At 67.0% G+C, this 110,314-nt stretch carries 107 protein-coding genes, 3 tRNA genes and 2 rRNA genes (1 of these 112 cut by a window edge); 53 read left to right on the top strand and 59 right to left on the bottom strand.

Going from position 1 to position 110,314, the window contains the following annotated elements:
• From WH5701_RS10645 to WH5701_RS10610, 8 genes are all read right to left on the bottom strand, one after another.
• On the bottom strand, window positions 1-386 hold the 5' portion of the coding sequence (locus WH5701_RS10645; protein WP_006172312.1) for an LON peptidase substrate-binding domain-containing protein. Its footprint begins 286 nt before the window's first position; 386 of the gene's 672 nt are visible here — the first part of the coding sequence; it begins with the start codon at window positions 384-386; the stop codon falls past the left edge of the window.
• A 145-nt stretch (window positions 387-531) separates the two neighbouring features.
• Complete coding sequence (gene rpsJ, locus WH5701_RS10640) at window positions 532-852, bottom strand: 30S ribosomal protein S10 (protein ID WP_006172311.1); 321 nt, start codon at window positions 850-852, stop codon at window positions 532-534.
• Window positions 853-1,077: 225 nt separating this feature from the next.
• Entirely contained in the window at window positions 1,078-2,307 is a 1,230-nt protein-coding gene (gene tuf, locus WH5701_RS10635) for an elongation factor Tu (RefSeq protein WP_006172310.1), read from the bottom strand.
• A gap of 39 nt (window positions 2,308-2,346) precedes the next feature.
• On the bottom strand, window positions 2,347-4,422 hold the full coding sequence (gene fusA, locus WH5701_RS10630) for an elongation factor G (protein ID WP_006172308.1): 2,076 nt from the start codon (window positions 4,420-4,422) through the stop codon (window positions 2,347-2,349).
• A gap of 102 nt (window positions 4,423-4,524) precedes the next feature.
• Window positions 4,525-4,995: a 30S ribosomal protein S7 gene (gene rpsG, locus WH5701_RS10625; protein ID WP_006172307.1), complete on the bottom strand. Its 471-nt coding sequence runs from the start codon at window positions 4,993-4,995 to the stop codon at window positions 4,525-4,527.
• A 59-nt stretch (window positions 4,996-5,054) separates the two neighbouring features.
• Window positions 5,055-5,429, bottom strand: a complete 375-nt coding sequence (gene rpsL / locus WH5701_RS10620; protein ID WP_006172306.1) for a 30S ribosomal protein S12 — start codon at window positions 5,427-5,429, stop codon at window positions 5,055-5,057.
• A gap of 52 nt (window positions 5,430-5,481) precedes the next feature.
• Window positions 5,482-5,838, bottom strand: coding sequence for a hypothetical protein (locus WH5701_RS10615; protein ID WP_006172305.1), 357 nt, complete (start codon window positions 5,836-5,838; stop codon window positions 5,482-5,484).
• A gap of 65 nt (window positions 5,839-5,903) precedes the next feature.
• Window positions 5,904-7,736, bottom strand: a complete 1,833-nt coding sequence (locus tag WH5701_RS10610) for a phosphodiester glycosidase family protein (RefSeq protein ID WP_006172304.1) — start codon at window positions 7,734-7,736, stop codon at window positions 5,904-5,906.
• A gap of 133 nt (window positions 7,737-7,869) precedes the next feature.
• Here WH5701_RS10610 and gltB point away from each other — a divergent pair, with 133 nt between their 5' ends.
• The gene (gene gltB / locus WH5701_RS10605) at window positions 7,870-12,468 is read left to right on the top strand and encodes a glutamate synthase large subunit (RefSeq protein ID WP_006172303.1); all 4,599 of its coding nucleotides are present in this window, start codon (window positions 7,870-7,872) and stop codon (window positions 12,466-12,468) included.
• 39 nt (window positions 12,469-12,507) lie between these two features.
• Here gltB and bchM read toward each other — a convergent pair whose 3' ends face one another.
• On the bottom strand, window positions 12,508-13,227 hold the full coding sequence (gene bchM / locus WH5701_RS10600; protein ID WP_006172301.1) for a magnesium protoporphyrin IX methyltransferase: 720 nt from the start codon (window positions 13,225-13,227) through the stop codon (window positions 12,508-12,510).
• 27 nt (window positions 13,228-13,254) lie between these two features.
• Window positions 13,255-14,430, bottom strand: a complete 1,176-nt coding sequence (locus WH5701_RS10595; RefSeq protein WP_006172300.1) for a hypothetical protein — start codon at window positions 14,428-14,430, stop codon at window positions 13,255-13,257.
• Between the two features lie 157 nt (window positions 14,431-14,587).
• On the opposite strand from WH5701_RS10595, the gene purE reads away from it, so the two are divergent.
• Genes purE through WH5701_RS10580 form a run of 3 tightly spaced genes read left to right on the top strand, consistent with a single transcriptional unit; the run spans window position 14,588 to window position 17,781 of the window.
• Window positions 14,588-15,085 (top strand): 5-(carboxyamino)imidazole ribonucleotide mutase, encoded by a 498-nt coding sequence (gene purE / locus WH5701_RS10590; RefSeq protein ID WP_037981239.1) that lies wholly within the window; start codon window positions 14,588-14,590, stop codon window positions 15,083-15,085.
• A 3-nt stretch (window positions 15,086-15,088) separates the two neighbouring features.
• On the top strand, window positions 15,089-16,645 hold the full coding sequence (locus WH5701_RS10585; RefSeq protein ID WP_006172298.1) for a hypothetical protein: 1,557 nt from the start codon (window positions 15,089-15,091) through the stop codon (window positions 16,643-16,645).
• Window positions 16,642-17,781, top strand: a complete 1,140-nt coding sequence (locus WH5701_RS10580) for an AI-2E family transporter (protein ID WP_006172297.1) — start codon at window positions 16,642-16,644, stop codon at window positions 17,779-17,781. Before WH5701_RS10585 ends, WH5701_RS10580 begins: the two co-directional genes overlap by 4 nt.
• Here WH5701_RS10580 and cysC read toward each other — a convergent pair.
• Both cysC and WH5701_RS10570 read right to left on the bottom strand, forming a co-directional pair.
• Window positions 17,741-18,364 carry an adenylyl-sulfate kinase gene (gene cysC, locus WH5701_RS10575; RefSeq protein ID WP_006172296.1) on the bottom strand — a complete coding sequence of 208 codons (624 nt, stop codon included), beginning with the start codon at window positions 18,362-18,364 and terminating at the stop codon, window positions 17,741-17,743. The genes WH5701_RS10580 and cysC overlap by 41 nt on opposite strands.
• Before the next feature lie 85 nt (window positions 18,365-18,449).
• A complete protein-coding gene (locus WH5701_RS10570) occupies window positions 18,450-18,779 on the bottom strand; it encodes a translation initiation factor (RefSeq protein ID WP_006172295.1) in 330 nt (109 codons plus the stop codon).
• A 47-nt stretch (window positions 18,780-18,826) separates the two neighbouring features.
• Between WH5701_RS10570 and WH5701_RS10565 the strand changes: the two genes are divergently transcribed.
• Entirely contained in the window at window positions 18,827-19,081 is a 255-nt protein-coding gene (locus tag WH5701_RS10565) for a hypothetical protein (RefSeq protein WP_006172294.1), read from the top strand.
• 25 nt (window positions 19,082-19,106) lie between these two features.
• Window positions 19,107-20,366, top strand: coding sequence for a tryptophan synthase subunit beta (gene trpB / locus WH5701_RS10560; protein WP_006172293.1), 1,260 nt, complete (start codon window positions 19,107-19,109; stop codon window positions 20,364-20,366).
• A gap of 9 nt (window positions 20,367-20,375) precedes the next feature.
• Here trpB and WH5701_RS10555 read toward each other — a convergent pair whose 3' ends face one another.
• The 3 genes from WH5701_RS10555 to WH5701_RS10545 form a co-directional block, all read right to left on the bottom strand.
• The gene (locus tag WH5701_RS10555; RefSeq protein ID WP_006172292.1) at window positions 20,376-21,191 is read right to left on the bottom strand and encodes a hypothetical protein; all 816 of its coding nucleotides are present in this window, start codon (window positions 21,189-21,191) and stop codon (window positions 20,376-20,378) included.
• Between the two features lie 12 nt (window positions 21,192-21,203).
• The gene (locus tag WH5701_RS10550; RefSeq protein WP_006172291.1) at window positions 21,204-22,205 is read right to left on the bottom strand and encodes a heat-inducible transcriptional repressor HrcA; all 1,002 of its coding nucleotides are present in this window, start codon (window positions 22,203-22,205) and stop codon (window positions 21,204-21,206) included.
• A gap of 101 nt (window positions 22,206-22,306) precedes the next feature.
• Window positions 22,307-22,720: a rhodanese-like domain-containing protein gene (locus WH5701_RS10545; protein WP_006172290.1), complete on the bottom strand. Its 414-nt coding sequence runs from the start codon at window positions 22,718-22,720 to the stop codon at window positions 22,307-22,309.
• Between the two features lie 8 nt (window positions 22,721-22,728).
• On the opposite strand from WH5701_RS10545, the gene WH5701_RS10540 reads away from it, so the two are divergent.
• The 10 genes from WH5701_RS10540 to WH5701_RS10495 all read left to right on the top strand — a co-directional run bounded on the left by WH5701_RS10540 (window position 22,729) and on the right by WH5701_RS10495 (window position 30,928).
• A complete protein-coding gene (locus tag WH5701_RS10540; RefSeq protein ID WP_232201866.1) occupies window positions 22,729-24,390 on the top strand; it encodes a DUF3352 domain-containing protein in 1,662 nt (553 codons plus the stop codon).
• Window positions 24,391-24,392: 2 nt separating this feature from the next.
• Complete coding sequence (locus WH5701_RS10535; protein WP_006172288.1) at window positions 24,393-24,923, top strand: histidine phosphatase family protein; 531 nt, start codon at window positions 24,393-24,395, stop codon at window positions 24,921-24,923.
• A 67-nt stretch (window positions 24,924-24,990) separates the two neighbouring features.
• Window positions 24,991-26,181 (top strand): citrate synthase, encoded by a 1,191-nt coding sequence (locus tag WH5701_RS10530; protein ID WP_006172287.1) that lies wholly within the window; start codon window positions 24,991-24,993, stop codon window positions 26,179-26,181.
• 90 nt (window positions 26,182-26,271) lie between these two features.
• Complete coding sequence (gene nuoH / locus WH5701_RS10525) at window positions 26,272-27,393, top strand: NADH-quinone oxidoreductase subunit NuoH (protein ID WP_037981228.1); 1,122 nt, start codon at window positions 26,272-26,274, stop codon at window positions 27,391-27,393.
• A gap of 100 nt (window positions 27,394-27,493) precedes the next feature.
• A complete protein-coding gene (gene ndhI, locus WH5701_RS10520) occupies window positions 27,494-28,105 on the top strand; it encodes an NAD(P)H-quinone oxidoreductase subunit I (RefSeq protein ID WP_006172285.1) in 612 nt (203 codons plus the stop codon).
• Window positions 28,105-28,731: an NADH-quinone oxidoreductase subunit J gene (locus WH5701_RS10515; protein ID WP_006172284.1), complete on the top strand. Its 627-nt coding sequence runs from the start codon at window positions 28,105-28,107 to the stop codon at window positions 28,729-28,731. Before ndhI ends, WH5701_RS10515 begins: the two co-directional genes overlap by 1 nt.
• Before the next feature lie 2 nt (window positions 28,732-28,733).
• A complete protein-coding gene (nuoK, locus tag WH5701_RS10510) occupies window positions 28,734-29,060 on the top strand; it encodes an NADH-quinone oxidoreductase subunit NuoK (protein ID WP_006172283.1) in 327 nt (108 codons plus the stop codon).
• A gap of 57 nt (window positions 29,061-29,117) precedes the next feature.
• A complete protein-coding gene (locus WH5701_RS10505; protein ID WP_006172282.1) occupies window positions 29,118-30,077 on the top strand; it encodes an NAD(+) kinase in 960 nt (319 codons plus the stop codon).
• Window positions 30,078-30,137: 60 nt separating this feature from the next.
• Entirely contained in the window at window positions 30,138-30,686 is a 549-nt protein-coding gene (locus WH5701_RS10500) for a CYTH domain-containing protein (protein ID WP_006172281.1), read from the top strand.
• 56 nt (window positions 30,687-30,742) lie between these two features.
• Entirely contained in the window at window positions 30,743-30,928 is a 186-nt protein-coding gene (locus tag WH5701_RS10495; RefSeq protein WP_006172280.1) for a hypothetical protein, read from the top strand.
• Between the two features lie 14 nt (window positions 30,929-30,942).
• Here the strand turns inward: WH5701_RS10495 and WH5701_RS10490 are convergent, their stop codons facing one another.
• On the bottom strand, window positions 30,943-31,212 hold the full coding sequence (locus tag WH5701_RS10490) for a LuxR C-terminal-related transcriptional regulator (protein ID WP_006172279.1): 270 nt from the start codon (window positions 31,210-31,212) through the stop codon (window positions 30,943-30,945).
• Between the two features lie 78 nt (window positions 31,213-31,290).
• Between WH5701_RS10490 and WH5701_RS10485 the strand changes: the two genes are divergently transcribed.
• The gene (locus WH5701_RS10485) at window positions 31,291-32,211 is read left to right on the top strand and encodes a methylenetetrahydrofolate reductase (RefSeq protein WP_006172278.1); all 921 of its coding nucleotides are present in this window, start codon (window positions 31,291-31,293) and stop codon (window positions 32,209-32,211) included.
• On the opposite strand, the gene WH5701_RS10480 is transcribed toward WH5701_RS10485, so the two are convergent.
• The 6 genes from WH5701_RS10480 to WH5701_RS10455 all read right to left on the bottom strand — a co-directional run bounded on the left by WH5701_RS10480 (window position 32,192) and on the right by WH5701_RS10455 (window position 39,507).
• Complete coding sequence (locus WH5701_RS10480) at window positions 32,192-33,376, bottom strand: NDP-sugar synthase (RefSeq protein WP_006172277.1); 1,185 nt, start codon at window positions 33,374-33,376, stop codon at window positions 32,192-32,194. The two genes, WH5701_RS10485 and WH5701_RS10480, sit on opposite strands and share 20 nt — an antisense overlap.
• Before the next feature lie 49 nt (window positions 33,377-33,425).
• The gene (locus WH5701_RS10475; RefSeq protein ID WP_006172276.1) at window positions 33,426-34,304 is read right to left on the bottom strand and encodes a segregation/condensation protein A; all 879 of its coding nucleotides are present in this window, start codon (window positions 34,302-34,304) and stop codon (window positions 33,426-33,428) included.
• Window positions 34,305-34,372: 68 nt separating this feature from the next.
• The gene (locus tag WH5701_RS10470) at window positions 34,373-34,747 is read right to left on the bottom strand and encodes a LapA family protein (protein ID WP_006172275.1); all 375 of its coding nucleotides are present in this window, start codon (window positions 34,745-34,747) and stop codon (window positions 34,373-34,375) included.
• A 153-nt stretch (window positions 34,748-34,900) separates the two neighbouring features.
• Window positions 34,901-36,595: an NAD(P)H-quinone oxidoreductase subunit 4 gene (locus tag WH5701_RS10465; RefSeq protein ID WP_006172274.1), complete on the bottom strand. Its 1,695-nt coding sequence runs from the start codon at window positions 36,593-36,595 to the stop codon at window positions 34,901-34,903.
• A 77-nt stretch (window positions 36,596-36,672) separates the two neighbouring features.
• Window positions 36,673-38,700: an NAD(P)H-quinone oxidoreductase subunit 5 gene (locus WH5701_RS10460; RefSeq protein WP_006172273.1), complete on the bottom strand. Its 2,028-nt coding sequence runs from the start codon at window positions 38,698-38,700 to the stop codon at window positions 36,673-36,675.
• A gap of 105 nt (window positions 38,701-38,805) precedes the next feature.
• Entirely contained in the window at window positions 38,806-39,507 is a 702-nt protein-coding gene (locus tag WH5701_RS10455; protein ID WP_050751573.1) for an NnrU family protein, read from the bottom strand.
• Window positions 39,508-39,733: 226 nt separating this feature from the next.
• On the opposite strand from WH5701_RS10455, the gene WH5701_RS10450 reads away from it, so the two are divergent.
• Window positions 39,734-40,738, top strand: a complete 1,005-nt coding sequence (locus WH5701_RS10450) for a LysR family transcriptional regulator (protein ID WP_006172271.1) — start codon at window positions 39,734-39,736, stop codon at window positions 40,736-40,738.
• Between the two features lie 13 nt (window positions 40,739-40,751).
• Here the strand turns inward: WH5701_RS10450 and WH5701_RS10445 are convergent, their stop codons facing one another.
• Together WH5701_RS10445 and WH5701_RS10440 are read right to left on the bottom strand one after the other, a co-directional pair.
• Window positions 40,752-41,453, bottom strand: coding sequence for a DUF3172 domain-containing protein (locus WH5701_RS10445; RefSeq protein WP_006172270.1), 702 nt, complete (start codon window positions 41,451-41,453; stop codon window positions 40,752-40,754).
• Window positions 41,450-41,800 (bottom strand): NAD(P)H-quinone oxidoreductase subunit M, encoded by a 351-nt coding sequence (locus tag WH5701_RS10440; RefSeq protein ID WP_006172269.1) that lies wholly within the window; start codon window positions 41,798-41,800, stop codon window positions 41,450-41,452. Before WH5701_RS10440 ends, WH5701_RS10445 begins: the two co-directional genes overlap by 4 nt.
• Before the next feature lie 135 nt (window positions 41,801-41,935).
• Between WH5701_RS10440 and pds the strand changes: the two genes are divergently transcribed.
• Window positions 41,936-43,330, top strand: a complete 1,395-nt coding sequence (gene pds / locus WH5701_RS10435; protein WP_006172268.1) for a 15-cis-phytoene desaturase — start codon at window positions 41,936-41,938, stop codon at window positions 43,328-43,330.
• A gap of 5 nt (window positions 43,331-43,335) precedes the next feature.
• On the top strand, window positions 43,336-44,265 hold the full coding sequence (locus WH5701_RS10430; protein WP_261349845.1) for a phytoene synthase: 930 nt from the start codon (window positions 43,336-43,338) through the stop codon (window positions 44,263-44,265).
• Here the strand turns inward: WH5701_RS10430 and WH5701_RS10425 are convergent.
• The 3 genes from WH5701_RS10425 to WH5701_RS10415 form a co-directional block, all read right to left on the bottom strand.
• Complete coding sequence (locus WH5701_RS10425; RefSeq protein ID WP_071934289.1) at window positions 44,216-45,247, bottom strand: alpha/beta fold hydrolase; 1,032 nt, start codon at window positions 45,245-45,247, stop codon at window positions 44,216-44,218. The genes WH5701_RS10430 and WH5701_RS10425 overlap by 50 nt on opposite strands.
• Window positions 45,248-45,296: 49 nt before the next feature.
• On the bottom strand, window positions 45,297-45,728 hold the full coding sequence (locus WH5701_RS10420; RefSeq protein WP_006172265.1) for an RNA-binding protein: 432 nt from the start codon (window positions 45,726-45,728) through the stop codon (window positions 45,297-45,299).
• Window positions 45,729-45,899: 171 nt separating this feature from the next.
• A complete protein-coding gene (locus WH5701_RS10415) occupies window positions 45,900-47,165 on the bottom strand; it encodes a CCA tRNA nucleotidyltransferase (RefSeq protein ID WP_006172264.1) in 1,266 nt (421 codons plus the stop codon).
• Here WH5701_RS10415 and WH5701_RS10410 point away from each other — a divergent pair.
• Genes WH5701_RS10410 through WH5701_RS10400 form a run of 3 tightly spaced genes read left to right on the top strand, consistent with a single transcriptional unit; the run spans window position 47,164 to window position 48,655 of the window.
• Window positions 47,164-47,415: a Ycf34 family protein gene (locus WH5701_RS10410; protein WP_006172263.1), complete on the top strand. Its 252-nt coding sequence runs from the start codon at window positions 47,164-47,166 to the stop codon at window positions 47,413-47,415. The two genes, WH5701_RS10415 and WH5701_RS10410, sit on opposite strands and share 2 nt — an antisense overlap.
• Entirely contained in the window at window positions 47,412-48,071 is a 660-nt protein-coding gene (tsaB, locus tag WH5701_RS10405; RefSeq protein WP_006172262.1) for a tRNA (adenosine(37)-N6)-threonylcarbamoyltransferase complex dimerization subunit type 1 TsaB, read from the top strand. The genes WH5701_RS10410 and tsaB overlap by 4 nt, the downstream gene beginning before the upstream one ends.
• Window positions 48,071-48,655, top strand: coding sequence for a YdcF family protein (locus tag WH5701_RS10400; protein WP_006172261.1), 585 nt, complete (start codon window positions 48,071-48,073; stop codon window positions 48,653-48,655). Before tsaB ends, WH5701_RS10400 begins: the two co-directional genes overlap by 1 nt.
• Here the strand turns inward: WH5701_RS10400 and WH5701_RS10395 are convergent.
• Genes WH5701_RS10395 through rpaB form a run of 5 tightly spaced genes read right to left on the bottom strand, consistent with a single transcriptional unit; the run spans window position 48,570 to window position 53,422 of the window.
• Complete coding sequence (locus WH5701_RS10395; RefSeq protein WP_037981220.1) at window positions 48,570-49,289, bottom strand: 1-acyl-sn-glycerol-3-phosphate acyltransferase; 720 nt, start codon at window positions 49,287-49,289, stop codon at window positions 48,570-48,572. The genes WH5701_RS10400 and WH5701_RS10395 overlap by 86 nt on opposite strands.
• Window positions 49,290-49,345: 56 nt before the next feature.
• Window positions 49,346-50,245, bottom strand: coding sequence for an ACP S-malonyltransferase (gene fabD / locus WH5701_RS10390; protein WP_006172259.1), 900 nt, complete (start codon window positions 50,243-50,245; stop codon window positions 49,346-49,348).
• A gap of 43 nt (window positions 50,246-50,288) precedes the next feature.
• Entirely contained in the window at window positions 50,289-51,305 is a 1,017-nt protein-coding gene (locus tag WH5701_RS10385; protein ID WP_006172258.1) for a beta-ketoacyl-ACP synthase III, read from the bottom strand.
• A 52-nt stretch (window positions 51,306-51,357) separates the two neighbouring features.
• On the bottom strand, window positions 51,358-52,695 hold the full coding sequence (gene plsX, locus WH5701_RS10380) for a phosphate acyltransferase PlsX (RefSeq protein ID WP_006172254.1): 1,338 nt from the start codon (window positions 52,693-52,695) through the stop codon (window positions 51,358-51,360).
• The gene (gene rpaB / locus WH5701_RS10375) at window positions 52,676-53,422 is read right to left on the bottom strand and encodes a response regulator transcription factor RpaB (protein WP_006172253.1); all 747 of its coding nucleotides are present in this window, start codon (window positions 53,420-53,422) and stop codon (window positions 52,676-52,678) included. The genes plsX and rpaB overlap by 20 nt, the downstream gene beginning before the upstream one ends.
• 92 nt (window positions 53,423-53,514) lie before the next feature.
• Here rpaB and radA point away from each other — a divergent pair, with 92 nt between their 5' ends.
• Window positions 53,515-54,942, top strand: a complete 1,428-nt coding sequence (gene radA, locus WH5701_RS10370; protein WP_006172252.1) for a DNA repair protein RadA — start codon at window positions 53,515-53,517, stop codon at window positions 54,940-54,942.
• Window positions 54,943-54,946: 4 nt separating this feature from the next.
• Here radA and WH5701_RS10365 read toward each other — a convergent pair whose 3' ends face one another.
• Window positions 54,947-55,468 (bottom strand): photosystem I assembly protein Ycf3, encoded by a 522-nt coding sequence (locus WH5701_RS10365; protein WP_006172250.1) that lies wholly within the window; start codon window positions 55,466-55,468, stop codon window positions 54,947-54,949.
• 99 nt (window positions 55,469-55,567) lie between these two features.
• Here WH5701_RS10365 and WH5701_RS10360 point away from each other — a divergent pair, with 99 nt between their 5' ends.
• Genes WH5701_RS10360 through WH5701_RS10350 form a run of 3 tightly spaced genes read left to right on the top strand, consistent with a single transcriptional unit; the run spans window position 55,568 to window position 59,568 of the window.
• Window positions 55,568-57,955, top strand: a complete 2,388-nt coding sequence (locus tag WH5701_RS10360) for a cation-translocating P-type ATPase (RefSeq protein WP_006172249.1) — start codon at window positions 55,568-55,570, stop codon at window positions 57,953-57,955.
• Window positions 57,942-58,616, top strand: coding sequence for a dTMP kinase (tmk, locus tag WH5701_RS10355; protein WP_006172248.1), 675 nt, complete (start codon window positions 57,942-57,944; stop codon window positions 58,614-58,616). Before WH5701_RS10360 ends, tmk begins: the two co-directional genes overlap by 14 nt.
• Window positions 58,609-59,568, top strand: coding sequence for a DNA polymerase III subunit delta' (locus WH5701_RS10350; RefSeq protein ID WP_006172247.1), 960 nt, complete (start codon window positions 58,609-58,611; stop codon window positions 59,566-59,568). The genes tmk and WH5701_RS10350 overlap by 8 nt, the downstream gene beginning before the upstream one ends.
• A 7-nt stretch (window positions 59,569-59,575) precedes the next feature.
• On the opposite strand, the gene WH5701_RS10345 is transcribed toward WH5701_RS10350, so the two are convergent.
• From WH5701_RS10345 to WH5701_RS10330, 4 genes are all read right to left on the bottom strand, one after another.
• Window positions 59,576-60,367 carry a response regulator transcription factor gene (locus WH5701_RS10345; protein WP_006172246.1) on the bottom strand — a complete coding sequence of 264 codons (792 nt, stop codon included), beginning with the start codon at window positions 60,365-60,367 and terminating at the stop codon, window positions 59,576-59,578.
• A 278-nt stretch (window positions 60,368-60,645) separates the two neighbouring features.
• Window positions 60,646-60,717, bottom strand: a tRNA-Asn gene (locus WH5701_RS10340).
• 16 nt (window positions 60,718-60,733) lie between these two features.
• Window positions 60,734-61,468 (bottom strand): ABC transporter ATP-binding protein, encoded by a 735-nt coding sequence (locus WH5701_RS10335; protein ID WP_006172245.1) that lies wholly within the window; start codon window positions 61,466-61,468, stop codon window positions 60,734-60,736.
• Entirely contained in the window at window positions 61,468-61,731 is a 264-nt protein-coding gene (locus WH5701_RS10330) for a hypothetical protein (protein ID WP_006172244.1), read from the bottom strand. The genes WH5701_RS10335 and WH5701_RS10330 overlap by 1 nt, the downstream gene beginning before the upstream one ends.
• A 177-nt stretch (window positions 61,732-61,908) precedes the next feature.
• On the opposite strand from WH5701_RS10330, the gene psbD reads away from it, so the two are divergent.
• On the top strand, window positions 61,909-62,967 hold the full coding sequence (gene psbD / locus WH5701_RS10325) for a photosystem II D2 protein (photosystem q(a) protein) (RefSeq protein ID WP_006171775.1): 1,059 nt from the start codon (window positions 61,909-61,911) through the stop codon (window positions 62,965-62,967).
• 391 nt (window positions 62,968-63,358) lie between these two features.
• On the opposite strand, the gene WH5701_RS10315 is transcribed toward psbD, so the two are convergent.
• The 3 genes from WH5701_RS10315 to WH5701_RS18685 are packed head-to-tail and all read right to left on the bottom strand — an operon-like array spanning window position 63,359 to window position 68,572.
• The gene (locus tag WH5701_RS10315; RefSeq protein ID WP_232201864.1) at window positions 63,359-65,044 is read right to left on the bottom strand and encodes a DUF2079 domain-containing protein; all 1,686 of its coding nucleotides are present in this window, start codon (window positions 65,042-65,044) and stop codon (window positions 63,359-63,361) included.
• The gene (locus WH5701_RS10310) at window positions 64,977-66,629 is read right to left on the bottom strand and encodes a glycosyltransferase family 39 protein (RefSeq protein ID WP_006172242.1); all 1,653 of its coding nucleotides are present in this window, start codon (window positions 66,627-66,629) and stop codon (window positions 64,977-64,979) included. Before WH5701_RS10310 ends, WH5701_RS10315 begins: the two co-directional genes overlap by 68 nt.
• Window positions 66,626-68,572 carry a glycosyltransferase family 39 protein gene (locus tag WH5701_RS18685; protein ID WP_006172241.1) on the bottom strand — a complete coding sequence of 649 codons (1,947 nt, stop codon included), beginning with the start codon at window positions 68,570-68,572 and terminating at the stop codon, window positions 66,626-66,628. The genes WH5701_RS10310 and WH5701_RS18685 overlap by 4 nt, the downstream gene beginning before the upstream one ends.
• A gap of 287 nt (window positions 68,573-68,859) precedes the next feature.
• On the opposite strand from WH5701_RS18685, the gene WH5701_RS10300 reads away from it, so the two are divergent.
• The 3 genes from WH5701_RS10300 to WH5701_RS10290 all read left to right on the top strand — a co-directional run bounded on the left by WH5701_RS10300 (window position 68,860) and on the right by WH5701_RS10290 (window position 73,316).
• Entirely contained in the window at window positions 68,860-70,491 is a 1,632-nt protein-coding gene (locus tag WH5701_RS10300) for an iron uptake porin (protein WP_006172240.1), read from the top strand.
• A gap of 351 nt (window positions 70,492-70,842) precedes the next feature.
• Window positions 70,843-72,531 (top strand): iron uptake porin, encoded by a 1,689-nt coding sequence (locus WH5701_RS10295; protein WP_006172239.1) that lies wholly within the window; start codon window positions 70,843-70,845, stop codon window positions 72,529-72,531.
• Window positions 72,532-72,638: 107 nt separating this feature from the next.
• Entirely contained in the window at window positions 72,639-73,316 is a 678-nt protein-coding gene (locus WH5701_RS10290; protein WP_006172236.1) for a J domain-containing protein, read from the top strand.
• A 36-nt stretch (window positions 73,317-73,352) separates the two neighbouring features.
• On the opposite strand, the gene WH5701_RS10285 is transcribed toward WH5701_RS10290, so the two are convergent.
• Window positions 73,353-73,601 carry an NAD(P)H-quinone oxidoreductase subunit O gene (locus WH5701_RS10285; protein WP_006172235.1) on the bottom strand — a complete coding sequence of 83 codons (249 nt, stop codon included), beginning with the start codon at window positions 73,599-73,601 and terminating at the stop codon, window positions 73,353-73,355.
• Window positions 73,602-73,694: 93 nt separating this feature from the next.
• On the opposite strand from WH5701_RS10285, the gene WH5701_RS10280 reads away from it, so the two are divergent.
• On the top strand, window positions 73,695-74,630 hold the full coding sequence (locus WH5701_RS10280; RefSeq protein ID WP_006172234.1) for a TIGR01777 family oxidoreductase: 936 nt from the start codon (window positions 73,695-73,697) through the stop codon (window positions 74,628-74,630).
• Here the strand turns inward: WH5701_RS10280 and WH5701_RS10275 are convergent.
• The 4 genes from WH5701_RS10275 to WH5701_RS10260 are packed head-to-tail and all read right to left on the bottom strand — an operon-like array spanning window position 74,566 to window position 77,022.
• Complete coding sequence (locus WH5701_RS10275) at window positions 74,566-74,871, bottom strand: hypothetical protein (RefSeq protein WP_006172233.1); 306 nt, start codon at window positions 74,869-74,871, stop codon at window positions 74,566-74,568. The two genes, WH5701_RS10280 and WH5701_RS10275, sit on opposite strands and share 65 nt — an antisense overlap.
• On the bottom strand, window positions 74,846-76,072 hold the full coding sequence (locus WH5701_RS10270; RefSeq protein ID WP_006172232.1) for a lipid-A-disaccharide synthase-related protein: 1,227 nt from the start codon (window positions 76,070-76,072) through the stop codon (window positions 74,846-74,848). Before WH5701_RS10270 ends, WH5701_RS10275 begins: the two co-directional genes overlap by 26 nt.
• Window positions 76,073-76,089: 17 nt before the next feature.
• Entirely contained in the window at window positions 76,090-76,518 is a 429-nt protein-coding gene (locus tag WH5701_RS10265; RefSeq protein ID WP_006172231.1) for a hypothetical protein, read from the bottom strand.
• Between the two features lie 60 nt (window positions 76,519-76,578).
• Entirely contained in the window at window positions 76,579-77,022 is a 444-nt protein-coding gene (locus WH5701_RS10260; RefSeq protein WP_006172230.1) for an iron-sulfur cluster assembly accessory protein, read from the bottom strand.
• A 122-nt stretch (window positions 77,023-77,144) separates the two neighbouring features.
• Between WH5701_RS10260 and zds the strand changes: the two genes are divergently transcribed.
• Genes zds through WH5701_RS10245 form a run of 3 tightly spaced genes read left to right on the top strand, consistent with a single transcriptional unit; the run spans window position 77,145 to window position 79,652 of the window.
• Entirely contained in the window at window positions 77,145-78,629 is a 1,485-nt protein-coding gene (gene zds / locus WH5701_RS10255) for a 9,9'-di-cis-zeta-carotene desaturase (protein WP_006172229.1), read from the top strand.
• A gap of 5 nt (window positions 78,630-78,634) precedes the next feature.
• The gene (locus WH5701_RS10250; protein ID WP_006172228.1) at window positions 78,635-79,081 is read left to right on the top strand and encodes an SRPBCC family protein; all 447 of its coding nucleotides are present in this window, start codon (window positions 78,635-78,637) and stop codon (window positions 79,079-79,081) included.
• Entirely contained in the window at window positions 79,068-79,652 is a 585-nt protein-coding gene (locus WH5701_RS10245) for a hypothetical protein (RefSeq protein ID WP_006172227.1), read from the top strand. Before WH5701_RS10250 ends, WH5701_RS10245 begins: the two co-directional genes overlap by 14 nt.
• A 60-nt stretch (window positions 79,653-79,712) precedes the next feature.
• Here the strand turns inward: WH5701_RS10245 and WH5701_RS10240 are convergent, their stop codons facing one another.
• Genes WH5701_RS10240 through WH5701_RS10220 form a run of 5 tightly spaced genes read right to left on the bottom strand, consistent with a single transcriptional unit; the run spans window position 79,713 to window position 84,040 of the window.
• Window positions 79,713-80,510: a uroporphyrinogen-III synthase gene (locus WH5701_RS10240; protein ID WP_006172226.1), complete on the bottom strand. Its 798-nt coding sequence runs from the start codon at window positions 80,508-80,510 to the stop codon at window positions 79,713-79,715.
• Window positions 80,510-81,718: a TPR domain-containing glycosyltransferase gene (locus WH5701_RS10235; RefSeq protein ID WP_006172225.1), complete on the bottom strand. Its 1,209-nt coding sequence runs from the start codon at window positions 81,716-81,718 to the stop codon at window positions 80,510-80,512. Before WH5701_RS10235 ends, WH5701_RS10240 begins: the two co-directional genes overlap by 1 nt.
• A gap of 50 nt (window positions 81,719-81,768) precedes the next feature.
• Window positions 81,769-83,421 carry a glycoside hydrolase family 3 N-terminal domain-containing protein gene (locus WH5701_RS10230; RefSeq protein ID WP_006172224.1) on the bottom strand — a complete coding sequence of 551 codons (1,653 nt, stop codon included), beginning with the start codon at window positions 83,419-83,421 and terminating at the stop codon, window positions 81,769-81,771.
• Window positions 83,418-83,831 carry a 30S ribosome-binding factor RbfA gene (rbfA, locus tag WH5701_RS10225; RefSeq protein WP_037980990.1) on the bottom strand — a complete coding sequence of 138 codons (414 nt, stop codon included), beginning with the start codon at window positions 83,829-83,831 and terminating at the stop codon, window positions 83,418-83,420. Before rbfA ends, WH5701_RS10230 begins: the two co-directional genes overlap by 4 nt.
• Window positions 83,832-83,833: 2 nt before the next feature.
• Entirely contained in the window at window positions 83,834-84,040 is a 207-nt protein-coding gene (locus tag WH5701_RS10220; RefSeq protein WP_006172222.1) for a DUF751 family protein, read from the bottom strand.
• A 113-nt stretch (window positions 84,041-84,153) separates the two neighbouring features.
• On the opposite strand from WH5701_RS10220, the gene WH5701_RS10215 reads away from it, so the two are divergent.
• The gene (locus tag WH5701_RS10215) at window positions 84,154-84,897 is read left to right on the top strand and encodes a glutathione S-transferase family protein (protein ID WP_006172221.1); all 744 of its coding nucleotides are present in this window, start codon (window positions 84,154-84,156) and stop codon (window positions 84,895-84,897) included.
• Window positions 84,898-84,906: 9 nt separating this feature from the next.
• Here the strand turns inward: WH5701_RS10215 and WH5701_RS10210 are convergent, their stop codons facing one another.
• Window positions 84,907-85,602, bottom strand: coding sequence for a DUF6816 family protein (locus WH5701_RS10210; protein ID WP_006172220.1), 696 nt, complete (start codon window positions 85,600-85,602; stop codon window positions 84,907-84,909).
• Here WH5701_RS10210 and WH5701_RS10205 point away from each other — a divergent pair.
• Window positions 85,601-85,864, top strand: a complete 264-nt coding sequence (locus tag WH5701_RS10205; RefSeq protein ID WP_006172219.1) for a chlororespiratory reduction protein 7 — start codon at window positions 85,601-85,603, stop codon at window positions 85,862-85,864. The two genes, WH5701_RS10210 and WH5701_RS10205, sit on opposite strands and share 2 nt — an antisense overlap.
• Before the next feature lie 21 nt (window positions 85,865-85,885).
• On the opposite strand, the gene WH5701_RS10200 is transcribed toward WH5701_RS10205, so the two are convergent.
• Window positions 85,886-86,548 (bottom strand): shikimate kinase, encoded by a 663-nt coding sequence (locus WH5701_RS10200; RefSeq protein ID WP_006172218.1) that lies wholly within the window; start codon window positions 86,546-86,548, stop codon window positions 85,886-85,888.
• A gap of 103 nt (window positions 86,549-86,651) precedes the next feature.
• Between WH5701_RS10200 and WH5701_RS10195 the strand changes: the two genes are divergently transcribed.
• Together WH5701_RS10195 and WH5701_RS10190 are read left to right on the top strand one after the other, a co-directional pair.
• Window positions 86,652-87,590: a 6-carboxytetrahydropterin synthase gene (locus tag WH5701_RS10195; RefSeq protein WP_050751571.1), complete on the top strand. Its 939-nt coding sequence runs from the start codon at window positions 86,652-86,654 to the stop codon at window positions 87,588-87,590.
• Window positions 87,587-88,246: a dihydrofolate reductase family protein gene (locus tag WH5701_RS10190; protein WP_006172216.1), complete on the top strand. Its 660-nt coding sequence runs from the start codon at window positions 87,587-87,589 to the stop codon at window positions 88,244-88,246. Before WH5701_RS10195 ends, WH5701_RS10190 begins: the two co-directional genes overlap by 4 nt.
• Here the strand turns inward: WH5701_RS10190 and WH5701_RS10185 are convergent.
• On the bottom strand, window positions 88,233-88,652 hold the full coding sequence (locus WH5701_RS10185; RefSeq protein ID WP_050751527.1) for a hypothetical protein: 420 nt from the start codon (window positions 88,650-88,652) through the stop codon (window positions 88,233-88,235). The genes WH5701_RS10190 and WH5701_RS10185 overlap by 14 nt on opposite strands.
• 79 nt (window positions 88,653-88,731) lie before the next feature.
• On the opposite strand from WH5701_RS10185, the gene WH5701_RS10180 reads away from it, so the two are divergent.
• The gene (locus WH5701_RS10180) at window positions 88,732-89,910 is read left to right on the top strand and encodes a GNAT family N-acetyltransferase (RefSeq protein WP_006172214.1); all 1,179 of its coding nucleotides are present in this window, start codon (window positions 88,732-88,734) and stop codon (window positions 89,908-89,910) included.
• A gap of 22 nt (window positions 89,911-89,932) precedes the next feature.
• Window positions 89,933-90,355 carry a DUF4346 domain-containing protein gene (locus tag WH5701_RS10175; RefSeq protein ID WP_006172213.1) on the top strand — a complete coding sequence of 141 codons (423 nt, stop codon included), beginning with the start codon at window positions 89,933-89,935 and terminating at the stop codon, window positions 90,353-90,355.
• 20 nt (window positions 90,356-90,375) lie between these two features.
• Here the strand turns inward: WH5701_RS10175 and WH5701_RS10170 are convergent, their stop codons facing one another.
• Window positions 90,376-91,980 carry a B12-binding domain-containing radical SAM protein gene (locus WH5701_RS10170; protein WP_006172212.1) on the bottom strand — a complete coding sequence of 535 codons (1,605 nt, stop codon included), beginning with the start codon at window positions 91,978-91,980 and terminating at the stop codon, window positions 90,376-90,378.
• Window positions 91,981-92,119: 139 nt separating this feature from the next.
• On the opposite strand from WH5701_RS10170, the gene WH5701_RS10165 reads away from it, so the two are divergent.
• Window positions 92,120-92,212 (top strand): cytochrome B6, encoded by a 93-nt coding sequence (locus WH5701_RS10165; protein ID WP_156776723.1) that lies wholly within the window; start codon window positions 92,120-92,122, stop codon window positions 92,210-92,212.
• Here the strand turns inward: WH5701_RS10165 and WH5701_RS10160 are convergent.
• Entirely contained in the window at window positions 92,189-93,427 is a 1,239-nt protein-coding gene (locus WH5701_RS10160) for an MFS transporter (RefSeq protein ID WP_006172211.1), read from the bottom strand. The genes WH5701_RS10165 and WH5701_RS10160 overlap by 24 nt on opposite strands.
• Window positions 93,424-94,857 (bottom strand): 30S ribosomal protein S12 methylthiotransferase RimO, encoded by a 1,434-nt coding sequence (rimO, locus tag WH5701_RS10155; RefSeq protein ID WP_050751525.1) that lies wholly within the window; start codon window positions 94,855-94,857, stop codon window positions 93,424-93,426. Before rimO ends, WH5701_RS10160 begins: the two co-directional genes overlap by 4 nt.
• A gap of 113 nt (window positions 94,858-94,970) precedes the next feature.
• Here rimO and WH5701_RS10150 point away from each other — a divergent pair, with 113 nt between their 5' ends.
• Complete coding sequence (locus tag WH5701_RS10150) at window positions 94,971-95,807, top strand: BtpA/SgcQ family protein (protein WP_006172209.1); 837 nt, start codon at window positions 94,971-94,973, stop codon at window positions 95,805-95,807.
• On the top strand, window positions 95,804-96,724 hold the full coding sequence (locus WH5701_RS10145) for a vitamin K epoxide reductase family protein (RefSeq protein ID WP_037980983.1): 921 nt from the start codon (window positions 95,804-95,806) through the stop codon (window positions 96,722-96,724). The genes WH5701_RS10150 and WH5701_RS10145 overlap by 4 nt, the downstream gene beginning before the upstream one ends.
• Window positions 96,725-96,749: 25 nt before the next feature.
• On the opposite strand, the gene nadB is transcribed toward WH5701_RS10145, so the two are convergent.
• The 3 genes from nadB to WH5701_RS10130 all read right to left on the bottom strand — a co-directional run bounded on the left by nadB (window position 96,750) and on the right by WH5701_RS10130 (window position 99,696).
• Window positions 96,750-98,444, bottom strand: a complete 1,695-nt coding sequence (nadB, locus tag WH5701_RS10140; protein ID WP_006172207.1) for an L-aspartate oxidase — start codon at window positions 98,442-98,444, stop codon at window positions 96,750-96,752.
• Between the two features lie 60 nt (window positions 98,445-98,504).
• A complete protein-coding gene (psbU, locus tag WH5701_RS10135; RefSeq protein ID WP_006172206.1) occupies window positions 98,505-98,882 on the bottom strand; it encodes a photosystem II complex extrinsic protein PsbU in 378 nt (125 codons plus the stop codon).
• Window positions 98,883-99,057: 175 nt separating this feature from the next.
• The gene (locus tag WH5701_RS10130) at window positions 99,058-99,696 is read right to left on the bottom strand and encodes a DUF3120 domain-containing protein (protein ID WP_006172205.1); all 639 of its coding nucleotides are present in this window, start codon (window positions 99,694-99,696) and stop codon (window positions 99,058-99,060) included.
• A gap of 227 nt (window positions 99,697-99,923) precedes the next feature.
• On the opposite strand from WH5701_RS10130, the gene WH5701_RS10125 reads away from it, so the two are divergent.
• From WH5701_RS10125 to WH5701_RS10085, 9 genes are all read left to right on the top strand, one after another.
• On the top strand, window positions 99,924-100,796 hold the full coding sequence (locus tag WH5701_RS10125; RefSeq protein WP_006172204.1) for an undecaprenyl-diphosphate phosphatase: 873 nt from the start codon (window positions 99,924-99,926) through the stop codon (window positions 100,794-100,796).
• 45 nt (window positions 100,797-100,841) lie between these two features.
• Complete coding sequence (locus WH5701_RS10120) at window positions 100,842-102,230, top strand: TIGR03279 family radical SAM protein (protein WP_006172203.1); 1,389 nt, start codon at window positions 100,842-100,844, stop codon at window positions 102,228-102,230.
• A 65-nt stretch (window positions 102,231-102,295) separates the two neighbouring features.
• Window positions 102,296-103,993: a TolC family protein gene (locus WH5701_RS10115; RefSeq protein WP_006172202.1), complete on the top strand. Its 1,698-nt coding sequence runs from the start codon at window positions 102,296-102,298 to the stop codon at window positions 103,991-103,993.
• 66 nt (window positions 103,994-104,059) lie between these two features.
• Window positions 104,060-105,469, top strand: coding sequence for a BCD family MFS transporter (locus WH5701_RS10110; protein WP_006172200.1), 1,410 nt, complete (start codon window positions 104,060-104,062; stop codon window positions 105,467-105,469).
• On the top strand, window positions 105,466-106,272 hold the full coding sequence (locus tag WH5701_RS10105) for an inositol monophosphatase family protein (RefSeq protein ID WP_006172199.1): 807 nt from the start codon (window positions 105,466-105,468) through the stop codon (window positions 106,270-106,272). The genes WH5701_RS10110 and WH5701_RS10105 overlap by 4 nt, the downstream gene beginning before the upstream one ends.
• Before the next feature lie 741 nt (window positions 106,273-107,013).
• Window positions 107,014-108,499, top strand: a 16S ribosomal RNA gene (locus WH5701_RS10100).
• Between the two features lie 197 nt (window positions 108,500-108,696).
• A tRNA-Ile gene (locus WH5701_RS10095) sits at window positions 108,697-108,770 on the top strand.
• Window positions 108,771-108,779: 9 nt separating this feature from the next.
• Window positions 108,780-108,852: transfer RNA gene (locus WH5701_RS10090), tRNA-Ala, on the top strand.
• Window positions 108,853-109,355: 503 nt separating this feature from the next.
• A 23S ribosomal RNA gene (locus tag WH5701_RS10085) occupies window positions 109,356-110,314 on the top strand; the annotation flags it as partial.

The following is a 110,314-nucleotide window of genomic DNA, read 5'->3' as shown; positions in this document are numbered from 1 at the left end:
TGGGTGACCTGGTGGCCCAGATCCTGCAGCACATCGTGACTGGTGCTGGGATCGTCCTCGATCCAGCTGACCATGGCCACACGGAAAGGGGCTTCGCGCACCACTTCGAGCACGCGAAATCGCTGCTGGCCCAGGGTGACGATGTTGCTGCGATCGTCGTCCTGGGTCTGGCATTGAAGAATTTCAGCGCAACAGCCCACCTGGGCCATCTCCTGCTGATTCGGGTCCCAGCGCACCACGCCGAAACGACGGTCGGTTTCGAGCACCGTTCGCAACATCATGCGATAACGGGGCTCAAAGATATGCAGGGGCAAGACTTCCTGCGGGAACAGCACCACATCCGGCAGGGGGAAGAGTGGGAGTTCCCTCACGGCCAGATCACTCACGGAAGGTCGGCGGGGCGGCAATGGGTGGTCAGGGCTTTGGTCAGTGGGGCTGCTTTGGGCGCCTAAACGCTGAAGTCAGTCTAGAAAAAAAGGACCCACCGGGAGGGTGGGTCCAGGAATTCGTCGCGTCGAGGCGGCCGCTGGCTCAGAGCTTCACTTCGATGTCGACGCCGCTGGGCAGATCGAGCTTCATCAGCGCGTCGATCGTCTTGGCGGTGGGGCTGTAGATGTCGATGATGCGGCGGTGGGTGCGGGTCTCGAAGTGCTCACGGGAATCCTTGTCCACGTGGGGCGAGCGCAACACACAATAAATCTTGCGCTTGGTGGGCAGGGGGATCGGACCGATGGCCGTAGCGGCGGTGTGATCGGCTGTTTCGATGATCTTTTCGCAGGACAGATCCAGCATGCGGCGATCAAACGCCTTGAGACGGATGCGGATCTTCTGCTGAGCGATGGCGGCTGACATGGCAGGACTCGTGGGGACGCAGGCCTTGGTGGTGACCGCGGCCGAAGAACAGGGGAAGAGGTGAAGGAATGCAGGGAATAAGGCCGGCCGGGGCCATGCTCATTCCCGCCGAAGACAACCGAAGCCGGTTGGGGACAACTTGTCGAGGTGCGTGACGAGGGGCTGATCCAATGATGGAGTCAGCCCCTGACTCAAGGGAAACGGCTGAGCTCAGCCGTTTCAGCTTCAGGCGACGATCTTGGAGACCACGCCGGCACCGATGGTGCGGCCGCCTTCGCGAATGGCGAAGCGCATGCCCTGCTCAATGGCCACCGGGCAGATCAGCTCGGCAGACATCTTGATGCGGTCACCGGGCATCACCATCTCCACGTTGGTGCCGTCGTCGGCGGTGAAGGCGGTGATCTGACCGGTCACATCCGTGGTGCGGATGTAGAACTGGGGCCGGTAGCCAGCGAAGAAGGGAGTGTGGCGACCGCCTTCTTCTTTCTTGAGGACGTAGACCTCACCTTCGAACTTGGTGTGGGGCTTGATCGAGTTCGGCTTGACCAGCACCATGCCGCGCTCGATGTCTTCCTTCTGCACACCGCGCAGGAGCAGGCCGACGTTGTCTCCGGCCATGCCCTCGTCGAGCAGCTTGCGGAACATTTCCACGCCGGTGACGGTGGTTTCGCGGGTGTCCTTGATGCCCACGATCTGGACGGTTTCGCCCACTTTCACCTTGCCACGCTCGATCCGGCCGGTGGCCACGGTGCCACGACCGGTGATCGAGAAGACGTCTTCGACAGCCATCAGGAAGGGCTTGTCGATCTCACGCTCAGGCTCGGGGATCGACTCGTCGACCGCATCCATCAGATCGAGGATCTTGTCGACCCACTCGTTCTCTCCACGGATGCCCTTGCCGCCGCCCTGGATGTGCTCGAGGGCCTTGAGGGCGGAACCGGCGATGATGGGGATGTCATCACCAGGGAAGTCGTAGCTGCTGAGCAGCTCACGCATTTCCAGTTCGACGAGCTCGAGGATTTCCTCGTCGTCGACCATGTCCTTCTTGTTGAGGAACACCACCAGGGCGGGAACGCCCACCTGCTTGGCCAGCAGGATGTGTTCCTTGGTCTGGGCCATCGGGCCGTCGGTGGCGGCCACCACCAGGATGGCGCCGTCCATCTGGGCGGCACCGGTGATCATGTTCTTGACGTAGTCCGCGTGACCCGGGCAGTCGACGTGGGCGTAGTGACGGTTTTCTGTTTCGTACTCGACGTGGGCCGTGTTGATCGTGATGCCCCGCTCCTTCTCTTCAGGAGCACCATCGATGTCGTCGTAGGCCTGGGCCTTGGCCTGGCCAAGGGAAGCCAGCACGTTGGTGATGGCGGCAGTGAGGGTGGTCTTGCCGTGGTCGACGTGCCCGATGGTGCCGATGTTGACGTGAGGTTTGTTCCTCTGAAACTTCTCGCGAGCCATTGAAGGAAAGAATCGGGGGGTGTGGTTAGGGTTGAGAGATCAGGAATTGCCCTGATTCTTGGCGATGATGGCCTCAGCAACATTGCGAGGAACTTCCTCGTAATGGCTGAACTCCATCGAGAAAATACCCCGACCCTGGGTCATGGATCGGAGTTGAGTGGCGTAGCCGAACATTTCGGCCAGGGGCACCTTGGACTGGACTTTAGACTGTCCGTTGTCGATGGACTGCCCTTCGACCTGTCCGCGACGGGAGGACAGGTCGCCGATGACCGAACCGAGGAAATCCTCGGGGATCTCGACTTCCACCTTCATCATCGGCTCAAGAAGTACGGGATTGCACTTCTTGACGCCGTCTTTGAAGGCCATGGAGCCGGCAATCTTGAACGCCATTTCGGAGGAGTCCACATCGTGGTAGGACCCATCGACCATGGTGACCTTGATGTCGATCATTGGGAAGCCTGCAATCACGCCGGACTGACAGGTCTCCTTCATGCCGTTCTCGGCTGGTCCGATGTACTCCTTGGGCACGATGCCGCCAACAATCTTGTTGACGAATTCAAAGCCGGAACCGGGTTCACCGGGTTCCATCTCGATCACCACGTGCCCGTACTGGCCTTTGCCACCGGTCTGTCGGGCGAACTTACCTTCACCCTTGGCTCTGGCGCGGATGGTTTCGCGATAGGACACCTGTGGTGCGCCGATGTTGGCTTCCACCTTGAATTCGCGCAGCATCCGGTCCACCAGGATTTCCAGGTGCAGCTCGCCCATGCCGGCGATCACCGTTTGACTGGTTTCCGGATCGGTGGATACCCGGAACGTTGGGTCCTCTTCCGAGAGCGATTGAAGGGCCTTGGAGAGCTTCTCCATATCTCCCTTGGTTTTTGGCTCCACCGCTACGGAAATCACCGGTTCAGGGATGAACAGGGATTCCAGGATGATCGGGTCGCTTTCCACACAGAGGGTGTCCCCGGTGGTGGTGTCCTTGAGGCCGAGCACGGCGCCGAGATCACCGGCACGCAGCTCGTCCACCTCCTCACGGTCGTCGGCTTTGAGCAGAATCAGGCGGGAGATGCGCTCTTTCTTGTCCTTGGTGCTGTTGAGCACGTAGCTGCCCTTCTGCAGTACCCCGGAGTACATGCGCACGAAGGTGAGCTTGCCGTAGGGATCGGCCATGACCTTGAACGCCAGGGCGCTGAAGGGGGCGCTGTCGTCGCAGGGACGGTTCGATTCGGTGCCGTCGGGGAGCAGGCCGGTGATCGGCGGCACGTCAATTGGGGCGGGCAGGTAATCCACCACGGCATCCAGCACCAACTGGACGCCCTTGTTCTTGAAGGCCGAACCGCAGAGCATCGGGACCAGACCATGCTTGACCACGCCGGTGCGAATGCCCTTGATCAGCTGCTCCTGGGTGAGTTCACCATTCTCCAGGTAGGCCTCCAGCAACTCTTCGTCGGTTTCGGCTACCGATTCCATCAACTTGCCGCGCCACTCGGCGGCTTCCTCCTTCATGTTCTCGGGGATCTCGCCTTCGAGGATGTCGGTGCCGAGATCGTTGGTGTAGAGAATCGCCTTCTCCCGCACTAGGTCAATGATGCCCTTGAGTTCTCCTTCAGCGCCGATGGGCAGCTGCAGCGGAACGGCATTGGCCTTGAGGCGGTCCTTGATCTGGTCGTAAACCTTGAGGAAGTTCGCGCCGGTGCGGTCCATCTTGTTGACGAACACGATCCGGGGCACGTTGTAGCGATCGGCTTGGCGCCACACCGTTTCGGACTGGGGCTGCACGCCACCGACCGCACAGAAGACGGCCACGACGCCATCAAGCACCCGCATCGAGCGCTCCACCTCAATGGTGAAATCGACGTGCCCGGGGGTGTCGATGATGTTGATGCGGTGATCCTTCCAGCTGGTGGAGATGGCCGCTGCCGTGATGGTGATGCCGCGCTCGCGCTCCTGCTCCATCCAGTCGGTTACGGCGGCGCCATCATGCACCTCGCCCATTTTGTGGACCACCCCTGAATAGAACAGGATCCGTTCGGTTGTGGTGGTCTTGCCCGCGTCGATATGGGCTGCAATGCCGATATTTCTGACGCGGTCCAGGGGATAGGCGCGGGCCACGGGGAAGGTCTCCGGTGTTTGATCGACGAATTTTGCGGGCGCAAGCTTAAAGGTTGACCTGATCTGACTGAAGGCGCCCGCCATTCAGCCAGGAAAGGGCGCTCAGTAGCGGTAGTGAGCGAAGGCCTTGTTCGCCTCGGCCATCTTGTGGGTTTCTTCGCGCTTGCGCACGGCACTGCCGGCTTCGTTGGCGGCGTCCATCAGTTCACCGGCCAGCTTCTGGGCCATGCTGCGGCCGTTGCGGGCCCTGGAAAAGTTGACCAGCCAGCGCAGGGCCATGGCGGTGCCGCGTTCCTGCCGCACCTCCATGGGCACCTGGTAGGTGGCGCCGCCCACCCGGCGTGCACGAACCTCCACCAGCGGCGTGGCATTGCGCACGGCCGTTTCGAACACTTCCAGGGGGTCAGTGCCGGTGCGGTCGTTGATCAGCCCGAAGGCGTCAGAGAGGATCCGCTGAGCGGTGGACTTCTTGCCGTGCTTCATCAGGCGCGCCACGACCATCGAGGCCAGGCGGCTGTTGAACTGGGGGTCAGGAAGGACTGGGCGCTTCTCAGCAGCGTTGCGGCGGGACATAAACCTGAGGGGATCGGCGGTGCGAGGGAGGTGGGATGACGGAAATCAGGCCTTGAAGGTCAGCCCTTGGGGGTCTTGGCGCCGTACTTGGAGCGGCTCTGGCGGCGATCCTTCACACCAGAAGTGTCGAGGGTGCCGCGGATGATGTGGTAACGGACGCCAGGGAGGTCCTTGACGCGGCCTCCACGGATCAGCACCACGGAGTGCTCCTGGAGGTTGTGGCCGATCCCGGGGATGTAGGCCGTGACTTCGAAGCCTGAGGTGAGACGCACGCGGGCCACTTTTCGAAGGGCCGAATTCGGCTTCTTCGGAGTGGAGGTGTACACGCGGGTGCAGACCCCACGGCGCTCTGGGCATCCGCGCAGAGCCGGGGACTTGGTCTTGCGGGTGAGGTGCTGCCGCTCGGTGCGGATCAGCTGCTGAATCGTGGGCATCGAGGGCCGGAGAATTAGGCCGGACGTCCGACCGTTTCGACAATCCGTCACCTTACTTTGTCGTGGTCCCCCCAGGGCCTGTGCGGCTGAAGGCGGCTCCGCAGGCACAGCAGCTCACTCCCTCACTGGAGCGGATCAGGAAGCCCCCACCGCTGAGATCCCCGCGGTAATCGAGGCTCAGCCCCGCCAGGAGTGGAACCTGGGCAGACGGGGAGTGCAGGGTGATGCCATCGGCCCTGGCCACGGGAACCCCGGCGAGATGGCCCGGACGAATCCGGATCACCCAGTTCTCGCAGCCCCCCTGCACCAGGTCGAGGTGCATCAGGCCGGGGGTACCGGCCACGGCGGCCTGGCGGCCCAGTTCGGCCGCCGCCGCAGAAGACAGGCGCAGGCTCAGACCCTTGGGCATGGGGCGGTGGTGCTAGTGGGCGGCAGAAGCAGGCTCCAGCTTGCCAGGGCTGGAGCCTGTGCAGTTCAGCCTCCGGCCCTCTCGTCCCCCTGGGCCCGCTCGCTTCGGGGCACCAGACCGAGGCCGTTATGGATGGAGGCGGCCACTCCCCGGCCCCGCACCGTCTGGGTGTTGCCCACGAACAGTCCGGTGGAGCTGCCGCCATCGAGGTTGAGGGCCTCGCGCAATCCCAGTTGCCGCAGCAGGGTGGCCGTTTCGCCCAGGGTCGGCCCGGCGTGATCCACCCCCTGCAGTGTCAGAAACCAGATCTGACGGCCATCGCTGCCGATCACGGTGCGCGGGGCGCCTTGTCCCTGGAAAGCGCTGCTGAAACCTTCGGCCGTGCCGTTGAGGACCACCCGACCACCCAGAAGCAGCAGGGGACCGCCCCCCATCACGTAGGCCTGCTGGCCGAGCGGGTCGCTGGATTGGCTGGAGAGCGTCAGCCGGCTGGCCTCGGGCCAGGGGGGCATCACACCGGCCCTGCCCACCACCAGGGTGTCCTCGCGACCCAGGGGAATGCCCCGTTGCAGTTGGGCGCCGTTGAGCCGCTGCAGCACCACCCCGTCCCGGATCAGCACCCCCGATTCGTTGCCGCTGAGGGCCTGGTAGCCGGCCCCCCAGTCGGCGGTGTATCGAGCCAGGCCACGCTGCACGTAACCACTGTTCAGGCTCGAAAGCGGCCAGCGCTGCCCCCGCTCATCGATCAGCTGCTCCTGCAGGGCCAGCCGGCCGAAGCTGGGCAGGCCTCCGGGCTGCCAGCCGATGGCGCCGCGGTTGAGGATCGGTCCGGAGAGCCAGCGCCCCTCGGCCTTGAGGGCCCCCAGCGGCAGCCGCCGGATGCGGTTGAAGTAGCCGCCGTTGATGGCCACCAGGGCCTGCTCGCGCTGGGCCAGGGCCGTGAGAGAAGTCAGCCCCTGCATTCCGTCGGGGCGGGTGAGCAGCCGCAGATCGAGGGGACTCTGCTGAGGATCGAATCGGACGCTGCTGATCAGCATCCGCCGCGATCCCACCGGCAGCACCTGGCGATTGATGCTGACGCTGCGATTGAGCAGGGCCTGCAGCCGGGGGTCGAGGGGCGGCACGGCCGGGGCCGTCGCCGTTGCTCCCCCGGCTGCCGGCCCCGGAGGGATGGCGAACACCACCCGGTCGGGCCCCCCGAGGGTCAACACCCGGCCGCCACCGCTCGGGCGCAACAGCAGCCCCTCCCGGCTGGCGCTGACTGCCACCCCAAGCGCCTGCAGTTGAGAGCGCTGGTTGGCGGTGCTGCGCAGGCCCAGCAGGATCTGACCAGACTCCTGGCGGACCACGCCCGCCCCATTGAGATCCAGCACCACCTGGCGATCGGGTCCTGGGGGTGAGGCCCTCACCCGCACCAGGCCGGGCAGGGGCATCTCCAGAAGCAGGCGGTCTCCGTCGCTCTGAATGCGGGCCCCAGCGGCCTGCAGCAAGGGGCTGGCCTCCACGGCCACCTCATCGTCAAGGCTGCGCTGCTCGCTGGTGGGCACCAGCTGTTTCCGCCCGAACCACTCCAGATCCAGGCTTCCATCGACGCGGGTGCTGCTGGCTACCCCCAGCTGCCCCTGCAGCACCTCAAGTGGCAACCACACCTGGGCGGGGTTGCCCCCCACGGCCGGGAGCCATTGCCAGCGGGCGCTCTGCTCCCGTCCGTTGATGACGATCCTGCGGCCCTCCTGGCGTGGAGGGGTAGGGCTGCGGGCCAGCAGATCCTGGCCGCTGGTTCCAGAGATGGGAGCGGTCGGTCCGGCCTGGGCCCGGGAGAGGACGCCGTCGGCGGCCGGCAGCAAGGCCATCATCGCCAGGCTGATCAGTCCGGCTGGAAGGGATCGGCACCGCATCACAATTGGACCCGCATGCGTTGGTGGTGAACGCTAACGCTGAACGCACGTCTCTAGGATCAAAATCCTCTCCCGCGCGGAAGTCGCCTTGCTTCGAGGCTTCTGCGGTCTACCGACAGGTTTTTGCCGGGCTATGCCTTTTCATCGCCGCTCTGTTTGGCCCCATTGCGACAGTCCGGCACCCAGGGAGGTCGCGGGAGAAAAGGATGCCTGCGGGGTTGGCTTCCTGGCCCAGCTCAGCGGTGAACCCAGTCACTGGCTGCTGGAGCAGGCCTTGCGTGGTCTGGGCTGTATGGAGCACCGCGGCGGTTGCGGCGGCGATGGCGATTCAGGCGACGGCGCCGGTGTGCTCTGCGGCATTCCCTGGAGCTATCTGGAGGAGGTCTGGCCCGAATCCGCCCTGGCGGCGGAGGGTCGGCGGGGCCTGGGGATGGTCTTCCTGCCGGTTGCGGAGCCGAAACGCCAGGAGTACAAGCGGTTGTGCGAGCAGGCTGCCTCCCTGGTGGGTCTGCGCAGCCTGGGCTGGCGAGACGTGCCCGTTGAGCCCTCCGTGCTCGGCCCCCTAGCGCTCCAGACCGCCCCACGCATCGAACAGTGGCTGGTCGAAGGCCCCGAGCCGGGCGATGCGCTCGAATCCCTGCTGTTCCGCTGCCGCCGCCGGGCCGTCGATCTGGTGCGGGCGGCTCCGGGCGGTGATCCCAACGACCTTTACTTCGCCTCTTTCAGCGGCCGCACCCTTGTGTACAAGGGCATGGTGCGCTCCGAGGTGCTGGCGGCCTTCTATGCCGATCTGCGTGATCCGCGCTTTGCGGTGAGTTTCGCGGTTTATCACCGCCGCTTCAGCACCAACACCCTGCCCCGCTGGCCCCTGGCCCAGCCGATGCGGACCCTGGGTCACAACGGCGAGATCAACACCCTGCTGGGGAACATCAACTGGGCCCAGGCGGCTGAGTCCCATCTCGATGCGGTCTGGGGAGAGGCAGCCTCCGACCTCAAGCCCGTGGTCAACGCCGCCTTCAGTGATTCGGCCAATCTCGACGCCATGCTCGAGCTGATGGTGCGCAGCGGCCGGCCGATCACCGACAGCCTGCTCACCCTGGTGCCGGAAGCGTTCCGCCAGCAGCCCGAGCTGGAGGCCCGGCCGGATGTCCGAGCCTTTTACGAGTATTCCGCCTGCCTGCAGGAGCCCTGGGACGGCCCGGCCCTGCTGGTGTTCAGCGACGGCCGCACGGTGGGCGCCACCCTTGATCGCAACGGACTGCGCCCCGCTCGCTACTGCATCACCAGCGATGGCCTGGTGGTGATGGGTTCGGAAACCGGGGTGGTGGAGATCGAGGAAAGCCGCATCGTCGAGAAGGGCCGCCTCGGTCCCGGCCAGATGCTGGCGGTGGACCTCGAGCAGGGCCGCCTGCTGCAGAACTGGCAGGTGAAGGAGGAAGTGGCCTCCCGCTATCCCTACGCCGCCTGGCTGCAGGAACATCGTCGCTCGCTCGAGCCCCAGCCCTGGCGCACCGAGCATCAGCTTGGCGACCTCGACCTCCTCCGCCATCAGACCGCCTTCGGCTTCACCGCCGAGGATCTGGATCTGGTGATCGAGGAGATGGCCGCCCAGGGCAAGGAACCCACCTACTGCATGGGCGACGACATCCCCCTGGCGGTGCTCTCCGACAAACCTCACCTTCTCTACGACTACTTCAAGCAGCGCTTCGCCCAGGTCACCAATCCTCCGATCGATCCACTCCGCGAGGAGTTGGTGATGAGCCTGGAGATGCACCTGGGACGGCGAGGATCGGCCCTGCGGCCAGACCCCTCGGCCGCCTCAGTGCTCCACCTCGCCACGCCCGTTCTCAACGAATCCGACCTGGAGGCCCTGCCCAGCCAGGGCCTGGCCACCACCACCCTCACCACCCTCTATGGGCTGGATCAGGGGCCAGCTGGCCTGGAGGCCGCTGTGCAGCGTCTCTGTCAGGCGGCGGAGCAGGCCGTGCAAAACGGCAGTCAGATCCTGGTGCTCTCCGATCGGGCCGCCGAGGGCCTGAGTGCCACCACCACCTTCATCCCGGCGCTGCTGGCCGTGGGCGCAGTCCACCAGCATCTGCTCAGGCTTGGGGTGCGCCTGCACTGCTCCCTGGTGATCGACACGGCCCAGTGCTGGAGCACCCACCACCTGGCCTGCCTGATCGGCTTCGGTGCCAGCGCTGTCTGCCCCTGGCTCACCTGGGAGACCACCCGCCACTGGCTGGACCACCCCAAGACCCGCTCCCTGATGGAGCGCGGCAAGCTGCCGGCAATCGATGCCGCCAAGGCCCAGGCCAATGTGCGCAAGGCCCTGGAGGCCGGTCTGCGCAAGATCCTCTCTAAGATCGGCATCTCGCTGCTCGCCAGCTATCACGGCGCCCAGATCTTCGAGGCGATCGGCATCGGCGCCGATCTGATCGACCTGGCCTTCCGCGGCACCACCAGCCGGGTGGCGGGCCTCAGCCTGCGTGATCTCGCCAACGAAACCCTGGCGTTCCACGCCAAGGCCTTCCCCGAGCTCAACCGCACCAAGCTCGAGTTCATGGGCTTCGTGCAATACCGCTCCGGCGGTGAGTTCCACCTCAACAGCCCGGAGATGGCCAAGGCCCTGCATGCGGCCGTGGCCGCCGGCCCCGGCTACGACCATTTCGCCACCTACCGCACCCTGCTGGAGAACCGCCCGGTCACGGGCCTGCGCGACCTGCTGGAGCTGCGCCCCGCCCCCACCCCCCTGCCGATCGAGCAGGTGGAGAGCGTCGAGAGCATCTGCAGCCGGTTCTGCACCGGTGGCATGAGCCTGGGGGCCCTCTCCCGTGAGGCCCACGAGGTGCTGGCGGTGGCCATGAACCGCATCGGCGGCAAGAGCAACAGCGGTGAGGGGGGAGAGGATCCGGCCCGCTACCACCCTCTCACCGACGTCGATGCGGACGGCCGCTCCGCCACCCTGCCCACCCTGAGGGGCCTGGTGCCCGGTGACAGTGCCTGCTCGGCCATCAAGCAGGTGGCCTCGGGGCGTTTCGGTGTCACGCCTGAGTATCTGCGCAGTGGCCAGCAGCTGGAGATCAAGGTGGCCCAGGGGGCCAAGCCCGGTGAAGGGGGCCAGTTGCCCGGTCCCAAGGTGGATGCCTACATCGGCTGGCTGCGCAACAGCAAACCCGGTGTGGCGCTGATCTCCCCGCCGCCCCACCACGACATCTATTCCATCGAGGATCTGGCCCAGCTGATCCACGATCTGCACCAGGTGCATCCCGCAGCCAAGGTCTCGGTGAAGCTGGTGGCCGAGATCGGCATTGGCACGATCGCCGCCGGCGTGGTCAAGGCCAACGCCGATGTGATTCAGATCTCCGGCCACGACGGCGGCACGGGAGCTTCGCCACTGAGCTCGATCAAGCACGCCGGCAGCCCCTGGGAACTGGGCCTCTCCGAGGTGCACCGCAGTCTCCTGGCCAACGGACTGCGCAACCGGGTGCTGCTGCGCGCCGATGGCGGCCTCAAAACAGGCTGGGATGTGCTGATGGCGGCCCTGCTCGGCGCCGAGGAATACGGATTCGGTTCGGTGGCCATGATCGCCGAGGGCTGCATCATGGCCCGTGTCTGCCACACCAACAATTGCCCGGTGGGGGTGGCCACCCAGAAGGAAGCCCTGCGCAAGCGCTTCACCGGCCTGCCGGAGCACGTGGTCAATTTCTTCCTCTACGTGGCTGAGGAAGTGCGCCAGTTGCTGAGCGTGCTCGGCGTGGCCCGGCTGGAGGACCTGATCGGCCGGGTGGAGCTGCTGCACCCCCGGCAGGTGGCCCTGGCCAAGACCAGTGCCCTCGATCTCACCTGCCTGCTGGCCCCGCTGCCCGGTTCCGACGACCGCAGCTGGCTTCGCCATGACAGTCAGGCCCATGGTAATGGAGTGATCCTCGAGGACCAGCTCCTGGTTGATCCCGAGGTGCTCGCGGCCATCGAGCAGCACGGGCAGGTGGTCCGCCGCCTGCCGATCGTGAACACCGACCGCAGTGTCGGGGCCCGCCTGGCTGGCGAGGTGGCTGCCCGCCACGGCAACAAGGGGTTCAAGGGGCTGCTCGATCTCTGCTTCGAGGGTGCTGCCGGCCAGAGTTTCGGCGCCTTCAACCTGCAGGGCATGAACCTGCGCCTCGAGGGAGATGCCAACGATTACGTCGGCAAGGGCATCAACGGAGGCCGCATCACGGTTGTGCCTTATGCCGCAACCCGTGATCCCGGCAACCAGGTCATCCTGGGCAACACCTGTCTCTACGGCGCCACCGGAGGCGAGCTGTTCGCCCTCGGGCGGGCCGGTGAACGCTTCGCCGTTCGCAACAGCGGCGCGCGAACCGTGGTCGAAGGCTGCGGCGACCACTGCTGTGAATACATGACCGGTGGGGTGGTTGTTGTGCTGGGCAGCACCGGCCGCAACGTGGCTGCGGGCATGACCGGCGGTGTGGCCTTCCTTCTCGACGAGGAGGACGCTCTGGCAGGCCTGCTCAACCCCGAGATCGTCTCGGTCCATCCCTTGGAAACCCCGGAGCAGGAGCAACTGATCAAACCGCTGCTGGAGGCCCACCTCGAGCTCACCGGCAGCCGCAAGGCCGCTGAGATCCTGGCGAACTGGCCCCAGTGGCGCTCACGCTTCAAGGTCCTGGTTCCCCCCAGCGAGGTGGCCACGGTCGGTCTGCTGGAACGGGAGAAACTGGCCATGGCCAGCTGAGCCAGGCTTGGTTGATGCCCCTCGGGCGTGGTTGGCGACTCAGCCGCGCTCGAACTCGATCAGGCGCGAGAAGTAGAACGGAGCCTGGTTGAGGCTGCGGCGCCGGGGCTGGAAGCCTGCCTCGGCGGCGGCGGACACGATGCCGTCCTCCCTCAGGGTGTAGGCCCGAGTGGTCTTGCTCGGCCCAGGGAACAGCTGCCCGATCGATTTGAGCAGGGCCAGCAGTGGGGTGTAGGGGGCAAAACTGACGATCAAACGCCGTTCGGCCAGCCCCCCCAGGTGGCGCACCATCTCTTCGGCCGCGGCCTGGGGGTAGTGGATGAACACGTCCAGGCAGATCACCGTGTCGTAGCGGCCCTGGAGGCTTTCCAGGTCGGAGGCGCTGAACTGCACCCGATCAGCGGGGAGCCCGCTGTCCTCCAGACGACGACGGGCCTCCTCCACCATGGCTTCGGAGAGGTCACTGGCGGCGATGCTGCCTGCCCCGAGCTGGGCCAGCGGCAGGCTGAGGCTGCCCACGCCGCAGCCGGCATCACAGAAACTGCGCTGGGGCAGATCGCCCTCCTCCTGCAGCCACTCGAGCACCTGATCCACCGTCTTCTGGTGACCCAGGCGGATGTTGCGCTGCACCTTGTTGACGTCGTCGCTGTCGCTGTAGATCCGCTTCCAGCGCTCGAAGCCCGTGCTGTTGAAGTAGTCGCGCACTTCGGCTTTCTCGGCCAGCTTGGCGCCGGCGTCGGGCGCTGGAGAGGTGGCCATGGCTGCGCTGGTATGGGTGGGCGGATCTTAAGGAGCCGCTTCGGATCCACGTCGCCAGCGCAGCTCCCCGTCCGCCCCCGCCCGCCAGCGCAGGGTCTCGCTCAGGTGCCGTCCAAGCAGGAGCTGGGGCAGCGCCCGCTGCTCCCCCAGCACCCGCCGCGGTACGAGCGTGGCGGCGGCGATTGCCCGGCCAGGTTCACCGCTCCAGCGGGCCAGGCGCGTCACCCCCTCCAGCAGGGGCAGGGTCACGCCCGCCAGGGTGCCGTCCTCCAGCCGGCAGCTGCCGTCTTCCACCAGCAGCACCCGTTCATCCCAGCGGTGGCGCCCTTCCGTCAGGCCATAGGGTCCGAGCGCGTCGCTCACCAGCAGCACCTGCTCGGGTGCCAGCCGCTGCAGCAGCACCGCCATCGAGGGGGCCACATGCACCCCATCGGCGATCAGCCCGAGGGCCACATCGCCGCGCAGCAGGGCCGCCGCCACCGGACCGGGGGCTCGGCGGTGCAGGTCGGGCATGGCATTGAAGACATGGGTGAGCATGCCCACCCCCACCGCGAAAGCCCGCTCGGCCTCCGCCTCCGTGGCTGCGCTGTGGCCCAGGCTCACCACGATGCCGTGCTGCCGCAGGGCGGCGATCACCGCTTCGGCCCCCTCAAGTTCCGGGGCCAGGGTCACCAGGGCGATCTCCTGTTCATGGCCGTTGATCCGCTCCTGCAGGGCCTCAAGGCTGGGGACCGCCAGGTGAGCCGCCGGGTGGGCGCCGCGCCGAGCCGCTGCCAGGAAGGGACCCTCCAGATGGGCGCCCAGCAGCTGGCAGCGTCCGGGCTGGTGCTGGAGGCGGGCCTGCTGCAGCACGGCCAGGGCCTGGCGCAGGGGAGGCACGGCGCAGGTCACCAGGGTGGGACAGATCGCCTCCACCCCATCGGCCCAGAGCAGTTCCAGCAGCTCCAGCAGCCGCGGCAGGTCGGCCGGCTCCAGTTCGGGGAAGGCCAGTCCCAGGCCTCCGTTGATCTGCAGATCCACCCCCGTGGGGCTGATCCAGTCGCCGCCCCAGTCGTCGCCGGCCGCGCAGCTGCCGGGCTCGAGGGGCAGCACCCGCACGATCAGCCCCCGGCCATCCACGCCGAGGCGCCAGCGCCGCTCGGAGCCATGGCTGCACGTCGAAGCCTGGGGCAGACGGACGTTGCTGATCCAGCGCACGGTCATCGGCTCCGGGGCGAACGGGCGGGGAGAATGCCATCCTCGCCGCACGGCCCCTGCCGCCCCTGCCTTGACCCTCGAACCCGTTTCCGCTGCCGCCGCCGTTGAGGGAGTCAACCCGCCGGCGCCCAGCTCAGGGGCGGCGCCCCTGGTGGCCGTGGTGATGGGCAGCGATTCCGATCTGCCGACCATGCAGCCGGCGGTGAAGGTGCTCCAGGACTTCGGTGTGGACGTGGAGGTGCGGGTGCTCTCGGCCCATCGCACCCCGCGGGAGATGGTGAACTTCGCGGAAGCTGCCGCCGGCCGCGGCCTCAAGGTGATCGTGGCGGGGGCAGGCGGCGCCGCCCATCTGCCGGGAATGGTGGCGGCACTCACCACCCTGCCGGTGATCGGTGTGCCGGTGTTGAGCCGGGCCCTGTCGGGGGTGGATTCGCTCCATTCGATCGTGCAGATGCCGGCCGGAATCCCCGTGGCCACGGTGGCCATCGGCAATGGCACCAATGCCGGTCTGCTGGCGGTCCAGATCCTGGCCACGGCCGATCCTGCCCTGGCCGAGCAGCTCAGGCAGCATCGCCTGGGGCTCCATGATCAGGTCTGCGCCAAGGACGCCCGCCTGAGTGAGCTTGGCAGCACGGCCTATCTGGCCGCCATGGAGGGCTGAAGGATGGTGGAGTCGGGCTCTTCAACAGCTCCTGGGGCGGCACAGCGGCCGGCGGCGGCCCCCTGGATCTGGTGGCTTCTGCTGTTCTGCGCCGGTGCTCTCAGCCGCTGGCTCACCCGCACGGAGCTGGTGCAGGCCTGGGATGCGGGCAACTTCGTGCTGGCGCTCACCGACTTCGACCTGGATCGCCACCAGCCTCACCTGCCCGGTTGCTTCTGGTGGCTGATCAGCCTCGGACGCCTGAGCCTGCCGCTCACCGGCGGCAACGGGGTGGCGGCCCTGGAGCTGGTGAACGCCCTGGTGTCGGCGGCAGCGTTGCCCTTCGGCTGGACCCTGGCCCGGCGCTGGGGCGGGCAGCGGGCCGCCTGGTGGATGGTGGTGCTGCTGTTCAGCAGCCCCCTGCTCTGGTTTTACGCCAGCCAACCCCTCAGCTACGGCACCGAGCTGGGCTGGGTCATGGCGATCGCCTGCTGCTCCTGGTTCGTGGCCGAAGGGGATCAGCGCTTCCTGCCCCCCCTGGCACTGCTGATGGCCACCGCCGGTGGCATCCGGCCGAACACCCCGCTTTTTCTGTTTCCCCTGGTGCTGCTGTGCTGCCTCAGGGGCTGGCGCCGGGGCCTGCAGCCCTGGCGGCTGCTGGTGTCGGTGGCCCTTGGCCTCGGGGTGCTGGTGTGGTGGGGCCAGGCTTTTCTGGAGGAGGCGGGTGGCCTGGGGCCATTCTGGGAGCAGTTGATGGCCTGGAAAGGGGACCATGCCCAGCAGGCCTCCGACCGCGGGGTGCTTGGCAACGGCTGGTTGCTGATCCGCACGGTGGCGCTCACGGCCCCGGCTGGTCTGGGCCTGGCCCTTGGCACCAGCTGGGCAGGGCCGGCCGCCAAGGCCCCTGGACCGCTGCCGCGGCAGGAGCGGCTCTGGCGGCGCTGGTTCATCGCCCTCTGGGTGGTCCCCTCGGCGTTCTATCTGCTGGTGGTTCATTTCACCCGCATGGGCCACGCCACCACCATCCTTCCGGCCGTGCTGCTGCTGCTGGCCGCCCGCCTGGCGGAGCGGGCCGACGGTGGCGGGGCGCTGCGCTGGCCCCGGCCCCTGCTGCTGGTGCTCGCCCTGCAGTGTGCCCTCTTTCTGCTGGTGCCCGGGGATCGCTTTCTCGAGAATCTGCGCTCCTACGATCACGACTGGGGCCTGGCCATCCGTGCGGTGAACCGCTTCGATCCAGCCACCACCCTGGTGGTGGTGACCGGCCGCTCCAACCGCCGTGCCTACCGCCTGCCTTCGGTGCATCTCCCCGCCTACGACCATGGCGAAGCAGATCTGGTGCTCGACCAGCGGGACGAGAGCATTGAGGTGCGCCCGCCCCTGCGGCGCGTGCTGCTGATCGATCGCGGGCTCTCGGTGCAGCCGGGTGATGTGCCGGGCGGCCGGTTCGAGCCGCTGATTCCTGGGCGGCTCCAGCTGATCGAGGTGGCGGTGCCCGCCTCAGGTCTTGAGGTGTTCCGCCGGCAGGTGAAGCCCCTGCCCTCAGCCGAGCAGGACCCGGCGGCAGCAGTTCCCTCACCATGATCCGCCCGGCCCTGTTCACCGCCTGGCAGCGGCTGGGCCTGGCCCTGCCCCTGCTGGTCCTCAATTTCTGGGTGCTGCGTCAGCTGTTGTTGCCGCTCGCGCCCTTCCCGGCTCTGTTCCTGACTGCGGCACTGATCGCCTTTCTGCTCGATCTCCCCAGCCGCTGGCTGACGGGCCGCGGCCTGCCCCGGCCCCTGGCCCTCGCCCTGGTGCTCGGTCTTGGCTTGCTGGTGCTGGTGCTGGTGGCCCTCTGGATCATTCCCCTGCTGGTGGAGCAGCTGGCGGATCTGCTCACAGCCTTGCCGGGCTGGTTTGTGGAGGCGGAAACCCTGCTCAATCAGGCCCAGGCCTGGGCGGTGGAGCATGGTCTGCCGGCGGATTTCGGTGACCTCAGCAGTGCCCTGCTCACCCGCTCCACCCAATACGCCTCGCAGCTGAGCCAGAAGCTGCTCGGACTGCTCGGCGCCACCCTCACCCTGACGATCAACAGCGTGATCGTGATCGTGCTGGCCATCTTCCTGCTGCTGGGCGGCGAGTCGATCAGCCGCGGCCTGGCCCGCTGGTTGCCGGCCAGCTGGCGGGAGATGGTGCTGGGCACCGTGAACCGCACCTTCCGCGGTTACTTCGGCGGCCAGGTGATCCTGGCGCTGATCCTGAGCGCGGCCCAGATCGTGGTCTTCACCCTGCTGGGGATTCCCTATGGCGTGTTGTTCGCCGTGGCCATCGGGTTCACCACCCTGATCCCCTATGCCAGCGCCTTCACCATCGTGCTGGTGAGCCTGCTGCTGGCCCTTGAGGATCCCACCACCGGCCTGGAGGTGCTGGCGGTGGCGATCGCCGTGGGCCAGGTGGTCGACCAGGTGATCCAGCCCCGCTTGATGGGCAAGATCGTGGGATTGCAGCCGGCCTGGCTCCTGCTCAGCCTTCCGGTCGGTGCCCGGATCGGCAGCCTGCTGGGCCTCGGGGACCTGCTAGGCCTGCTGCTGGCGGTGCCGGTGGCCAGTTGCCTCAAGGCCTTCCTCGATGAGGTGGCCCGTCGCCTTGGCCTGCCTGAGCCAGAATTACCGCCCAGGCAGGCGGCCATGGCACGGATGTTCAGCCCGCCGCGATCAACCCCTGACACTCCAGGTAGCTGATCACCTGGGCCACGTTCTCCTCCAGCCTGCCGCTGGTGTCGACCAGAAGTTCAGGGGACTCCGGAGCTTCATAGGGACTGGAGATGCCGGTGAACTCCTTGATCACGCCGGCACGGGCCTTGGCGTAGAGCCCCTTGGGATCACGCTGCTCGCAGACCGCCAGGTCGGCGGAGCAGTGGATCTCGATGAAATCGCCACGCTCCACCAGGGCCCGGGCCCGATCGCGGTCGGCCCGGAAGGGCGACACGAAGGCGGTGAGGGTGATCACGCCGGCGTCGAGGAAGAGCTTGGCCACCTCGCCGATGCGACGGATGTTCTCCTCCCGGTCGGCATCGGAGAACCCCAGGTCCTTGCAGAGGCCATGGCGCACGTTGTCGCCATCGAGCAGGTAGGTGGCCAGTCCCCGCTGGAACAGCTCCACGTTCACGGCGTTGGCCAGGGTGCTTTTGCCAGCGCCCGAGAGCCCCGTGAACCAGAGGATGGCACTGCGGTGGCCCCGCTGGCTGGCGCGGGAGTCGCGGTCCACCGAGGCCTCATGCCAGACGATGTTGGTGGCTTTGCTGTCGGCGGGGGAGCTGGTCATCGACGGCGCGGGTATGGGGAGAGCGGTGGGGCGATGGTCTCACCTTTCCGCCACCCCTGGTGGCCTGGAGTACTCCAACGGCTGATCAGCCTCCAGCCTGTCTGGGCCGGAAGCCCTCCGCCGTGAGCGTCTCCAGGCAGGTGGTCACTTGATCCCCCTGCAGCTCGATCACGCCGTTCTTGAGGGTGCCGCCGCTGCCGGCGGTGGCCTTCAGGCGCTTGAGCAGGGCCCGGGCGTCGGCGTCACTGATCTCCAGGCCGGTGATGGCTGTCACGGTTTTACCGCCCTTGCCCGCCTTCGTGCGCTGCACCCGTACCCGTTGCTGCGGAAGCGGGGCCGCCGCTCCCGCTTCCGCAGCCGCTGGCCGGGCGGTACTCGCCGCGGCACTGAATTCCTGCCAGCCTCCCTTGCCCATGGCGCCCGTTGCCGCTACGCCTTCCATCACAGCGCACCCCTGAGCCGATGGATCTGCCGCCTGTCCGCTTCGAGATGCTGCGCTTGAACCTGAACCCCCGCCCAGCGGCGCCGGCCTGCATCCCGGTGCCCGGGCCCGATGCCCAGGCCCTGAGTTTTTCGATGGCGGAGGCGCCCCCCTGCCGCGATCCCGCGGCGCGGCTTGCCATCGACGAGCCCCCGGGCTGGCCGCCGGCCCGCTCCGCTGGAGGCGACAGCTGGACCCTGCCACCGCCGCCGGTGCCGCCGCGGCCCGCTTCCTAGGCTGGAGCACCCCGATCGATCACCGGTGACGAGCACCCTCCCCCCGATCCCGCAGGATCCCGCTGCCCTGGAGGAGGGGGCCCGCCCCAATTCTCTCGGGCGATTCGGGCGCTATGGCGGCCAGTACGTTCCTGAAACCCTGATGCCCGCCCTGGCGGAGCTGGAGCAGGCGGCGGCTGAGGCCTGGGCTGATCCCGCCTTCACCAGCCGGCTCGATCATCTGCTCAAAACCTATGTGGGTCGCCCCTCGCCGCTCTACGAGGCCGAGCGGCTCACCGCCCACTACCAGCGCCCCGAGGGTGGCCCCCGCATCTGGCTGAAGCGTGAGGACCTCAACCACACCGGTGCCCACAAGATCAACAACGCTCTGGGTCAGGCGTTGCTGGCCCTGCGCATGGGCAAGCAGCGGATCATCGCCGAAACCGGCGCCGGTCAGCACGGCGTGGCCACCGCCACCGTCTGTGCCCGCTTCGGTTTGGAGTGCGTGATCTACATGGGCGCCGAGGACATGCGCCGCCAGGCCCTGAACGTGTTCCGCATGCGCCTGCTGGGGGCCACGGTGCAGCCGGTCACGGCCGGCACCGCCACCCTCAAGGACGCCACCAGCGAGGCCATCCGCGACTGGGTGACCAACGTGGAGAGCACCCACTACATCCTGGGGTCGGTGGCCGGACCCCACCCCTACCCGATGCTGGTGCGTGATTTTCACGCGGTGATCGGCGAGGAAACCAAGGTCCAGTGCCAGGAGGCCTTCGGCCGCCTGCCCGATGTGCTCCTCGCCTGCGTGGGCGGTGGCTCCAACGCCATGGGCCTCTTCCACCCCTTCGTCACCGACACCTCCGTCCGTCTGATCGGTGTGGAGGCCGCCGGCGATGGCGTGGCCACGGGCCGCCATGCCGCCACGATCACCGAAGGCCGCGTCGGGGTGCTGCACGGTGCCATGAGCCTGCTGCTGCAGGACGAGCAGGGGCAGGTGCAGGAGGCCCACTCGATCAGTGCCGGTCTCGACTACCCCGGGGTGGGCCCCGAGCACAGCTACCTGCAGGAGCTGGGCCGGGCCGAGTACGCCGCCGTCACCGATCAGGAGGCCCTTGATGCGCTGCAGCGGGTGAGTTTGCTGGAGGGCATCATCCCGGCTCTGGAAACGGCCCACGCCTTTGCCTGGCTGGAGCAGCTCTGCCCCACCCTGGCGCCGGGCACCGAGCTGGTGATCAACCTCTCCGGCCGCGGCGACAAGGACGTGAACACCGTGGCCGACAGGCTCGGGGACCAGCTGGCCAGCTGATCCGCAGGCTCAGGCCACGGGATCCTGGGCCTGCTCCCAGGGAAAGCGGGGGAGGCTCTGCATCGCCTGGCGCTGGCTCTCGATCCAGATCCGGTTGATTTCGGCGATTTCGCGGGCGCCCCGCTCCAGCCTCTGATGGTGCGCCACCGCCAGGCTGTCGCGGGGGTAGAGGGCCACCTCGAAGGGAGGCCCCACGGTGAGGTTGGAGCGGCGGGTGATCACCTGCGACACCAGGCAGAGCCGGGCTGCATCTTCCAGCGACATCCTGCAGTGCCCCACCGAATCGAGCGGGGGCTTGCCGTACTTGCTCTCCCCGATCTGCAGGAAGGGTGTTTCGGGTGTGGCCATGATCGCGTTGCCCTGGGGGTAGATCAGGTACAGGCCATGGGGCTGGCCGGCGATCTGGCCACCGAGGATGAAACTGGCCTCGCCGCTGGCGCCCACCTGGTGCAGCGCCGAGTGGTTCTCGTTCTGCACCTCCACACTCAGCCGGCCGATGTAGGCGGCCACCTCGAACAGATAGCTGGCACTGAGCAGATCGTGTTGTCTGGAAGCCCCACCGGAACTCCCCTGACCGACCAACGGCAGCCCCGCCAGGCCAGGCCCATCGCGCCGGGCCTGGTTCAGGTCGCGCTTGATGTGATTGATCACAGCCTGGGTTGTGGCCAGGTTGCCGGCGGCCAGGAGCATGAACAGCCGGTCGGGAGCCGGCTCGAAGGTGTGCAGCTTCCGGTACGACGAGATGTAGTCGACGCCGGCGTTGGTGCGGGAGTCGGAGGCCATCACCAGGCCACTTTCCAACCAGAACCCCACGCAATAGGTCATTCGGTTGGGGCCTCAGCTGAGCAGACGCTGCAGGCTAGTGGCCACCGAGCGCACCGCTGAGATCGCTGTGGCATAGGCCATGCGCATCGGCCCCAGCAGAGCCACCTGGCCTTCGCTGCCGTCTCCGCTCCGGTAGGTGGCCCGCACCACGGCGCAGTGGCGCAGGGCGGGATGGGGATGCTCCGCCCCGATCCAGATCCCCTCCGGGTCCTGCTGCCGCGATGGTTGCAGCAGGCGCAGAGGCTCCTCCTCCACCAGCTGCAGCAATGGACGGAGATCGGCGCTGCGGCTGAATTCGGGCTGGGCCAGCAGCCCGCCCATGCCCACGACCACGGCACCGTCGCCATCGCTGCTTCGGGCCTGACGGTGGCTGCGCAGGGCCTGGCGCAGCACGCCGCCGCTGGTGCGCAGCTGGGAGGGGAGGCTCTCCCAGCGGATCAGGCCCCCGGGGGGGCGGTCCAGTTCTGTCTGCAGCCACCCCTCCAGGGCTGGCAGCTCCGGTCTGGCCCCAGGGGGCAGGCGCAGGTTGAGGCTGCTGGCCACCAGGGCGTTCTCCACCAGCAGCACCAGCAGCCGCTCGCCGTTGGGCACCAGCCGGATCGCCTGCAGGCGTGACTCGGCCCGCTGCGGACGGGTGATGAGACTCATCAGACCAGTGAGATCGGCCAGGCGACGGGCCAGGTGCAGCAGCAGATCATCGAGGGCTGCCCACTGCAGGCTCAGGCCCAGCAGTTCCCGCTGCAGTTGCACCGCCCCGGCCCCTGGAGCCGGCAGCAGCGCATCCACGTACAGGCGGTAGCCCTGCTGGCTGGGGATGCGGCCGGCAGAGGTGTGGGGCTGCAGCAACAGGCCCCGTTGCTCAAGCGCTCCCATGGTCGAGCGCACCGTGGCTGCGCTGGCGGGCAAGCCGAAGCGGCGGATCAGGGTGCGGCTGCCCACCGGCTCCATGGTGTCGACGTAGTGATGCACCGTGGCCTGCAGCACCTGCTGTTGGCGGTGGGGCAGGGCGTTCACATGCGCGCTGGCGGAATGTCTGGGCCTGATGGTAAAGAAGAAGTCTTCACTCCAGCCAGTCTGTTGCGGCCAGGAAGGGATCCAGCCCTGACGATCAGCCCTCAGTAGCGCGGCACCGAGGGATCCACCTCCACGCTCCAGGCGTCGATGCCCCCCTGCAGGTTGAGCACGTCGTCGTAGCCCTGGGCCTCCATCAACCAGCAGGCGAACTGCCAGCTGCGGATTCCGGCATGGCAGAGCACCACCACCGTCTGGTCCCGCCCGATCAGGCTCTCGATGCGCTCCAGCCATTCGGCTGAGCGGCTGAGCGGCAGATGCAGCACCGGCTCTTGCAGCGCGGCCATCTCCAGTTCAGCCGGTTCGCGCACGTCCACCAGCAGCAGCGGTTCGCCGCTGAGCAGCCGTTGCTGGAGTGCGCTGGCGCGGATGGCCCTTGGGGTCGGGGTGGTCATGGCATCCATGGTGACGCGATCGGCTCGGTACTGGGCCCTGGGGCTGTCAGCGGGCGTGGTCATGGATGAAGATGACAGCACCCTGTGTGCGGCGCATGAAGGCTCGCCCCTTCCTGGCGGCTGTGCTGACGGCAGCACTGCTCCTGCTCTCCCTGGGGGGAGGCTTCTGGTGGCTGGCGCTCCGTCAGAGTCCCCTGCGCCTGGAGCAGCAGCCGCTGCACCTGCCCCTGGCGGCCCGCTTCGTGCCGCGCACCGCGCTGCTCAGTCTTCACCTGCTGGTGGAACCCGACGACCTGGTGGCCTACGCCAGGGCCGTGGCTCCCCCGCCCCAGCGCCGGGGAGCGGCCGAGCTGATGCTGAACCTGCGCGATGGTGCCTTCGCCACGGCCGGCCTCGACTATTCCAGTGAGCTGGCCGGCTGGCTGGGCCCTGACACCAGCCTGGCTGTGATCGCTCCTGAGGGGAGCGGCGGTCCCAGCGGTTGGTTGCTGGCCCTGGGCTGCCGCGAACCAGAGGGCGCCCGCCGTTTCCTTCAGCGCTTCTGGCAATCCCGCAGCCTGGCGGGCACCGCCCTGCAGATCAGCAGCTACCGGGGCATGGGGCTGATCAGCGGCCGCGGCGCCCTGGTGGGTGAGTCCAGCCAGCCCCTGGCCACAGCCCTGATCGACGATCAGCTGGTGTTGATCGCCTCCGGCCGTGGGGTGCTGGAGCAGGCCCTCGACGTGTCCCAGATCGAGGAACTCAACCAGGCGGGGCAGGACTCGCTTCAGGCCGCCGTCGGCCGGCTGGGGCGGGGAGTGGCCCTGCTCACCGCCCGCCCGCAGGCCTTCAGCGACTGGCTTGATCTGCCCCCCACCCTGGTGGGGGCCGAGGGGCTGGGTGAGTTGGTGGCTGCCCTGGTGCCAGGCGGCCACGGCCTGCAGCTCCAGGCGCTGCTGCCCGTGCGTCAGGCGTTGCCGCCGCTGCAGCTGGATCCGCTTCCCGACCTGCTCGCCGAATTACGCGGCCCGGTGGCGAGCCTGGCTTTGCTCCAGGATCCGGCCTCCCTGCTGGCGGAGCCGGGCGACCCGGCCAGCGCTGACCTCTGGACGTCCCTGGTGGGGCCGCTGCTGCGCCAGACCCTCGCTCAGCTGAATGGGCCGCTGCCGTCGCTGGTGGCGGCCGCCGACCATGGCCCCTTGCTGGGCCTGCGCCGCAGGGAAGGCTGGATGCTCGCCACCGCCGCCTCGGCCCTGGCCACCGAGCAACTTCGCCCCGCCCTGATCGATGAGGGCTACAGCCCAGCTCCCCTGAACCGAGCTGGCCAGACCCTGCAGGTCTGGAGCCGCCTTGAGGCCCGCCCCGGCAAAGGCGATCCCGACCGCCTGCAGGCGACGCTGGCCGGTGCCCGCTTCGATCAGGGCGACACCTCCTGGTGGGGCGAGGGCCTGGCGGCCCTCGACGATCAGGTGCAGGGCCGCCAGCCTCCGCGGGAGCGGATCGAGCAACTTCAGGCCCTGGGGACCCGCGGCGCTCCCCTGCAGGCGGCCCTGGCCGCCGAGCCCGCCCAGGACCTGCTGGCCCCCTGGCATCCCTGGCAACTGATCACCGGCCTGGTGGGCCATCCCCTGGTGGATGGCGTGGAGGGTCTGGCCTTCAGCCTGGCGATCGAGCCGCCCCTGCTGGAGGATTCACCGCCGCCTCTGGGCCCGTCCTCGCTGCTTGCCCTGCGGGCACGTCTGGAGCTGGGCTGACCATGGCCTCCGTCTCCCTGCTGTTGCTGCGCCATGGTCTCGCCGAGGAGCGCCAGGACCCTGGCCCCGGTGTGCGCCCCGATGGCGAGCGCCCCTTGACGGAGCGCGGCCGCCGCCGGACGGCCGCGGTGGTGCGTCGGCTCAAGGAGCTGGAGCTGCACTGCGATCAGCTGCTGAGCAGTCCGCTGGTGCGGGCGCTCCAGACGGCCCAGATCGCCCGTGAGCAGGGCCTTTGCGCTGCATTGGCGATCGCGGCCGAACTCGCCCCCGATGCCGATCCGATGCCTCTGCTGGGGCAGTGGCTGGCGCTGGATGGTCCCCTGGCCGGGGGTGGCCGACTTGGGCTGGTGGGCCATGAGCCCGACCTCAGCGCCCTCGCTGCCCGCCTCTGTGGCGCTCCCCCCGGGGCCCTGCGCCTGAAGAAGGCCGGAGTGGCCCTGCTCGAGATGCCTGTCCCCGGCAGCATGGCCCACCAGCCCCTGGCGGGCAGCGCCTGCCTGCGCCTGTTGCTCAGCCCCGCCTGCCTCATCTGAGGGCTGGTCAGCAGGGCTACGGCAGGGGGCGAAGCCTCGACCTAGCTTCGGATCTGAAGCAGGGACGATGCGGATGGTGGTGGATGCAAACCGGGTTGCGGCCGAAGCGGCGCCGGTCTTCCGTCCCGGGCTGGAGGGTGTGCCGGCGACCCAGTCGGCCATCTGCGATATCGATGGCCTCCAGGGCCTGCTCACCTACCGCGGCTATCCCCTGGAGGAACTGGCGGCCTACAGCACCTTCCTGGAAACCGCCCATCTGCTGATCTGGGGTGAGCTGCCCACCGTCGAGCACCTGCGCGCCTTCGAGCACAACGTGCAGATGCACCGGCGGGTGAGCTTCCGCATCCGGGACATGATGAAGTGCTTCCCGGCCGACGGGCACCCCATGGACGCGCTGCAGTCGAGCGCGGCCTCTCTTGGGCTGTTCTATTCCCGCCGGGCCCTGGATGATCCCGCCTACATCGAGGCGGCGGTGGTGCGCCTGATCGCCAAGATCCCCACGATGGTGGCTGCCTACCAGCTGATTCGCCTGGGTCAGGATCCGATTCAGCCTCGCGACGATCTGTCCTATTCGGCCAACTTCCTCTACATGCTCACCGAGCGGGAGCCCGATCCGCTGGCGGCCAGGATCTTCGATGCCTGCCTGATCCTGCACGCCGAGCACAGCCTCAACGCCAGCACCTTCAGTGCCCGGGTCACCGCCAGCACTCTCACCGATCCCTATGCCGTGGTGGCCTCGGCGGTGGGCACCCTGGCCGGCCCCCTCCACGGTGGTGCCAACGAAGACGTGCTGGCCATGCTCGAGCAGATCGGCAGCGAGGACCAGGCGGAAGCCTGGCTGGACCGGGCCATTGCGGAGAAGCAGAAGATCATGGGCTTCGGGCACCGTGAATACAAGGTCAAGGACCCCCGGGCCGTGATTCTCCAGGGCCTGGCTGAGCAGCTGTTCGATCGCTTCGGGCACGACGCCATGTACGACGTGGCCCGGCGGGTGGAGGAGGTGGCCTCCGATCGCCTTGGTCCGAAGGGCATCTACCCCAACGTCGATTTCTATTCCGGGCTCGTGTACCGCAAGCTCGGCATCCCCAGGGATCTGTTCACCCCGATCTTCGCGATTGCCAGGGTGGCCGGCTGGCTTGCCCACTGGAAGGAGCAGCTGGGGGCCAACCGCATCTACCGCCCCACCCAGATCTATACCGGCTACGGCCGCAGGAGTTGGTTGCCTCAGGATGCCCGCAATGCCCTGCCAGGCGTTTAAGTTGCCTACACCTCAGCGAGACGCGGAGTTGTCACGGTGTTGATCGACCCGGCACCAGTTCTCTTGACCACCAGCTGGCCAGCTCTGGCTGTGGTTGGCCCTGGTCTTGACCTTCAATCCAGTTTCACCAGCACCCTGGAGGGATTCGGCCTGAGCCAGGGCACGGCCCATCTGCTCTGGCTGCCCCTGCCGATGCTGCTGGTGCTGGTGGCCGCCGTCATCGGCGTGCTGGTCAACGTCTGGCTGGAGCGCAAGATTTCCGCCGCTGTGCAGCAGCGGATCGGCCCTGAATACGCCGGTGCACTCGGGGTGCTGCAGCCGATGGCCGATGGCCTCAAGCTGCTGTTCAAGGAAGACGTCATCCCCCACCGCGCCGACGGGCTGCTGTTCACCCTCGGCCCGGTGCTGGTGCTGGTGCCGGTCATCCTCTCCTGGCTGGTGGTGCCCTTCGGTCAGAACCTGCTGATCAGCGATGTGGGCATCGGCGTGTTCCTCTGGATCGCCCTCAGCAGCATCCAGCCGATCGGGCTGCTGATGAGCGGCTACGCCAGCAACAACAAGTACTCCTTGCTGGGAGGGCTGCGGGCCGCGGCCCAGTCGATCAGCTACGAAATCCCCCTGGCTCTGGCGGTGCTGGCGGTCGTGATGATGAGCAACTCCCTCAGCACCGTCGACATCGTCAACCAGCAGAGCGGTGCCGGCATTCTCAGCTGGAACATCTGGCGTCAGCCCGTGGGGTTCCTGATCTTCTGGATCTGCGCCCTGGCCGAATGCGAACGCCTTCCTTTCGACCTCCCCGAGGCGGAAGAGGAACTGGTGGCTGGCTACCAGACCGAGTACGCCGGCATGAAGTTCGCCCTCTTCTACCTGGGCAGTTACATCAACCTGGTGCTCTCGGCCCTGCTGGTGGCCGTCCTCTATCTCGGCGGCTGGGGGTTCCCTCTGCCGGTGGAGTGGCTGGCCGGCGCCCTCGGCCAGTCGGTGGATGCCCCTCTGGTGCAGGTGATCACCGGTTCCCTGGGCATCGTCATGACGGTGCTCAAGGCCTACCTGCTGGTGTTCATCGCCATCCTGCTGCGCTGGACGCTCCCACGGGTGCGCATCGACCAGCTTCTGGATCTGGGCTGGAAGTTTTTGCTGCCCATCGCCCTGGTCAATCTGCTGGTCACCGCTGGCCTGAAGCTCGCCTTCCCCGCCTTTTTCGGCGGTTGAGCGGCCAGCCGGTCATCATTGACCCAATTCTCTGTTCCAGCCTCAGCTCCAACTCTCCAGCTCCCAGCTCCTGTCTTCGTTCCTCTCCGACTCCCCCGCCATGTTCGGATTCCTGCAAAAGGTCGGTGACTACACCAAGGACGCCGTCGGTGCGGCCAATTACATCACCCAAGGCCTGTCGGTCACGTTTGATCACCTGCGCCGCAGGCCGATCACCGTTCAATACCCTTACGAGAAGCTGATCCCCTCGGAGCGATATCGGGGCAGGATCCACTACGAGTTCGATAAATGCATCTCCTGTGAGGTCTGCGTGCGGGTGTGCCCCATCAACCTGCCGGTGGTGGATTGGGTGATGAACAAGGAGACCAAGAAAAAGGAGCTGAAGAACTACTCCATCGACTTCGGGGTCTGTATTTTCTGCGGCAATTGCGTGGAGTATTGCCCGACCAACTGCCTCTCCATGACTGAGGAATACGAGTTGGCAGCCTTTGACCGCCACAGCCTCAACTACGACAGCGTGGCCTTGGGTCGCCTTCCCACCAGCGTCACCAGTGATCCGGCCGTGGTGCCCCTGCGTGAGCTGGCCTACCTTCCCAAGGGAGAGATGGACCCCCACGGGGTCGATCCCTCCAGGCCAAGGGCCGGAAAGCTGCCGGAGCAGGTGCAGGCTGAGATGGCGGCATCAGCCGCCAAGCCCGCGGAGAACGCCTGATGACGATCGCGTCCGTCACCCAGCTCGTCTGCTTCATCGCCCTCTCCCTCACCCTGGTGCTGGGCTCACTCGGGGTTGTGCTGCTGCCCAACATCGTCTATTCAGCCTTCCTGCTGGCTGGTGTTTTCCTCTCCGTGGCTGGTCTTTACCTGCTGCTGAATGCCAGTTTTGTTGCTGCGGCCCAGGTCCTGGTGTACGTGGGCGCCGTGAACGTGCTGATCCTGTTCGCGATCATGCTCGTGAACAAGAAAGAGGCCATGGCCGAGATCCCCGGCCTGCTCCTGCGCCGCTTGCTCTCCGGGGCCGTCTGCCTCGGTCTGTTCCTGCTGATCCTGCGGGTCGATCTCACCACCCCCTGGGCTGTGCCGGGGCCCACCCCTCTCGGGGATGACGCCACGGTGCTGATCGGCATCCACCTCTTCAGCGATTATCTGCTGCCCTTCGAGCTGGCCTCGGTTCTGCTGCTGATGGCGATGATCGGAGCGATCGTGCTCGCCCGTCGCGACGTGTTCAGCAGTGATGTGATCACGGGTGAAGCCGCCGATCAAGGACTGATCGAAAAAGAGCGCACCCCACTGCTGCTGGAGAACAGCGCCGGCGATACCACCCTGCTGGAAAAAGTCTGATCATGTCCGCCACCTCCATTGATATTCCGCTCCAGGCCTACCTGGTGCTTGCTGCCATCCTCTTTTGCACCGGGGTCTGGGGCCTGATCAACAGCCGCAACGCCGTGCGTGTTCTGATGAGCATCGAGTTGATGCTCAATGCCGTCAACATCAACCTGATGGCCTTCTCCAGTTACATCGATGGCCAGCAGATCCGTGGCCAGGTCTTTGCCATTTTCGTGATCACCGTGGCCGCCGCCGAAGCGGCCGTGGGCCTGGCGATCCTGCTGTCCCTCTACCGCAACCGCGAAACCGTCGACATGGAGCGCTTCAACCTGTTGCGCTGGTGATCTTCTTCCCCGACGCTCCCCCTCCGGTTTGGCGATTCTGGGTTCGGGCCTGATTCCATGCAGCTGCAGCGGGTCTGGCTGATCGTGCGCTCCGGCAGCCAGGCGGCTCAGCGCCAGGCAAGGCGCTGCTGTGAAGACCTGCGTTCCCAGGGGGTTCAGGTCACGGTGGCCAGCAGCGGAGCCAGCTCCAATCCCTTCCCGGGCTTGCTGGCTACAGAGCCTTGCCTGCCTGACCTCACCGTGGTGCTGGGTGGGGATGGCACCGTCCTCGGCGCGGCCCGTCACCTCGGCCCCCTGGATGTGCCGATCCTGAGCTTCAACGTGGGTGGGCACCTCGGATTCCTCACCCATGAGCGCAAGTTACTGGTGCTCAGCACCACCTCCTCTGACGACAACCTCTGGCAACGGCTGCGCGATGACCGCTTCGCCCTCGAGCGCCGCATGATGCTGGAAGCCTTCGTTGATCGCGGCGATGGGGTGCCCGAAGGGGATGAGCAGGAGGATCCCGCCAGCGATGGGCCCGCCCGGCTGCACCGGGCGCTCAATGATTTCTATTTCCGCCCCTTCCTCGATGAGCTCTCGCCCACCTGCGTGCTGGAGCTTGAGATCGACGGGGAGGTGGTGGATCAGTTCCGCGGCGATGGTCTGATCATCGCCACCTCCACCGGCTCCACCGGTTACGCCATGGCGGCCGGAGGCCCGATCCTCCATCCCGGAATCGATGCCATCGTGGTCAATCCGATCTGCCCGATGAGCCTCTCCAGTCGGCCGGTGGTGGTGCCACCCCGCTCGCAGCTGGCGATCTGGCCCCTTGGTGAGCCGAGCCGGCGGGTGAAGCTCTGGAAGGACGGAGCCCATGCCACGATGCTGGAACCGGGCGATCGCTGCGTGGTGCAGCGCTCCAGCCACTGCGCCCTGATGGTGGTGCTGCAGCAGAGCCCGTCCTACTACCGCACCCTCAGCCACAAGCTGCACTGGGCCGGCGACCTCACTGCCTCAGAACCCTCCGCCAACTGAACGGAGCACCCTCGCCGAAGGCCTGACGGCAGGATGGACTACTGCTTGTGGTTTTGATCGGTGGCTCTGGAGATCGAGCGCCGCTTCCTCGTGGGAGGAACGGGGTGGAGGGAGCACATCCTCTGGCGGCAACACCTGTGCCAGGGCTATCTGCAGGCTTCTGCCGATGGGGTCACTGTGCGGGTGCGCCTGGAGGACGGGCGAACCGAGGCGGCGCAGGGGGAGCGGGCCTGGCTGACCCTTAAGGCCACCGTCACCGCCGTCACTCGTGCGGAGTTCGAGTATGCGATCCCGGTCGCCGATGCCCGTCAGCTGCTGGGCCTGGCCGCGGCCAGCCTCAGCAAGGAGCGCTACGGGCTTGACCTGCCTGGCGGTGATTGGGTGCTTGACGTGTTCGAGGGGGAGAACTCGCCCCTGGTGGTGGCGGAAGTGGAGCTGGAGCGGGAGGACCAAGTGCTGGCGCTGCCGGCCTGGTGCCATCGGGAGATCACCGGGCTTGGGGCGCTCAGCAATGCGGCCCTGGCGCGGCGCCCATGGAGCTGCTGGTCCGAGGCGGATCGGCAGGCTTTGTTGGCGGACGGCCTTTGTAACGACAGCGACATCAGCTAGGATTTCATTAAGGATTTCTCCTTAATCCCCCACTTCCCCCTGCCTCAGGTCCGTCCGTGATCGGCCTCTACGACCACCAAGGCGTGCTCCGCTTCGCCGGCCGCGACACCGACGATTGCCTCGACTACGCCGATCTGTTCGGGCTTGGACCCGACGGCTACAGCCTTCAGCCCCTCACCGCCACCGTCGAGGTGCCTCACCTGCCGAGGGCCGTCTCGGTCGGGGCGTACCAGAGCACCTGAATCGAGCCCAGAATTCAGCCTTCAGGGCTGGGTAAATTGCAGCAATTGAAACCATCACGGCAGATCTTGCCGTTATCCATCGCCCAGTTCAACAGAGCCACCCGGTTCTTGGCGCCGGTCTTGGTGAAGATGTTGCTGACGTGGTTGTCGACCGTTCGCTTGCTGATCATCAGCTCCAAGGCGATTTCCTGATTGGTCAGGCCCGTCGCTACCCGCTCGATGATTTCCAGCTCGCGTTCCGAAAGACTGGAGCGCAGCTGGATGAGATTGTCTCGATCGGACATCCAGACCCCACGCCTCCACACACCCACTGTAAGCAGCGGCCGTTGACGCATGATGGGCCCTGAGCGATCCCCTGTCCCTTGCTTCTGCGCCAGGCCCTGGAGACCGGTCAGTTCGCCATCACGGCTGAGGTGACCCCGCCGCGGGGAGGAGATCCCAGTCGCACCCTTGCGGTGGCCGCCAAGCTGCGCGGGCTGGTCCATGCCGTCAATGTCACCGACGGCAGCAGGGCCGTGATGCGCATGAGCAGCCTTGCCCTCTGCCGCCTGCTGCTCGATGCCGGGATCGAGCCCGTGCTGCAGCTGGCCTGCCGCGACCGCAACCGGATTGCTCTCCAGGCCGATCTGCTCGGCGCCCACGCCCTCGGCATCCGCAATGTGCTCTGCCTCACCGGAGACCCCGTGGGTGCCGGGGATCAGCCGGGCGCCCGGGCTGTCAATGAGCTGGAGGCAGTGCGCCTGCTGCAGTTGCTGGGCCGCCTCAACGCTGGCCTCGATCCAGTGGAGGGCGTGCTGCCGGATGGTCCCACGGCCCTGTTCCCAGGGGCCGCAGCCGACCCCCAGTCGCCCAGCTGGAGCGGCCTGCGGGCTCGGGTGGCGCGCAAGCAGGCAGCCGGCGCGCGCTTCCTGCAGACCCAGATGGTGATGAATACCGAAGCGCTGCGCCGCTTCTGCGGCGAGATCAGTGAACCCCTGGGCCTGCCGGTGCTGGCGGGGGTGTTCCTGCTCAAATCGGCGCGGAACGCGGCCTTCATCAATCGCGTGGTGCCTGGTGCCTCGATTCCCCAGCCGATCATTGATCGGCTGGCGGCGTCAGCGGATCCGGCGGCCGAGGGTGTGGCGATCGCCGCGGAGCAGGTGCGCTCGTACCGCGCCATTGCCCAGGGCGTTCATCTGATGGCGGTGAAGGCGGAGGAGCGCATCCCCTGGATCCTGGCCGAGGCTGGCGTCTCGCCGCCAGGGGGATCGCTGCTGACGGAGGTCAGTTCTCGCCCGCACTGAGGGCCAGATCCGTGCCGAGCAGATCAGCCATCGCCTTCTGCTGGGGCGAGGGCTGCACCACGTCCTGGCGGCGCACGTCGGTGATCAGCCAGTCGAGGGAGGCTTCCTGCAGGTCGAAGTGGTCTCCGTTGCGATCGACGCAATAGCGGCCGAACACCAGCTTCTCCACCAGGCGCACGCCGGCACCGATGCGGGAATAATCAAAGATGATCGAGTTGTCGATGGTGGCGCCCTCACAGATGTGGCAGCTCGGTCCGATCATCGCCGGCCCCACGATCGTCACACCGGGATCGATGCGGCTCATGCCCCCCACGTAAATGGGGCCGGTCACGTTGATCTTGTCCCAGTCGGCGGCGACGTTCAGGCCCGTGAAGATCCCTGGCCGCACCTCCCGACCAGGCACCGACACCTGGCGCACTTTGCCTTCCAGCACGCTGCGGATCGCCTGCCAGTAGTCGGGCACCTTGCCGATGTCCACCCATTCGAAGTCCATCGGCAGGGCATAGAAGGGGGCCCCGGCGGCCACCAGCCTGGGGAAGAGGTCGGCGCCGATGTCGAAGGGAACGCCGGCTGGGATGTGATCGAGAACTTCCGGCTCGAAGATGTAGATGCCGGTGTTGATCATGTCGCTGGCGGCCTCGGCCACCGAGGGCTTCTCCTGGAAGCTCAGAACCCGGCTGTCCTGGTCGGTGACCACCACGCCGTAGCTGCTCACCTGATCCTTCGGCACCCGCTTGGTGACCAGGGAAGCCATGGCCCCTTTCTCCTTGTGGAGGCGCACGGCCTCGGTGAGGTCGAGGTCGATCAGCGCATCGCCGCAGAGCACCACGAAGGTGTCGTCGAAGAAGGGTTGAAACGTCTGGATCTTCTTGAGGCCGCCGGCGGAACCGAGGGCGGCACCGATCAGTTCTCCGTCTTCGATGCGCCCTTCGAAGCTGTAGGCGATCTCCACGCCGAAGCGTTGGCCATCTCTGAAGTAGTTCTCGATTTCCGCGGCCAGGTGTGAAACATTGACCATGACTTCGGTGAACCCATGCTGACGGAGCAGCTCCAGCAGAAACTCCATCACGGGTTTCTGCAGAATCGGGATCATCGGCTTGGGAATCGTGTGGGTGATGGGCTGCACCCGAGTTCCCTTGCCGGCCGCGAGAATCATGGCCTTCATGGGCACCTTTCCCCTTCTGATCTGATTCAAGGCAGCCTAGTGAAGACCCTCAGGCGGCCTGCGCTTCCCGAGCCGGAGAGGGAGCTGGCACCAGTCCGTGTGGAAGCACTGACGGTCCAGCGCCCATGCCTTCCCAGCAACCCTTGAGGAACAGGGGGCCGAAGAGGTCGCCCTCCTGCTGAAGGTCGACCCTGCCCTGGGAGCAGAGGAAGAGCAGGGCCCAGAACACCCCCACACGGTCCTGGTCCAGATCCGCCGGGGCGGCCTGTGCCCAGGCTTCCACCAGCACCTCGAAGTTCACCCAGTCGCGAGCGGCCTGCCACTCCATCAGGAAGTGGCTGAGGGCGGCGGTCGTTTCCGGTAGTTTCTCGCGGTGGGCCAGAGCGGCCACCTGCTCGATCGCCGCCCGCTCGCTGTAGCGCCGCCCACGCTGGCGGGTTCGCCCGCTCGCCTCACCCTGCTCCAGGCGCTCGGCGATGTCCTCCAGCTGGCGGATCAGTTCCCCCAGGGTGACGGGACGCTGCAGCGGGGGTGGTGCCACGGCCCTCCGCAACAGGTGACGCTCCGGCCGGCGCGGCAGCTGAAAAGAGAGCAGCTCGAAGGATCCAGTGTCCTCGTCGTCGAAGCCGAAGGCGTCCAGCTCCAGTGCCGGCTCCGGCGGCAGGGTCTGCTGCTCGAGGATCTCGGCCTTCAGGCTCACCAGCACGGAGGCGGCCAGGAACGCCTCGCTGGTGGCGGCCAGATCGTTCTCGAAGCTGCCGCCCTCACCGGGTCTGCTCACCAGCCGGGGTGCACCGATCCTCTGGCGCAGCTGGTCGAGGAAGCCGTCGACCACGGCAATCACATCCACGTCCCAGGGGTCAATCTCGCCACGTTCGGCGGCATCTTGCAGCAGGCGAATCGCCAGCCTGGCGCCTGCTTCAGCCAAGAACCTTCCACATCTCATCTGCCCGAAACGTACCCCGCCTGGGGGCTTACGGCCAGCGGGGCCCTGGTTCAGGCCTCATCGAGCTGGGGTTCAGGGCTCGGGGCCGAACTCTGGCCAGCGGCCGGCAGCAGACTCAGTTGGGCATCCACCGTGGCCCGGTAGCGCTGAACGTCGGCTTCGAGCTCCTGGATCCGCACCTGCTGGGCCTCCCGTTCGCCCTGCTCCTGCAGCTCCTCGACCTTCTTGACGACGCCGGTCCAGACGGCGAACACCCAGGCGGCGGTGGCACCGATGCCTCCCACGACCAGCATCATCGCGGCAAGGGGGAGCGTGGCGCTCACCCCGGGAAGGAAGTGCACCGTGGTGGCGGTGGTGTTCTCCAGGGTGAACATCACCGTGGCCAGGCCAAAGCTGAAGATCAGCAGGAAGTTCAGCTGACGCATGGTTCGGGACGCTTGGGGTGAGGCGAAAGGTTGAAGGTTGGAGAGCTGATGGTCCAGGAGGGTCCAACAGGCTGGGAGCGTAGGCATCCCCCCTGGGCACGGGGATGGGTGAGCAGCATCCGCAGGGTTTCGTAACCCCTTGCCAGTCCTCGCTCAGGGCAGCAGCGGCGCTACCAACAGGGGCTGATGGGCCTCCACACCACGGCTGAGCAGAGCCAGGGGAGGGTTCTGACGAATCAGGCCCTGGCGGCCGGCTGGAATCATCCGCGCCAGGGAGGTCTCCTCGCGTTGCACCAAGGCCTCGATCGAGGCCCGGTAGCTGTCGGTCATCAGGCGCGGATAGAGGCCGATGCCGATGATCGGCACCAGCAGGCAGGAGATCACGTAGATCTCACGCGGTTCGGCATCCACCAGCTTGGTGTGGGAGACCAGCTCGGTGTTCTCCTTGCCGAAGAAGATCTCCCGCAGCATCGAGAGCAGATAGATCGGTGTGAGGATCACCCCCACCGCCGCCAGAGCCGCCATCACGATGCGGAAGCTGAGTGAGTAGGCCTCGCTGGTGACGAAGCCCACGAACACCATCAGCTCCGACACGAAGCCACTCATGCCAGGCAGGGCAAGGGAAGCCAGGGAGCAGACGGTCCAGAGCGCGAACATCTTGCGCATCTTCTGGCCCACGCCGCCCATCTCATCGAGCTGCAGGGTGTGGGTGCGGTCGTAGGTGGCGCCCACCAGGAAGAAGAGGCTGGCGCCGATCAGGCCGTGGCTGACCATCTGGAGCATGGCGCCGCTGGTGCCGAGGGCACTGAAGCTGCCGATGCCGATCAGCACGAAGCCCATGTGGCTGATCGAGCTGTAGGCGATCTTGCGTTTGAGGTTGCGCTGGGCGAAGGAGGTGAGCGCGGCGTAGATGATGTTCACCACCCCCAGCACCACCAGCAGGGGCGCGAACTGGGCGTGGGCATCGGGCAGCAGCTGAACGTTGAAGCGCAGCAGGGCATAGCCGCCCATCTTCAGCAGGATTCCGGCCAGGAGCATGTGCACCGGCGCCGTGGCCTCCCCGTGGGCGTCGGGAAGCCAGGTGTGCAGGGGCACGATCGGCAGTTTCACCCCGAAGGCGATCAGCAGGCCCGCGTAGGCCAGCACCTGGAAGCGTGTGCCGAACTCCTTCGCTGCCAGGGTGGTGTATTCGAAGTTGGGAGCGCCGCCGCCATGGAAACCCATCGCGAGGGCTGCCAGAAGAATGAAGACCGACCCTCCGGCCGTGTAGAGGATGAACTTGGTGGCGGCATACTGCCGTTTCTTCGCCCCCCAGATCGCCAGCAGCAGGTAAACCGGCAGCAGCTCCAGCTCCCAGGAGAGGAAGAACAGGAGCATGTCCTGCACGGCGAAGACAGCGATCTGGCCGCCGTCCATGGCCAGGATCAGGAAATAGAACAGGCGCGGCTTGAAGGTGACTGGCCAGGCCGCCAGCACCGCCAGGGCGGTGATGAAGCTGGTGAGCAGGATCAGGGGCATCGAGAGCCCGTCGGCTCCCACCGACCAGGCCAGGCCCAGATCGGGCACCCACTCCACCCGCTCAATCAGCTGCAGCCCGGCCACAGAGGGGTCGTAGCCGTTGAGGTAGGCGCCGGCGGTGACCAGGAAGGTGACCAGGGCGACGCCAAGGGCGTACCAGCGGATCGTCTTACCGTCGCCTGGATCCGGGATGAAGGGGATCAGCAGGGCCGCGGCGATCGGCATCAGGATCGAAACGCTCAGCCAGGGAAAGACGGTGGCGGGTGCGTCGCTCAAGGCACCAAGGGCGCCCGTGGCAACGGCAGGATCGAGCGGCACGGGGGCAGGCATCAGGTCTGGGCGGAGTGTAGAAATACCTGCCGCTCAGGCCGCCTTCAGATAAGGGATGACACACACAGTGCCCCGGTTCAGAAGCTGCTGAAGAGCACCACCAGGGCGATCACGCCACCGAACACGATCAAGGCATAGAACTGGGCCCGGCCGGTTTCGAAATACTTGAGGCCTTCGCCGCTGCCAAGGGTCAGCAGGCCGGTGAGGTTCACCACCCCGTCCACCACCTTGGCGTCCACTTCCAGCACCTGACGGGCCAGCTTGCGACTGCCCTGCACGAACAGCTTGTCGTTGAGGTCGTCGAGATACCACTTGTTGGCCAGGAAGGCGTTGAGGCTCGGGAAGCGGGCGGCCACCAGGGTGGCCAGATCGAGCTTGTGGAGCGAGTAGGCCAGCACGGCAATCGTGATGCCGGTGATCGAGATCGCCACCGAGGCACCTGCCAGTGGCAGGAATTCAGCCCAGGAGAAGTGCTCAGCCATCTCGGCCGCTTCCTGGGGATTGAGCAGGCCGGCGAAGCGGCTGTGCCAGGGGGTTCCGAGCAGGCCGATCAGTGCCGACGGCACCGCCAGCACAGCGAGGGGCAGGGCCATCTGCCAGCCGGATTCATGGGGGTGGCTGGCGTGGTCGTGGTGGCCATGGCCGGCCCCCTCTCCCTCCGACTCAGCCCCAGGCGCCACCTTGCCGGCGTCCTTGAGCAGTTGGGCCTGAACAGCCGCGTCGTTGCCGCGGAACTCCCCCTCGAAGGTGAGGAAGTAGAGGCGGAACATGTAGAAGGCGGTCATGCCGGCGGTGAGAAAGCCCACCACCCAGAGAATCGGATAGGTGTTGAAGGCCTGGCCGAGAATCTCGTCCTTGCTCCAGAAGCCCGCCAGGGGCGGAATGCCGCTGATGGCTACACAGCCGATCAGGAAGGTGATCGCCGTCACGGGCATGAACTGACGCAGGCCGCCCATCAGGCGCATGTCCTGGGCCAGCACCGGCTCATGGCCCACCACTTCCTCCATGGCATGAATCACTGAACCGGAGCCCAGGAACAGCATCGCCTTGAAGAAGGCGTGGGTGACCAGATGAAACATGCCGGCAACCGGGGCGCCGCAGCCCATGGCCAGCATCATGTAACCCAGCTGGCTCACGGTGCTGTACGCCAGGCCCTTCTTGAGGTCCATCTGGGTGAGGGCGATCGAGGCCCCCAGGAAGCAGGTGATCGTGCCCACCACGGCGATCACCAGCTGCACCTGGGGGAAGGGGGCATAGACCGGCTGCAGCCGGGCCACCAGGAAAACCCCGGCCGCCACCATCGTGGCGGCATGGATCAGGGCCGAGATGGGGGTCGGACCCTCCATGGCGTCGGGCAGCCATACGTGCAGGGGGAACTGGGCCGACTTGGCCATCGGTCCCATGAACACGAGCAGGCAGAGCAGCACGGCCGCGCCGTTGGAGAGGCTGCCGCCCGCCACGGCGTCCGCCAGGCGGGCGCCGATCTCCTCGAAGCCGAATGCACCCGTGGCCCAGAACAGCCCGAGAATGCCCAGCAGAAGGCCGAAGTCGCCCACTCGGTTCACCACGAAGGCTTTCTGGGCGGCGTTGGCAGCGCCGTCACGGTCGTACCAGAAGCCCACCAGGAGGTAGGAGCACATGCCCACCAGCTCCCAGAACACGTAGATCTCGAGCAGGTTCGGGCTGATCACCAGGCCCAGCATCGAGCTGCTGAAGAGCGCCAGGTAGGTGAAAAAGCGCACATAGCCCTTGTCATGGGCCATGTACCCATCGGAATAGACCATCACCAGCAGGGCGATGGTGGTGACCAGTGAGAGCATCACGGCCCCGAGAGCATCCACCCGGAAGCCCATCTGCAGATTGAAACTGCCCGCGCTGGCCCAGTCGAAGAGCACCTCGGTGGCTGGAGCCCCCGCCAGTTGCTCGGCCAGCACGGCGAAGCTGAGCACCGCGGCCGCCCCGACACAGCTGAGCAGCAGCAGAGCCACCGGCTTGCGCAGACGGTTGACGGTTCGATTGAAGCTGATCAGGCCGAGGCCGGTGATGGCGGCCCCAGCCAGGGGCAGAACGGGGATCAACCAGGCAAGTTCGGCAGCCGACGTCATCCAGCTCAGGGTGCGGGCTATCGGAGTGTAAGCAGCCTGCCCGGGTGGGTCCGAGCTGTGTGTTGGACCTCGATCAGGGGCCCCGGCCCGGCAGCACGGGCACGCTCAGCCCAGCAGCCGACCCAGCGGTCCCCCCAGAAAGGCCTCTGCCGCCAGGCCCAGGAAGCGGTGGCTCCACCAGAACAGACCGATGGCGATGACGATCCCCAGCTGGGCCGGCCGCAGGAATTCCCCCCAGACCAGTTGCTGGCGGCCGTCGAGCACGGCGAGGAAGGGAATCACCGACGTGCTGGCGCGCAGGTCCTCGAATGCCTCTCCGAAGCGGGCCCGCAGCCGCCGGTCGCCATGCCAGACCGCGAACAGGTGGTGGCCGATCAGGCCCGCGCAGGTGACCAGCATGAAGCTGCTGCCGATCCAGAGCAGGTGGGTGGCGCACCAGAGCACCTGCCCCACCGCCTGGGGATGGCGGCTGATGCGGATGATCCCGCTGGCGTAGAGGCGCACCTGCGGCTTCAGCAGCGCCGGGATCTCCAGCAGGTTGTAGGTGGCTGGATAGAGAAAGAAGAAGCTGATGGCCGTCCCCACCCAGACCAGGGGGATCAGGCCGGGGGTGCCCTGGACGTTCCAGAGCCGTATGCCCTCGTAGCGGTGGGCGATGAAGTAGCCCACCACCACCACGGCCGCCGGGATACTCACGGCCGCGAACAGCAGGCGCCACAGTCGGGCCCCGACGCGCTGCTCCGCCTGGACCCTCAGGGCCGCACCGCCGCTGTGGAGCAGCGCAAACCCCAGCAGCAGGGCGAGCATCACCAGACTGGATCGGTGCTCGGGTGGCACGGCGTCAAGGCCGGCACCGAGATCCGCGGTGAGCAAGGGGAAGCAGGGCGGAGACGTGGCCAAGAAGCCGCAGCGGAAGCGACGATTCTGGCGGAGGTGTCATTCCATCCCGGCCTGGGATCGCAGGCCCCGGGGTTCACGAGTTTCCCCTTTAGAGTTCTTCCTTCCAGCCGGAGCCAGGCCAAGAGCCCATCCCATGGCTGATCTGCCCTTCACCCTCGATCAGCTGCGCATCCTGCGCGCCATCGCCAGCGAGGGCAGCTTCAAGAAAGCTGCCGACAGTCTCTACGTCACCCAGCCGGCGGTGAGTCTGCAGATTCAGAACCTGGAGAAGCAGCTGGATGTCTCCCTGTTCGACCGGGGCGGGCGCAAGGCGCAGCTCACGGAGGCCGGCCACCTCCTGCTCAGCTACTGCGACAGGATCCTCAGTCAGTGCCAGGAAGCCTGCCGCGCCCTCGACGATCTCCACAACCTGCGCGGTGGCTCCCTGATCGTGGGGGCCAGCCAGACCACGGGCACGTATCTGATGCCCCGCATGATCGGGCTGTTCCGCCAGAAATACCCTGACGTGTCGGTGCAGCTCCAGGTGCACAGCACTCGCCGCACCAGCTGGAGCGTGGCCAACGGTCAGATCGATCTGGCGATCATCGGTGGCGAGCTGCCCAGTGAACTGGCGGATCTGCTCCAGGTGGTGCCCTACGCCAACGACGAACTGGCGCTGGTGCTGCCGGTGAAGCACCCCCTGGCGCGCCTGCCCGAGCTGCACAAGGACGACCTCTACCGCCTCGGCTTCGTCTGCCTCGATGCCCAGTCGACCACCCGCAAGATGGTGGATCAGCTGTTGGCCCGCTCCGGTCTGGAGGTGCAGCGCCTCAAGATCGAGATGGAGCTCAACTCCTTCGAGGCGATCAAGAACGCCGTGCAGTCGGGCCTCGGTGCCGCCTTCCTGCCGGTGGTCTCGATCGAGCGCGAGCTGGCCACGGGCAGCCTGCACCGCCCGATCGTCACCGACCTGCTCGTGCGCCGTCAGCTCAAGCTGATCACCCATCCGGCCCGCTACTGCTCGAGGGCCTCCGAGGCCTTCCGCCGCGAAGTTCTGCCTGTGTTCGCCAGCCCTGACAGCCCCCTGCGCCAGCCATCGGTACGGCCGGCGGCTCCACCTGTGGTGGAGGCCGTGGCCCAGGCGGCCTCGGCCTCCTGAAGCGGTAGCCCGATCAGAACTGGTTCCCTTCGGGGGTGATGCCGGCGGCATCGTCGGCAATGCCCTTGGTCTGGAACTTGTTGCCGCTGATGTCGGTCTGGTAGACGCAGCGCACGATGGGCTTGTCGCGGATCGAGCCGATGTAAGCAAAGGTGTTCATGCGCTGCTTGCACTGGCGCATCTGCTCGGAGGTCACCGCGCCCTCCTTCTGCAGCACGCTCCAGTTCTCCCGACGGATCACGCAGCCCGGCTGCAGGGTGGGCTGGGTCACGAAGCTGCTGCTCGGATTCATGGTGGTGTAGAGCTCCACATCCATCACGAAGGCGCTGGCCCCCCACTGCTTGCAGAACTCGGGATCGGGCACCGCCAGATCCAGCTGCTGGCTGCTGGCGATGTTGCCCTGGTTGCCGGGGGTGTTGCTCGAGAGAGCCGTGCCGATGCCGATGCCGAGCACCAGCACACCCGCAAGCACGGCGATGGTGCCGACATTCAGCTGAATCGGACTGCCGCCGCCGCCGCCACCGGCTCCACCGTTCCCACTCGGGCCACCGTTGCCGCCGCCACCGCCGCGCTCAGCCGTCCGCCGTCCCCGGGGCGCGCGTTCATAAGCCTCGTAGGGATCGCGCCCCTCAGCGGCCGGCATGGCACGGGTGTCGCTGCTGCGGCCGTAGCTCCCCCGGCCGACGTAGCCACGGTCGTAACGGGAGCGGGTCAAGAGGCCTCCGGTGTGCGGGGCAGGCCCATCGAGTAATTGAGCACCCGGGCTTCGGGGTTGTAGCGCAGCTCACCGGCCTGGAGCAGCTGGCGGATGAAGCCCTCGAGCTCCGAGCCGATCCGGCGCAGGTTGTATTCGCTGAGCTCGTGGCCGGCGCTGGCGGCCACGAGCTCGCGGAAGCGCTGCTGGACCTTGCCGAGAACGGGCGCGTCCCAGAGGAACTCATTGTCGGGATCGAGATCCAGGGTCAGCTGGCTGGGATCAGCGATCAGCTGGCCGTCCTCCACCCGGGCGGTGAACACACGCACGTGGCGGGTGGTGGACTTGAGCAGGCTGGCATCGACCATGGCTGGGGGGTCGTGGGCAGTCAGGACGCCTCACGGACATCGACTTTAGGAACCTCTGTGGCCTCTGGGCTGCTCCCCGGGACGCCGCTGCCAGCGGCAGCCCTTTTAAGGTTGCCGTTGACTTTTCGTTTTCCCATGCGCGTCGCCATCGCCGGAGCAGGCCTTGCCGGTCTCTCCTGCGCCAAATACCTCAGCGATGCGGGCCACACGCCCGTGGTCGTGGAGGCGCGCGATGTGCTCGGTGGCAAGGTGGCCGCCTGGCAGGACGAGGACGGCGACTGGTATGAAACCGGTCTGCACATTTTCTTCGGGGCCTACCCCAACATGCTGCAGCTCTTCGCTGAGCTGGGCATCGAAGACCGTCTGCAGTGGAAGGACCACGCGATGATCTTCAATCAGAAGGATTCACCGGGTAACTACAGCCGCTTCGACTTCCCCGACCTCCCCGCACCCCTCAATGGTGTGGCGGCGATTCTCGGCAACAACGACATGCTGAGCTGGCCGGAGAAAATCCAGTTCGGCCTGGGTCTGGTACCGGCGATGCTGCGTGGCCAGAATTATGTCGAAGAGTGCGACAAGTACTCCTGGTCGGAATGGCTTGAACTGCATAATATTCCCAAGCGGGTAAATGATGAAGTCTTCATCGCCATGAGCAAGGCCTTGAATTTCATCAACCCTGATGAGATCTCAAGCACGGTGATCCTCACGGCCCTGAACCGCTTCCTTCAGGAGAAGAACGGCTCGAAGATGGCTTTCCTCGATGGCAACCCGCCCCAGCGACTGTGTGAGCCGATCGTGGAGTGGATCCGTGAGCGGGGCGGTGAGGTGCATCTCAACAGCCCCCTGCGCCAGATCGAGTTGGCCGACGACGGCAGCGTTTCCGGGTTCCGTCTGGCCGGCGTGAAAGGGCAGGAGCCCCGCCTGCTGCAGGCTGACGCCTACGTCAGTGCCCTGCCGGTGGATCCGCTCAAGCTGCTGCTGCCCGAGCCCTGGAAGCAGCTGCCCTTCTTCGAGAAGCTGGAGGGCCTCCGGGGGGTGCCGGTGATCAACATCCACCTCTGGTTCGACCGCAAGCTCACCGCGATCGATCACCTGCTGTTCAGCCGCTCCGATCTGCTCAGCGTCTACGCCGACATGAGCAACACCTGCCGGGAGTATGCCGATGCGGAGCGCTCGATGCTGGAGCTGGTCTTCGCGCCGGCCGAGGAGTGGATCGGCCGCAGCGACGAGGCGATCGTGGAGGCCACCCTCAGCGAGCTTCGGCGGTTGTTCCCGGATCACTTCACCGGCGAGGACCAGGCTCAGCTGCGCAAGGCACGGGTTGTGAAGACACCGCTCTCCGTTTACAAGACGGTGCCAGGCTGCCAGCAGCTGCGACCGACGCAGGACACGCCGATCGCCAATTTCTTCATGGCCGGTGACTACACCATGCAGCGCTACCTCGCTTCGATGGAGGGGGCTGTGTTGAGCGGCAAGCTCTGCGCTGAGGCCGTCAGCCACAGCCGTGCCATGGCCCCCCTGGCGGTGTGACGGTGCTGGCTGCCTCCACCACGGTGACCTGCCCTTCCCTGCCGACGTTGGAGGAGGCCTACCAGTCTTGCCGCCAGGAAACAGCCCAGTGGGCCAAGACCTTCTACCTCGGCACCCTGCTGATGCCGCCGGCGAAGCGGCGGGCGATCTGGGCGATCTACGTCTGGTGCCGTCGCACCGACGAGCTGATGGACAGTCCCCAGGCTCAGGCCCTGCCGGTGGAGTGCCTGGCCGAGCGGCTCGATCGCTGGGAAGAACGCACCCGCTCTCTCTTCGCTGGAGAGGTGCATGACGCCCTCGACCTGGTGATGGTCGACACCCTGCAGCGCTATCCCCAGCCGCTGCAGCCTTACCTCGACATGATCGAGGGCCAGCGGATGGATCTGCAGCGCCACCGCTACGCCCGCTTCGAGGACCTTGAGCTCTACTGCTACCGGGTGGCAGGCACGGTGGGCCTGATGACCCAGGAGGTGATGGGCCTGGATCCCGCCTACACCTCAGCCCCCTGGAGCGAGAGGCCGGACACCTCCAGCGCGGCCGTGGCCCTGGGCATCGCCAACCAGCTCACGAACATCCTGCGGGATGTGGGTGAAGACCGCGCCCGCGGGCGGATCTATCTGCCCCAGGAGGATCTCGAGCGTTTCGGTTACTCCGAGGCCGACCTGCTCGCCGGCACCCTGAACGACAACTGGCGAGCCCTGATGGACTTTCAGTTGCGCCGGGCCCGTCAGTGGTTTGCCCGCTCCGAAGCGGGAGTGCGCTGGCTCTCAGCCGATGCCCGCTGGCCGGTGTGGGCTTCCCTGCGGCTGTACCGGGGCATCCTTGCGGTGATCGAGCAGCTCGACTACGACGTCTTCAGCCACCGGGCCTATGTGCCCCGCCCGCTCAAGCTGCTCGATCTTCCCTGTTCTTTTGTGATTGCCCAGTCGCGCTGAGCCACTCGATCAGGATCGGATTGACCAGCTGCGGGGCCTCGTCGTGGGGGCAGTGGCCCAGTCCCGGCAGCAGCCGCAGCTCACGAATGCAGGCGAACTGCTTCGCCCATTGCCTGGCTTCAGCGGGATTTTCCCAGGGATCCTGCTCGCCCCAGATCATGCGCACCGGCACGGAGCCCAGGCGCGCGAGGATTTCAGGGGCGAGGTGGTCGTCGAAGAGGTTGACGAAGCCGCGGAAGCTCTCCGGGGCTCCGGGATCGGTGCTGGGGCGAAAGAGCAGCTCCACCAGAGCATCGTCGACGTTGGCGCCACTGGGATAAGCCATGGCCAGCACCCGTCTGATGAAGGTGGGCCGCGCCAGGGCTCGGAAGAGGGGGGCGATCAGCCAGCGCTGGCGCACCAGTTGCTTGACCAGAGGGCGGCTGACGCGCTGAGGCCAGGGCAGCAGCGCCACCCGTTTCTCATCAAGGGTGCGCTGGGCGCAATCGATCAGAATCACCTGGCGGGGTGCCAGGCCGCGATCGATGAGCAGCTCACTGGCTCGCAGGGCCACTACCCCACCAATCGAGTTGCCGACCAACTGCAGGCTGGGTGCCTGGCCAGGCAGGTTTGTGCTCTCGGCGGCCAGGATCCAGGTGGCGAAGTCGGCCACCTGCTCGGCCCAGAGATCGAAGCCATAGCCAACGGCCCCTGCTCTGGCGGTTTCCCCGCGCAGCCGGGAGCAGGGCTTGTCGCTGGAGCCGAATCCCAGCAGGTCGATGGCGTAGGTGGAAAAGTGCTGACCCAGTTCGGGAAGGTTGTGGCGCCAGTGGCCACTGGAAGCCCCGAAGCCGTGGATCAACACAACAACAGCTGGGCCCGACTCCGTCAATGACGTGTTGTTCGAGCCCGGTTCCGGCGCCTGGCTGGTGAAGCCGATCGAGTGACCCCGCCAGCACCAGTGCTGGAGCGGGCGAGGACCATCAACAGCTGGATCAGTCACGCACCAGGCCTGAGGGGAGCGAACGGGGGACCCGGCTCAGACGTCTGCCTCAGACGGCGGCAGTCTGGTTGGCCAGGAGAGACTTGAGCTTGGCCAGTTCGCCGGCCCAGCGTGGATCGGGAGCTCCTTCGGTGGTGTCGTCGCTGTGGACCACCTTGTTGACGGCCTTGCGGGCCACGGTGGCGGTGGCGCCACCGCCACGGCGGTCGGTGCTGGGGGCAGCGCCGCGGGAGTCGCGCCGCTCGGAGCGCTCGATGCGCAGGCTGTTGCCACCGAAGTCGCGACCGTTGAGCTGCTCGATCACCGCATCAGCGAGCTTCTCGTCGTCGACGTTGGCGAAGCCGAAGCCGCGGCAGGCACCGGTCTCGCGGTCCTGAACGGTCTTGAAACGCACGCCTTCACCCACGGCGGTGAACAGGGCTGTCAGTTCCTTGTCATCGAAGCTCTGCGGCAGGTTGCCGACGTAAAGACGAACGCTCATGAAACGAGGGGAGGGAGGGGAATGTTTGACCGATGGCGGAGTGTTGATCGATGAACAGGTTGGTCTGGAGAGCCAGTGGCTCGGAAATCCCTTGACGAAACCTCAGACGATCAGCCGATGCTTACGGGCGGTGTCAGGCTGTGGATGGATGCCTTTTCATCATTCAGTAAATCATGCCGGGGTTCGCTCCAGCCAGAGTCGGGCGTGGCGCAGAGCCTCTTGCCGGTCCTGAATCCGGCCATAGGCGGCTTCGAGCGTGAGATGGGCGAGCAGCTCCCCCAGCCGCCGGGACGGGCTCAGCCCCAGGTGCTCCTGCAGACTGCCGCCATCGATCGGTGGACGGGGATGAAACAACGGATCGTGGGGATTACGCCAGCGCGTTAACCATTCCTTCGCCAGGTTGGCTGGAAAAAACAGCAGCAGGGCCGGAAGATCCGCCTCCAGCTGCTGATGCAGTCTCAGCCGCTCCGCTTCGCTCAGGCGCTGCAGGCCGGAGGCGGCACCCTCGGCGCCCTCCAGCAGCCGCAGCAGCCAGCGGCGCAACAGCCCGCAACGCTGCTGCAGCTGACGGCTGCTGCGCAATCGCTCTAGGGCCGGCGCATCGAGCACCCGCGCCAGACGGGCCAGGGGCAGGGCCCGGGCCGCTTCTCCGGGGGTCAGCGCCAGCTCCAGCCAAACACCTTGTCCCCAGAGTGGCTCCGGGCCGATCGAGCGCCAGGGATCGAGCAGGCCGCAGCTGAGAGCCTCCTCCAGGCCCGTCCCCCCGCCGGGGGCCTGCGCCAGCTTCTCCAGTTCCTGCAGCACCCGCTCCGGAGCCACCTGGCTGATATGGCCGTGGTGGCGCTCGATCCAGCCACGGGTGCGCGGCTCCAGGCGGAAGCCCAGCTCCGCGGCCAGGCGCACCCCGCGCAGCATGCGCAGGGGATCGTCGAGCAGGTTGACTTCCCGCACCGCCACCAGCTCTCCCCTCACCAGATCCTCCAGGCCACCGGTGGGATCGAGCAGCTCGGACCCTGGCAGCAGCGGCAGGGCCAGGGCATTCAGCCTGAAATCTCGCCTCCAGAGATCGCTCTCCAGGTCGTCCCCCACCTGGCGGGCCAGGTCCAGGCTCCAGCCGCGCAGCACCAGCCGGGCGATGGAGCGCTCGGCATCGAGAACCACGACGCTGCCGCCGTGGTGGCGGCTCAGCCTGTTGCACAGGGTGATGGCGTCCCCGGGTACCACCAGGTCCAGGTCGGGCTGAGGTCCCAGGCGCCCCAGCAGCCCATCGCGCACGGCGCCGCCCACCAGGGCGGTGCCGCTGGGGAAGGAGTACGGGGGCAACGGCCAGCTCTCGATGCCCAGGGCCTGGCGCAGGACGGCAGTGGCGGCAGCCCTGCGCCCCTCAGGGGCGCAGGGCCACTTCAGAATGGGGGAATTGGAGGGCCCCGGCGGCATGTGCATCTGCGTCGACTGCCACTGGGTGGAGCGCTGTCAGGCCTATCACGCGGTGGAGAAGCAGCACGGTGTGGAGCCCCTCAGTGCGGATCCGGATCTCTGCCCCACGTCTCCCCGCATCCACGTGCAGGTGATCAGCCTGGAGGGGGATCAGGTGGGGGTGGAGTGGGACGTGAGGGCCTGCGGCAGCTTCCAGCGCGACCCGGGCCGCTGGAGCCGCCTGCGCCCGGGTGAAGTGGTGCCGGCATGAGCGCTGTCACCCCGTCCTGGCTGCTGGCGCTGCACAGCACCAGCGAGGTTCTGGGGCTGGGTCTCGCCCCCCTGGCGCCTTTCCTTCAAGCTTCGGCCCAGGCCGCGCAAAGCCCTCGCATCAACAGCCATCCCCTGGGTCGGCGGCTCTCCAACGACCTGCTGGCCTGCGTCGAGCAGCTGCTGCCCGCCCATCAGTGGTGCGAGCTGGGGCGCCTGGCCGTGGCCACTGGTCCGGGCGGGTTCACCGGCACCCGAGTGACCGTGGTCTTCGCCCGCACCCTGGCCCAGCAGCTGGCGCTGCCTCTGGATGGATTCAGCAGTTTCCTGCTGATCGCCCACCGCCTGCGTCAGCGGGCCGAGGTGGGCGATCAGCCCTTCTGGCTGTTGCAGGAGCTTCCCCGTCGCGGCATCGTGGCGGGTTGCTACGCCGTGGACGAGTGGGCACTGGGGGGAATCGCCGAGCGGGAGGCCCCGCGCTTGTACGGACAGCTGGACGATCTGCCTCCAGGCGCTCGCCTGGAGGCGCGGGTCGATCCGGCGGCCGACGTGGAGCAGTTGTTGCGCCTGAGTGGGCTGGCGGCGGTGGCGGGATCGGCGGCTCCCTGGGCCAACGTGCTGCCCCTGTATCCCACCAGTCCGGTGCCCCAGCCCTGATGCGACGGCTGCTGGTGATGGCGCTGCTGGCCGGCGCTCTGATCGTGGTGGGCCGCGGACTGCTGCTGCCCAGCCTCGGTCATCCCCAGTTGATCCTGGTGCTGGGTGGCGATATCGAGCGGGAGAAGCTGGCCGGCCGGCTGGCTCACCGTGACGGGCTGCCCCTGCTGGTGAGTGGTGGCAGCAATCCCGAATACGCCCAATGGCTGTTCAGCCAGGAAGGGCTCGATCGCCGCCAGTTTCGTCTGGACTACCGCGCCCGCGACACCCTCGGCAACTTCACCACGGTGGTGGATGATCTCAAGCGTCTGGGCATCCACCATGTGCTGCTGGTCACCAGCAGCGATCACATGGACCGCGCCCTGCTGGTGGGACGGATCGTGGCCGGCAGCAGGGGAATCCACCTCACCCCGGTGGCGGTGCCCTGCGGAGACCGCTGCCTGCCGGAGGGGCGCCGCAAGGTCTGGGGCGATGGCCTCAGGGCCGCCGCCTGGGTGCTCACCGGTCGGGATCTTCGCTCGTGGGCGGCAGGGCGGCTGGGGCCCGCGCTGGGGCCAGCAGACCCTGATCAAGGAGCGCGTTGATCTGCTCCTGACAGGCGGCAGTGGTGGCCAGCAGGTCGACGCGGCGACGGGAGGCGGGTGGGGGGATGATCTGGCCGATACGGATGTGGATCGGCACCAGTCTTGGGGTGCTCTGCCCCGTGCCAAGGGCCCGGTGGCTGTTGATGATCGCCACGGGCAGCAGGGAAGCCCCCGACCGGGCCGCCAGCAGGGCGGCCCCTGGCTGCGGCTGATTCACGCGCCCATCCGGCTGGCGGGTGCCGTCGATGAACACGCCGGTGGCCCAGCCCTCGAGCAGGCGGTCGGTGGCGATGCGGATGGCCTCCCGGTCGCTGGCGCCACGGGAGACGGGATAGGCCCCGCAGGCCCGGATGATGGGCCCCAGCAGGGGCACCCGGAACAGTTCGGCCTTGGCCATGAAGGCCACCGGACGCCCCAGGGCGTGCCCCAGCAGGGGCGGGTCGAGATGGGAGCCATGGTTCGCGACCACCACCAGGGCCCCATCCAAGGGCACCCGGTCATTGCCGCTGGTGCGGCCCCTGAACAGCAGCCGGAACACCGGAAACACCAGCAGGTAGCTGATCAGGCGGTAGGTGAGGCTCGGCCTGGGCGTGAGCAGGGCTGGGGGCTCAGCCCTGCTTCTGCGGCGGCGCAGGCCGCGGCGGCGGGGTGTGATCGGCCCGCTGGCCGGGAGGCCCTCCCCGGTGTCGCTCACAGGCCCAGGTCGGCGGCGCTGCCGATCTGGGCAGTGGTGACTCCGCTCAGGCTGCGTTTGATCAGACCACTGAGCACGTTGCCAGGGCCGATCTCCACCACGGTGTCGATCCCGTGGGCCGCCAGCTGATCCATGGTTTCGCGCCAGCGCACCCCGCTCACCATCTGCCGCTGCAGCCGCTGCTTGAGCTCGGCCCCGTGGCTGGTGGGGGTCGGATCGATGTTGCTCAGCACCGGGATGCTGGCATCGGCAAAGGGCACCTCCTCCAGCAGGGCGGCGAAGGCAGCGGCCGCATCGGCCATGAATGGGGAGTGAAAGGCCCCGGAGACCGCCAGGGGGATGGCCCGTTTGCAGGAGAGCTGGTCGGCCACGGCGGCCACGGCTTCCGGCAGGCCTGAGATCACCACCTGGGCTGCGCTGTTGTCGTTGGCGATCACCACGCCCTCGCTGGCCTCCACCAGCGCCTCCAGTTCGCTGCGCTCAAAGCCCATCACCGCGGTCATCGCCCCGCCTCCGGCTGCGGCCATCAGCTCGCTGCGGCGGCGCATCAGCTCCAGGCCGGTGCTGAAGTCGAAGACATCCGCGGCGTAGAGAGCCACCAGTTCCCCGAGGCTGTGGCCGGCCACCAGATCGGCCTGGCGGCCCTGGGCCTTGAGACCATCCACCAGCAGGCTTTCCAGCACGAACAGGGCAGGCTGGGTGTTGCGGGTGTCGCCCAGATCATTCAGCTGACCCTGACCCTCGCTCGCCTCGCCGGCACAGATCGCCAGCAGGTCGCGGCCCAGCAGCTCGGAGGCGGCGGCGAAGCGCTCGCGGGCTCCCGCGAGCTCGAGCACACCGCTGGCCATGCCGGCTTTCTGTGAGCCCTGACCGGGAAACACCCAGGCAATCCCCATGGCGACACGCGCTCGAACCGGCTGGAGATTACGGCGGTGCGGTTCAGCCGGGGTCAGCGGGCGTCTGAGCGCCGCCGGGGCCACCCCAGCGCAGCAGGGCCGCACCCCAGCTGAGTCCGGCCCCGAAGCCGCTGCTGGCGATCAGATCACCCGGGCGCACCCGGCCATCCCTGACCGCCTCATCCAGCATCAGCGGGATGGTGGCGGCGGAGGTGTTGCCGTAGCGGGCCAGGTTGCTGAGCACCCGCTCATGGGGGATGGCGAAGCGGTCAGCGACCGCATCGAGGATGCGCTGGTTGGCCTGGTGCAGCAGCAGCCAGTCGAGCTGCTCAGCGGTCGTGCCTGTGATGTTCAGCAGTTCCTGCAGCACCGCCGGTACCTCCCGCACGGCGAATTTGTAGACCTCCTGGCCATTCATGTGGATGGTCTCGAAGCCGCCTTTCTGGCTCAAGTGACCTTCCAGCAGGGGGACGTGATCGTCGCGCTGGCGCAGGGACAGGCAGTCGGCCCGGCGACCATCGGAGTGCATCTTGAAGCCCAGCAGGCCGTTGCGCGGCTCCTCGCAGGCCTCCACCGCCACCGCGGCGGCACCGTCACCGAAGAGCACGCAGGTGCTGCGGTCATCCCAGTCGATCCAGCGGCTGAGCTGATCGGCTCCGATCACCAGGGCCCGCCCCACCGTCCCCCCCCGGATGTACTGGCCGGCGGTGATCAGGGCAAAGAGAAAGCCGCTGCAGGCGGCGGTGAGATCGAAGGCCGCCGCCCGCCTGGCACCAATGGCCCCCTGCACCCGGGGGGCGGTGCCGAACAGATCATCCGGGCTGGACGTGGCCAGCAGGATCAGGTCGAGATCCTCCGCGTCCCAGCCGGCCTGCTCCAGGGCGGCCTGGGCGGCAGCGGTGGCCAGGCTGGTGAGGGTTTCGCCGGGACCGGCGATCCGGCGGGCGGCGATGCCGGTGCGGCTGCGGATCCAGGTGTCGTTGGTGTCGACCCGACGGCTGAGCTGCTCATTGCTGACGCTGACCAGCGGCAGGGCGCTGCCGCTACCCACCAGGGCCATGCCTGCGCCCATCCGGCCGAGCGACACCGTCTCAGTCCTCAGTTGGGCTCAGTCAACCACAGGCCGTGACGGTGTCTTCCTGGGCACTGAGCCGGTGCAGGTCGTCCATGACCCCATGGCTGGCGGCCAGGTGGGCGATGCGCAGGGCACTGACCACCGAGAGGGCCTTGCTGCTGCCATGGCCGATCACGCAGACGCCATTCACGCCCAGCAGCAGGGCACCGCCGTGCTCGGCATGGTCGAGGCGCTTCTTGATCCTGATCAGGTTGCTGCGCAGGAAAGCCGAACCCACCTTGCCGCGGCGGCCGCGGGGCAATTCCGCCCGCAACACATCAAGCAGCACGCTGCCCACCGATTCCAGGAACTTGAGCAGCACGTTGCCGGTGTAGCCATCGCAGACGACCACATCGAAGGCGCCTGAGAGCACATCGCGGCCTTCACAGTTGCCCTTGAAACTGATCCTTCGCTCAGCCGCCAGCAGGGGAAAGGCCTTGAGCGTGAGCTCGTTCCCCTTGCACTCCTCCTCGCCGATGTTGAGCAGACCGACGCTCGGCCGGGCCACCCCGAGCACATCGCGGCTGTAGATGCTCCCCAGCAGGGCGAACTGGTGCAGGTAGCCCGGTTTGCAGTCCATGTTGGCGCCCACATCGAGCACCAGCACCTGCTGGGACGGATCCTTGGTGGGGAAGAGGGCGCCGATGGCCGGCCGGTCAATGCCCTTGAGGCGCCCCAGGCGGAAGATGGCCGAGGCCATCACGGCCCCGGAGTTGCCAGCGGAATAGATCGCGGTGGCCTCACCCCGCTTCACCAGGTCCATGGCCAGGTTGATGCTGGCGTCGCGCTTGCGCCGCACCACCGTGGCCTCGTCGTCCATGCCCACGGACGGGCCACTGGGCACCAGCTCGATCAGGCCCCGCTGGATCGCCTCCCGCAGCAGTTCGCCCAGGCCCAGCTGAGGGACCACCGCCTCCACAGCAGCAGTTTCGGCCACGAAGCGGATGCGTACGGGCAGGATCTGCACCGCCCTGAGGCAACCCTCCAGGATCGGTCCGGGGGCGTGGTCACCGCCCATGCCGTCGACGGCCACCCAGAGGCGCTCGCCGCGGTTGATGGCCGCCAGTTCCTCACCGCCACTCTGCTGTAGCCAGCGCAGGGGATCGATCACCAGCGGGTTGAGGACCGAGCCGGCCGTGGAGGCCATGCTGCCGGCCACCGACCCTGCTGCGGAGGCCGCTGCCGACGCTGCCGTGCTGGCGGAGGACGTGGCCGTGCCAACAATGGAGGTGACCGCCGCATTGCGGCGGTACCAGATCACCAGCCGACGAATGGCCCGGCTGGGCTTGGCACGCCTTGCGGAGCGAGAGTCGAGATCAGGTTCCTTCGGAGGCAACGGCTTCCACGATGCGCTGGAACAGGTATCCCGTGCCGCGTGCCGTGAGGATCAGCTCGGGATTAGCTGGATCATCCTCCAACTTGGAGCGCAACCGGGAGATGTGGACATCCACCACCCGGGTGTCCACATGGCGCTCGGGTGTGTAGCCCCAGACCTCCTTGAGGATTTCGCCGCGGCTGAAGGGTTCACCCGAGCGGCTCACCAGCAGCTCCAGCAAGCTGAATTCCATGCCGGTGAGGCGGATGCGCTCCTCCCCCCGGTACACCTGACGCTTGTTGGTGTCAATGCGCAGCTCCCCCACCTGGATGACTCCGGAGTTGGGGATCCCCACCACCGGGTCCTTCTCCACCCTGCGCAGGACGCAGCGGATGCGGGCCTCCAGTTCCTTGGGGCTGAAAGGCTTGACGACGTAGTCATCGGCCCCCAGCTCCAGGCCGGTGATGCGGTCGGCCACATCGCCCAGGGCGGTGAGCATCACGATCGGCACATCCGATTCCTTGCGCAGCTCCTGGCAGACCCCGTAGCCATCAAGCTTGGGCATCATCACGTCGAGCACCACCAGGTCCGGACTCGACTGACGAAACGCCTCGAGGGCCTCGACGCCGTCGGAGGCCGTGACCACCTGATAGCCGATCATCGAGAGGCGGGTGTCCAGGATCCGCCTGATGCTGGCTTCGTCGTCGACGACCAGGATGGTCTCCTTGGCTGAACTGGAAACCGTCATCGTGTGGCCGGCACGGTTACAAAATCTCCGACTACTGAAAAGGCGCGAGCACCCGAAAGTTCACCCAAAGCCACCATTCGTCACAAACCTCCTTGGGACGTTCCACTCCTTTCTACGCCTGCCAGAGCTGTGGAGCCCAATCCCGTCAGTTCTTCGGCCGCTGCCCCGGGTGCGGCAGCTGGAACAGCCTGGTGGAGCAGAGCAACCCCGCTGCTGATGGCCGCCGTCGGCGCGCCGCACCCTCTCCCCCAGTGGATGGCGCCGCTCCCCGGGCGCGGCGTTCCGAGCCGATCCAGACCGTGGGCGAACGCCCGCTGCAGCGGCTCGCCACGGGCTTCCCTGAGCTGGATCGGGTCCTCGGGGGTGGCCTGGTGCCCGGATCGCTGGTGCTGGTGGGCGGGGATCCCGGCATCGGCAAGTCGACGCTGCTGCTGCAGAGCGCGCGGGCCCTGGCGGAGGCCTGCTCGGTGCTCTATGTGAGTGCCGAGGAATCGGCCCAGCAGGTGAAGCTGCGCTGGCGGCGCCTGGGCCCGGAGGAGGGAGCGGAGGGGGCGAGCGACCAGGCCGGACTGCAGTTGCTGGCCGAAACCGATCTGGAGCTGGTGCTCCAGGAGCTCGAGGCGCTGCGCCCGGCGGTGGCGATCATCGACAGCATCCAGGCCCTCCACGACGCCGAGCTGAGCAGCGCCCCGGGCTCGGTCTCCCAGGTCAGAGATTGCGCCGCAGCCCTGCAGCGGCTGGCCAAGCGCCAGGACACAGCCCTGTTGCTGGTGGGCCACGTGACCAAGGAGGGGATGCTGGCGGGGCCCAAGGTGCTCGAGCATCTGGTGGATGCTGTGCTCACCTTCGAGGGCGACCGCTTCGCCAGCCACCGCCTGCTGAGGGCCGTCAAGAATCGCTTCGGTGCCACCCACGAACTGGGGGTGTTCGAGATGCGCGACCGGGGCCTGGCGGAGGTGACGAACCCCAGCGAGCTGTTCCTTGGGGGAGAAGGGCCCTGCGCCGGCACCGCCACGATCGTGGCCTGTGAGGGCACCCGGCCGCTGCTGGTGGACCTTCAGGCTCTGGTGAGCACCACCAGCTACGCCAGCCCCCGACGAACCGCCACGGGGATCGGCATCAACCGTTTGCACCAGATCCTGGCGGTGCTGGAGAAGCACCTGGGCCTGCCCCTCTCCCGCTTTGATTGCTATCTGGCCGTGGCTGGGGGCCTCGATGTGGAGGAGCCCGCCGCCGACCTGGGGGTGGCCGCCGCGGTGGTGGCCAGCTACCGCGACCTCACCCTGCCGGCCGGCACGGTGCTGGTGGGGGAGCTGGGGCTGGGGGGACAGATCCGCTCGGTGGGGCAGCTGGAGTTACGTCTGCAGGAATCGGCCCGCCTGGGGTTCACCCGGGCCGTGGTGCCCCGCGGCAGTGGCCTCGCTCCGGTGGCGGCCGCCCTGGGGTTGGAGCTGCTGGAGGCGGGAGGGGTGGCCGAGGCCCTGGTGGCGGCCCTGGGGGTGGATCCCGCCGCCGACTGAGGCCTCAGAAATACACATCGACGGAACCGCGGCCGCTGGTCTTGATCCAGTTCTGGGCCTCGATGTAGTTGTTGGGTGCCATCCGGATCGCCTTGGTCCAGTACTCGGCGGCCTGGGAGAAGCGACGGTCGGACTCGTCGGTGTCGCCACGCTCCTCGGCCAGGGAGCCCAGGTGGTGGTGGATCACCGCCATGTTGTTGAGGGCCTGGGGCATGTGGCTGTTGAGCTCCAGCACCTGTTCGTAGGTCTCGATCGCCCGCTGGTGGTCGCCGTTGCTCGTGTACACCAGCGCCATGTTGTAGAGGATGAAAGCGCGATCCAGGGGGTCGTCCTCGAGCTTGAGCGCCTCGTCGTAGTTCTCGAGAGCTTCGGCGTATTCGCCATCGCCCTGGGCACTCATGCCGTCGCGGTAGTAGGCAAAGGCCTCCTTGGCCCGGCGGTTGGTGGGCAGCACCTTGAGGATCAGGTCGGCCATCACCGTGAAGCTCTTGTCGATGAAGTTGTCGTTGCGTTGACTGCGGGGCACGGCGCGGCTGGCGTGATCGGTGCTCCCATCCTGACGGGTGCTCGCCAGGCCAGGGAGTCTCCGCCACACTCCCTACCCTTGGGGCCTGAGCAATGGCCCGTGACCCTGACGTCCCCCCTCCGAGCTCCCACCGCCCCCGTCGAGCCCTTGCTCCTGGATGTGGACGGCATGAAGTGCGGCGGCTGCGTGCGGGCGGTGGAGCGGCGCCTGCTGGAGCAGCCTGGGGTCAGCCAGGCCAGCGTCAATCTGGTGACACGCACTGCATGGATCGGCCTGGATCCGGCCCGGAGCACCCCTGCGGAAGACCCGGCGACGGCGTTGATCGCCTGCCTGCAGGCCCTGGGATTCGAGGCCCACAGGCGTGATCAGCTGGGCCCCGATCCCAGCCGCGCCGAGCGCGATCAGCAGCTTCGCTGGCGTCAGGAGTGGCGCCAGCTGATCGTGGCCCTCAGCCTGATGCTGGTGTCGGTGCTCGGTCACCTGGCCCAGGGTGGACACCTGCCGCCGGCACTGATGGCCCTGCCCGGGGTGCCAAGGCTGGGCGACCTGGGCTTTCACGCCCTGGTGGCCAGCGTGGCCCTGCTCGGACCCGGGCGGGGAATCCTGGTGCAGGGTGCCCGCAACGCCTGCCAGCTGACCCCGAGCATGGACACCCTGGTGGGTCTGGGCATGGGCAGTGCCTACCTGGCCAGCCTGGTGGCCTATCTGCGACCGGCGTCGGGCTGGCCCTGCTTCTTCAATGAGCCCGTGATGCTGCTGGGCTTCGTGCTGCTGGGCCGCTTCCTGGAGGAGCGCGCCCGCAACCGCACGGGCCAGGCCCTCGAGCAGCTGGTGCGACTGCAGCCCGACACCGCCCTGCTGCTCCTCGGCGATGGACCGCCGCGGGAGGTGCGCGTCGGCGGCCTTCGCCCCGGCGATCGGGTGCGCCTGCTCCCCGGCGATCGCGTCCCCGTCGACGGTGAGGTGGTGGAGGGGCACTCCGCGGTGGATGTGTCCAGCCTCACGGGCGAGCCCCTGCCCCTGGAAGCCGGGCCAGGCAGCGAGCTGATGGCCGGCATGCTCAACCTGCAGGCACCCCTGGCGTTGGAGGTGCGGCGCACAGGCTCTGAGTCCACCCTGGCGCGGATCATTGCCCTGGTGGAGCAGGCCCAGGCCCGCAAGGCGCCGATCCAGAGCCTGGCCGACCGGGTGGCCGGCCGCTTCAGCGTGGCCGTGCTGCTGCTGGCCCTGGCCACGTTCGTGTTCTGGTGGCAATGGGGGACCAAGCTCTGGCCCCAGGTGCTGCTGGGGTCGGGCCACGGGGCCCACGGGGGCCATGGGGTGCTGGGGGGCACGGCCACCACTCCCTTCTCTCTCGCTCTGCAGCTCGCGATTGCGGTGCTGGTGGTGGCCTGCCCCTGCGCCCTGGGCCTGGCCACCCCCACGGCGATCACGGTGGGATCGGGCCAGGCGGCCCGCTCCGGCCTTCTCTTCCGCGGCGGCGACGCGATCGAGATGGCGGCCCGCCTCGACAGCGTGCTCTTCGACAAGACCGGAACCCTCACCCTTGGACGGCCCCTGGTGGTGGCTGTTCTGCCGGCCGGCGGCGGCGATCCCGCGGGGGTGGAGGGGGACGCGTTGGTCCAGCTCGCCGCCAGCCTCGAGCAGCACACCCGTCACCCCCTGGCCCATGCCCTGCTGCAGGAGGCCCAGTGCCGCGGGCTTGCCCTGGCGCAAGTGAGCGACAGCCGCACCGAGGTGGGATCCGGTGTGGAGGGCCGGGTGCTCGGCCAGGACGGTCTGGCCCGGGTCGGTCGTCCTGGTTGGTTGCAGCAGCATGGTCTGGCACTCCCCTCCGACCTGGAGCCGCAGCTGGCCCAGCTGGAGTCGGAGGGGGCCACGGTGCTGGTGGTGGCTACCCCAGCTGCCGTGCTCGGGCTGGTGGCGGTCCAGGACCAGCCCCGTACCGATGCGGCCCAGGCCCTCGCTGAGCTCGGCGGCATGGGCCTGAGGCTGGGGGTGCTCAGTGGAGATCGCCGCGAGCCGGTGCTGCAGCTGGGAGACCGCCTGGGGCTGCCCAGCGCTGGCCTGGCCTGGGAGCTCGACCCCCAGCAGAAGCTGGAACACATCCTGCGCTGGCGGCAGCAGGGGACGGTGGCGATGGTGGGTGACGGCATCAACGACGCCCCGGCCCTGGCGGCCGCTGATCTGGGCATCGCCGTGGGCACCGGCACCCAGATCGCCCAGGACACCGCTGATCTGGTGATCCTCGGCGACCGGCTGGGGTCGTTGGTGGAGGCCCTGCGCCTGGCGCGCCGCACCCTGGCCAAGGTGAAGCAGAACCTGTTCTGGGCCTTCGGCTACAACCTGATCGTGCTGCCGATCGCCGCTGGGGCCCTGCTGCCCGGCTTCGGCCTGCTGCTCTCGCCCCCGCTGGCCGCCTTGTTGATGGCCGTCAGCTCGATCACCGTGGTCGTCAACGCGTTGTTGCTCCATGGCCGCGCCTGAGCGCCCGCGAGGCCGTTTCCTGGTGCTGGAGGGCATCGATGGCTCGGGCAAATCGAGTCAGCTGGAGCGACTGGCTGCCTGGCTTCCCCGCAGCGGCCTGATGCCTGCTGGTGCCAGCCTGGTGACCAGCCGTGAGCCCGGAGGAACCCCGCTGGGTCAGGGGCTGAGGCAGTTGCTGCTGCATCCACCGGAGGAGGCGGCCCCGGTGGCCAGGGCCGAGCTTCTGCTCTATGCCGCCGATCGCGCCCAGCATGTCCAGAGCCTGATCGAGCCGGCCCTGGCGGCCGGTCACTGGGTGCTCAGCGACCGCTTCGCCGGCTCCACGGCTGCCTACCAGGGCCATGGCCGGGGCCTGTCCCTGGACCTGATCGACCAGCTCGAGGCGATCGCCACCGGCGGCCTGAGTCCTGATCTCACCCTCTGGCTTGATCTGCCGCTGGCCATCTCCGCCGATCGCCGCGGCCATCGCGGCGCTGATCGGATCGAGGCGGCTGGCCTGCCGTTTCTGGAGCGGGTGTCGGACGGCTTTGCGCAGCTGGCTGCGGAGCGGGGCTGGAGCCGAGTGGACGCCGCCGGATCGCCCGCTGAGGTGGAGTCGGCTCTGCGCGCGGCGCTGCTGGAGCGCTTTCCCCGCGCTTGGCCAGGTGATCCCGATGGCTGATCTCTTTGCTGATCTGATCGGCCAGCCCATGGCGGTGGCGCTGATGCGCTCCGCCCTGGAGCGGCAGCGCCTGGCGGCCGCCTACCTGCTCACCGGACCCGAGGGGGTGGGCCGACGCCTGGGGGGGCTTCGTTTCCTGGAGGGGGTTCTGGCCGGACCCGCGGGTGCCCCGGCAGTGCGACGGCGCCTGAGCCAGGGCAATCATCCCGATCTGCTCTGGCTGGAGCCCACCTACTCCCACCAGGGACGGCTGGTGCCGGTGAGCCAGGCGATGGCGGAGGGGGTGAGCAAAAGGGGCCTGCCGCAGATCCGGCTGGAGCAGATCCGATCCGTCGGACCGTTCCTGGCAAGGCGGGCGGTGGCCGGCCCACGCCCGGTGGTGGTGATCGAGGCCGTGGAGCTGATGGCGGAAGGGGCGGCCAACGGGCTGCTCAAGACCCTGGAGGAGCCTGGGGCTGGGCTGTTGCTGCTGCTCAGCGCCGCGCCGGAGCGCCTTCTGAGCACGATCCGCTCCCGCTGCCAGCAGATTCCCTTCCGCCCGCTCGATCCTGTCGCGATGGCCGAGGTTATGGTGCGGCAGCCTGACCCATCTGGCTCCTCAGAAGCCGCTGAACCTCCCGAACTGATCGAGCTGGCGGCCGGAGCCCCGGGGGCCCTGATGGAGCATCGCCGTCAGTGGCGAGGGTTGCCCAGCGGCCTGGCTGAGCGGTTGGGGGGCCTGACGGCCGACCCGCTCGAGGCCATGGCGCTGGCCCGCGACCTGAGTGACGCGCTCGATCTGGATCAGCAGTTATGGCTGCTGAACTGGTGGCAGCTCTGCCTCTGGCGTCGGGAGCACCGTCTGGAGTCCCAGCAGCGGCTGGAGCGGTTGCGGGGCCAGTTGCGGGGATTTGTGCAACCTCGCCTGGCCTGGGAAGTGGCACTGCTGGAACTGAGCGGCGTGATCGGCTGAGCTGGGCTCAGGCGCTCTCGAGCGCGTGGGTGGCCGCTGCCAGCTGCTCCTCCCGTTGGCTGCGCATCAGGGCCTCCTGCTGGGCGAGTTTGGCTCCGGTGGGAAGTTCCAGGCAGTAGCCGGCTCCATAAACCGTTTTGATGAAGCGGGGTTTGCGCGGATCGGGTTCGAGCTTGGTGCGCAGGTGGCGCACGTGCACCCGGATGGTTTCGATGTCGTCGTCGGGTTCGTAGCCCCAGACCTCCTTGAGGATCAACGACGGCGCCACGGTCTGGCCGTGGCGCTGCAGCAGGCAGTGGAGCAACTCGAATTCCAGGTGGGTCAGGCGCACCGGCTCGTCGAACCAGATCGCCTCAAATCGCTCAGGCACCAGGGTGAGGGGCCCATAGCTGAGGATTTCGCTGTGCTTGGTGGATAACGGGGCCCGGTCGCTGCGGCGCAGCAGGGCCTTCACCCGCACCATCAGCTCCTCGAGATCGAAGGGTTTGGTGAGGTAGTCGTCGGCGCCGGAGTTGAACCCGCTCACCTTGTCCTTGGTGCCGCCCAGCGCCGTGATCATCAGGATCGGGATGCCGGCGGTGCGCTCATCCCGGCGCAGCCGCTGGCAGAGGGTGAGACCGTCGACCTTCGGCAGCATCAGATCAAGCAGGATCAGATCGGGGCTGGCCTGCAGCGCCAGGGCCTGACCCTTGATCCCGTCGTCGGCGGTCTCGACCACGAAGCCGCCGTGCTCGAAATGGCCGGCCACCAGCTCGCGCATGTCCTCGTCGTCCTCAATCAGCAGGATGCAGGGTTTCATGGCAGGTGCTGGAGGACACGTGACGGCGGTGGGAACATGGCCGACACCAAAGATTTTGTACTTATTTTCTCCTGATCCGAGGGGTCAGCGCCTTTCAACGGGCCGCTCCGGAGGCTGGCTCCGGGCGCACAAGCCCCCTCCGACAGGGGATCTGGCCGGGGCAATCCCGGGACAGCTTGAATTGAATCTATAGATTTTCTTCCAGCTCGGATCTTGCCGGCGCCGTCCCTGCTGTGACAACGCAGCAATCTTTCAGGCTGCGACACACTGTTGATGAACTCCCCGGGCAGGATTCGAACCTGCGACCAATCGGTTAACAGCCGACCGCTCTACCACTGAGCTACCGAGGAATGGGCTGTGGTGAACCTACCCGTCGGCCCTGCCGCCCGGCAAGGGGGGAAGTCGGCTCTCGATGCGCCGCCTCAGGTCTGGGCCCTTCCGCCACGACCCGATCCGGCCCCGCTCCATCTCGGCGGCACCATCGCAATGGTCGAGCTCTTCAAGCCGATGGGTGATCCACAGGGCCGTCAGCGGCTGCTCCGGCCGGTGGCAGAGCCGCTCGATCAGTTGCAGCACCTCCCGCTGGCTTTCGGGGTCGAGCAGGGCTGTGGGCTCATCGAGAAGCAGCAGACCCGCGTCTCCTGCCAGGGCGCCTGCGATTGCCAGCCGTTGTTTCTGGCCGCCGCTGAGGGTGTGAATCGGCCGCCCCTCGAACCCCCCCAGTCCCACCTGGGCGAGGGCCGCGGCCACCCGCGCCTGCCGCTCTGCGGCCGGTAGACCCTGAACGAGGCCGAGCTGCAGATCGGTGCCGCAACTGGGTAGCAGCAACTGGTGATCAGGGTTCTGGAACACCAGGGCGGGCTTGAGTGTGAGGGCCACCCGGCCTCCGCTGGGCTCGAGCAGGCCGGCGATCAGGCGCAGCAGGGTGCTCTTGCCGCTGCCGTTGCCGCCTACGAGCATCCAGAGGCCTGGCCCGGGCAGGCGCAGGTCGCAGTCATCCAGGGCGGCGCTGCCGTTGGGCCAGCCAAAACAGAGGCCTCCCACCTCCAGGGCGGGAGATCGGGGCGAGACGACATCGCCGGAGGGGTTACCCCGGGCCATCAACCGTCGACGCTGAAGCCAGGCCGCTTGCTGCCGCCGCCGACCGCCGATTTCTCATAGAGCTGAACGGCCAGCAGTTCGCCGCTGAGCAGGCTCACGCGCTTCTCCTCGGATTTCTCGCAGTGGAGTTCGAGCACACGGGGATGGCCGCTTTCCATGGCCGCCCGGATCTCGCTGTGGAGCGACTGGGCGTCGCTCAGCTCCTTGCGTTGCACCGAGATGGGCATGGGGCTGAGCTTGAGGGCGAGCTCGACGACGTACACGTTGTGCGCTTGAAGACCAGTGTCCACTCTGGCGAACGGCCTGCCACGCCGCCGCCCATCACGGCCAGGGCCTCCTGAGTGCAATTACTTATTTACGGGTGTGCTCGATGGGGCGGGGTCCCGGGGTGTGCCGGTTTTCCGTAGGATGATCCTTGTAAAGCTTCATGAAGTACCCGCATGACGATCGCTGTAGGGCGCGCGCCTGCCGCACGGGGATGGTTCGACGTCCTCGATGACTGGCTCAAGCGTGACCGCTTTGTTTTTGTCGGCTGGTCCGGCCTGCTGCTGTTCCCAACGGCCTATCTGGCCCTGGGCGGCTGGCTGACCGGCACCACCTTCGCCACCTCCTGGTACACCCACGGCATTGCCAGCAGCTACCTGGAGGGTTGCAACTTCCTCACCGCCGCGGTGAGCACCCCCGCTGATGCCATGGGGCACAGCCTGCTGCTGCTCTGGGGCCCGGAAGCCCAGGGTGACTTCGTGCGCTGGGTGCAGCTCGGCGGCCTCTGGCCGTTCGTCGCCCTGCACGGCGCCTTCGCGCTGATCGGCTTCATGCTGCGTCAGTTCGAGATCGCCCGTCTGGTGGGCATCCGTCCCTACAACGCCATCGCCTTCTCCGGTCCGATCGCGGTGTTCGTCAGTGTCTTCCTGATGTACCCCCTGGGCCAGAGCAGCTGGTTCTTTGCCCCCTCCTTCGGGGTGGCCGCCATCTTCCGCTTCCTGCTCTTCCTGCAGGGCTTCCACAACTGGACCCTGAACCCGTTCCACATGATGGGTGTGGCCGGCATCCTCGGTGGTGCTCTGCTCTGTGCCATCCACGGCGCCACGGTGGAGAACACCCTGTTCGAGGATTCCGAGCAGGCGAATACCTTCAAGGCGTTCGAGCCCACCCAGGAAGAAGAGACCTACTCAATGGTCACCGCCAACCGCTTCTGGAGCCAGATCTTCGGGATCGCCTTCTCCAACAAGCGCTGGCTGCACTTCTTCATGCTGTTCGTGCCGGTGATGGGTCTGTGGACCAGCAGCATCGGCATCATCGGCCTGGCCCTCAACCTGCGTGCCTACGACTTCGTGTCGCAGGAGATCCGCGCCGCTGAGGACCCCGAATTCGAGACCTTCTACACGAAGAATATTCTTCTGAACGAAGGTCTGCGTGCCTGGATGGCACCGGCCGACCAGCCGCATGAAAACTTCGTCTTCCCTGAAGAGGTCCTGCCCCGCGGCAACGCCCTCTGATCGGTTGTCATCGTTCACACGGCGCCCTTCGGGGCGCCTTTTTTTGTGCCGGCTCCACCCTGTGCTGTCCGGCTCACAGGCTCTCGCCTGGCACGGCAACTCCCTTAGATTCGTTCCGTTCCGTCAGCAGTGACGTGGAGCAGGCCGTCAGGCCCCGTGCCCGATGAGCCCGCTTCGAATGCGTCGCCGGCTGGCTTTATCCCCCCAAGGAGGAGGTGCCCGTGAGCCACAGTTCCATGACCCAGGGTCTGCTGATCGCGGAGAACGCCGGCTGATTTCGGCGCCTGTTTCCTGATCAATCGGTTCCGCGCCAGAGCGGACCCGGCGAACGCCCCCGTTGCCGCGCTCACCAGCCCGGCGGCGGGGGCATCGTTCTTGGGGCCCCGTTCAATCAGTCGGGTCTGCGATCGAGCTGACCCTGGATCGAGCCGATCAGCTCCTGGAGCTGGCGCCGAGCTGGCTGCACATCGGGTGCGTTCCGTTGCAGCAGCACCACCCCATCGGCGAAGGCCCGCACCCCGTAGGGCTCAGGCAGGGAGCTCAGCGCCTCGAGGCTGTTCTCCAGGGCTTCACGATCGCTGGGGAAAGCCACCGCGTAGCGACGCAACCAATCGAAGTCGATGGCGATCCAGTCGGCGGCCCGGCTGCTGCCCTGGCGGTCGCGGTAGACCACCCCGTTCGGGAAGCGGATCAGCACCGATCTCTGGGCAAGGTGGGGAATCAGGGGGGTCGTGGCGGCCACGCTGGCGCCCTCGGGGATCAGACCGAGCAGCTCCCGGGCGCTGGTTCCGTGGCTCCACTGGCGCGCCGGCGAGCTGTACACCCAGGGATCGACGCTGTCGGGAATCAGGAACGAGAGGCTGCGGTTGGGGTTGGCCAGCAGGGTGAACAGCAGCGAGAGCGCGATGCAGCCGGTCCAGACCCGCCGCAGGCGCCTTTGGGCAAAAGCCTGGGGATGGCGGCTCCACCACTCGATCGCCCCGGCGAACAGCCCCGGCACCACCAGCAGCGCGTAGCGGAGGTTGATCGAGAGGGGGTTGTTCGATCCCTGCGCCAGCAGCAGACCCAGCAGCGGCACGCCCATCAGCAGCCAGCTGTCGAGGCTGATCAGCGGCACCAGCATCAGGGGCAGACCCTGGGCCAGCAGGTAGCGCAGGGTCTCTCCTGGCGGCCAGATCAGCTCCCGCAGAAGCACCAACGGCTGCCTGAGCGCCTTGTGCAGCACCTCCAGGCTGCTGGCCTGCTCCGCGTCACCGATGTACTGGCCGAAGTTCTCCACCATGAAGCGGCGGGAGTTGTCGTCGCTGAACAGCGGCATCAGCACGTTGGTGACCAGCAGCACCCAGCCCAGTCCCAGCGCGGTCAGCCCCAGGGCCAGGGGCCAGCGCTGGCGCTGACGCACCAGGATCCAGAGGCTGACTCCCACCAGCAGCACACCGGTGTCTTCCCGGATCATCGGCACCGCCACAGCCGCCACCGCCACCAGCCACCCGTTGCGGCGCTGCAGCCCGTACCAGAGCAGCAGGACCGCCAGGGGCAGCTGGGCGAGGTCGGTGAAGTTCCCCCAGGTAGGGCCGATCACCGCATTGGCGCCGAAGAAGCTGCAGGCCAGGAAGGCGGCCAGCCAGGGATCGTCCAGCCGCTCCCGGGCGATTCGGTGCAGCACCAGCCCGGCGGCTGTCATCAGGCCCACCTGCACCAGCGGCAGGGCCCAGATCCCCAGAAGCCCCACCAGGGGGACCCAGAGCAGCAGGGCCGGGGTGAAGTGCTGGCCCAGGCGGTGATAGCCCAGGGATGGAGGCTCCCCGGCGTGGATGACGTTGGTGGAGAGCTGGGAAGAGAGGGTGCTCTCGAAGGGATGGCCGTGCAGGCCGCTCCAGATCGTCTGCAGAAAAATGCCCTGGTCGTAGGAGGCGCTGAGCACCTGCAGCCGCCACCACTGCAGCAACAGCCCCGTCAGCGCGAACAGCACCGCCGCCACCAGGACCACCCTCTCGGCCCGAAACTCCTCAGGGGGCTTCGGCGGCAGGGTCCGTGTCTCCTCCTGTGCAGATCCAGCGTTGCCAGCTGTCGCCACCGCGGGCCTCCAGGTCACAGCTGGCATCCTGAAGCCGCAGGCGCCTGGGGTTGCCGGCCTCGAGCCTGCCGATGCCGTCGGATGGGCGCAGCAGCACCCTGAAACGCTTCGGCCAGTGGTCGCGGGGGCTGTCGGGCAGGTTGAAGAGCTCCCGCTCGGCATACCAGCGCAGGCTGGGGCGCTGCCCCTGGTTGCCGGGCATGTGGATCGGCAGCTCGGCCGAGGAGCCGCCATCCCCGGCGCTTCGGGCCAGCTCAGCGGCGGGCAGCACCGACCAGGTTTCGTTGAGCTCCCAGTTCCAGAACGGGCTCAGCACAAACAGCAGCAGCGATGTGCTCCAGCCCAGCAGCAGCAGTGCCAACCCCAGCCGTCGTCGGCCCTGGGCCGGCCGGCTCAGGTTGATCCCCCCGAGCAGCAGCCCCAGCCCCGCCGGCAGGGGCAGCCAGCGCAGCGTCGATGGCGCCAGCAGGGACGCCACCAGCAGCAGCCCCCCCAAAGCGGCCCAGAACCAGGGCAGCGGCCTCAGCAGGCGCCGGGGGCGGGGTGCCTCCACCAGCCGGGCCAGGACCGGTCCGCAGATCAGGCAGAAGGGTGGCCAGAGCAGCAGGCTGTACCAGGGCAGCTGGGTCTTCATCGGCAGCACGGTGAGGGTGGCGGCCAGGCTCAGGCCCAGGCTCCAGCGCCCCGCCGGTTGCCGCCGTTCCCGCCAGGCCAGCCCCAGACCGATCGGCCAGAGGGGAAGCCAGGGCCACCCCCCCTCCAGCACCTCCAGCAGCGGCTCGAGCGGACCGCCGTGGTGCTCCTCCACTGTGGTGGTGAAACGCAGCAGCCCCTGGCCGCCCCACATCAGCAGGGCCTCCGGGCCCCGTTGCAGCCCATGCCAGCCGTGCCAGGCCAGGCCGAGTGACAGCCCGAGGCCCAGGCCCAGGCCCAGGCGCAGCCAGGCGCGCCGATCCAGATCACGATCGAGCCAGCGCAGCAGCAGCCCCGTGGCCAGCACCGGCACCACCACCGGAGCCTTCAGCAGCAGCAGGGCACTGCCCCCGGCCCCAGCGATCAGCCCCCCCGAGAGGGCCGCCCGAGGCCGGGGCCCAGCCAGCAGCAGGCCCAGCCAGAGCAGGGCCATCGCGGTGAGCTGGGCCCCATCGAGCATGGCCAGCCGGCCGTGGCGGACCAGGGGCATCAGGGTGAGGGCAATGGCCGCCGCCCCCACGGCGGCCTGGGGCTGGCTGGGCCGCAGCCGCAGCTGGATGGCGCCGATCAGCGGCACCAGCAGACTCGAAACCAGGGCCGGCGCCAGCCGGATCACCCACTCTGGGGGCAGGGCGGTGGCCTCGCCGCTGAGGTCGCGCCAGAGCTGGATCACCCCCGCGATCAGCCAGTGCAGCCCTGGAGGCTTGTTCAGATAGGTGGATCCCCAGAACGTCGGCAGCAGGGTGTCTGGCCAGGGAGCCTGGCTGGTCTCCAGGGCCACACGCGCCACGATGCCCTCGTCCCAATCGCGCAGGGGCAGATTGCCCAGGCCGGCCAGTGCCAGCACCAGGGCCACGGCCCAGAGCCCGAGCAGCAGGCGGCTCACCCTCATCGCTGCTCCTTCTTGAGCTGATCGGTCACCCTGCGGGTGGCCTGGGGGACCGAACGGAAGGCCCGCTGAAGGCTGAAGGGATCGGCCAGCAGGGCGCCGCTCACATCGGCGAGGGCGTTGAGTACCGGCTCCTGATGGCCACGGGTGGCGGCGCTGGCCACGGCATGGGCGCGCCAGGGATTCCAGCCGGCCAGCAGCACCACGCTGCGGTAGGCCGGCGGCCAGGGGTTGGCCGGCTCCAGGATCTGCAGGCGGGCGAACCACTGATCCGCTTGGTGCGGGCGGTTGCGCAGCACGGCAAGCAGCGCCAGCGCCCAGAGGGCTTCACGATCACTGGGATCGGAACGCAGCCGCTGCTCGGCCCAGTCGATCACCCGCCTCTGATACTCCCAGTGGCCATCGAGCTGGTGCTGGGGGCCGATGGCCTCGAACACCGGCGCCAGACCGGCAGGACCTCGCTCCAGGCCAGAGGCCAGCTCGATGAAGCGGCCATCGAAGCGGGCCGTGGCGGCTACAGGCCGGCGGCGGGTCCACAGCTCAACGGGTTCGCCGTCGCTCCAGGGCCAGCGGCCCACCAGCCGGAAGCGGGGGTCCTGGCGAATCTCTCTGGCCAGCTCCCGTGAGGCTTCCCGCCGCATGCCTGCCTCGCCGGTGGTGAGCAGGATCCACTCCGCCTGATCCAGCACCAGCTGCCGCTCCCTGGGCTGCCGGCCGAGCTGGCGGGCCACGATCTGTCCCCCCCGGGCGCGACCGAACACCGTGGCGGTGTGCTCGTTGAGCTCGGCGGCATTGGGGAGCACCACCAGGGTGCGGGGCTGATCACCCACCTGCTGGCGCATGGCGTCCATCACGGCTGGCAGGGGTGAGCGGGGCTGCCAGCGGATCTCGCCGGCCTGGGCGGCCACCGTGCTGCCCGCACTGGCCGCCAGCCCCGCGGCCAGGGCACCCCAGCTGGCACGCCCCCAGCCCTGCCTGCGCAGGGCCTGTCCCAGCTGCCACCATCCCCAGCTCAGCAGCAGCACCAGCAGGGGCAGCACCGGAGTGATGTAGCGGGGGTCCTTGTTGGGGCTGAGGGTGGTGAACAGCCAGCCACTGACGCTGCAGCCGACCAACCAGCTCCAGCCCCAGCCACCCTGAGCCTGGCTCGCCTGATCGGCTGGCTGCTGCCGCAGTAATCCCCGGCGGCGCCAGGCGGCGCGCAGGGCCAGCAGCGCGCCTGCCACGGCTGGGAGGCTGTTGACCAGCCCGAGCTGCCGGGGCCAGAGCCTGGGATACCAGAGCAGGCTGGCGAGGCTGAACGGCGCTGGGTCCCCCTCCTGGGCGGCCGACTCCAGCACCGCCCGGTTGGTGCCGCCGATGGTGGTGATCCAGTTGTGCTGCAGCCAGGGGAGCACCAGGGCGAGCACCATCACCAGGGCGGCCAGCGCCTGCCAGCGCCGCTGTGCGCGCCCCAGACCCCGGAGCGCCACCCACAGGGCCGGGGGGAGGAGCACCAGCAAAGCGCTCTGCTTCACCAGCACAGCCGCCGCTAGCGCCAGCGCCGCGGCCGCGGCTTGCCCCCAGCGCCCCCCCCTGGGCTCAGGAGCCGCCCAGCGCCCCAGCAGCCAGAGGGCCAGCACGCTGGTGGCGGCGAGGGGAAGATCGAGGGTGAAATCCAGCCGCAGGCTCACCAGGGCCGGGGTGGTGCTGGTGAGGACCCCTGCCAGCAGGCCGAAACCCGGTGATACCAATTGGCGTCCCCAGCAGGCCACGCTCACCAGCAGCAACCCCTGCCAGAGCGCCAGGGCCGTGCTGGCCTGATCGGGGCTGTCGCCAGCGAAGGCGATCACCGAGCCATTCACCAGGCTCGCCAGCGGTGGCACCTTCGGGGAGAGATCCAGCAGCGCCGGCCATCCCCGCCAGCCCCCGCCCGGCAGCAGCCCCAGGGCCCGGCCATGGTCCACTGCACTGTTGAGATAGTCGGCCTGGTCCCAGCTCGGCAGCCGCTGATCGAGATGCAGCCAGAGCCGGTCGGCCAGGCATCCCGCCAGCCAGAGGGCCGCCAGGGCCAGCCACCACAGCCATGGGCGTTGGGACCGGGTCTTCAGGGCCGTGGCGGCGGTTGGGGCAAGTCTGGACCAGGCCCCGTCACCCCAGCCGTTGTGCGTTCTGTCACATCTGCCCGGGCCAGCCCGACGGCTGGGGGTGATTCTTCATGCAGGCGCATCGCGCCAACTTGTGTGAGGACCCCATGAAATTCTTCCGGCAATTGCTGCTGGCACCTGTCGCCCTCGGACTGATGGCCCCCGTGGCCGCCACCGCCGGCGAAATGAACCTGGACGGCATCAACCAGTACGCCGCCTCCGAGGATCAGGTCACCAGCATCACTCAATTTTCTGACGTGCAGCCCACCGAGTGGGCCTACCAGGCGCTCTCGAACCTGATCGAGCGCTACGGCTGCGTCGCTGGCTATCCCGATGGCACCTTCCGTGGCAAGAAGCCGCTGAGCCGCTGGGAAGCCGCCGCTCTGCTCAACGCCTGCCTCGATCGGATCACCGAAGTGACCGACGAGCTGCGCCGTCTGCTCAAGGAGTTCGAGAAGGAACTCGCCATCCTGCGCGGCCGCGTCGACAACCTCGAGGCCAAGGTCGGTGAGCTGGAAGCGAACCAGTTCTCCACCACCACCAAGCTGCGTGGTGTGGCCACCTTCACCATCGGCGCCAACAGCTTCAGCGGAGACGCCCGCGCCACCCTGGGTGAATCCATCCTCAACGGCGGCAAAGTGGCCCCCGGTGAGAGGTTCGCTTCCGCCGCCGCCGCCCAGCAGGGCGCAACCGCGTTCAACTACAACCTCGACCTCTACCTCGACACCAGCTTCACCGGCAAGGACCTGCTGCGCACCCGCCTGCGGGCCGGCAACTTCGGCTCCAGCCCCTGGGGTGCCGCCAATCCTGACAACCTGGTGGGCCTGAACGCCTTCGAGGTGGCTTTCGAGGGTGGCAGCGGAGCTGATTCCGTCGAAGTCAACCGCCTCTTCTACCAGTTCCCCCTGGGCAAGAACTTCACTGCAACGGTGGGTGGCAAGGTCCGTCAAGACGACATGCTGGCCTTCTGGCCCAGCGTGTACCCCGCTGACACCGTCCTCGACATCTTCACCTACGGCGGCGCTCCCGGTGCCTACCCCCTGACCCTCGGCTCCGGTGGTGGTCTCTGGTGGAAGAGCGGCGGCTTCAGCATCAGCGCCAACTACGTGGCCGCCAATGGCAACGTGGGTAATCCCAACGTGGGTGGCATCGGCACTGATGGTTCCGCCCAGACCGGAACCGCCCAGATCGCCTGGAACAACGAGAACTTCGGTATCGCTGCCGCCTACACCTACACCACCCCACAGGGTGGTCTGGCTGGCCTCTACGGCGGTAACGGCACTCCCCTGGCCAACCTCGGGTATGCCCTCTCCGACAGTGTCAACTCCGTTGGCATCAGCGGCTACTGGCAGCCTTCCAACTCCGGTTGGCTCCCCTCGATCAGCACCGGTTGGGGTCTCAACGCCCACAGCTCCGACACCTTCGATCAGATCGACGGTGCCCAGAGCCAGTCCTGGTACGTGGGTCTGCAGTGGTCCGACGTCTTCATCAAGGGCAATTCCGCCGGTATGGCCGTCGGTCAGGCCACCTTCCTGACCAAGTCGGGTGATGAAGACATCCTCAAGCCCAACGACGGCAACTATGCCTGGGAGTGGTGGTACAAGTTCCAGGTTACCGACAACATCTCGGTCACCCCTGCGATCTTCTACCTGAGTGTTCCTCAGGGCCAGTTCCAGAAAGCCAACAGCGACACCTTCGACAACTTCGGTGGCCTGGTCAAGACCACCTTCAAGTTCTGATCGTTCCTGATCGCTTGATCGGCTTCGGCTGATCTCTTCTCCAGCCAGATCACTCCTCACACACCTCGATCTGGCTGGTTTTTTGATTTCTGAATCAGTTCTGGTCCTCTCCAGGCTGTTCTCTTTATGCCGTGGCTCCGTCCACGGCTTTTTTGTGATCTTTCACGCGCTGCTGGCTTTCCGAACGAGACACTTACAGGCTTGAAACACCTTGCAGGGGAAGTCGGGTGACCAAACCAATGTGACCGCCGACACCTGCTGATGTGCTCGTGGGCGAGGGGTGGAATCCTGCATTTCGATACAGTCTGTAAGTGTCCTTTTGGGCCATCCCTCAATTGGTGTGAGGATCAAATGAAATTATTCCAGCGTCTGCTGCTGGCTCCAGTCGCCCTAGGGCTGGCAGCCCCCCTGGCCGCTTCGGCCAGTGATCTCAATCTTGCCGAAATCAACAAGTATTCCGGCAACAGGAAGGACCAGGTGACCAGCATCACCCAGTTCTCTGATGTTCAGCCCACTGAGTGGGCCTATCAGGCACTCTCGAACCTGATCGAGCGCTACGGTTGCGTCGCCGGTTATCCCGACGGCACCTTCCGCGGCAAGAAGCCCCTGAGCCGCTGGGAAGCCGCCGCTCTGCTCAACGCCTGCCTCGATCGGATCACCGAAGTGACCGACGAGCTGCGTCGTCTGCTCAAGGAGTTCGAGAAGGAACTTGCCATCCTGCGCGGCCGTGTGGATCGCCTTGAAGCCAAGGTTGGTGAATTGGAGGCGACCCAGTTCTCCACCACCACCAAACTTCAGGGTCAGGCCACCTTCGTTGTAGGCGCTGTCAATGCCAGCGGTGATCGCCCCGGTGCCGGTGTCTTCGGTTCGTCGCCCACTTTTGGCAGCCGTGATGCTGCTGAAAAGTACAACGCTCAGTACGGCGCCACCACCTTCAACTACGACCTCCGGCTGAACCTGCTCACCAGCTTCACCGGCAAGGACCTCCTCTATACCCGTCTGCGTTCCGGTAACTTCGATAACGCGTTCAGCGGCAATGGCGTGAATCTCACGGCCCTGGATGTGGCGAGCGGCGGCATTGGCGGAACCGACTCCATCGGAATTGATCGTCTTTACTATCGCTTCCCTGTGGGTCGCGATTTCACCTTCATTGTTGGTCCCAAGGCCAGGAATACGGAGTCGGTCGCTGTCACCCCGTCGCTGTATGGCAGCGGAAACGGTGACAAGATCCTTGATGTCTTCCAGCTCTGGGGCGCCCCCGGCGTTTACAACAAAGCCACCGGTGCCTTGGGCGCTGTGATCTGGAAGCAGAATGTGGAGAAGGGCCGTGGTCGGTTCAGTGCCTCCGCCAGCTATGTGGCTCAGCAAGGCAGTTCCGGTCAGGCGTTTGATGGTAACGAGAACGTCTGCTCGAGCAGCGAAGGCGGCATCGGCACCGATTGTGCCCGCGGCAACTTCCTGGCTCAGCTGAACTACACGGCTCCCCAGTGGAACGTGTCGTTGGCTTATCGTTATGGTCAGAAGGCCACTAACTTCCGTCGTGGCACCAACTTCGTGGCCAGCAACAGCTGGTTCCTGGTGGATGGTGAGTCGAACAACTTCGCCGCCAACGCCTATTGGCAACCCAAGACCAGTGGCTGGATCCCTTCGATCAGCCTCGGCTGGGGCATCAACAGTCTCTCCAGCAATGGGAACAACACCGATGGGGTTGAGTACGTCGACCCCTACGTGAGCACGAGCCAGAGCTGGTTCGTCGGCCTGCAGTGGAACGATTTGTTCGCCAAGGGCAACGCTGCCGGTATGGCTGTCGGTCAGCCCGTCTTCGCCACGGCTCTCTCCCGCGGCAGCGACGACTCCGGCAACACCACCCCCGCCGATGGCAACTACGTCTGGGAGTGGTGGTACAAGTTCCAGGTCACCGACAACATTGCCGTGACCCCGGCGATCTTCTACCTGAGCCGTCCCCTGGGTCAGCTCACCGGCTACGACAACAGCTTCAGCAACTTCGGCGGTCTCGTGCAGACCACCTTCAAGTTCTGAGCCTGCTGCTCTAGTTCGTTCAAGCCCTCACACACCACCGCCCCCGTCAGGGGGCTTTTTCATGGCTGGTGCCCTTGCCATGATGGCTCCAGCCGCCATCACCCCCCTTGAAGGCAGCCTTGGCCAGCAGCGATTTCTATGCCGTCCTGGGCGTGCCAGCCACGGCGGGGGCGGATGCGATCAAGGCCGCGTACCGAGCCCTGGTCAAGCGGCACCATCCCGATGCCGGGGGGGACGACACCGCAATCCTGGCGATCAATGCCGCCTGGGCGGTTCTGGGGGATGGCGAACGCCGCCGCACCTATGACCTCAGCCGGCAACCCTCAGCCCGGAGCAGGCGGGGTGGCTCGAGCGTCGCCACACCAGCCCATCGCGGCGTCGACCGTGACGGGGCCCTGCTGGGCTGGTTGCAGCAGGTCTATGGGCCGATCGATCGATTGCTTGCCCAGGTGATCAACCCCTTTCCCAGCCAGTTGCGCTCTCTGGCCGCCGATCCCTACGACGACAGCCTGATGGAGGCGTTCTGCGCCTACCTGGAGCAGAGCAAAAGCCGAATGGACAGGGTTGAGGCCCTCTACCGCTCGCTCCCTTGCCCGAGCGAAGCCCGGGGGTTTGGCCTCAGCCTCTACCACTGCCTCAGCCAGGTGCAGGACGCCCTGCTGGAGCTGGAGCGCTACACCATGGGCTACGTCGACAGCTACCTGCACGATGGCCGAGAGATGCTGCGGGAGGCCAAACAGCGGCGCAGTCGCCTCAAGGAGGAGCGCCGCCGCCTCGATCTCTGAATACGAGCCGAGATCCGATGATGACTGGATCGGCCTTCAGCAGGCCTCGAGCTGATCGAGCCTCAGCCACACGTCCGGCACCGGCAGGCGCCAGCGCAACTGGGCGTAGTCACCGTTGAGGGCCAGCACTTCGCCGGGGCCTTCGAACAGATAGTCGGGGGGAGTGGGATCGCTTGCGGCCGCTTCAAGACTGCCCAGGTAGGCGCTCTTGCTGACCTTCACCAGGGTGCCTTTCTTGATGGGAGTGGCCTTGAGGGCGGTGGCATCCGTTGGGATCTGGGCCATGGACAGTCGTCACTGCTCTGAGTTCACGCTAGGTCCTGCCGGGCGGCCTGGGGCCCCCCTTAGCCTCGGGGATGGTGTGTGTTGCCTGGGCCCGTGAGACTGCTGCTGCTGGGATGTACGGGGTTCGTGGGGCGCGAGCTGGTGCCCCTCCTGCTCGCTCGGGGGCACCAGCTGGTGGTGGTGAGCCGCCAGAGTCAGCCCCTGGCGGGGCTGGAGCACCCGGGCCTGCGGCGAATCCAGGCGGATCCGGCCCAGGCGGCCCCCTGGCACGAGCCTGCCCTGCTCGCTGCGGTGGCCGAGGCGGAGGGGGTGGTGAATCTGGCCGGGGAGCCGATCGCGGAGAAGCGCTGGAGCGAGGAGCAGCGGCGCAGGCTGATCGACAGCCGCCTGGACAGCACCAGGGCTCTGGTGGAGGCGCTCCGGGCCCATCCCCGGCCCGGCCGGGTGCTGGTGAGCGGCTCCGCCGTGGGGTATTACGGCAGCAGCGAGGACGCCTGCTTCAGTGAGTCCAGCCCTGCGGCGTCTGATCTCCTTGGCCAGCTCTGCCGCGAGTGGGAGGCGGCTGCCGATCAGGCTCCCGCCGACTGCCGGGTGGTGAAGCTGCGGATCGGCATCGTGCTCGGCCCCGATGGGGGAGCCCTCGGCAAGATGTTGCCGGTGTTCCGCGCGGGCCTGGGCGGTCCGATCGGCTCCGGCCGCCAGTGGATGAGCTGGATTCAACGCAGCGACCTCTGCGTGCTGATTGCCACCGCCCTGGAGACCCCGGCCTACGAGGGGGTGTACAACGCCGTGGCTCCCCAGCCCATGCGCATGGGCCCTTTCGCAGCTGCCCTTGGCCGGGTGCTGAAGCGTCCCAGCCTGCTGCCGGTGCCCGCGCCGGTGCTTCAGTTGATGCTCGGGGACGGAGCCGCGGTGGTGCTGGAAGGCCAGCAGGTGGTCTCTGAGCGGCTGGAGCCCCAGGGCTTCACTTTTCGCTACCCCGATCTCGACTCAGCCCTTGCCGCTGCCACCAGCCCAGCAGCCCACTGACCAGGGCAGCCGCCATCAGCAGGCCGATCGCCGGTGTGAACAGAGGATCCCAGAGCCGCTGCAGCAGCTGCAGTGGAGCCTCCACATGCTGGCTGTGCAGGGCCACCGCCAGGGCGAACCAGATCGCCCCCGCGATCACCAGGAAGACATCGATCACCAGCACGGTGTCGATCCAGCGCTTCAACCGCGGCGCCAGGGCTTCAGCGCTGACGGCATCACTGGAGCGGGGCTGAGGGGGCATCGAGGGCCTGCAGGATCTGCCCGGCCATCCTGGCGGCCCCCCCGGGACCACCGATGCGCTCGAGGCCGTTGCGCCGGCAGCGCTCCCCCAGATCGGTGTGCCGCAGCTGGCGCAGCACCTCGCCCACCAGTTCGGCGGTGCCGGCCAGGCTGCGTTCCGAGCCCGGTTCCCCCTCGGCACTGAACAGCGAGGGCCCCAGCAGCCGCCGTTGAGCTTCGGCGAAATTGGGGCTGAACTGGGGGCCGCCCCCCGCCAGCTGAACCACGGGTTTTCCCAGGCCCACGGCCTGTTCTGTGGCCGTGCCGGTCATCGCCAGCAGCAGGTCGGCCTGTTGAACCACCGCTGGGAACTCCCCCCAGTGCAGCCTCAGCTCCAGCTCTCCTCGATGCAGACGCCCCTTCGGCTCCAGGCGCCAGCCCAGGGGGCGGCTGAGCCTGGCCACCGTCGCCTCGTCGATGGCTCCCACCAGGGCGGTGTCCAGGTGCAGGCCGCTGCTGGTTTGCAGGCCCGCGGGCAAGCGGGTGAGAACCTGCAACATCAACTCGAAGTTGCGCAGGGCCTCGGGCAGGCGGCTGCCTGGCAGCAGCCCAAGCCGGGGGATGGGTGCCCCGGCCCCTGGCCTGTCGAGGGGAGCTGTCCCCTCCAGGACCCGGTCGAGAAAGGGGTTGCCGAGAAAATCCACAGAGCGTCCGAGCTGGTGGCTGAGGTCCGTGGCCGTGAAGGCGTCGCGGCTGAACACCCGCCGGAAGCGGCCGCTGCGCAAGCAGCTCCCGCAGGGCCAGGGCAGGCGCAGGCGGCCTTCGTAGTGGCTCGAGTAGGCCACCAGGTAGGTGACCACCGGCCGGCGGCTGCACCAGGCCGCCAGAACGGGGATGACATCCCCGACCACCACCACCGCCGCGCAGTGCCGGGCTTCTCTGAAGAACAGCACCAGCTGTCTCAGCAGGTAGGTGGCCTGGCCCTGCACCAGTTCAGTCAGGCGTCCGCCGAGGCTGGTGTAGCCCAGGCCGCCGGTGCTGAATTCCCGGGTGCGCCCCAGCACGGACAGACCTGCCTGGCGGTAGGCACCGCCATGACCGACCAGCGGCAGGGCCACGACCTCCAGCCCCAGCTGCTGTAACTCCTGCCCGATCAGGCTGCCGCTGAGGTCTTCTCCATGGCCATTGCTGAGCAACAGCACCCGCCGGGTGCGATCGCCCATCGGGGTGTCTCCCTGGCTCAACCCTGGAGCCAGGCCTTGACCTTCTCCAGGGACTCCCAGCCCGGGCGCCGCCTGAGCCCATCGGCGATCGATTCGTTCAATTCCTTGGCCAGCTCCGGTGACACGGCGGTGATGCGCAGCACCAGATCGATGTGCTCACGAACCCCTTTAGCGCCCGACTCGAGCATGGCCAGGCAGAGGTTCACCCGCGACTGTGGATCCTGGGGGTTGAGCTTGACCGCCATCCGGGCCGAGCGCAGCGCCGGTTCGGGTTGGTCCTCGAGCAGCTGCAGCCAGGCCAGACAGGTCCAGGCGGCGGAGAGACGGGGAGCCTGGGCCGTGATCGTCAGGAAGTCGTCGATCACGTCAGCGGCAGCGGCCCCCTGCTGATAGCGGCCGATGGCCTGATCGAAGAGGGATTCGGCGGACTTGGAGGTGGCCGTCATCGGCTGCGGCTGCTTAGGGACACCCAGATTCCCACGCTGGAGGCCCGGAACTGGGGAGGTTCAGACCGCGAAGGAGCTGCCGCAGCCGCAGGTCTGGCTGGCATTGGGGTTGGTGAAGTTGAAGCCGCCACCGATCAGGGCCGAGCTGAAATCCAGCTGCATGCCGTAGATGTACAGCAGGCTCTTGGGATCGCTCACCACCCGGAAGCTAGAAGCCCCGTCAGGCTCATAGACGTACAGCTCATCGTCGCCGCGGATCGCGGCGCTGTCGATGAAATCCATGGTGTAGCTCATGCCGCTGCAGCCACCGGAGCGCACCCCCACCCTCAGAAGCTTGTCGTTGCCCTGCTGCTGCATCAGGGCGGCCAGCTGCTTCATGGCCGGTTCGGTGATGCGGATGCCCTTGCCGTCCTTGCCGGTGTGGGTGGCCACCGCTGGGGCGACAACCGCTGTGGTGGCGGCCTCCTGGACCGTGGCGGGGGCATCGGTGGTGGGGCTGCTCATGGGCAAGGACTGGGACAGGTGGAACGGGATATGAGATCACTCTATGGAGGCCTCCCGAACTCTGGTGTCCCGCCGCCGCCAGGGACGGCTCCATAGAGTTGCCGCACGTGAAGGAGTCAAGGGTGCGCGTCGCCATCGTGGGAGCGGGTCTGGCCGGTCTGGCCGCCGCGGTTGATCTCTGTGATGCCGGCCACCAGGTTGACCTCTACGAATCCCGCCCGTTCGTGGGCGGCAAGGTGGGCAGCTGGGTCGATGACGGCGGCAACCACATCGAAATGGGCCTGCACGTTTTTTTCTTCAACTACGCCAATCTGTTTGCGCTGATGCGCAAGGTGGGAGCCTTCGGCAACCTCCTGCCCAAGCAGCACACCCATCTGTTCGTCAACAAGGGCGGAGACCTGCGCGAACTCGACTTCCGCTTCCCGATCGGCGCTCCCTTCAACGGGCTCAAGGCTTTCTTCACCACACCGCAGCTCGACTGGATCGACAAGTTGCGCAATGCCCTGGCCCTGGGCACCAGCCCGATCGTGCGTGGCCTGGTGGACTACGAGGGGGCGATGGGAGTGATCCGCTCCCTCGACCGGATGAGCTTTCGCGACTGGTTTCTCGGCCATGGCGGCAGCGCCCGCAGCGTGGAGCGGATGTGGGATCCGATCGCCTATGCCCTGGGCTTCATCGATTGCGAAGCCATCTCGGCCCGCTGCATGCTCACGATCTTCATGATGTTCGCCTCCAAGACCGAGGCCTCCAAGCTCAATCTGCTCAAGGGCTCGCCGCACCGCTGGCTGCACCAGCCCATCCTCGATTACATCGAAGCTCGCGGGGCCAGGCTGCACCTGCGGCACCGGGTCAGTGAGGTCTGCTTCGACGAGGGGGTGGGGCCAGAGGTCGCTCCCCAGGTCACCGGCCTGAGGCTGGGCACCCCCGATGGCGAGGTCAGCGTCGAGGCCGACGCCTACCTGGCGGCCTGTGACGTGCCCGGCATCCAGCGTCTGCTGCCGCCCTCCTGGCGCCGCTATGCCCAGTTCGAGAACATTTACCGGCTGGAGGCGGTGCCGGTGGCCACGGTGCAGCTGCGCTACGACGGCTGGGTGACCGAGCTGGGGGAGGGCGAGGCCCACGCCGCCGCCCGCCGCGATCTCAGCACGGCGAGTGGACTGGACAACCTGCTGTACACCGCCGACGCCGATTTCAGCTGCTTCACCGACCTTGCCCTGGCCAGCCCGGCCGACTACCGGCGCGAGGGGGAGGGTTCCCTGCTGCAGTGCGTGCTCACCCCGGGTGACCCCTGGATTCCACGCCGGAACGACGAGATCGCCGCCCTGGTGGACGCCCAGGTGCGTGAGCTGTTCCCCTCGGCCCGCGGCCTCAAGCTGATCTGGAGCAACGTGGTCAAACTGGCTCAGTCGCTGTATCGCGAGGCCCCTGGCATGGAACCGTTCCGTCCGGAGCAGCGCACGCCGGTGGCCAATTTCTTCCTGGCCGGCAGCTACACCCGCCAGGATTACATTGATTCAATGGAAGGGGCCACCATGAGCGGACGTTTGGCGGCCGCCGCCATCCTGGATCAACCGGTGCGGCTCGCCTCTGTTGCCGCCGTGGCCTGATCAGCATGGGACGTTGGCTCGAGCACAGTGTGACCACGGAGATCCATGCGCCGGTGGATCGGGTCTGGGAGGTCTGGAGCGACCTCGAGGCGATGCCGCGCTGGATGCGCTGGATCGAGTCGGTGGTCACCCTGGATGACCCGGATCTCACCGACTGGACCCTGGCCGCCCAGGGGTTTCGCTTCCACTGGAAGGCCCGCATCTCCCACCGCGTCGAAGCCCAGCAGTTGCACTGGGAATCGGTGGGGGGCCTGCCCACCAAGGGGGCCGTGCGGTTCTACCCCCAATCCGACCAGCTGACGGTTGTCAGGCTGACCGTGAGCTACGAGCTGCCTGGAGCCCTTGCACCCCTGATGGAACCGAGCATCCTTGGAGGCATCGTCACCCGGGAACTCCAGGCCAATCTGGATCGCTTCCGGGACCTTGTGGAGCAGGAGCATGGCCAGCCCTGAGCGGCTGCACGCCGGCATGACCCAGCCGCGAAGCGGAGTGAGCCTCGCCCTTCTGCCGTTGCTGTTCGCCGGCCTGGCTGGCTGTGGAGGAACACCCCCTGCCGACACCGGCGCGGTGCCCACTCCAGTCCCTGTGGCACCTGAAGCAGCCCCAGCCAAACCGAGCAAACCCTCCCCGGCGGCAGCCGCGGTTGCCCAGGCTGGCTTCACCCCGCTGCCCACGGTCCAGCAGGTGGAGGCGGCGATGCCCCCAGGCCGGCTCGACCCCTTCGCGCCGCTGGCCGTCACCAGGGTCGCCAGTGGGCCTCGGGCCATCGTGGTGCAACCCCCGCTCACCTTGCCCGAAGGCTTTCGCTTTCAGGGCGTGATCAGCAGCGGTGGCCGCCCCATGGCTCTCGTTCAGTTCGGCGGTCAGAGCGGTTCCCTGGCCGTTGGCGATGCAGGTGGCCGCACCACCGACCTTCTGCCTGAAGCCTGGGGGGTGGCCTCGATCGATGTGCTGCGCGGCCGACTGACCCTTGTGAGCCGTCAAGGCAAAGCCAAGGGCCAGGTGGTCATCGCCGAGCTCTGAAGCCTCGACACCGAGTTGTCGTGATGCTGACAGCTGCGCAAGGCCCGAGGATTCGGGCTCTCAGCCCCCACCCAGGGCGCGGCCGCAGGCCGCCACCAGGCCCTCCAGGTCATGGGGGTCGGCTTCGGCGTCCACCCGTCCCAGCAGCTCCTGGCAGGTGGCGCTGGTCTGAGGACCGATCGACACAAGGGCGACGGATTCCAGCCGTTCGCGCCAGTTCTCCCCCAGGTCCTGCAGCAGCAGGTGCACGGTGTGGCGCACGGTCTTGCCGCTGGTGAAGGTGATGGCCTCCACCTGCCCCTCGCGCAGGGCGGCGGCGGTGGCCAAGGGCAGATGGGGCGGACAGCGGGACTCGTAGGCAGCGGCCTCCACCACTCGTGTCCCGGCCTCGGCGAAGGCTTCTGCGAGCAGCGTGCGCCCTCCGCTCTGGACCCTGGGCAGCAGCAGGCGCTGCCCCCAGCCCGAGACCGGGAAATGCTCGATCAGGCTGTCGGCCACGAAATTGGGGGGCACGAAATCGGCTGGGGCGCCCAGCTGCTCCAGCCGGGCGGCGGTCTTGCGGCCCACCGCCGCGATCTTGAGGCCGCGGGGGCGATCGCCGAGGTTGCGCCCGATCCGCTGCAACCGCTGCTCCACCGCCTCCACCCCGTTGACGCTGGAGAACACCAGCCAGTGGAAGGCCTCCAGCTCTGCAAGGGCATCATCGAGGGGCCCCCATTCATCGGGAGGGCCGATCACCAGGGCGGGAAGGTCGAGAACCCGGGCACCGGCGCGCTCAAACAAGGCCCGGGCCTCCCCCAGCTGCTGCTCGGCCCGCGTCACCGCCACCACCCGACCTGAGAGCACGGCCACCTCCATCAGTCGTCCAGTCTCACCATCGCCCCGGCCTGTCGCTGCAACTGCTCGGCGGCGCTGGTCTGGCCCTGCTGCCGCAGCAGGGCGATGGCCTGGCGAAAACTGGCGCGGGCGGCGGCGATGTCGCCCGACAGCAGCTGGGCCACCGCCCGGTTCTGGTGGGTTTCGGCATGCTCGGGGGCCAGGGTCAGGGCGGTGTCGTAAGCCTCCAGGGAGCCGCGGATGTTGCCGAGACGGCGGCGGATCAGGCCGAGGTTGTACCAGCCCAGAGCGAGCTCGGGGGCCCCGAGCGTGACGGCTTCCGCCAGCTCGGCGGCCTCGGCCGTGGCGCCCTCCTGCAGCCGCAGGGCCGCCAGGTTCAACCGTGCCGCCACCTGCAGCCGTGGGTCGAGCGGCAGATCCAGGGCCTCCCGGTACAGGGCCGCAGCCCGGGCGGGATGACGGCTGGCCTCGGCCATCGCCAGGTGCAGCAGCAGTTCAAAGCGCTCGGGGTGGGCTCCAGGCGGGCAGCCGGCCAGCCCGGCCTTGAGCAGGGTGATGCCGCGCTTCACGCGCCCCTCGCTGATCTCAAGGCCGCCGAGTTTGGCGCTGGCATAGGCATGGCCGGGGTGGTCCCGCAGCTCCTGCTCCATGGCCCGTCGCAGCTGCCGCGCTTTGCGACCGTCGGCGAGCAGCTCCGGCCGGTAGCCCTCATGGCGGATCGCCGGCTGCTGACAATCGACCACGCGCCAGTGGGGCTCCCTGGTCAGCAGCTCGACCACGCTGTCATCGACCATCGCGTGGTACGGGCGGCTCCAGCGGATCTGCGGGTGACGCCGGAACAGACGACTGACGCTGGAATAGGGCGATTGCAGCGCGCCCACCTCCTGTCGCAGCAGGTTGATCAGCAGCGTGTCGGGATCCGCCATCAGCGCCCGCAGGGGCTCCTTGGCATCCTCCAGCAGTTGCTCGTCGGCATCCAGAACCAGCACCCAGGTGCCCCGGACCCACTCCAGAGCCCGGTTGCGGGCGGGGGCGAAATCCCCCGGCCAGGGGATGTGCTCCACCCGGGCGCCATGGCTTTCGGCCACCTCCACCGTGGCGTCGCTGGAGCCGGTATCCACCACCACCAGTTCATCGGCGAAGCCTGCCACCGATTCCAGGCAGCGGCCGAGGCGTTCGGCCTCGTTGCGCACGATCATCGAGAGGCTGAGCACGGCGGCGGCCCGCATCCGGGCGTGAGGTTAGGGGCAGGCGGACAGGGTTCGAGCTGTGATCCGGCTCAGTCAGTGAAGCCGCCCTCAGCGATGGTGCCGGCGGCCAGGCCGAGGCGGCTGAGCAGGACGGCCTGGGCCAGGGGCATCTGGGCGGGGCTGTAGCCCGCGGGAATTGCGCTGGGAAGCAGGGGCTCAAGGGCCTCCCACAGATACGGACTGCCCAGCACGGTCAGGCCCGCCAAGCGGCCGACCCGCAGGAGTTGTCGGATCACTGCGGGCCAGGGTTCATCGCTTCCGGCGCTGCCGCGGAAGGGATTGCCGCGCACGAACAACTGCAGGAACAGCGGCCCATCCGGCAGGCGCTCCAGAGCGAGGGGTGCATCGGCGTTTTCGCTCCAGGGGCTGGGTCCGCGCGCGTCCAGCAGGCAGCACTGATAGCCGGCTGCGGCAGGCCTCAGCAGGGCCGGGGCCATCGTCGGAAGGAAGGCGCAGTTCAGGCTGTTGTCCAGGCGGACCAGGTTGACCCCTGGCCCCGCCGGCAGGCCCTGGGGGCCGCGGGTGTCCAGACTCATCTCCACCAGCTCCCGCGCCAGGGCCTGATCCTGCGGCGTTTCCAGCTCGCTCAGCTCCTCCAGCGGTGCCAGAGAAGCCGCCGGAGCCTGGGATCCCGCCTCGGACAGAGCCTGTTCGCGCCGGCGCAGGCTCTGGTGCAGCTGCTCCAGCTGCAGGCGCCCGCTGCTGAAGGCCTCCACCAGGCCTTCGATGGCGGCATCGGCATCGGCAGGCATCAGGATCAGATCCGAACCGGCCTCGAAGGCCAGCACGGCGGCCTCCGCCGCCCCCCAGCGGGAGGCGATCGCCTCCATCACCAGCGCGTCGGTGATCACCAGTCCAGTGAATCCCAGCTCCTGCCGCAGCAGCCCCGTGAGCACGGAGCGCGAGAGGGTGGCTGGCCGCAGCGGATCCAGGGCGTCCAGCTGCAGGTGGGCGGTCATCACCGCCGCGCAGCCGGCGGCGATGGCCGCCCGGAAGGGGGGCAGCTCAATGGCCTCCAGCCGCTCCCGCCCATGCGGCAGCCGGGGCAGCTCCAGATGAGAGTCGTCGCTCGTGTCCCCGTGGCCGGGGAAGTGCTTGGCGCAACAGAGCACCCCTTCGGCCTGAGCCCCCTCCAGGAAGGCCACCGCCAGGGCTGCAGCGGTGCCGGCCGTCTCTCCCCAGGCACGCACGTTGATCACCGGGTTGCGGGAGTTGTTGTTGACATCGCAGACGGGAGCGAGCACACCGTTGAGTCCCAGCTGCCGGGCCTGGCGGCCCGTGCAGTGGCCGTAGCGACGGGCCAGGGAGAGGGCTCTTTCCGGATCGCTGCGGTGCAGGCGCCCCACGGCCAGGGGAGGCACCAGCCAGCTGGCCCCCTCGAAGCGCTGCCCCACCCCCTCCTCCACGTCGGCGCAGATCAGCAGGGACTGCTCAGACCAACTCCGCAGTTGCTCGCAGCGCAGGCGCAGTTCCGCGGCACTGCCCCCCAGCAGGATCACGCCTCCCACCCCCTCGGCCAGCAGCCGTTTGAGCGTGGCGTTCTCCAGTTCCCAGCGGGGGTACCGCCGCTGGCCGTCGCCCAGGTGGCCGCTGCCGCGGATCACCAGCAGCTGGGCCACTTGCCGGCGCAGTTCAGCGGCCGGTGGGAGCGGCTCCTGGGCCTGCGGCCAAACCGTCGTCATGGCCCGCTGTCGTCGCCGTCATCGCCGGCTTCAGCGGTGAGGGGCGCTCGTTTTTGGCGCTCCTCCCCCAGTTGGCTGAGCAGACCAAGCACCGAGCTGCCCTTCTGCAGGCCGCGATCGAGCAGGAACTGCACCTCGGGGGTGCGACGCAGATTCAGGCGCCGTGCCAGCTCCCCCTTCACGAAGGGAGCCGCCGATTTCAGGCCAGCCAGGGCCGTCTGGCGGTCCTCGTCAGTGCCGAAGATGCTCACGAAGATCTTGCAGTGCTGCAGGTCCCCGGCCACCTCGACCTGGGTCACGCTGACCATGCCCAGCGACACCCGCTCGTCCTTGATGCCGTTCACCAGGAGCTCACTGATCTCCCGGCGGATCAGGGAGGCCATGCGCTCCACCCGTCGGCCCTGTGCCATGCCTATGCCAGTGGTGCTGGAGTCACCATGGCACGCAGCACCAGGCTCAGGCTGATCATTCCGCTCACCAGGGCCCCCACAAGGGCCACCGCGGTGACCGGATTGCTGCGCCGTTTCGCCAGGGGTTCGAGCACGGAGTTGAACACCCCCAGGCTGAAGGCCACCAGGTAGCGCGGGTAGCGCGTCACGTTGAGGAAGAAGTCCTTCATGGCGCAGTCGGGGCAGTGGATGGCAAGGGGTTGAAAGCAGAGGCAGTGGCGGGGTGCCGCCCACGCCGGTGGAACATGAGGGCTACTCTGCCGCCCAGAGGACCGTGCCGCCGATGCTCGAGCTCCACCAGTTCCGCCATTCCTCCTTCTGCGAGAAGGTGAGGTTGATCCTGGCCGCCAAGGGGCTGGAGTACAGCATCATCGAGGTCACCCCCGGGTTGGGGCAGCTGGAGCTGTTCCGTCTTTCCGGTCAGCGGCAGGTGCCGGTACTGGTGGATGGCGGAGAGGTGATCGCCGATTCCAGCGCCATTGCCCAGCATCTGGAGAGCCAGGTGCCGACCCCTCCCCTGATTCCCGAGGATCCGGCCGATCGGGCCCGGGTGCTTCTGCTCGAAGACTGGGCCGACACCGCCCTGGCTTCTGGGGTGCGTCAGGCCCTGTTGCAGGCGGCCGGTTCGGATTCGGTGATGCGCGGTGCCCTGCTGCCTGAGGCCACCCCCGCGCTGCTTCGTTCGCTGTTGGGGGCTCTGCCCACCGATCTGCTCACCCCCCTGGGCGACACCATCGGCCAGACGGAGCGGCGCCAACTCCAGGCGAACCTCGAGCAGCTGGCGGTGCTGCTGGCGCCGGGCCGCTTTCTCGTGGGTGATCGGCTCTCCCTGGCCGATCTGGCCGTGGCTGCCCAGTTGTCGCTTCTGCTCTTCCCAGCCAGCGCTGGTGCCCCCCTGGCTGGCCGCGGCGTGCCCGGCCTGGCCGACCATCCCCTGCTCACCAGCCTGTTCGCCTGGAGGGATGGCCTCTACCTCTCCCTCGGCCGAGGCGCCGTCAGCGAGCCGGTTTCCCAGCCACCGCTTTGATCAGGGCGCTCAGGGGCTGCGGCTGAGCAGCAGCCAGAGGTGATGACTGCCGCTGGCATGGGCCACCAGCCCCTCCTCCGGAGACGGGTAGCTGGCCTGCCACTGCTCCGCCCGGATCAGTTCGTGGCCCGGAGTGCTGGCCACGAGCCGGTAGCGGCTGAGGGTCTCCACGCGGCTGATCCGGGCTCCCCCGGGGCCGTGCAGCACCTGCAGGGTCAGCTCATCGGCCAGGAAGTCGTTCCCCTGGGCCACGGCAGCCGTCCCTGGCTTGCTGCGGCGCCCGATCACGGTGGATTCCAGCTCCAGATCACCGCGAAGCAGGGCCAGCTGGCGGTTGGGGTTGGCCGGGTCGTTGGCCACCGAAAGCAGCTGACCCCCCAGCAGTGCATCGCCCACCTGGGTGGCGTTGAAGGCGCGATCCCCCACCAACGCCCCGCGGTCATCGCGCAGGAAACGCACGGCATAGGGCGGGATCGGCTCACCGTTCCCCTCTTCCAGGCTGTACACCCACCAGGCTCCGGTGAACCAGTCGGGGTAGCGCAGGTCGCTGTGACCGGGGCGGCTGAGGGGAGCCGGCAGGCTCCAATCGGGCCAGGCCGCCAGCCGCCGCTCCAGCGGACCTGTGGCGCTGTTGGCTGCCAGGGCCTGCCCCGGCCAGAGGGTGAGCAGGGCGGCCAGGATGAAGGCGATTCGAGAGCTGAGCATGTCCGATCCCCTGCTGCGGGAACTCGATCATTACGTGGTGCTGGAGCCCTCCCGGGGGGAGCGCATCCTCACAGCGGCCGAAACCCTCAGCTGGCTCACCACGCAGCTCGCTGAACTGGAGGCCCCCCCCGCCGACCTGCTCTCACTCTCCAGCGACCTTGAGCGGGCCGAGCGGCTGCTGGAAACGGCCTGTGAGCTGGAGCTGGAGCCTGGCATGGCCGTCCAGTGGTATGCGGTGCGCCTGGAGCCCCCGGCACGGTGACGAACAAACGCCTCCGTTGAATCAGCGCAGCTCGGCTGCGGTGTTCAGGCTGGCCGAGCTGGTGCCGTTCTCGTCGATCAGTTGATCGGGAGCCTGCGGTGGTGCCACCCGCTGGCGCAGCACCTTGGGGATCGACTCCAGCACCTGTTCGGCGACGGCTGTTGCCGGTCGTCCGTCCTGGGGCACCCTCAGGTCAGCCTGGCTGTAGAGGGGGCGGCGTTCGCTGAGCAGCTGGCGCAGCCGCGCCTCGGGATCAGCGGTGGCCAGCAGGGGCCGCTGGCCCGGATCGGCCCGCAGGCGCTCCAGCAGCAGCAGCTCATCGGCGTCCAGCCACACCACCAGCCCCTGCCGCATCTGGCCCCAGTTGCAGGGACGGCTGACCACGCCACCGCCGGTGGCCACCACCAGGGAATGCCAGCAGGCGATCCGGTTGAGCACGGCCGACTCCAGTTCGCGGAAGCCCGCCTCCCCCCGCTGCTCGAACAGCTCGGGGATCGAGCAGCCAGCGTGCTGCTCCAGAACGCTGTCGGCATCGATGAAGCGATAGCCGAGGGCTTGTGCCAGCGGGCGTCCCACACTGCTCTTGCCGGCCCCCATCATCCCCACCAGATAGATGTTCAGGCCCTCCAGGCTCCCCGGCAACCCTGGGGTGACGCTGGCGGGGGAGGGCGATTCAATGGCCATGGGGGCTGGGCGGCGAGGGGGTGGATCCGGCGTTGCCAGGGGCGGAATCCCTAGGATGGCCGAGCAGGACGCCACTGAGTCGATGGCCACCGGGACCATGGCGATGCCAGCCACCCCCAGCGCTGGCGTTTCCGCCGGCCCGCTTCGCCACGGCCGCGGCCGTGGCTGCGTGATCACCCGCCGGGCCCTGTTCAGCGCCAGCCACCTCTACAGGCTGCCGGAGCTGAGCGATGCGGAGAACGCCAGCCGCTTCGGCCGTTGCAGCCTCGCCCCGGGTCATGGTCACAACTACGAGCTGATCGTGGCGATGGCCGGCCCGCTCGACGGCGATGGCATGGTGCTCAACCTCTCCGATGTGAAGCACGCGATTCGCAGAGAGGTCACCGATCCCCTCGATTTCCGTTTTCTCAACGACTGCTGGCCGGAGTTCGATCTCAGCCGGCCCGAGGGCCGGCTGCCCACCACCGAGGCCCTGACCCAGGCGATCTGGACCCGCCTGGCTCCGCACCTGCCGCTCGTCGGTCTCCGCCTTTACGAGCAACCCACCCTCTGGGCCGATGTCATCGGCAACCCCATGGAAGCCTTCCTTTCGATCCGCACCCACTTTTCCGCCGCCCACCGCCTGGCCCGCGAGGAGCTTTCCCAGGGCGAGAACGAAGCGATCTACGGCAAGTGCGCCCGCCCCCACGGCCACGGCCACAACTACCTGCTCGATGTCACGGTGCGCGGGGCGATTGATCCCCGCAGCGGCATGGTCTGTGACCTCGGCGAGCTGCAGGGCCTGGTGAACGAGCTGGTGGTGGAGCCCTTCGATCACACCTTCCTCAACAAGGACGTGGCCCATTTCGCCACCTGTGTGCCCACCGCTGAGAACATCGCCCTGCACATCGCTGATCTGCTCAGCGCCCCGATCGCCGCCACCGGCGCCGCCCTGCACAAGGTGCGTCTGCAGGAGAGCCCCAACAACGCCGCCGAGGTGTTCGCCGAAACGCCCCTCCTCGAGACCCGCCCCGCTGTGCTGGAGGCCCTCGCCGGCGCTTGAGCCTTCCCCAGCTGCGGCTGGTGCTGGCCATCAGCCTTGATGGCCGCCTCGCACCAGCCCATGGGGGTGCTGCCCAGCTCGGAGGTGTCGGCGACCGCACCGTGCTGGAGGAGGCCCTGGCCTGGGCCGACGGCTGCCTGGTGGGAGCGGCCACGGTCCGGGTGCACCGCAGCACCTGCCTGATCCATCGCCCCGAGCTGCTGGCGCAGCGCCGCCTCGAGGGCCGCTCCCCCCAACCCATCACCGTCGTGGTAAGCCGAGGCCGCGGGCTGGAGCCGGGCCTGCCGTTCTTCTCCCAGCCCCTGGAGCGCTGGCTGCTCTCGCCCGGGCCAGCCCAGCCCGCCTTTGATGCCCATCTGGACCTTGGCGACTGGCCGTCCTGCCTGGAGGAGCTGGGGTCGCGAGGGCTGCGCCGGCTGGTGCTCCTCGGTGGTGCTGAGCTGGCCACGGCCCTGCTGGTGGAAGGCCTGGTGCAGGAGCTGCAGCTGAGCCTCTGTCCGCTGCTGTTGGGGGGACGGCACGGCTGGGTGAGCGCCCTGGCGCCTGACCTCACCGGCCAGAGCTGGGAGTTGATCGAGCACAGGCCCCTGGGGGGCGGCGAGATGCTGCTGCGCTATCGCTGTGGGGCACCTTGTGGGGCACCTACCGGGGCGTGACGGGCAGCTTGAAGCGGCGTTGAAGGTCTTCGAGCGATACCTCCTTGAGACTGTCAGCGGGCAGCCCCAGCAGCTTGGCGACGCAGCGTTTCACCACCACCTCACTGTCGTCGCCCAGACGGCCCCGGGCCAGTTCGGTGATCACCCCGAAGCTGCGCCCGCTGCTCTCGGCCTCCGCGATCAGGCAGGCACTGGCCGGTGCCGCGAGGCGGCGGCAGGGTTCCCTCAGACTGCGCTCCAGGCTGGCCTGGCCTCCGGCGGCAGCGCTCACGCACACGTCGCTGAGCTTTCTCTCCAACTGGGGCCGCATCAGGCGCAGCACCGGGCCCAGCAGACTGGCCGAGGCAGGCGGGGGGCAGCCCAGCCCGGAGGCCATCGCCGTGGACAGCGTCAGGAGTGCCGTCATCTGGGACGACAGCCGGTGCAGTGGTTGCGCCATGCCGTTAGTTTTGCCCCTCGCTGTTGCGCCCACGTGTTCCTCCGCCATGGCTGAGCTGCAGGCCCGCTGGCACCGGGCCATGACGGAGATTCCACGGAAAGCCTGGCAGGAGCTCACGGGGCCTGCGGGTCTCCCGTTCTACGGCTGGCCCTGGCTGCATGCCCTGGAGCGCTCTGGCAGCATCGTGCCCCGCCAGGGCTGGCAGCCCTGCCACCTGAGCCTGTGGCGGCAGGAGCGGCTGATCGCCGTGGCGCCGCTCTACCTCAAGGGCCACAGTTACGGAGAATTCGTCTTCGATCAATCCTTCGCCCAGCTCGCCGGCCAGCTGGGCCAGCGCTACTACCCGAAGCTGGTGGGCATGAGCCCGCTCAGCCCGGTCCAGGGTTATCGCTTTCACATCGATCCCGGTGAAGACGGGGTGGAAATCACGGCTTTGATGCTGGAGCTGATCGATCGCTTCTGCCGCGAGCAGAAGATCTTCAGCTGCAACTTTCTCTACGTTGATCCCGAGTGGCAGCCCTCGGCCGAGGCCGCCGGCTGTGCCACCTGGCTGAATCAGCAGAGCCTCTGGACCAACGACGGGTTCAGCAGTTTCGAGGATTATCTCGCTGGCTTCAATGCCAACCAGCGGCGCAACATCCGCCGGGAGCGGCGCTCGATCGCAGCGGCTGGTCTGAAGGTGACACCCCTGGCGGGTTCCGAGATTTCCGCCGCCATGCTGGAACGAATGCATCATTTTTACGCGCAACATTGCAGCCGCTGGGGGGCCTGGGGTAGCAAATACCTCAGTGAGGAGTTCTTCCACGTGGATGCCCTGGAGCTGCGGGAGCATCTGGTGCTCTTCAGTGCCCATGGGGGCGACCCTCACGAGCCGGTGGCGATGTCCCTCTGCGTGCGTCACGGCGAGTCCCTCTGGGGCCGCTACTGGGGCAGTGATCGGGAGGTCGAGAACCTGCATTTCGAGGTCTGCTACTACGCCCCGATTGAGTGGGCGATCGGACAGGGCATCCGTGGCTTTGATCCAGGGGCTGGCGGCAGCCACAAGCGGCGCCGGGGTTTTCTGGCCGAGCCCAGGGCCAGCTTGCACCGCTGGCAGGATCCAGGCTTCGATCGGCTCTTGCGCCGCTGGCTGCCCGCGGCCAATGCCCAGATGCTCGAGGAGATCGAGGCGGAAAATGCCGAGCTGCCCTTCAGCCGCCGCGAGCTGCCCCTGGGCGCTTGCTGAGGCCGCTGTTTACGATCAGGTCATGGACCAGCGAGCCCCCACCACGACTTCTCCAACGTCGGCCACTTCACCCCTGCAGGAGCTGCGTGCCCTCGATGAACGCCTGTCGCAGCGCTCCATCGATCTCGACCCCGCCGGGTACGTGCTGATCAGCCTTGATCGCGAGCGGGGAGAGTTGGTGGCCGAGCTCTACGGCAACGGCATCAATGCCAGAGGCCTGGCCACCGACCCTGACACCGGTGAAGTGCTCAGCTGCCGTGGAGGTGCCCCCCGCCTGCCATTGACTGTGTTTCGAGGCCGCACGGCCAAGGAGCTGGGCATTCAGCTCACTGAAGGAGCCGGCCCGGCCCCGATCAGCCGGCTGGATCACGCGCTCTACCTGGGTCGTGAGCTTCAAAAAGCCGAAGCTGCCCTGCGCTCGGGCGACTCCTACATCCAGGACTGAAGCCCCTGAAGATCGGGGCCTCAGGCCGGCTGCAGTTCCCTCACCTCGGCGGTGGCGGGAGGGGGTTCCGGCGGCAGCGATTGCAGCTGCACCTCGATCTCCTCGGTGACGATGCTGCGGTACTCCATGAAGTGCTCGTTGTGGGCGAGCACCACCAGGAACTGCTCCAGCTGATCTGGATTCGTGCGCGCCATGGCCAGCAGGTACCGCCAGAACCGGCCGCGGGTGTCGCGGATCAGGCCCTGGCGCCAGATCACGATCAGCAGGGCGCGCACGTCGGTCCAGCTGGGGAGCTTGAAGCCGGAATGCTCGGGCTTGAGGAAGGGCTTCCAACGGGGCTTGCCCACCTTGTGGTAATAGCTGAAGACCCGATCCATGTAGGCGTTCGGCTCATAGAGGTTGCAGAAGGCCTCCACGTATTCGTTGGCGATGTCGCGGATCGGACGGGTGGGCACGAAGTTGAGCAGGTTGGTCTGGTTGACCCCCTTGGCGTCGGCCTTGTCCTGGATCAGGCGGCCTTCCTTCTCGAGCCGATGCCAGAGGCCTGTGTTAGGCAGGGCCTGCAGCATGCCCATCATGGCCGCGGGAATGCCTGTGCGGGTCACGAACTCGACGATGCGGTTGCCGGCCCCGGATTTTTCACCGTCGAAGCCGATGATGAAGCCGGCCATCACGCGGATGCCGTAGGAGGTGATCCGATCCACGGACTCCTCCAGGGAGCTGCGGGTGTTCTGCAGCTTGCGGGCTGTCTCCAGGCTCGCCTCATCGGGGGTTTCGATGCCGAGGAAAACGCTGTCGAAGCGACTCTCGGCCATCATCAGCATCATCTCTTCGTCGGAGGCCAGATCCACCGACGCTTCGGTGGCGAAGCTGAAGGGGTAGCCGTGATCAATCTGCCATTGCTTGAGTGCAGGCAGCAGCAACTTGGCGTTGCGCTTGTTGCCGATGAAGTTGTCGTCCACCAGGAAGATCGAGCGCCGCCAGCCCAGGTCGTAGAGGTATTGCAACTCGGCGATCAGTTGCTCGGGGGTCTTGGTGCGGGGCTTGCGGCCATACAGAACGATGATGTCGCAGAACTCGCACTGGAAGGGGCAGCCCCGGGAGAACTGCACCGACATCGAGTCGTAGGCGTCGAGCTCGAGCAGATCGAAGCGCGGAATGGGTGTACCGGTCACGTCGGGCTTCACTCCCTCTGAGCTGAAGCGTCCCTGCTGCTCTCCACGCTCCAGGGCCTCGATGAACATCGGCAGGGTGATCTCACCCTCATCGAGCACCTTGAAGTCGGCCAGAGCGATCTCTGGGGCATCAGGTGTGGAACTCGCGAACGGGCCGCCGACGGCCACCGGCAGGCCCCGCTGCTTGGCCTTGGCGATCTGTGCGGCCATGTCGGCCTTCTGCACGATCATGCCGGAGATGATCACCAGCTCCGCCCAGTTCCACTCGGCCTCGGTCACCTCGCGCACATTGCGGTCAACCAGCTTGAACTCCCACTGCTGGGGCAGCAGGGCCGCCACGGTGACCATCCCAAGCGGAGGGAGCAGAACCTTGCGGTTCACGAGCTCGAGGATTTTCTCGTAGCTCCAGAAAGTCTTGGGGAACTCCGGGTAGACGAGCAGAGCGCGCATGCTGATCCGGTTCGTAGGACGGGACACGGGACTGGCAGGCCTTCGCCTGCCCCCGCGGTGGTTGGGCGTCAGCCTAAGGGCAACCCACGGCAGCAGGGTTGCTCTGCTCTAATGATCAGGTTCTCTTTCCGTGCTGGCCATGGCGGCAGTTCTCTACCTCGCTCTGGTGGCCGCTGGACTGGTGACAGCCTTTCTGCTTTCCACGGTCTTACGCGGCATCAAGCTGATCTGAGTCCACTGGATTCAGGCGCAGTCCCCAGCGGCTGGTGAGCTCCATCAGCCCCAGCGCCAGCCCCACACTGCCCATCAGGGCGAAGGTGGCCGGCAGGCCCACCCTCAGGCACAGTCCGGCGGCGATCAGGCCACTGAAACCGCCGCCGCCGAGGAAGGCAATCTGGCCAAGGCCTGCCATCCGTCCGCGCAGTACAAGCGGAGCTCCCACCTGCAGGATCAGGTTGCTGCCCGCCAGCAGACCAGCGGTCCCCGCTCCGATCAGGAAGGTCATTCCCAGCCGGAAGGGCGTGGGCGCCGTCAAGGCCATGCCCAGTTGGGCAAGGCTGGTGATCAGCACACAACTGCCCAGAAGTAGCGAAGGACGCTGGCTCAACCACTGACTGCGTCGTTGCAGCAGCAGCCCCCCGCTGATACTGCCGGCCGCCAGCACGCTGGTGAACCAGCCCAGGGCCTGGGGAGATGGCCCGAGCACCTGGGCGGCGATCAACGGGGCCAGGCCGGGGTGGAAGAAGATCGCCAGGCAGGCCAGGCCGGTGAACACGACCACGTGGCGAAGGCTGGCGCCGCATCCCCGCCAGGCACTGGCCAGGCTTGAATCGGTGCCAATGCCGCTACGCCGCTCGGCGCTGAGGTCGGGCTGCAGCAGCCACAGCACCGTGGCGATCGGCAGCAGGTAGGAGGCCGCATCGATGGTCAGCGCCGTGGCGGGTCCTGTCAGGGCGAGCAGCAACCCACCGATGGGCGGCCCCACCAGCTTGCCGACGTTGAACACCACCGAGAAGGAGGTGAGGTAGGGGGCCAGTTGGGCCGGCTCATCCACCAGCAGGGCGCAGTACTTGTTGCGGGCCGTGAGCTCGAAGGAGCTGGCCAGGCCCACCACGAGGGTGCTGAGCAGCAGCAGGGTCACCTGGGCGGCCCCCGTGAGCCAGGGGATGGCCACGGCCCCCAGCGCGGCACCGGCTACCAGACCCCACTGGGAGCGGATCAGCACCCGTTCGCAGCCGACCCGGTCGGTGAGAACCCCGGCGCTGCCGCTGGCCAGCAGGCTCGGCATCGCCAGGGCCCCGAAGTGCAGGGCCAGCAGCAGCGGATTGCTGGTCTGGTCCATCAGGATCCAGCCCTTGGCGGTAAGCCCGGCGAAGGAGCCGGCGGTGCTCAGCCCCGAGGCGATCAGAAAGGTGGTGCGCTGGTTGCGGCGGATCCAGTGCCTCAACCGCGGCCCTCGCGTCCTGCCAGTGCCTCCTCCACCATGGCCCTGGCACCCACCACCTCGCCCTGAAGGTCGTAAGGGGTCGAGGCCGTGAGGCGCACAGGCACCATGGTTCCTGGGGCGGCGCAGAGGCCGCCGGGGCCTGGGCTCACCCGCACTTCCCCGTCCACATCGGGAGCGAAGCGGGCACAGCGGCCGATCATCTCGCCGTTGCTGGGATTCTCCTGCTCGATCAGCACATCAACGATCCGGCCCACCCAACTGGCATTGCGTTCGGCCGCGATCGGCTGCTGAGCCGCCATCAGGCGGTTGCGGCGCTCGATCGCCACCTCAGCCGGAACCGGATCGGGCAGATCCACCGCCGCGGTGCCGTCTTCCGGGGAGAAGGTGAACACCCCCACATGGTCGAAGCGTTGCTCCTCAACGAAACGGAGCAGGTGCTCGAACTGCTCCTCGGTTTCACCGGGGAAGCCGACGATGAACGTGGTGCGCAGCACCGCATCGGGCAGTTGCTCGCGGATCCGGCCGAGCAGCTCGGTGGTCAAGCCGGTCTGCCAGGGGCGATTCATGGCTCGCAGCACCTCGGGATGGCTGTGCTGCAGCGGCAAGTCGAGATAAGGGAGCACATTCGGCACCTCCCGGTAGGCGCTCAGCACCTCCGGCGTGAGGCCCGTGGGATAGGCGTAGTGAACCCGGATCCATGGGATCTCCACCTCCCCCAGGGCCCTCAGCAGCTCCGCGAGCTGGGGTTTGCCGTAGAGGTCGAGGCCGTAGTTGGTGGTGATCTGGCTGATCAGGATCAGTTCCTGCACCCCCTGGTCGGCGAGCTGATGGGCTTCGGCCACGATCGATTCGATCGTGCGGGAGCGTTGGTCGCCCCGGAGCCTGGGGATGATGCAGAAGGCGCAGCGGTAGTCGCAGCCCTCGGCCACCTTGAGGAAGGCCACCGCCTCGGAGGTGGTCCGGTAGCGGGGCAGGTGCTCATCTCCCACGAAGGTGGGCACGTCGCTCACCCGGTTCACCCGTTCCCCCGCCTCCACCCGCTCCAGCACGTCCACAATGTGCTGGTAGTCACCGGTGCCCACGATCGCGCGTGCCTCCGGCAGCGATTCCAGCAGCTCCTCTCGGAAGTGCTGGGCGAGGCAGCCGGCAATGATCAGTTCCTTGCCCTGCTCGGCCAGCTCCACCAGGGTGCGGACTGATTCCTGACGGGCGTCCTGGATGAAGCTGCAGGTGTTCACCACCACCACCGACGCGTCGCGCTCATCAGCGCTGATGCCGTAGCCAGCCTGGGCGAGCAGGCCGAGCATGTGCTCGGTGTCGACCCGGTTCTTCTCGCAGCCCAGGTGGGCGAAGGCCACCGTGGGACGGCTGGCCCCGGACTCCCCGGGCCGGACCGATCCTGCGGGGAAAGCTGCGCTGGCGGGAGACATGGGTGCGGAGGCCGAAAACCTTGGCCGTGGGTAGAACTCCCAGGGCCAATCCATCACCCTATGGGATATCCGGGTGCCTCGGCCTGGTTCATTCTCCTTCTGCGGCCAACGCCATGCCCTGCCCTGGATCCCGTTGGCGTGAGCTGTTCCCCCAGCCCTGTCCGCTGATCGGGGTGATTCACCTCGGCCCCCTGCCGGGCTCCCCGGGCTGGGCGGGTGATCTGGGGAGCCTGGAGGCCACCGCCCTCGCCGATGCCGAGGCCTATCTCAGCGGTGGCGCCGATGGCCTGATCGTGGAGAACTTCGGCGATGTGCCCTTCTGGCGGGGATCGGTGCCTCCGGAAACGGTGGCCGCCATGACCCGGCTGGCCCTGGCGGTGGTGAGGGCCACGGAGCGGCCTGTGGGCATCAATGTGCTGCGCAACGACGCCCTGGCGGCCCTGGCCATCGCCCAGGCCAGTGGCGCTCGCTTTCTGCGGGTGAATGTGCTCAGCGGTGCCACGGTCACCGATCAGGGGTTGATCGAGGGGGTGGCCGCCGAGCTGCTGCGCCGGCGCCGCCTGCTGGGGGCTGAATCCGTGCGGATCCTGGCCGATGTGCTGGTCAAGCACGGTGCCCCTCTGGCGCCGCTGTCGATGGTGGAGGCGGTGAGTGATGTGCTCGAGCGCGGCGGTGCCGATGGGGTGATCGTCTCGGGCACGGGCACCGGCAGACCCACCGATCCTGGCGATCTGGAGCAGGCCAGGGCCGCAGCAGCCGGGGCCCCTGTGCTGATCGGCAGCGGGGCCACTCCGCAGACGCTGAGGCGGCTTTCGGATGCCTGCGACGGCGTGATCGCCGGCACGGCGCTGAAGCGCGACGGCCTGATCTCGGCGCCGGTGGACCCTGAGCGGGTCTGTGCACTGAAGCGGATGCTGCCACAATCGGCCCAGCCTCAGCCCCTGCCGTGACCTCCACCCGTTTGAGCAGTCGCTTGAGCAACCGTCGACGATCCGACCCCGGACTGCGCTGGGTTCGCGTGGTGATGGCTGTTCTGGCCACGATCGGTGCGATCGATACCGGCGCGATCACTCTCAAGCGCTGGGGGCTGATCGGCCCGCTCAGCTGCCCCGGCGGAGCCGAAGGCTGCGACAAGGTGCTCAACAGTGTCTGGGGCAGCCTGTTCGGTCAGCCGCTCTCGCTCTTTGGTTTTCTCGCTTACACCACAGTGCTGGTGCTGGCGGTGCTGCCACTGGTTCTGACGGGCGAGGCCCGCTCGGCCATCGCCGAGCGCAGCTGGTGGGGACTGTTCCTCTTCAGCGGCGGCATGGCCGTGTTCAGCCTGCTCCTGATGGGGCTGCTGGTGTTCAAGATCAAGGCCTTCTGTTTCTTCTGTGTGCTCTCGGCTGTGCTCAGTCTGAGCCTGTTCGTCCTCAGCCTCATCGGCGGCCAGTGGGACGACCGCGGCCAGCTGGTGTTCCGCGGGGTGCTGGTGGCCCTTCTGGTGGGGCTGGTGGGGCTGGGCTGGGCCGCCTCAGTCGATCGGCCCGCCGCCTTGGGCACCCGTGGCACGCCACCGCCCGTGGTCAGTGTCAGCACCCCGGCCACCCTGGCCCTGGCGGAGCATCTCAGCGGATCCGGTGCGGTGATGTACAGCGCCTACTGGTGCCCCCACTGCCATGAGCAGAAGGAGCTGTTCGGCAAGGAGGCCACCGCCAAGCTCAAGGTGATCGAATGCGCCGCCGATGGTGTCAACAATCAGAAAGCGCTCTGCGACAGCAAGAACCTGGAGGGATTCCCCACCTGGGAGATCAACGGCAAGCTGGATTCCGGCGTCAAGCCCCTCGCCAGGCTGGCTGAATTGAGTGGTTTCAAGGGCAGGCTCTGAGCTGTGACCTGAGACGGACCAGCCCTCAGCCCGAGTTCCCTTCCAGCAACGGAGTCGTGTGGATCGCCTCACCGCGTTGTTGCCGGGAGTGGCGTTGCCAGAAGGGCTGTGGCGCCGGGCAGTCGGTGCGGTAGTGGCCGCCACGGCTCTCGCGGCGGAACAGGGCAGCCTCCACCAGCAGATCCGCCAGGGTGAGCAGCTGGCGCAGATCGTTGAGCGGGCGCAGCATGCCGCCGCCGCCCGGGCCGAGGGCGAGCTGATCGCCGGGCTCGAGCCGTGCCAGGGCCTGAATCCAGGGATGATTGTCCAGCTCCAGCCGCTGGAGGCGGATCAGCCCCAGGGCCTCCCGCAGCTCCCGCTCCTGGCGCTCGACCCCCGCCACCCGCCAGCAGAGGCGGCGCAGCCGTTCGCTCTGGGCGAGCAACTCGCTCTCGAGGGGCAGGGCCTGGGCGAGCTGCGGGGGGCAGCCGCTCCCAGCAGCAGGTGATGCTGATCCCCATGTGCGGGGCAAGGGCTGCTGCTCCGGCAGAGACAATTGCCGCAGCTGCCCGGCAAAAACCAGGCATTCCATCAGTGAATTGCTGGCCAGGCGATTGGCGCCATGCACGCCGCTGCAGGCCACTTCACCCACGGCGTAGAGGCCAGGAAGATTGGTGGCGGCGCTCAGGTCTGTGCTCACACCACCCATCCAGTAGTGGGCGGCCGGAGCCACGGGGATCGGCGCCGCCGTGGGCTCCAGGCCCAGCTCCCGGCAGCGGCGCAGGATTGTTGGGAATTGACGGTTCAACCGCTCCTGTCCCACCGGCCGCAGGTCGAGCCAGAGGTGGTCGACGCCCTGGGCCTGCATGGTTCGCACCAGGGCACGGCTCACCTGATCGCGGGGAGCCAGATCGCCGCTGGCGAGGTCGGTCACTGGACTGTGGCCGTGGCTGTCGATCAGGCGGGCCCCTTCACCCCGCACGGCCTCGGAGATCAGGAAGTGGGGAGCCCCTGGCAGCATCAGGGCGGTGGGATGGAACTGGACGAACTCCAGATCGCGGATGGCGGCCCCGGCCCGCCAGGCCATCGCCACTCCATCACCGGTGGACTGGGAGGGATTGGTGGTCTTCTCGAACAGGTGGCCGCCGCCGCCGCTGGCCAGCACCACCGCACTGGCCCCCAGCCAACGCACCTGATCGTTCTCCAGCACCTGCAGTCCGAGGCAGCGGCCCTGCTCGACCCAGATCTGAAGCGCCATCAGCCCCTTGCGCTGCACCAGCCCAGGGCGGCGCAGCACCTCCCTCTCCAGGGCATCCACCAGGGCGCCTCCTGTGCGGTCCTGGGCGTGGAGCACCCGCCGGTGGCTGTGGGCGGCCTCGAGGGTGGTGCTCAGACCACTGCCGTCGCGGTCAAAGGCCATGCCCAGCCCCAACAACCGTTCAACGCAGGCTGGAGCCTGCTGCACCAGCAGATCGACGGCACCGGGATCGCACAGTCCTGCCCCTGCTCGCAGGGTGTCGTCGCGGTGGCTCTCAAGACTGTCCTCAGCCCGGGTGACCGCCGCGATGCCGCCCTGGGCCCAACGACTGGCGGTCCGGGGTCCGCGCTCCTTGCTGAGCAGGAGCACCCTCAGGTCGGCGGGCAACTCCAGGCAGGCCATCAGCCCGGCGGCACCGCCCCCCACCACCACCACATCCCAGCTCGGGGCCAGGGGTGGTCGAAGGCGGGGCGTCGAGGGCATGGGGCCACGAAAAAAGCCGCCGGAGACCGACGGCTTTCGGAGGGTCGCGACTTTAGGGGTTCAGCGGTAGACGCCCGCGTTGATGCGATCGTCGCCCTCGTTCAGGGCGATCGAAGGGGGGGTCACCGTGAAACTGTCCTTGTACTTCTCGAACAGTTCCTTTTGCCGATCCGTCAGATCCAGGGCGAGCACGTCGTCGATCTCGTCGTAGGGACCGCCGATCACGATCTTGCCGGCCAGGGTCGGATACATGCCGGGGAACTGCTGGAAGCTGCGCACGGGGGAGTTGTTGAGATCCACCTTGCCCTGACGGGCCGCGATCTTCTCATCGGCCACATTGCGGAGCTCCTCAGCCTGGACCGCCGGAGGCAGGAGCAGCGACACCAGCAGGCCAGCCAGCAGCACGCCGCTCATCATCCAGGCAACCAGCCGTTTCATCGAAGTTCTCCGTGGTGTGGATCGGTGAGGATCGCCGTTGGATGCAAGCCTTGACTCGGAAGGTTTCCGAGCAGGGTCAGGGCAACGCTACAGGCCAGTTGGCGGATCAATCCCCACAGCGCCAAGGCTTTTGCAGTTCTTCAATTCCCACCCCGCAGCCCCGCTCCGCTCGCCTTCAGACGAGTCCACTGAGCTGGGGGCTGAGCAGGGCGGCGATCAGGAACAGACCGTCCACCACCAGGGTGGTGACCAGGGTGGCCGCGGCCAGCCGCCCGCCGGGACCCGAGCGACGGCAGCGGTGCGCCAGCAGCGTCAGAGCCACCGCCATCGCCAGAATCAGCGCAAGCGGCGCCGGCTGCAGCACCTGAAGGGCGGCCCGATGCAGCAGGGCGGGGGCCTCAAGGACCGGGGCGCTCAACACCTGCGGCCAGAGCGGCATGACCCCCGTGAGGGCCATGGCCCCATCGGTGCAGGCGGTGCCCAGGAGTGAAGCCAGATAGAAGAGGCCTGCGCTGCGCCAGCGTCCGCTCAGGCCGGCCAGGGCCAGTGGCAGCGCGAAGGCTTCGATCGGCAGATGCCAGAGCGGATGCAGTCGGCACCAACCCCAGAAGAGACAACCGGCCAGCCAGCTGCCGCTGAAGCCGACCAGCAGCGGCCCGAAACCACGCCAGCGCTCAGGGCCCCGCAACTCCAGCAGCAGCCCGATGGTCAGAATCACAGCCGTGAACAGCGTGGCGCTGCTGGGGTGCAGACGGACCCAGGGGGCCTGAAGAAACACCGGCACCACCACCAGTGCGGCGGCCATCACCGGCAACGCCGCTGCAGGAGATCGAGACCCTGCCAGGGGTGGCTGGCGTGCCGCGCTGGACTGGGGCCAGGGAAGGACGAGGGTCTCGGGGACCAGGGCGGACGTGGGAGGAGTGGTGGCGGCCCCGATCACCTGGTTCTGTGAAGAAAGGTATGCAACCTTAAGGGACGCCGGAGGTGGGGCTGCGCTCCGCGCGGACATAAGGTCACTGGCTCCGCCGTGCCACTCCGCGCATGGGCTCTGCCCTTTCAGCCCCGGCTCCAGGCTTTCTCGAAGCCTGCTGGCATGCCCTGGTGCTCGGCATCGTGCAGGGCCTCACTGAATTCCTACCGATCAGCAGCACTGCTCATCTCAAGGTGGTGCCGGTGCTGCTCGGCTGGGGCGATCCGGGGGTCGCCGTCACGGCCGTGATCCAGCTGGGCAGCATCGCGGCAGTACTCGTTTACTTCCGCCACGACCTGGCGGAAGTGCTGGCGGGCGTCAGCCGTGCCTTCCGTCATGGGCAGTGGGGGGATCCCTCAGCTCGGCTGGGTGCGGCCATGGCCATCGGCACCCTGCCGATCGTGCTGGCGGGCCTGGCCATCAAGACCCTCTGGCCCGCCTATGAGAGTTCACCGCTGCGCGGCATCACCTCGATCGCCCTGGTCTCGATCGTGATGGCCCTGCTGCTGGCCCTGGCCGAGCGGGTCGGTCGCCGCCAGCGGGATCTGCCCCAGGTGCGCCCCATCGACGGCCTGCTCGTGGGCATCGCCCAGGCCCTGGCTGTGATCCCAGGAGTGTCGCGCTCCGGCAGCACCCTCACCGCTTCGCTCTTCGATGGCTGGCAGCGGGCAGCGGCGGCCCGTTTTTCCTTCCTGCTCGGGATCCCGGCGATCACCCTGGCCGGACTGGTGGAGCTGAAGTCGGCCTTCGCCAACGGCGCCAGCCTGGGCCCGATCCCCCTGCTCATCGGCATTGCCTCGGCCGCCGTGGTGTCCTGGCTGGCGATCGCCTGGCTGCTGCGCTTCCTGCAGACTCACAGCACCTGGATCTTCGTGATCTACCGGCTGGCCTTCGGCCTGCTGCTGCTGCTCTGGGTCTGGCGGATGGGGCCAGCCGCCAGCTGAAGCCCCAGCCGCCCACACTGAAACTCTCTGAATCGAGTCCCTCCCGTGTGGAACGAACCCTCCACAGGTCTGCCCCTGGCCCCTGTGGATTCAGCCCGCCAGCCCCAGCCAGCCGTCGTGGCGACGGTGGAGACCGGATCGATCGGGGAGGAACTCGGTTTCCAGCCGGGAGACCGGCTGATCAGTGTCAACGGTGTGCGGCCCCGGGACCTGATCGATCTCCAGGTGCTGGTGGGGGAGGAGGAGCTGAGTCTGGAGGTGGAGGACCCCGAGGGCACCCGCCATCAGGTCGAGCTGGAGAAGGATCCAGACGACGGCCTCGGCCTCGTCTTCACCGAGGCCCTCTTCGATGGCCTGCGCCAGTGCAACAACCACTGCGCCTTCTGCTTCATCGATCAGCAGCCCCTCGGCCGGCGCCAGAGCCTTTATGTGAAAGATGACGACTACCGCCTGAGCTTTCTTTACGGCTCCTACCTCACCCTCACCAACCTCACCGCCGCGGACTGGCAGCGGATCGAGCTGCAACGGCTCTCGCCCCTGTTCGTCTCCGTGCATGCCACTGACCCAGAGTTGCGAAGCCGGCTGCTGGTGAACCCAAGGGCCGGTCTGTTGCTGGACCAGCTGGGCTGGTTCGCCGAGCGGCGGCTGCAGATCCATGCCCAGGTGGTGGTCTGTCCGGGGGTGAACGATGGACTTGCCCTGGAACGCACGTTGCTGGATCTGGCCCGTTTCGGGGCCGGCGACTGGCCGGCCGTGCTCTCCGCCGCCGTGGTGCCCGTGGGCCTGACTCGCTTCCGTCCTCCGGGGGATGGTCTGGTGCCGGTCGACCGTGCCTGCGCCCGGCGGGTGATCGAGCAGGTGGAGCCCCTCCAGACCCGCTTCCTTGCGGCCCTTGGCAGCCGCTTCGCCTGGCTCTCAGACGAGTGGTATCTCATGGCGGGCCTTCCCCTACCGGAGCGCGCCAGCTATGAGGATCTGCCCCAGCAGGAGAATGGAGTCGGCAGCATCCGCGCTTTCCTCGAGGCACTCGATCAGGCCACCAGCCGCCTGCCCCGCCGCCTGCCCCAGCCCCGGAACCTGAGCTGGGTCGTCGGGGGATTGGTGGCCGAGGCGCTGGAGCCCGTGGTCGACCGCCTCAATGGCGTTGAAGGGCTGTCGCTGCGGCTCCATGGATTGCCCAGTCCCTACTGGGGGCAGGAGCAGGTGGTCACCGGCCTGCTCACGGGCTCCGATCTGCTGGCGGGCCTGGCGGGCCAGGAGCTGGGCGATGAGCTGTTGCTCCCCTCGGTGATGTTGCGTCAGGGGGAGCCCGTCTTCCTCGACGACCTCAGCCTCGAGGATCTCCAGCAACGGTTGTCAGCGCCGATCCGTCTGGTGCAGGGGGCGGATGATTTCGTGGCCGCATGTCTCGGCAGTCAGGCCCCGGCTCTTTAAGCTCAGCCGTAACCACGGGTTCTGGTGTGCGTCGCTCCTTCCTTGCCTCGGCAGCCCTCGCGGGGATGGCGCTTGTCCCTGGCCTTCAGGGGCTGAGCCTGGCCCAGGACACAGCCCCAGCGGCAGCCACCGCGGAGTCTGCCCCGGTCCCCTCAGCGGCCCCCGTGCCAATTCCCCTGGCTCCGGAGGTCAAAGGAAACCGGCCCAAATCGGATCCCACCGTTCTGGCACCGGCGGCCACCCAGCTCGAGCCTGATCTCCAGCCGCTCGCCTCGCCGCCCTCCCTGGCGCTGCCCACCAGGCCGGCCCAGGTCAAGATCCAGCAACTGCGGCCCCTGGGCCTACGGGAGGTGGAGACCCTGGCTGAGACCAACAACCCCAACCTCAAGGCGGTGGCCTCGCAGGTGGATCAGGCCAAATCCAACCTGCGCGCTCAGATCTCCGCCTGGTATCCCAACATCAATCTCTCCACCGGGAGCGCTTTTCCGGCCCTCACCAACAGCTACCGATTTCGCTACGACGCCAACGCCACCGGTCCTTTTGCCACCCCTGAGTCGCGCACCAAGGGGCAGACCCTCGGGGCCACGATGAACATCGGCATCAACTGGGACCTGATCAACCCCCAGCGGGTTCCCCAGATCTCAGCAGCCCGTGACCAGTTCGAGCAGGCCCAGAACCAATATCTGATCGCCCTTCGCGACCTGCGCCTGCAGGCGGCCCAGACCTATTTCACGCTCCAGCTCACTGATGAGGGGGTGCGCATCGGTCAGGAATCGGTGCGGGCGTCGCTGGTGAGCCTCAAGGATGCCCGGGCGCGCTTTCAGGCTGGGGTGTCCACCAAGCTTGAGGTGCTCCAGGCCGAAACTCAGCTGGCCCGCGATCAGCAGCTGCTCACCAACTCCCTGGCCGAGCAGTCGGTGGCGCGTCGCAGCCTGGCCTCCCTGCTGGATCTGCCTCAGAACGTCACCCCGACGGCCAAGGAACCGGCACGGGTGGTGGGCAGCTGGATGCCTTCGCTGCAGGAAAGCATCGTGGCGGCCTATGCCTTCCGTGAGGAGCTCGATCAGGTCATCCTGCAGATCTCCATCGCCAACAGCAATGCCAATGCGGCGATCGGCGCCGTTCAGCCCTTCCTGAGCATCGTCAATAACTTCGGCTGGGACCGCAGCTACGGCCAGACGGGGGTTCCGAACACTCAGCCGATCAACATGGGCAGCTACACCTATGGGGCGGACAATTCTGTTGGCTTGAACCTGCGCTGGAATCTGTTCGACGGAGGCCGGGCCGCTGCCCAGTTCCGCCAGCAGAAGCAGGCAGCCGAGGAGCAGCGCTTCAACTTCGCCGACCGCCGTGACCAGATCCGGCTGGAGGTGGAAACCAGTTTCTATCAGCTGCTCCAGAACAACCGCGACATCACCACCACCTCCCGGGCGGTGATCTCCTCGCGCGAAGCGCTGCGCCTGGCCCGGTTGCGCTTTCAGGCCGGCGTCACCACCCAGCGGGAGGTGGTCGACAGCCAGCGGGACCTCACCCAGGCGGAGGTGAGCTATGCCCGCGCCGTCACCGACTACAACCGCCGTCTGGCGGAACTGAGGCGCCGCACGGGGCTGGATCAGGTCGCCTTCTGTCAGCCGCCCTCCCTCCCCTCGAGCAAGCCGGCCAGCGATCCCACCACCCAGATTCCGATCGAGCCCCAACCGTTGTTGCCGGCCTGTCAGTCTGAGGTGCGTGCGCCAGACGGGCGCAGTCCTCTCTCCCCCTAGACAGCGCCCGGTGGGAGATCACCAAGGGACACGGAAGGCTTCGTTGCCTGAATCTTGAGCTCCACCATGTCCCTCTCCAGCTCGCCGCCCAGCCTCTCGATCGCCAGCACCGTGCGGTTGGGGCTTTTCCAGGGGAGCCTCGGTTTTCTGGCGGTGATCTTCGCCGGCATGCTCAACCGGGTGATGATCAGTGAACTGGGCTTTCCCGGTCTGCTGGTGGGTGGAGCCCTGGCCTTCGAGCAATTTGTGGCCCCCTCGAGGATTCTCTTCGGTCAGCTCTCCGATGCCCGGCCCCTGGTTGGTCGCCACCGCACCCCCTACATCTGGCTGGGCGCCGCGTTCTTCTGCGGGCTGGCGGTGCTGGTGGTGCCGGTGATCTTCCGGCTCGCCACCGCCCGGGAGCTGGGGGATGGTGCCGCCATCACCCTGGGCACGGTGCTGATGTGTGCGCTCTTCGCCGCCTATGGGCTGGCGGTTTCGATGGCCACCACCCCCTACCTGGCCCTGGTGATCGACCGCACCCAGGAGCGGGAGAGGCCCCGGGCGGTGGGGATCATCTGGTGCATGCTCACGGTGGGGATCGTGGTGGGGGCGGTGGTGATCTCCAGCAGCCTCAAGGGGCTCGATGGGGTCACCGACCCGCTGGTGCTGGAGGCTGTGCTCTCCCGGTTCATGGTGCGGGCTGCTCTGGCGGTGATGGGTCTCACCCTGCTGGCCACCTGGGGCGTCGAGCCCGCCGTGCCGGCAACCACCAGAACTGTCGGCGGATCTGAAAGCCCAGCCCGCGACGATGCGATCACTGTTTCTCAGGCCTGGCGTCTGATCACCTCCAGCCGGCAGGTGGCGGTCTTCTTCCTATTCCTTGTGCTCTTCACTCTGGCCCTGTTCATCCAGGATCCGATCCTGGAGAGCTATGGCGCCGACGTTTTCGCCATGCCGATTGCCGCCACCGCCTCGCTGAATGCTTTCTGGGGGGTCGGCACCTTGCTTGGCCTGGTGCTGGCGGGTTGGTGGATCGTGCCCAGGCTGGGGAAGTACGCCACGGCCAGGCTTGGTTGTCAGCTGATCCTGGCCTCGATGCTGCTGCTGATCCTCTGCGGTCTGGTGGGTGAGGTCACCCTGCTTCAGGCGGTGCTGCTGCTCTTCGGGCTGGCCTCCGGCATCGGCACCAACAGCACCCTGTGTCTGATGCTCGATCTCACCTTGCCGGAAGCCGCTGGCACCTTCGTGGGTGTGTGGGGCCTGGCGCAGGCCTTCTCCCGCGCCACGGCCAAATTGCTGGGCGGCGGATTGTTGGATCTTGGTCGTGCCATCATCCCGGGCCAGGGTCCCTTTCTTCCCTATGCCCTGGTGCTGGGGACGGCCGCGCTGATCGCCCTGGCGGCGCTGCGGGTGCTGGTCGCCGTCAATGTCCACCGCTTTCGCGACGACACCTCCAGGCAGCTGACCCAGGTCCTGACCACCGAACTCGGATGACCGCCACCTTCACCGCCATTCCAGCCGAGGCTCTCAGGCTCACGGATCTGATCGATGCCGTGGCCGAGCGGCAACGCAAGGATTTCGGCCACATGGCCTCGGAAGCCAAGGCCGACGGCAGCCTGATCACCGCCTGTGACCGCTGGAGCGATGAAACCCTGGTGCAGGGGTTGGATCGGCTTTATCCCGGCGAGGGGGTCCTCAGCGAGGAGGGCAGCAAGCTCGTGCCCTCTTCCTCCGCCTACTGGGTGGTGGATCCCCTTGATGGCACCACCAACTTCGCCGCCGGAATCCCCTACTGGGCGATTTCTCTGGCCCGCTTCGAGGACGGTGTCCCCGTGCTGGCGGTGCTGGATGTTCCGCCCCTGCGCCAGCGGATCATCGCGGTGCGTGGGGTGGGCGCCTGGCGCAATGGCAAACCCTTGAAACCTCCAGGCAACGAGGCCCAGGCGGCCGGTTGTGCCTCGCTCTGCAGTCGCTCGATCGGGGTGTTGCAGAAGCTGCCTGATCGGCGCTTCCCCGGCAAGATCCGGTTGCTCGGAGTGGCCAGCCTCAACCTGGTGAGCGTGGCCATGGGCCAGACGGTGATGGCGCTGGAGGCCACTCCCAAGATCTGGGATCTGGCCGCGGCCTGGCTGGTGCTGAGTGAATTGCAGTGCCCCCTGCGCTGGCTGGTGCGCAGCCCCGAGCAGCTGAACCCAGGCGATGACCATGGCAGCACTGATTTCCCGGTGCTGGCCGCCAGCAGCCCTGAGGCCCTCGACCGCTTCATGCCCTGGGCTGAGGCCCTCCTTCGGGGTTGAGGGGATCCCCGGGGGGATGCTGTGGTATGTTTTTGGACTGCGCGTGAGCCGGAAGGCGAGCGCTGCAGGGCTTACAACCAGGAGGAGGCGAGAGCCGGCCGACGGTGTTGTAAGTTTCAAAAGCGGTTGGGAGACCACCGCGAGCCACCGGAGGCCGAGAGGCTGAGGGAGGCGCACCTGGACAACTAAAAAGTTTAGGAACTGACGCTTTTGCTGTGTCAGAAGCCAAAGCGAGGTGATGAGCAATGAGCTCCTGCAAGGGAGGCATGGCTTGAGCCGAGCTTAGGAGTCTGACGAGATAGCAGCAAAGGTGTGAGGTCCCGTCAAAAGAAAAAAGCATCAGGATTTTGCCTGAATTTTGAGAAGGTTACTTTCACGGGTAATTTTTTCAATGAATGTTCAGGTGAGAGACGGTGCGACCGGATCTGAGTGATTTGGAAAGTCGTTGCACGAGCAGCTGAAAGACGTTGCGGCGACCGCATGGATGAGTGATCGAGACTCGATTGTCAGGGGAGACTCTGATGAGGAATGAGCGCGAAAGGTTATCTGTGAAGGTTGTTGTGATTGAGGTTGGCATGTTGTGTGATGCACTCTCGAACCCTTCTGGCTAGAAGGAGGCCTTAACTAATGATTGACGCAAGTCAGGTTATTGGGTAACGGCGACATCATTTGCGATGATAGTTGGCATGATTTTAGCGAAAGCCAAGGTTATGTGAATTAGAGTTTATAGGAATGATGACTACAACGGAGAGTTTGATCCTGGCTCAGGATGAACGCTGGCGGCGTGCTTAACACATGCAAGTCGAACGAGCCTTCGGGCTAGTGGCGGACGGGTGAGTAACGCGTGGGAATCTGCCCTCAGGAGGGGGATAACGGCCGGAAACGGCCGCTAATACCCCATATGCCGAGAGGTGAAACGAATTTCGCCTGGGGATGAGCCCGCGTCTGATTAGCTAGTTGGTGAGGTAATGGCTCACCAAGGCATCGATCAGTAGCTGGTCTGAGAGGATGATCAGCCACACTGGGACTGAGACACGGCCCAGACTCCTACGGGAGGCAGCAGTGGGGAATTTTCCGCAATGGGCGCAAGCCTGACGGAGCAACGCCGCGTGAGGGACGAAGGCCTCTGGGCTGTAAACCTCTTTTCTCAAGGAAGAAGACATGACGGTACTTGAGGAATAAGCCACGGCTAATTCCGTGCCAGCAGCCGCGGTAATACGGGAGTGGCAAGCGTTATCCGGAATTATTGGGCGTAAAGCGTCCGCAGGCGGCCTTGAAAGTCTGTTGTTAAAGCGTGGAGCTCAACTCCATTTCAGCAATGGAAACTACAAGGCTAGAGTGTGGTAGGGGCAGAGGGAATTCCCGGTGTAGCGGTGAAATGCGTAGATATCGGGAAGAACACCAGTGGCGAAGGCGCTCTGCTGGGCCATAACTGACGCTCATGGACGAAAGCCAGGGGAGCGAAAGGGATTAGATACCCCTGTAGTCCTGGCCGTAAACGATGAACACTAGGTGTCGGGAGAATTAACCCTTCCGGTGTCGTAGCCAACGCGTTAAGTGTTCCGCCTGGGGAGTACGCACGCAAGTGTGAAACTCAAAGGAATTGACGGGGGCCCGCACAAGCGGTGGAGTATGTGGTTTAATTCGATGCAACGCGAAGAACCTTACCAGGGTTTGACATCCTGCGAATCCCTTGGAAACTTGGGAGTGCCTTCGGGAACGCAGTGACAGGTGGTGCATGGCTGTCGTCAGCTCGTGTCGTGAGATGTTGGGTTAAGTCCCGCAACGAGCGCAACCCACGTCTTTAGTTGCCAGCATTCAGTTGGGCACTCTAGAGAGACCGCCGGTGATAAACCGGAGGAAGGTGTGGATGACGTCAAGTCATCATGCCCCTTACATCCTGGGCTACACACGTACTACAATGCTACGGACAAAGGGCAGCAAACTCGCGAGAGCTAGCAAATCCCATAAACCGTGGCTCAGTTCAGATCGTAGGCTGCAACTCGCCTACGTGAAGGAGGAATCGCTAGTAATCGCAGGTCAGCATACTGCGGTGAATACGTTCCCGGGCCTTGTACACACCGCCCGTCACACCATGGAAGTTGGCCATGCCCGAAGTCGTTACTCCAACCCGCAAGGGAGGAGGACGCCGAAGGTGGGGCTGATGACTGGGGTGAAGTCGTAACAAGGTAGCCGTACCGGAAGGTGCGGCTGGATCACCTCCTAACAGGGAGACAATAACTGATCGTGATGTCTGGCTCATTTATTGCTAGGCCATGATCCTGTCATCTCGATGGTTAATCGGTACCTCAACCGACAGAGACGAAGCCAGATGTGAATCCAGCGATGGAGAGACCTCTGAGCTGTCGTGGATGTCTTTTCAGTTCCTAAACTTTGTCTAGGTCACCCCGCAAGGGTATCCCTGGGCCATTAGCTCAGGTGGTTAGAGCGCACCCCTGATAAGGGTGAGGTCCCTGGTTCAAGTCCAGGATGGCCCATTCGTGTTTGGGGGTTTAGCTCAGTTGGTAGAGCGCCTGCTTTGCAAGCAGGATGTCAGCGGTTCGAGTCCGCTAACCTCCACTGACCAACCCGCCCGGATCGCGAAAGCAGAGGGAGAGAGCTTGTGGTGGTGATTTTAGATGATTGTACTGAGAAAAGGACTCTAGCTTCCTTTCATTTTAAGGTTTGATCAGTATCTTGATGCGAGTCAAGTACTGCCATAGGCCTTGATTGAAAAGACGCTGGACTCCAGCAAGATCAGCTGAAAGGCTGATGGTTGCGGTGTTCAGTAGAACCTTGACAACTGCATAGGTAAGTCTGTAAATAAAGCATCTCATGGATGCTTCATCAGCAGTCGATGATTCTGGTGGCTTTGGCTCCTGGGATCAACGTTTGTTTTTGGAGCGATTCTAGAGTAGGAGCCGAGACTCCACATTGCTCCTGGTTCTTGCCGAAAGAATCGGGTTTGATCTTGTTTTTAGAGTCAATGCGAGATCAATTGAAGAAATTCAGTTGATCAGGCGTTGAGGATGAAAGCAGGAGAATCTGCGTACAACCGCAGTAAGGTGATGTGGAGATAAATTGGTCAAGCTACAAAGGGCTCACGGTGGATACCTTGGCACACAGAGGCGATGAAGGACGTAGTTACCTGCGATAAGTCTCGGGGAGCTGGAAACACGCTTTGATCCGGGAATTTCCGAATGGGGCAACCCCTAGAACGGCCAGCTGAATCCATAGGCTGGCACGAGCCAACCCAGCGAACTGAAACATCTTAGTAGCTGGAGGAAAGGAAAGTAAAAACGACTCCCTAAGTAGCGGCGAGCGAACGGGGAAGAGCCTAAACCGATGGTTCCGACCATCGGGGTTGTGGGACAGCAACGTGGACCAGTGACGTTAGTGGAAGCGTTTGAAAGGCGCGCCATAGAGGGTGAAAGCCCCGTACGCGAAAACGAATCTGGCCTAGCTGTATCCCGAGTAGTACGGAGCACGTGAAATTCCGTATGAATCTGCGAGGACCACCTCGTAAGGCTAAGTACTCCTGTGTGACCGATAGCGCAACAGTACCGCGAGGGAAAGGTGAAAAGAACCCCGGGAGGGGAGTGAAATAGAACATGAAACCGTGAGCTTACAAGCAATGGGAGCCCGACTGATCGGGTGACCGTGTGCCTGTTGAAGAATGAGCCGGCGACTTATAGGCACTGGCAGGTTAAACCGGGAATGGTGGAGCCATAGCGAAAGCGAGTCTGAATAGGGCGATCGTCAGTGTTTATAGACCCGAACCCGGGTGATCTAACCATGGCCAGGATGAAGCTTGGGTGATACCAAGTGGAGGTCCGAACCGACTGATGTTGAAAAATCAGCGGATGAGCTGTGGTTAGGGGTGAAATGCCAATCGAACCCGGAGCTAGCTGGTTCTCCCCGAAATACGTTGAGGCGTAGCGTCTAGTGCTATAGCAGGGGGGTAAAGCCACCGTTTCGGTGCGGGCTGCGAGAGCGGTACCAAATCGATACGAACTCTGAATACCCTGTGTGAAACTAGGCA

The sequence above is a fragment of the Synechococcus sp. WH 5701 genome, from assembly GCF_000153045.1.
In the GTDB taxonomy this organism is placed as follows: Bacteria; Cyanobacteriota; Cyanobacteriia; order PCC-6307; family Cyanobiaceae; genus Regnicoccus_A; species Regnicoccus_A antarcticus.
This window is presented reverse-complemented; position numbering and strand designations above follow the sequence as displayed.

Bases quoted from the DNA above. Each gene is read 5' to 3' on its own strand.
- rpsJ (WP_006172311.1), bottom strand. From the start codon at position 852: ATGTCAGCCGCCATCGCTCAGCAGAAGATCCGCATCCGTCTCAAGGCG.
- tuf (WP_006172310.1), bottom strand. From the start codon at position 2,307: ATGGCTCGCGAGAAGTTTCAGAGGAACAAACCTCACGTCAACATCGGC.
- rpsG (WP_006172307.1), bottom strand. From the start codon at position 4,995: ATGTCCCGCCGCAACGCTGCTGAGAAGCGCCCAGTCCTTCCTGACCCC.
- rpsL (WP_006172306.1), bottom strand. From the start codon at position 5,429: ATGCCCACGATTCAGCAGCTGATCCGCACCGAGCGGCAGCACCTCACC.
- WH5701_RS10615 (WP_006172305.1), bottom strand. From the start codon at position 5,838: ATGCCCAAGGGTCTGAGCCTGCGCCTGTCTTCTGCGGCGGCGGCCGAA.
- WH5701_RS10610 (WP_006172304.1), bottom strand. From the start codon at position 7,736: ATGCGGTGCCGATCCCTTCCAGCCGGACTGATCAGCCTGGCGATGATG.
- gltB (WP_006172303.1), top strand. From the start codon at position 7,870: ATGCCTTTTCATCGCCGCTCTGTTTGGCCCCATTGCGACAGTCCGGCA.
- bchM (WP_006172301.1), bottom strand. From the start codon at position 13,227: ATGGCCACCTCTCCAGCGCCCGACGCCGGCGCCAAGCTGGCCGAGAAA.
- WH5701_RS10595 (WP_006172300.1), bottom strand. From the start codon at position 14,430: ATGACCGTGCGCTGGATCAGCAACGTCCGTCTGCCCCAGGCTTCGACG.
- purE (WP_037981239.1), top strand. From the start codon at position 14,588: ATGGGCAGCGATTCCGATCTGCCGACCATGCAGCCGGCGGTGAAGGTG.
- WH5701_RS10585 (WP_006172298.1), top strand. From the start codon at position 15,089: ATGGTGGAGTCGGGCTCTTCAACAGCTCCTGGGGCGGCACAGCGGCCG.
- WH5701_RS10580 (WP_006172297.1), top strand. From the start codon at position 16,642: ATGATCCGCCCGGCCCTGTTCACCGCCTGGCAGCGGCTGGGCCTGGCC.
- cysC (WP_006172296.1), bottom strand. From the start codon at position 18,364: ATGACCAGCTCCCCCGCCGACAGCAAAGCCACCAACATCGTCTGGCAT.
- WH5701_RS10570 (WP_006172295.1), bottom strand. From the start codon at position 18,779: ATGGGCAAGGGAGGCTGGCAGGAATTCAGTGCCGCGGCGAGTACCGCC.
- WH5701_RS10565 (WP_006172294.1), top strand. From the start codon at position 18,827: ATGGATCTGCCGCCTGTCCGCTTCGAGATGCTGCGCTTGAACCTGAAC.
- WH5701_RS10555 (WP_006172292.1), bottom strand. From the start codon at position 21,191: ATGACCTATTGCGTGGGGTTCTGGTTGGAAAGTGGCCTGGTGATGGCC.
- WH5701_RS10545 (WP_006172290.1), bottom strand. From the start codon at position 22,720: ATGACCACGCCCGCTGACAGCCCCAGGGCCCAGTACCGAGCCGATCGC.
- WH5701_RS10540 (WP_232201866.1), top strand. From the start codon at position 22,729: ATGACAGCACCCTGTGTGCGGCGCATGAAGGCTCGCCCCTTCCTGGCG.
- WH5701_RS10535 (WP_006172288.1), top strand. From the start codon at position 24,393: ATGGCCTCCGTCTCCCTGCTGTTGCTGCGCCATGGTCTCGCCGAGGAG.
- WH5701_RS10530 (WP_006172287.1), top strand. From the start codon at position 24,991: ATGCGGATGGTGGTGGATGCAAACCGGGTTGCGGCCGAAGCGGCGCCG.
- ndhI (WP_006172285.1), top strand. From the start codon at position 27,494: ATGTTCGGATTCCTGCAAAAGGTCGGTGACTACACCAAGGACGCCGTC.
- WH5701_RS10515 (WP_006172284.1), top strand. From the start codon at position 28,105: ATGACGATCGCGTCCGTCACCCAGCTCGTCTGCTTCATCGCCCTCTCC.
- nuoK (WP_006172283.1), top strand. From the start codon at position 28,734: ATGTCCGCCACCTCCATTGATATTCCGCTCCAGGCCTACCTGGTGCTT.
- WH5701_RS10505 (WP_006172282.1), top strand. From the start codon at position 29,118: ATGCAGCTGCAGCGGGTCTGGCTGATCGTGCGCTCCGGCAGCCAGGCG.
- WH5701_RS10490 (WP_006172279.1), bottom strand. From the start codon at position 31,212: ATGTCCGATCGAGACAATCTCATCCAGCTGCGCTCCAGTCTTTCGGAA.
- WH5701_RS10480 (WP_006172277.1), bottom strand. From the start codon at position 33,376: ATGAAGGCCATGATTCTCGCGGCCGGCAAGGGAACTCGGGTGCAGCCC.
- WH5701_RS10470 (WP_006172275.1), bottom strand. From the start codon at position 34,747: ATGCGTCAGCTGAACTTCCTGCTGATCTTCAGCTTTGGCCTGGCCACG.
- WH5701_RS10465 (WP_006172274.1), bottom strand. From the start codon at position 36,595: ATGCCTGCCCCCGTGCCGCTCGATCCTGCCGTTGCCACGGGCGCCCTT.
- WH5701_RS10460 (WP_006172273.1), bottom strand. From the start codon at position 38,700: ATGACGTCGGCTGCCGAACTTGCCTGGTTGATCCCCGTTCTGCCCCTG.
- WH5701_RS10455 (WP_050751573.1), bottom strand. From the start codon at position 39,507: ATGCTCGCCCTGCTGCTGGGGTTTGCGCTGCTCCACAGCGGCGGTGCG.
- WH5701_RS10450 (WP_006172271.1), top strand. From the start codon at position 39,734: ATGGCTGATCTGCCCTTCACCCTCGATCAGCTGCGCATCCTGCGCGCC.
- WH5701_RS10440 (WP_006172269.1), bottom strand. From the start codon at position 41,800: ATGGTCGATGCCAGCCTGCTCAAGTCCACCACCCGCCACGTGCGTGTG.
- pds (WP_006172268.1), top strand. From the start codon at position 41,936: ATGCGCGTCGCCATCGCCGGAGCAGGCCTTGCCGGTCTCTCCTGCGCC.
- WH5701_RS10420 (WP_006172265.1), bottom strand. From the start codon at position 45,728: ATGAGCGTTCGTCTTTACGTCGGCAACCTGCCGCAGAGCTTCGATGAC.
- WH5701_RS10410 (WP_006172263.1), top strand. From the start codon at position 47,164: ATGTGCATCTGCGTCGACTGCCACTGGGTGGAGCGCTGTCAGGCCTAT.
- WH5701_RS10415 (WP_006172264.1), bottom strand. From the start codon at position 47,165: ATGCCGCCGGGGCCCTCCAATTCCCCCATTCTGAAGTGGCCCTGCGCC.
- tsaB (WP_006172262.1), top strand. From the start codon at position 47,412: ATGAGCGCTGTCACCCCGTCCTGGCTGCTGGCGCTGCACAGCACCAGC.
- WH5701_RS10400 (WP_006172261.1), top strand. From the start codon at position 48,071: ATGCGACGGCTGCTGGTGATGGCGCTGCTGGCCGGCGCTCTGATCGTG.
- fabD (WP_006172259.1), bottom strand. From the start codon at position 50,245: ATGGGGATTGCCTGGGTGTTTCCCGGTCAGGGCTCACAGAAAGCCGGC.
- WH5701_RS10385 (WP_006172258.1), bottom strand. From the start codon at position 51,305: ATGGCCCTGGTGGGTAGCGGCAGCGCCCTGCCGCTGGTCAGCGTCAGC.
- rpaB (WP_006172253.1), bottom strand. From the start codon at position 53,422: ATGACGGTTTCCAGTTCAGCCAAGGAGACCATCCTGGTCGTCGACGAC.
- tmk (WP_006172248.1), top strand. From the start codon at position 57,942: ATGGCCGCGCCTGAGCGCCCGCGAGGCCGTTTCCTGGTGCTGGAGGGC.
- WH5701_RS10350 (WP_006172247.1), top strand. From the start codon at position 58,609: ATGGCTGATCTCTTTGCTGATCTGATCGGCCAGCCCATGGCGGTGGCG.
- WH5701_RS10345 (WP_006172246.1), bottom strand. From the start codon at position 60,367: ATGAAACCCTGCATCCTGCTGATTGAGGACGACGAGGACATGCGCGAG.
- WH5701_RS10335 (WP_006172245.1), bottom strand. From the start codon at position 61,468: ATGGCCCGGGGTAACCCCTCCGGCGATGTCGTCTCGCCCCGATCTCCC.
- psbD (WP_006171775.1), top strand. From the start codon at position 61,909: ATGACGATCGCTGTAGGGCGCGCGCCTGCCGCACGGGGATGGTTCGAC.
- WH5701_RS10310 (WP_006172242.1), bottom strand. From the start codon at position 66,629: ATGAGGGTGAGCCGCCTGCTGCTCGGGCTCTGGGCCGTGGCCCTGGTG.
- WH5701_RS10300 (WP_006172240.1), top strand. From the start codon at position 68,860: ATGAAATTCTTCCGGCAATTGCTGCTGGCACCTGTCGCCCTCGGACTG.
- WH5701_RS10295 (WP_006172239.1), top strand. From the start codon at position 70,843: ATGAAATTATTCCAGCGTCTGCTGCTGGCTCCAGTCGCCCTAGGGCTG.
- WH5701_RS10285 (WP_006172235.1), bottom strand. From the start codon at position 73,601: ATGGCCCAGATCCCAACGGATGCCACCGCCCTCAAGGCCACTCCCATC.
- WH5701_RS10275 (WP_006172233.1), bottom strand. From the start codon at position 74,871: ATGCCCCCTCAGCCCCGCTCCAGTGATGCCGTCAGCGCTGAAGCCCTG.
- WH5701_RS10270 (WP_006172232.1), bottom strand. From the start codon at position 76,072: ATGGGCGATCGCACCCGGCGGGTGCTGTTGCTCAGCAATGGCCATGGA.
- WH5701_RS10265 (WP_006172231.1), bottom strand. From the start codon at position 76,518: ATGACGGCCACCTCCAAGTCCGCCGAATCCCTCTTCGATCAGGCCATC.
- WH5701_RS10260 (WP_006172230.1), bottom strand. From the start codon at position 77,022: ATGAGCAGCCCCACCACCGATGCCCCCGCCACGGTCCAGGAGGCCGCC.
- WH5701_RS10250 (WP_006172228.1), top strand. From the start codon at position 78,635: ATGGGACGTTGGCTCGAGCACAGTGTGACCACGGAGATCCATGCGCCG.
- WH5701_RS10245 (WP_006172227.1), top strand. From the start codon at position 79,068: ATGGCCAGCCCTGAGCGGCTGCACGCCGGCATGACCCAGCCGCGAAGC.
- WH5701_RS10240 (WP_006172226.1), bottom strand. From the start codon at position 80,510: ATGGAGGTGGCCGTGCTCTCAGGTCGGGTGGTGGCGGTGACGCGGGCC.
- WH5701_RS10235 (WP_006172225.1), bottom strand. From the start codon at position 81,718: ATGCGGGCCGCCGCCGTGCTCAGCCTCTCGATGATCGTGCGCAACGAG.
- WH5701_RS10230 (WP_006172224.1), bottom strand. From the start codon at position 83,421: ATGACGACGGTTTGGCCGCAGGCCCAGGAGCCGCTCCCACCGGCCGCT.
- rbfA (WP_037980990.1), bottom strand. From the start codon at position 83,831: ATGGCACAGGGCCGACGGGTGGAGCGCATGGCCTCCCTGATCCGCCGG.
- WH5701_RS10220 (WP_006172222.1), bottom strand. From the start codon at position 84,040: ATGAAGGACTTCTTCCTCAACGTGACGCGCTACCCGCGCTACCTGGTG.
- WH5701_RS10215 (WP_006172221.1), top strand. From the start codon at position 84,154: ATGCTCGAGCTCCACCAGTTCCGCCATTCCTCCTTCTGCGAGAAGGTG.
- WH5701_RS10205 (WP_006172219.1), top strand. From the start codon at position 85,601: ATGTCCGATCCCCTGCTGCGGGAACTCGATCATTACGTGGTGCTGGAG.
- WH5701_RS10210 (WP_006172220.1), bottom strand. From the start codon at position 85,602: ATGCTCAGCTCTCGAATCGCCTTCATCCTGGCCGCCCTGCTCACCCTC.
- WH5701_RS10200 (WP_006172218.1), bottom strand. From the start codon at position 86,548: ATGGCCATTGAATCGCCCTCCCCCGCCAGCGTCACCCCAGGGTTGCCG.
- WH5701_RS10195 (WP_050751571.1), top strand. From the start codon at position 86,652: ATGCCAGCCACCCCCAGCGCTGGCGTTTCCGCCGGCCCGCTTCGCCAC.
- WH5701_RS10185 (WP_050751527.1), bottom strand. From the start codon at position 88,652: ATGACGGCACTCCTGACGCTGTCCACGGCGATGGCCTCCGGGCTGGGC.
- WH5701_RS10180 (WP_006172214.1), top strand. From the start codon at position 88,732: ATGGCTGAGCTGCAGGCCCGCTGGCACCGGGCCATGACGGAGATTCCA.
- WH5701_RS10175 (WP_006172213.1), top strand. From the start codon at position 89,933: ATGGACCAGCGAGCCCCCACCACGACTTCTCCAACGTCGGCCACTTCA.
- WH5701_RS10170 (WP_006172212.1), bottom strand. From the start codon at position 91,980: ATGCGCGCTCTGCTCGTCTACCCGGAGTTCCCCAAGACTTTCTGGAGC.
- WH5701_RS10165 (WP_156776723.1), top strand. From the start codon at position 92,120: ATGGCGGCAGTTCTCTACCTCGCTCTGGTGGCCGCTGGACTGGTGACA.
- rimO (WP_050751525.1), bottom strand. From the start codon at position 94,857: ATGTCTCCCGCCAGCGCAGCTTTCCCCGCAGGATCGGTCCGGCCCGGG.
- WH5701_RS10150 (WP_006172209.1), top strand. From the start codon at position 94,971: ATGCCCTGCCCTGGATCCCGTTGGCGTGAGCTGTTCCCCCAGCCCTGT.
- nadB (WP_006172207.1), bottom strand. From the start codon at position 98,444: ATGCCCTCGACGCCCCGCCTTCGACCACCCCTGGCCCCGAGCTGGGAT.
- psbU (WP_006172206.1), bottom strand. From the start codon at position 98,882: ATGAAACGGCTGGTTGCCTGGATGATGAGCGGCGTGCTGCTGGCTGGC.
- WH5701_RS10125 (WP_006172204.1), top strand. From the start codon at position 99,924: ATGGGCTCTGCCCTTTCAGCCCCGGCTCCAGGCTTTCTCGAAGCCTGC.
- WH5701_RS10115 (WP_006172202.1), top strand. From the start codon at position 102,296: ATGGCGCTTGTCCCTGGCCTTCAGGGGCTGAGCCTGGCCCAGGACACA.
- WH5701_RS10110 (WP_006172200.1), top strand. From the start codon at position 104,060: ATGTCCCTCTCCAGCTCGCCGCCCAGCCTCTCGATCGCCAGCACCGTG.
- WH5701_RS10105 (WP_006172199.1), top strand. From the start codon at position 105,466: ATGACCGCCACCTTCACCGCCATTCCAGCCGAGGCTCTCAGGCTCACG.